Below are 84,915 nucleotides of genomic sequence, written 5' to 3'. Positions count from 1 at the left end.
CGACAGGATCTCGATCCCGCGCCGGCGGGCCTCGGGGTCGCTGCCGCTTTCGTCCAGGCTCTTCTGGGTGTGGGTCACCCCCAGCTCCAGCGGCCCCGGCTGCGGGGTCCACGTCCAGTCACCCTCGAGCTCGATCGGCGGCAGCGTCTCGTTCGGTGACGGGAGCGTCGGCGTCGGGGCGGGCTCTTCGGCCGAGCACGCCACCAGCGCCGCGGTCAGGACCGCGAGCGCCGCGGCGAGCCGGCCTCGATGACGGGAAGCGTGCACGGGTACCTCGGCGTCCGGTTCGGGTGGTTCGTGTCGACCGTGGCAGGGCGACCCTGTGGCCGGGCTGAGAATGCTCCGAACAGGACACGAACCGGTAACGGTCAGGCGGCGGTCGGCCGCCTGCGCCGCCCGCCGCGGGACGGCCGCCCGCCCGGGCGGGGCCGCCGCGACTGCTGCTGCGCGGGCGCCGCGGGCGGCGCGACCGGCACCCCGGACGGCGGGCGGGCGCCCGTGATCCGGGCCAGCTCGCCGCCGCCCGCGGTCACCGGCGTCTGCGCCGCCCGCACGCCGGCGAGCCGCATCATCCGCTCGACATCGCGCCGCTCGTCGGCGGTCACGAGCGTGACGACCGTGCCGGAGTCGCCCGCCCGCGCGGTGCGCCCCGCCCGGTGCAGGTAGTCCTTGGGGTCGGCGGGCGGGTCGACGTGCACGACCAGGCTCACGTCGTCGACGTGGATGCCGCGCGCGGCCACGTCGGTGGCCACGAGCACCGGCGTGCGGCCCTCCTTGAACTCGGCGATCGCCCGGTTGCGGGCGTTCTGCGCCTTGCCGCCGTGCAGCGCGGCCGCCACGACGCCCTGGCGCCGCAGCGCCTTGACGAGCCGGTCGACGCCGTGCTTGGTGCGGGCGAACAGGATGGTGCGCCCGTCGCGCGCCGCGATGTGGGCGACGACCGCCGCTTTCGCGGCCGGCTCGACGAGCAGGACGTGGTGGTCCATCGTCGCCACCTGCGCCGTCGCCGGGGCCACGGCGCGGGTCACCGGGTCGGTGAGGTACCGGTCGACCAGCGCGCCCACCTCGTTGTCGAGCGTGGCGGAGAACAGCAGCCGCTGCCCGCCCGCGGGGGTGCGGTCGAGGATCGCCTTGACCTGGGGCAGGAAGCCCATGTCCGACATGCGGTCGGCCTCGTCGAGCACCGTGACCTCGACCTGCGCGAGGTCGCACGTGCGCTGGTCGAGGTGGTCGGTGAGCCGGCCGGGCGTGGCGACGACGAGGTCGACCCCGCGCTGCACGGCAGCGGCCTGCCGGTGGAACGACAGCCCGCCCACGATCACCGCCGTGGACAGGCCCAGCGCCCGCGCGAACGGGGCGAGCGCGTCGTCGACCTGCTGGGCCAGCTCGCGGGTGGGGACGAGGACGAGCCCGCGCGGCCGTCCGGGGCGGGCCCGCCCGCCGGCGAGCCGGGACAGCAGCGCGAGGCCGAAGGCGAGGGTCTTGCCCGAGCCGGTCTGCCCGCGCCCGAGCAGGTCGCGGCCGGCGAGGGTGTCGGGCAGCGTGGCCGCCTGGATCGGGAACGGCTCGGTGAAGCCGTGCGCGGCGAGCGCACCGACGACCGGCCCGGGCAGGCCGAGCTCGGCGAACGACGGCATGCCCGCCTCGGGGGCCGTCCACAGCTGCTCGACCGGGGCGACGGGAGCGAGCGGGGGACGGGTGCGCGGGGTGCGCGAACGGCCGCGCGGGGAGCGGGAGCGGCCGCCGCCGCTGCGACGCGACCGCGGGTCGGCCGGGTCGTGGGCACGGCGGGAGAAGGGTGAAGACAAGGAGGAACCTCCGGGACGTGGCACGTCGCGCGGAGAAGCAGCGCCGGAGGGGCGGCTGGAAACCTCGGGACGAGCCCTGGCGCATCGTGCGCCGTTGTTCGGGTGGTGCGGGACAGCGCCCGCGAAAGGGCCGGTGTGGCCGGGCGCTCGCGATCATCGTAGCCGAGCCCCCGGCCGTGCACCTTTCCGAGCGAGCTATTCCTGTGACACCGCGGGGTCCCCGGGCATTCCCAGCTCGGTGCGCAGCTTTCCGAGCAGGGCATCGGGCGAGCCGGCCTCCGGGGTCAGGCCGCGGGCGGTGAACCACTCGCCGATCCGCCGCACGTCCCGCTCCAGGAACCGGGGGCCCTGCGGGTTGCTCACCACGTCCACGACCTGCGGCAGGTCGATCAGCACCAGCCGCCCGTCGTGCACCAGGAGGTTGTAGGCGGACAGGTCGCCGTGGGTGAGGCCGTGGCGGGCCAGCCCGAGCAGGGCCTCGCCGAGCTGGTGCCACAGATCACACAGCTCGTCGGGGTCCGGGCGCAGCTGGGCCAGCCGCGGCGCGGCCGTGCCGTCGGCGTCGCCGACGAATTCCAGCAGCACCTCGGTGCCGCTGCACTGCACCGGGTAGGGCACCGCGACGCCGCCCGCCCACAGCCGCGACAGCGCGGCGAACTCGGCGTTCGCCCACTGCCCGGCCAGGATGTCCCGGCCGAAGGCGGTGCGGTTGGCCATCGCCCGCATCTCGCGGGACCGGCGCACGCGCCTGCCCTCGAGGTAACCGGCGTCGCGGTGGAACATGCGGCGTTCGGAGCTGCGGTAGCGCTTCGCGGCCATCAGGGCGCGCCTGCCGGTGCCCGGCACGGCGCGCTCGATCAGGTGGACGTCGGCCTCCTTGCCGGTCTTGAGCACGCCGAGCTCGGTGTCGACCGCGGCGTGCTCGGTGACCACCCATGCCGGGCGCGGGTGCGGCCCGTGTTCGGCGCCGTCCCACGTGGACCAGCGGTCGCCCTCGGGCGGGCCGTCGACGTCGGCGCCGAGGCGCTCGTCGAGCGCCGACAGGTCGGGCCGGCGGCGGGTGGTGCGGGTGGGTTCCTCGTCATCGAAGCGGCGGCGGCGCGGCTTGCGGCGCGAGGACGTGCGTTCGTAGATCTCGGAGTACGACTCGTAGTCGTTCAACGCGGGGCTCCAGTGGAGTGTGCGCCCCGCGCGCCGGGAGCGGGATCAGCGCGGGGCGGCGGGGATCGGACGAGGACGCGCCACGTCCACGACAGGCGTCGACATGTCGGCACCTCCTCGACGATCACGCCGGAGCCCGGCGACCCGATGCGGATGTGGGCACCTTCCCCGATGGGCGGGCCCGCGGCAACCGATTTGCGGCGTCGATCTACGCGGGCACGACGACCTGCAGCGCGGCGCCCGTGCGCTCCACGCGCATCCCGGCCCGCCGCGCGACCGCGGCGACGCCCGCGGCGTCGGTCGGCTCGGCGCGGGTGCTCGCGAGTGCGCGGGCGAGCCTGCCCTTGTGCGCCTTGTTGAAGTGGCTCACGACGCTGCGGCGCCCGTCCGGCCGCTCGGCGAGGACGGTCACCGTGACCGCCCCCGGCACGCGCCCCAGCGCGGCGTAGGAGCCCGAGCGCAGGTCGACGACCAGCTCCGCGGCGGCGATGGTGGCGAGCTCGGGTTCGAGCACCGGCTTCCACCGGGCGGCCAGGGTGCCGCCCGAGGGGAGCGACGAGCCGGCGGAGAGCCGGTAGGCGGGCACCGGGTCGTCGGCGCGCAGCAGCCCGAACAGCGCCGAGCCGATCGCGAGCCGGGCGCGGGCGCGCGCGGCGGCGGCCCCGCGCAGCGAACCCGCGTCGAGGGCGTCGTAGAGCACGCCGGTGTAGCGGTGCAGGGCGGGCAGGGTGGGGGAGGTCCACAGCGCGGCGTTGCGGGCGATCTCGGCGTCCTGCGCCGGGGAGAGGCCGAGCGCGGCGCGGCACGCGGGCGGGTCGGCGGCGAGCTCGACGAGCTCGTCGACGAGCGCCTTGCGGACGCCGTCCAGGGCCGGGTGGGAGAGCGCGTCGAGCCGCAGCGGCGGTCCGTCGCCGCCGTCGCGCTTCGTCTCCGACGGGGGAAGCAGGACCAGCACGTGGCGCACCCTATGTTGTGCCGCCCGCGACCCGTTGATTACGGTCGTCGGCGTGATCGGGCTCGAAGTGGTGGGTCGGGCGGGCCCGTGACCGCGATAGACACAGAGCTCCCGCCCGCCACCGGTGCATGGCGGGAGGGCGACGACCCCGGGCGCAGGCAGTGGATCACGCTGCCGGAACCGCTGCCCCTCGAAGCGGGCGGCGAGCTGCCCGGCGTCCGGATCGCCTACGAGACGTGGGGCACGCTGAACGCGGACGCCTCCAACGCGGTGCTCGTGCTGCACGCCCTCACCGGCGACAGCCACGTGAGCGGTCCGGCCGGGCCCGGCCACCCCACCCCCGGTTGGTGGGACGCGCTGATCGGGCCGGGCAGGGCGCTCGACCCCGACCGCTGGTTCGTGGTGGCCCCGAACATCGTGGGCGGCTGCCAGGGCAGCACCGGCCCCGCATCGACCGCCCCCGACGGCAGGCCGTGGGGGAGCCGGTTCCCGTTCGTCACCGCGCGGGACTCGGTGGCGGCCGAGCGGGTGCTCGCCGACGAGCTGGGCGTGCGGACCTGGGCGCTGGTGATCGGCGGCTCCATGGGCGGCATGCGCGCGCTGGAGTGGGCGGCCACCGAGCCCGACCGGGTGGCCCGGCTGTGCCTCCTGGCCTGCCCCGCCGCGTCCACGGCCGACCAGATCGGGTGGGCGGCGCCGCAGCTCGCGGCGATCCGCGACGACCCCGGCTGGAACGGCGGCGACTACCACGACGCCCCGCCGGGGCAGGGCCCGCACCGCGGCCTCGGGGTGGCCCGGCGGATCGCGCACCTGAGCTACCGCAGCGCCGTGGAGCTCGACGAACGGTTCGGCCGGGACCCGCAGGACGGCGAGGACCCGTGGCGCGGCGGCCGCTACGCGGTGGAGTCCTACCTCGACCACCACGCCCGCAAGCTGGTGCGCCGCTTCGACGCCATGTCCTACGTCCGGCTCACCGAGCTGATGAACGCCCACGACGTGGGCCGCGGCCGCGGCGGCGTCCAGGCGGCCCTGTCCCGGGTGACGGCCCGGACGCTGGTGGCCGGGGTGAGCTCCGACCGGCTCTACCCGCTCGAGCAGCAGGCCGAGCTGGCCGACGGCATCCCCGGTGCCGAGCCGCTGCGCGTGATCGACTCCCCGTACGGGCACGACGGGTTCCTCATCGAGGCCGCCGCCGTGGGCGCGCTCGTCAAGGAGCTGCTCGAGGGGTGATCCCTCCTGCTCGCCGCCGCCGAACTCGTCGCCCTCGGGGCCGATGAGCGTGGCGGAGGAGAAGACGGCGGGGTCGCCGCGCTCGCCGAGCACGGTGGCCCCGAGCGCCACGAGGCGCTCCGCCTCGGCCTGCCGCTGACCGTCGGGGGCGCCGAGGTCGAGGTGCAGGCGGTTCTTGCCCGCCCGGGGCTCCGGCACGCGCCGGCAGCCGGAGCAGCGGACCCCCTACGGGGGCGGCGCCGGCGTGATGAACGCGCCGTCGTGGCTCTGCAGCGCCTCGGTCTCCGGCGCCGCCGCCCCGAACTCCGAGAGCGTCACCGGGCTCGCGCGGTCGACGGTGACCATGCCGACGGGAAGTCCCGTGTGAACAGGCCGGCCAGGCGGCCCGACGCGAGCGCCCCGGCGTGCGGGAGGATCTACCCGTGCCCGACCGCCCCTACGTGCTGCTGTCGGCCGCGATGTCGGTGGACGGCCACATCGACGACAGCGGGCCCGAGCCGCTGCTGCTGTCCGACGCCGCCGACCTCGACCGGGTCGACGAGGAGCGCGCCGGCGTCGACGCGATCCTCGTCGGCGCCACCACGCTGCGCCGGGACGACCCGCGGCTGCTGGTGCGGTCCGAGCGGCGGCGGGCGGCCCGGGTGGCCGCGGGCCGCCCGCCGCACCCGACCAAGGTCACGCTGACCGGCTCGGGTGATCTCGACCCCGGGGCGCGCTTCTTCACCACCGGCGACACGGCCAAGATCGTCTACGTCGCGAGCCCCGGCCTGGAGACGGCGCGCACGGCCGTGGGCGCCGTCGCCGAGGTCGTCGACGCGGGCCACCCGGTCGAGGTGCACCGGCTGCTCGACGACCTGTGCCGCCGCGGCGTCCGGCGCCTCATGGTGGAGGGCGGCACCGCGGTGCACACGCTGTTCCTCACCGCGGGCGTGGCCGACGAGCTGCAGCTGGTCGTCGCGCCGTTCTTCGTGGGTGAGGCCGACGCGCCGCGGTTCGTCGGGCCCGGGCGGTTCCCGCACGACTCCGCGCACCGGATGCGGCTCGCCGAGGCGCGTCCGATCGGCGACCTCGTGCTCCTGCGCTACCTGCTCGGCGGCCGCGGTGCGTGACGACCGGGAGCTGCTCGCGCGCGCCGTCGAGCTGGCGCGGCGCTGCCCGCCGTCGGACACCGCGTTCTCGGTGGGCGCGCTGGTCGTCGACGCCGAGGGCACGGTGCTCGCGCAGGGGTGGTCGCGCCGCCGCGACCCGCTCGACCACGCCGAGGAGTCCGCGCTCGCCGACCTCGGCCCCGGCTGGCGGGCCCCCGCCGGCACCACCGTCTACAGCTCGCTCGAACCGTGCAGCGCACGCCTGTCCCGCCGGCTGACCTGCAGCGACCTGATCCTCGCCGCGGGTGTGCAGCGCGTGGTGTTCGCCTGGCGCGAGCCCGCGGTGTTCGTCGACGGCCGGGGCGCGCAGCGGCTGCGCGCCGCGGGCGTGGAGGTGGTCGAGCTGCCGGAGCTCGCACAGGCGGCGAGCGAGCCCAACGCGCACCTGCTCGGGGACCGCCCGGCGGGCCCGCGACAGCGGTGACCGGCGCAACTGCCTTCCGCGGGCGTCGCTACCCTGTCCCGGGTGCTGACCCGGATGTCGTCGCTGTTCCTGCGGACCCTGCGCGAGGACCCGGCCGACGCGGAGGTACCGAGCCACAAGCTGCTCGTCCGCGCCGGTTACGTCCGGCGCGTCGCGCCGGGGATCTACACCTGGCTCCCGCTGGGGCTGCGGGTCCTGCGCAACATCGAGCGGATCGTGCGCGAGGAGATGGACGCCATCGGCGCCCAGGAGATCCAGTTCCCCGCGTTGCTGCCGAAGGAGCCCTACGAGGCGACCGGGCGCTGGACCGAGTACGGCCCCAACATCTTCCGGCTCAAGGACCGCAGGGGCGGCGACTACCTCCTGGGCCCCACCCACGAGGAGCTGTTCACGCTCCTGGTGAAGGGCGAGTACTCGTCCTACAAGGACTACCCGGTCATCCTGTACCAGATCCAGACCAAGTACCGGGACGAGGCGCGACCCCGCGCCGGCATCCTGCGCGGCCGCGAGTTCCTCATGAAGGACTCCTACTCGTTCGACCTCACCGACGAGGGGCTCTCGGAGTCCTACCGGCTGCACCGCGACGCCTACGTGCGGATCTTCGATCGACTCGGCCTGGAGTACGTGATCGTCAAGGCGACGTCGGGCGCGATGGGCGGGTCGGCGTCGGAGGAGTTCCTCGCCGTCGCGCCCACCGGTGAGGACACCTACGTGCGCAGCCCCGGCGGGTACGCGGCCAACGTCGAGGCGGTCACCACCCCGGCGCCGCCCGCGCGGCCGATCGAGGGGCTGCCCCCGGCGCAGGCGCACCACACGCCCGACACCCCCACGATCGAGTCGCTGGTCGACTTCCTCAACGAGAAGTCGGGCCTCGGCCGCACCTTCACCGCGGCCGACACGCTCAAGAACGTCCTGGTCAAGACGCGGCAGCCGGGCTCGGACGAGTGGGAGCTGCTCGGGATCGGCGTGCCCGGCGACCGCGAGGTCGACATGAAGCGGCTCGAGGCGGCGCTCGACCCCGCCGAGGTCGCGCTGCTCGACGACGCCGACTTCGCCGCCCACCCGTTCCTGGTCAAGGGCTACATCGGGCCGGCGGCGCTCGCCGCGAACGGCGTGCGCTACCTCGTCGACCCGCGCGTCGTGCCCGGCACGGCGTGGGTCACCGGCGCCGACAAGCCCGACCACCACGTCGTCGACCTCGTCTGCGGCCGCGACTTCACCCCCGACGGCACGATCGAGGCCGCCGAGGTGCGCGAGGGCGACCCCGCGCCCGACGGCTCGGGGCCGCTCGAGTCCGCGCGCGGCATCGAGATCGGGCACGTGTTCCAGCTCGGTCGCAAGTACTCCGACGCGGCGCAGCTCGACGCGCTCGGCGCCGACGGCAAGCCGGTGCGGATCACGATGGGCTCCTACGGCATCGGTGTGTCCCGGCTGGTCGCGGCGATCGCCGAACAGAGCCACGACGAGGCGGGCCTGATCTGGCCCCGCGCGGTCGCCCCCGCCGACGTCCACGTCGTGATCGCGGGCAAGACCGACGAGATCGTCGCGGGCGCGGAGCGGCTCGCCGCCGACCTCGACGCGGCCGGCGTGCGCGTCCTGCTCGACGACCGCAAGGCCACGCCCGGCGTCAAGTTCACCGACGCCGAGCTGATCGGGGTGCCGACGATCGTCGTGGTCGGCCGGGGCCTGGCGAACGGTGTGATCGAGGTGAAGGACCGCCGGAGCGGTGAACGGCAGGAGATCGCGGTCGAGTCCGCCGTCACCCACCTGGTCCAGCTCGTCGGCGCGCGCTGACCTGCATCCGGTGAGCGGCGACCGGTCTGGTCGGGTGTCACCCGTTCGTGGTCGACTGAGCCTCGTGCAACGACGGCGCCATCCTGGTCACGGAGCCGGTTCGCGTCGTCACCACCTGCGACGACGGTGGTGCGGATGCGAAGGCGACTCGCCCGCCCCGTACCGTTCCCGTCATCCGTACGCAGTAATGCACGACCCTGACCGTCACCTGGCCGGTGGCGGGCCGGCCGCGCCGCCGGTCCGCCTGCGGCCGCCGCGTGGGAGGTAGACCCAGTGGACTTCGACGCGCTGCGCGCCGCCGTCGTGCCCGGTGCCGGTGTCGTGGGGCGCTGGCCCGGGGTGGTCTGCGTCGCCGAGTGCGCCGACCGCAACGTGCTGCGCCAGCTCCTCGACGTGTGCGCCACCGCGGCCGGGCCGGAGCCGGGACGGGCGCTGGCCCGCAGGCTCGCCGCCTGGCTCGGCGGACCCGACGCGCCCGGTGAGGGCCTGCGCTTCGGCACCGTCGCCGTCACCGGGGCCGACCCCCGCTCGGGCGCGCAGCGCGGCGAGCAGTGGGCGGTGTTCCTGTACGGGGCCGTGGGGGTGGTGGTGCCGGACCGCCAGATCGCGCTGTCCGGCGCCCAGGCGGTGGCGTGGACCGACCGGCTGCTCCCGCGGCCCGACGCGCCCGTGGTGCTCGCCCTCGAGGGCGGCCCCATCCCGCCCGGCCTCGTCGACGGGGTGCACGACCTGCGCGCGGGCGTGGTGCCCGGCGCGGGCGCCGTCCTCGTGCCGAACGGCGACCACGGCTCGGTCGACGTCGACGAGGAGGCGGCCCGTCGCCAGACCGAGTCCCGGTGGCTCGATGTCTCCGCCGCGGAGCGCCAGTGGGGCACCGACCCCGCGCCCACCGCGTCCGGCGACGCGCACTACCCGGGCGACGGCGCGGGCAACGGGCTGCGTTCGCGCGGGCTCGGCTCCCTCGAGGCCTACCGTCCCGGCGACCCCGGGGGCGGGGCCGAGCGGCCTTCCGGCCGAGCCCACCTGCGGCCGGTGCCGTCGGGCTCCAACGGCGTCGCGCACCGGGGGTGGGTGCCGCGCCGCGGGGCGGTGAGCGACCTCGGCCGCACCTCCGACGCCGAAGCCGGCCCGCAGGCCCACGACGAGGAACCGGACGCCGACCGCGCCGACGACCTGCGCGAGCCCGAGCCGGAGCAGAACGGCGACGAGCCCGACGGCGACGTCCGCACCGGGGCCGCCAACGGCGCGAGCTACGACCTGCTCGCCGGGTCCGACGCCCAGGAGAGCGAGCGGAGCCCGTGGAGCGACGACCGCGACCGCGACGGCGGGCGGCCGGAGCGGATCGAGGGCTGGTTCGGCGCCCCGGACGGCGGCGCCGAGTCCGGCCTCGCCGCCATCGGACCGTCCGAACGGCGGCGGCGCCGGCACCGCCTCGCCGACGACGAGGCCGCGGCCGAGGGCGACGGCGAGCGGCCGGAGGAGCCGGAGCACAGCGAGCTCTCCGACGAGCGCGGATCCGACGACTTCGCCCCCGGCGACCCCGGGGCCGACCAGCCGGGCCTCGGCCACGGCCCGGTGGAGGAGACCCGGATCGGCTCGATCCCGCCGATCGCGCCCGAGCCCGTGGGGCCGCCCGCCGACGGCGGGTCGCTCGACGGCTCCGGCGACGGCACGCCGCGCCTCGGCGTCCCCGCCCAGGAGGCCCCGCAGGCCCACCCGCTGGCCGACGCGCCGAGCTCGGACGGTGAGACGCCGCACACCACCGCCCTGCGTTCGGAGCGGATCATGGGCGCCGCGCCCGACGGGCAGGACTCGGAGGAGGCCACCAGCGGGCTCGTCGTCGACAACGGCTCCGAGGAGCAGCGCCCGCCGGTCGGCCTGCTCGTGTTCGACGACGGTGCCACCTACGCCGTCGACGCGGAGTACCTCATGGGCCGGATGCCGGAGGCCGACCCGCGGGTCGCCTCCGGCGCGCTGCGCTCGCTCGCCCTGGAGGACGCGTCCGGCGCGGTGTCGCGCGTCCACGCGCAGATCGTGCTGAACGGGTGGGAGGCGCTGCTGGTCGACGTCGGCTCGCGCAACGGCACGTTCGTCTCCCCGCCCGGGGAGCAGGGCTGGACCCAGCTGCCCGCGGGGGAGACGCACCGGCTGGTGCCCGGCACGCGGGTGCGGATCGGGGGCCGCAGCTTCCAGTTCGAGGCGCCGTCCGGCTCGCGGTAGGTGGGCGCCCGGTTGGACCCGACCGCCACGCTGGCCCCCGGACCGATCACCGAGTACGAGGTCCTCGGCCTGCTGGGTGAAGGGCCGCACGCCCGCTGCTACCTCGCCCGGCCGCCGGGACACCACGGCGAGGGCGTGGTGGTCAAGGTGTTCACCGAGCGGGTGGGCGAGCCCGCGTTCGACCGCGCGGTGCGGCTGCTGCGGGCGGCCGAGGCCGTCGGGTCCCGGTACGTCGTGCGGGTGTTCGACGCCGTGCTCGGTGAGAACTTCGCCTACGCCATGGAGTTCCACCCGCTCGGTTCGCTCGCGGCTCCGGCCGGCGCGCTTGCCCGCGAGGTCGCCCTCGTCGCGTTGGAGCACGCCGCCCGCGGCGCCCACGAGCTGCACGACGCCGGGATCGTCCACGGCGCGATCCACCCCGGTAACGTCCTGCTCGTCGAGGAGGACGACGGCGCCGTCGGCGGCCGGCTGGCGGAGCCGGGCCTGTCGGGCGTGCTGACCCCGGGCGTGGTCGTGCCGGGAGCGGGCCGCGGCGGGGTGCTGGAGTTCCGCGACCCCGACCTGCTCGACGGCGCGCCCCCGTCTCGGCGCACCGAGGTGTGGGCGCTCGGCGCCACGATCCACCGCGTGCTGTCGGGCGCCGGCCTCTACGGGGAACTGCCGGGGCACGCGCTGGGCGCGATCCGCGAGCTGCAGTCCGGTCCGCAGCTGCACCCCGCCCTCGACCCGGACGAGGCCTCGCTGGTGCGCGACTGCACCGCCGACGGCCCGGACCGGCTCCGCACGGCCGCCGAGGTGGCCGACCGGCTCGCTGCCCTGCGCTGAGCCCGCGACTCACCGACACCGAGAGCGCGACTCGCGGACACGCAGAGCGCGACTCGCCGAAGCCCCGGCGAGTCGCGCCCCGAGTGTCGGCGAGTCGCGCTCTCGGTGCGGGTGGGTTGCGCTCCGGGTGCGGGTCAGCCGGGGAGGAACGAGAGCCGGACGTTGCGGACGGGGTTGTCGCGGTTGGTGTCGACCAGGCACACCGACTGCCACGTGCCCAGCGCGGTGCGCCCGCCCAGCACGGGGACCGACATCGACGGCGCGATGAACGCGGGGAGCACGTGGTCGCGGCCGTGGCCCGGGCTGCCGTGCCGGTGGGTCCACCGGTCGTCGGCGGGCAGCAGGTCGCGCAGCGCGGCCAGCAGGTCGGTGTCGCTCCCGGCGCCGGTCTCGATCACGGCGAGCCCGGCCGTGGCGTGCGGGACCCACACGTTGAGCAGCCCGTCGCGGGCGCCCACGGAGCGCAGGAACGCGGCGATCTCGCCGGTGAGGTCGACGACGGCCTCCCGGCCGCCGGTGCGGATCTCGATCAGCTGGGTGTCCACCGCCGTAGTGTCCCCTCTCGTGCGTGAGGCATTCGGTGCGGAGTTCGACGTCCCTGACGGTTACCTGAACACGGCGAGCATCGGCATCCCGCCCGCCGCGGCGGGCGCCGCGGTGGCCGAGGCGATCACCGCGTGGCGCACCGGCGCGGGCCGGGCGGGGGAGTACGACGAGCCGGTCGCGCGGGCCCGGCAGGGCTTCGCCGACCTGGTCGGGGTGGACGTGGCGCGGGTGGCGATCGGGCCCGCGGTCTCGGCGCTCGTCGGGCTGGTCGCGACCGCCCTGCCCCCTGGAGCCCGGGTGCTGGTCGCCGCGGGCGAGTTCACGAGCGTGACGTGGCCGTTCGCCGCGCAGGCGGAGCGCGGTGTCGAGGTCACCGAGGTCGAGCTCGCCGAGGTGGGCCGCCGGGCGGGCGAGTTCGACCTGGTGGCGGTGAGCGTCGTCCAGTCCGCTGACGGACGCGTCGTCGACCTCGACGATCTGCGCGCGGCCCGGGCGGGCGGCACCCGGGTGCTGCTGGACGCCACCCAGTCGCTCGGCTGGCTCGACGCCGACGTCTCCTGGGCCGACGCCGTCGTCGCCGCGGGCTACAAGTGGCTGCTCAGCCCGCGCGGGGTCGCGTGGATGGCGATCCGGCCGGAGCTTTCCGCCGTGCCGGCCGCGGCGGGGTGGTACGCGAGCGCCGACCGCTGGACGGACGTCTACGGCCTGCCGATGACCCTCGCCCCGGACGCGCGCGCGCTCGACACCTCGCCCGCGTGGTACTGCCACGTCGGCGCGGCCGCGGCCCTGCCGTGGCTCGCCGGCCTCGACCGCGCCGCCGTGCACGCGCACTGCGTGGGGCTGGCCGACGCCTTCCGGGCCGGGCTGGGGATGGCGCCCGGCGGCTCGGCGATCGTGTCCGTGCCACGCCCGGACGCGGCGCGGCGGCTGGCCGAGGCGGGCGTGGTGAGCGCGACCCGGGCCGGGGCGGCCCGCGTGTCGTTCCACCTCTACAACACCGAGGCCGACGTCGAGCGCGCCCTGGCGGCGCTGCGGGCCTGATCGAGGCGCTACTGCAGGCCCGGGAACACCGGGATCGTCGGCGTCCGGCCGATGGCGGCCCGCCAGCGGGCGCAGCGCAGCGTCGCCGCGCTCATCGTGTCCAGGGCGGCCTGGCGCAGGGCCCGGTCGCGGGAGCGCTCGAGCACCGATCGCCACGCGGCGATCGTGTCGCTCTCGGCGACGACGGCGAGCTCGGCCGCCGACGCCGCGTCGGTGACCGGGCGGGGCGTGGCGTAGGCGGGCTGGGCGGATGCCGCGGGCTCCCCGAGCTGGGCCAGGGTCTCCTCGATCTGGGCGCGCAGTTCGCGGTGGGCCTCCTCGTCCTCCCGGGCGCGCGTCGCGTCGGCGCCGGACAGGAAGGCCACCGCGAGCGCGTAGCTCCAGATCGCCGCGTGCTCGGCCGCGAGCGCGTTCTGGAGGGCGGCGACGGAGGTCTCGTCGATCCGCGGGTTCGACGACGTCACGCCAGCACCTCCGCGTAGGCGTTGCAGCACGCGGCCACCGACGCCACGAGCCCCACCCGCTCGGGCGGCAGGGTGAGCGCGACCTCCCCGGCGGCCCGCCCGGACGCGAGCACCGCCTGCTGCACCTCGGCGCGGCCGGGGCGGCCGGGCGGCGGCGGCGCGGGGGCGGGGCTGGGCCGGTCCGGGTCGAGCCGGGCGATCTCGGCCTCGAGCGCGGCGGCGTGCTCGGTGCGCGCGTCGACGAGCGGCTGCAGCGCGTCGGCGAGGCGCCGGTCGGCGGCCACCGCGGCGGCCGCGAGGGCGGCGTCGGCGCGCGCGGCGTCGGCGAGCGCGATCAGCGGGTCGGGCTCGTCCGAGCCGGACCCGCCGCCGAGGCCGCAGCCGGCGAGCGCGGGCGGCAGGAACAGCAGGCCGGCGAGCACGCGTCGCCTGCTCCACGCCGCTCGAGCCACCACGTCTCCTCAAGCCCCCCGGGCGCGGGACCGTCCCCTCCGCGCACGCCGGCCGCACATCCTGCCACCCGGCCCCGCCCCCGGGCGGGTGCCGGGGGGTGCACGGGGGGTAACGGCCCGCAGGCCCCCGCGGGGCGGCGCGATACCCTGTCAGACCCACACCGTTCGTAGGAGTAGACGCGATGCCCTCCCCCCGCCCCGCGCAGGATGCCGGGCCGAAGCCCGGTGCGCTGCACGGCGTGCTGGCGCCGATCGTCGAGGACGCCGGGTTCGAGCTCGAGCACCTCGACGTCCGCGCCGCGGGCCGCCGCCACACCGTCAAGGTGGTGGTCGATTCGGACGAGGGCGTCGGCCTGGACGACATCGCGGCCGTCTCGCGGGCGATCTCCGCGGAGCTGGACCGCCACGAGCACCTCATCGAGGGCTCCTACACCCTGGAGGTCACCTCGCCCGGGGTCGACCGCCCCCTCACGCGGCAGCGACACTGGAAGAGGGCGTACCTGCGCCAGGTGGCGGTCCGCCTGCACGACGGCACGCGGTTCACCGGTCGCGTCGGCAGGGCAGGGGAGGAGTCCGTCACCGTGCTCGTCGACGGCCGGCGGCGCGAGGTGCGCTACGCCGACGTGGCTCACGCGGGCGTGCAGGTGGAGTTCCGGCCCGCGCCGGAGCGCGAGGTGGCGCTGCTGCAGGAGGAGGGTACGGCGTGAACGTCGACATCGCGGCGCTGCGGACGATCGAGCGCGAGAAGGACATCCCGTTCGACACGGTCATCGAGGCGATCGAGACCGCCCTGCTCACCGCGTACAAGCACACCGACGGCCACCAGCCGCACGCGCGGATCGACATCGACCGCAAGACCGGCGCCGTGCGGGTGCTCGCCCAGGAGATCGGTCCCGACGGCACCGTCGACACCGAGTGGGACGACACCCCCGAGGGCTTCGGGCGGATCGCCGCCACGACCGCCCGCCAGGTGATCGTGCAGCGGCTGCGCGACGCCGAGCACGAGCGCACCTACGGCGAGTTCGCCGCCAAGGAGGGCGAGGTCGTCGCGGGCGTGATCCAGCGCGACGCCCGTGCCAACGCCCGCGGCGTGGTGATCGTCCAGCTGCAGGGTGGCACCGAGGGCATCCTGCCGCAGGCCGAGCAGGTGCCCGGCGAGCGCTACGAGCACGGCGAGCGCATCCGCTGCTACGTGGTCGGCGTCAGCCGGGGAATGCGCGGGACGCAGATCACGTTGAGCCGTACGCATCCCAACCTCGTGCGCAAGCTGTTCGCGCTCGAGGTGCCCGAGATCGTCGACGGCTCGGTGGAGATCGTCGCGGTCGCCCGGGAGGCGGGACACCGCTCCAAGATCGCCGTGCGCTCCACGGTGCCCGGGGTCAACCCGAAGGGCGCGTGCATCGGCCCGGTCGGCGCCCGGGTGCGCGGGGTGATGAGCGAGCTGGGCGGGGAGAAGATCGACATCATCGACTGGTCCGAGGACCCGGCCACGTTCGTCGGCAACGCGCTCTCGCCGTCGAAGGTGGTTTCGGTCACGATCCTCGACGCCCGCACGAAGACCGCCCGGGTGGTCGTGCCGGACTTCCAGCTGTCGCTCGCGATCGGCAAGGAAGGGCAGAACGCCCGGTTGGCGGCCCGGCTGACCGGCTGGCGCATCGACATCCGCAGCGACGCCGACCCGCGCGGGGCCCTCGACACGCCTCAGACGGAGTCGGTCGGCTGATCGGTCGAGCAAGCGGGGAGGGGGAGCGGACGCAGGTGCTGCGCTACACTCCACACCGGCCCACCAACCGGGTCCGGCTCTCCGCACGACCCGTCAGGACGTGCGTCGGTTGCCGGCGCCGGGATGTGGTCGACGGTCTGTTGAGGGTCGTCGCGGTGGACGGGGTACTGACCCCGGACCCGCGGCGCAGGCTCCCCGGGCGTGGTGCGTGGCTGCACCCCGCCAAGGAGTGCCTGGACCGTGCCGAGCGGCGCTCGGCGTTCCCGAGGGCGCTTCGCGTCCAGGGGCCGCTGGACCCCGCCCCGGTGCGGGCCCACATCGGCTCCGTGCGTACCAGCGGGGCCCGGGAGACACCCGGGTCCGACACACCAGGAAGCAAGGTCGACCCGTCATGAGCCAGCCGTGAAGATCGCACCATGAACGTGCTTCGACACTAGGTTCGAGGTCGAGCGGTGCCGCCGCCCGGCCTCCGGTAAGCAAGGAGTGCAGTGGCAGGCAAGGCCCGCGTGCACGAGCTCGCGAAGGAGCTCGGAGTCAGCAGCAAGCAGGTCCTGAGCAAGTTGCAGGATCTCGGTGAGTACGTGAAGTCGCCGTCGTCGACGGTCGAAGCGCCGGTGGCGCGCAAGCTCCGCGAGTCCCTCGCGGGTGGCGGCGAAGCCGCCGACGGCCGTCGTCGCGGTGGCGGTGCAGGCGGTGGTGGGGGACGTCCGCGTCCCGGCGGCGGAGCCGCCACCACCCCCGGCAGCGCCTCGCCGCGATCCGGTGGCCCGGTCCCGGGCCCGCCCCGCCGTCCGGAGCGTCCGGCGGCCGAATCCCCGGCGGCACCCGCGCCGGGCGCCGAGCGCCCCGCGGGCCCGCGTCCGGGGCCGCGCCCCGGGCCGCCGCCCGCTGCGCCGCGTCCGGAGGCCCCGCGCAGCGAGCCCCAGCGCCCGGCGGCCCAGCAGCCGCAGACCCAGCAGCGCCCGGCGGCCGCGTCCGGCTCGCCTGCGGCGCCGCCCGCCCCGGGCCAGCAGCGCCCCGGTCCCCGGCCCGGCCCGCGCCCTGGCCCCACGCCCGGTCAGCAGCAGCGTCCCGCGGCCGAGTCCTCGGGCGTGGTCCCGCCGCGTCCGGCCGCGCCGCGGCCCGGCCCGCGCACGCCGCGGGTCGGCAACAACCCGTTCGGCGTCGGCTCCGGCGCCCCGCCGCGCCCGCAGCCGCCGCGTCCCGGCCCGCCCCCCGGTGGGCAGGCCCCGAGCCAGGGCGGCCAGGGCCAGGGCGGTCCGCGCCCCGGTGGCCCGCGTCCGCAGCCGCCGCGTCCCGGTGAGCCCGGGCGGGGTGGCCCGCGTCCGTCGCCCGGCAACATGCCTCCGCGCCCGAACCCGGGCATGATGCCGCCGCGGCCCGCGGCCGGTCGGCCCGGTGCCGGTGCCGGTGCCGGTGGCCGTGGTGGCCCCGGTGGCCGCGGCCCCGGTGGCGGCGGTCGTCCCGGTGGCGGCGGTCGTCCGGGCGGTGGCTTCCGTCCCGGTGGCGGCGCCCCGGCGGGCGGTTTCCGCGGTGGTCCCGGCGGTGGTCGCCCCGGTGGTGGCGGTCGCGGTCGCGGCGGTGCCGCGGGTGCGTTCGGCCGTCCCGGCGGCCCGGCGCGCAAGGGCCGCAAGTCGAAGCGGCAGAAGCGCCAGGAGTTCGACTCGATGCAGGCGCCCTCGGTGGGCGGTATCCGCCTGCCCAAGGGCAACGGCGAGACGATCCGGCTGCCGCGCGGCGCGTCGCTCACCGACTTCGCCGAGAAGATCAACGCCAACCCGGCGTCGCTGGTGCAGGTGCTGTTCCACCTCGGCGAGATGGTGACGGCCACCCAGTCGGTGTCCGACGAGGTGCTCGAGCTGCTCGGCACCGAGATGAACTACAACGTCCAGGTCGTGAGCCCGGAGGAGGAGGACCGCGAGCTCCTCGACTCCTTCGACATCTCCTACGGCGAGAACGAGGGCACCGAGGAGGACCTGGAGGTCCGGCCGCCGGTCGTGACCATCATGGGTCACGTCGACCACGGTAAGACGCGACTGCTGGACACGATCCGCAAGACCAACGTCCGCGAGGGCGAGGCCGGCGGCATCACCCAGCACATCGGCGCCTACCAGGTCAAGACCGAGCTCGACGGCGAAGAGCGGCTGATCACCTTCATCGACACCCCGGGTCACGAGGCGTTCACCGCCATGCGTGCCCGCGGTGCGAAGTCCACCGACATCGCGGTGATCGTGGTCGCCGCCGACGACGGTGTGATGCCGCAGACGGTGGAGGCGATCAACCACGCCCAGGCCGCCGACGTGCCGATCGTGGTCGCGGTGAACAAGATCGACGTCGAGGGCGCGAACCCGGCGAAGATCCGCCAGCAGCTCACCGAGTACGGGCTGGTCGCGGAGGAGTACGGCGGCGACACGATGTTCGTCGACATCTCCGCGAAGCAGGGCACGAACATCGACCAGCTGCTCGAGGCGATCCTGCTCACCGCGGACGCGGCGCTGGACCTGCGGGCCAACCCGAAGATGGCCGCCCAGGGCGTCGCGATCGAGGCCCACCTCGACCGCGGCCGCGGCCCGGTGGCCACGGTGCTGGTGCAGCGCGGCACGCTGCGGATCGGCGACTCGATCGTCGCGGGCGACGCCTCCGGGCGCGTCCGGCGCATGCTCGACGAGTACGGCAACGACGTCACCGAGGCGCTGCCGTCGCGGCCGGTGCAGGTCATCGGCTTCACGTCCGTGCCGGGCGCGGGCGACACGTTCCTCGTCGTCGACGAGGACCGGGTGGCCCGCCAGATCGCCGACCGGCGGCGCGCCCGCGAGCGCAACGCCGAGCTGGCGAGCCGGCGCAAGCGCGTCAGCCTCGAGGACCTGGACGCCGCGCTCAAGGAGACGAGCACCCTCAACCTGATCATCAAGGGCGACAACTCGGGTACCGTCGAGGCGCTCGAGGACGCGCTCATGAAGATCGAGGTGGGCGACGAGGTCGAGCTCCGGGTGATCCACCGCGGCGTCGGTGGCATCACCGAGGGCGACGTCAACCTCGCCACGGCGTCCGACGCCATCGTCCTGGGCTTCAACGTCCGGGCCGAGGGCAAGGCCACCGAGCTCGCCAACCGCGAGGGCGTGGAGATCCGCTACTACACGGTGATCTACCAGGCCATCGAGGAGATCGAGCAGGCCCTCAAGGGCATGCTCAAGCCGGAGTACGAGGAGGTCGAGCTCGGTCGGGCCGAGGTCCGCGAGATCTTCCGGTCGTCCCGGTTCGGCACGATCGCCGGTTGCCTCGTGATGAGCGGCGTCATCCGGCGCAACGCCAAGGCGCGGCTGCTGCGCGACAGCGTGGTGGTGGCCGACAACCTGACGATCGCCTCGCTCCGCCGCGTGAAGGACGACGTGGTCGAGGTCCGCGAGGGCTTCGAGTGCGGTCTCACCCTGGGCGGGTTCAGCGACATCAAGCACGGGGACGTCGTCGAGACGTTCGAGATGCGCGAGAAGCCGAGGAGCTAGCGCGAACGCGGGGACCGGCCGCTGCGGCCGGTCCCCGCTCTCGTCGGAGAACCATGTTCGTCGGGGCACTGGAGCTGGACGTCCTGCTCGGGGACGTCCGTTCGCTCAAGCAGAAGAGGTCCGTGGTCCGGCCGGTGCTGGCCGAACTGCGCCGCAAGTTCGAGGTGGCCGTCGCCGAGGCGGGGCACCTCGACCTTTACCGGCGCGCCCTGCTCGGCGTGTGCTGCGTCGCCGCCGACTCCGGGCACGTCACCGAGGTCCTGGACCGGTGCGAGCGGCTCGTCGCCGCCCGGCCGGAGCTCGAACTGCTCTCGGCCCGGCATCGCATGCTGGGTCCCGAGGACTAGCACGATCCTGGGAGGGCTGTAGTTGTGGTGGACCACGCCCGTGCGCGGCGGCTGTCCAAGCGGATCACGCAGATCGTTGCGGACGCGCTGGAGCACGAGGTCAAGGACCCTCGGCTCAAGATGGTGACCATCACCGACACCCGGGTCACGGGGGACCTGCGCGAGGCCACCGTGTACTACACGGTGATGGGGGAGCGGGTGGACGCCGAGCCCGACCACGCGGGCGCGGCGGCCGCGCTCGCGAGCGCCACCGGCGTGCTGCGCTCGCTGGTGGGCGCGGGGACCGGGATCCGGCACACCCCGTCGCTCACCTTCGTCCCCGACCAGGTGCCGGAGGAGGCCCGCCGCATGGAGGAGCTGCTCGCCCGGACCCGCGAGTCCGACGCCGAGGTCGCCCGGCTGGCGGCGACCGCCCGCCCCGCGGGCGACCCGAACCCGTACCGGGCGCCGCGGGAGCGCGACGGGGCCGAGGAGGAGTGAGCCGGGCCGTCACCGTCGACCAGGCGGTCACCGAGGCCGCGGAGGTCCTGGCGGGGGCCGGGACGGTCACGCTCCTGGCCCACCTCGATCCCGACGCGGACGCGCTCGGCAGCGCGCTCGCGCTCGGGATCGCGCTGCACCGGCGCGGCGCGGTCGTGCAGGTGTCGTTCGCGCGGCCGGACGCCGCGCCGGAGTCCCTCGCCCCGCTCGACGTGGAGGGCCTGCTGGTCCCGGCGCCGCTGGTGAACCCGGCGCCGGAGGTGCTCGTGAGCTGCGACGCGGCGGAGCCGGGTCGGCTCGGCTCCCTCGCCCGGCTGCTCGACACCGCGGGCCGCACGGTCATGCTCGACCACCACGCCACCAACCCGGGGTTCGGCGACGTGCAGGTGCTCGACCCCCAGGTGGAGGCCACGGTCGTGCTGGCGCACCGGGTGCTCGTCGCGATGGGCGCGCCCATCGACCCCGACGTGGCGCGGTGCCTCTACGCCGGGCTCGTCACCGACACCCGGGGGTTTCGCACCGCCGGGCCGGCCGCGCACCGGCTCGCCGCCGAGCTGGTGGAGGCGGGCGCCGATCCGGAGCCGCTCACCAGGGCGCTGATGGACAGCCACCCGTTCGCCTGGTTCGAGGGGCTCGGGGGCGCGCTCGAGCGGGCCGTGCTCGAACCGTCGGGGCTGCTCTACACCACGATCCCGCTGGCCGACGTGCGCCGGTACCGGCCCGAGGAGATCGACAGCGTGGTGGAGGTGCTGCGCACCGCGGCGGAGGCCGAGGTGGTGGCGTCGGTCATGCAGGTCGAGGAGAACCGCTGGCGGGTGTCGCTGCGCTCGACCGGCAGGGTGGACGTCGCCGCCATCGCCACCGCGCTCGGCGGGGGCGGTCACGCGATGGCGGCCGGCTTCACCCGCGAGGGCACCGAGGAGGAGGTCCTCGCCGCGATCCGCACCGCCCTCGCCGCATAGCCCGGGGCCACCGCGGCCCCGCCCCGTTCCGATGAACGGCGCGTTCGCCGGATAGGTTCCGACGGACGCGCCGTTCGTCGGAACCGAACGATTTCGGAGGCACCCTGCATGACGCCCGACACCACCCCCGCGGACGCGCGGTCCGCCCGTCGCGCCTTCCTCGCCGCGGCGCTGCGCCGTCCGGCGACGATGGGCGCGATCGCGCCGAGCTCGCCGCGCCTCGGCGCGGTGCTCGCGTCGGTCGTGCCCCGCACCGGGACCCCGGTCGTGGTGGAGCTGGGCCCGGGCACCGGCGCGGTGAGCGCGGTGATCGCCGAGCGGCTGCCGGAGGGCGGACGGCACCTCGCCGTCGAGCTGGACCCGGACATGGTCGCGTACCTGCGCCGCACCCGGCCCGACCTCGACGTCGTGCAGGGCAACGCCGCCGACCTGGGCAAGCTGCTCGCCGAGCGGGGCATCTCCGAGGTCGACGCCGTGATCTGCGGGCTGCCGTGGGCGCTGTTCGACGACGCCACCCAGGAGGCTCTGCTCGGTGAGATCAGCCGGGTGATCGGCGACCGCGGCGCGTTCACCACGTTCGCCTACCTGCACGGGATGACGCTGCGCGCCGCGCGCCGGTTCCGGCGCAGGCTGCGCGACACCTTCGACGAGGTGCTGGTGAGCTCCACGGTCTGGCGCAACCTGCCGCCGGCGTTCGTCTACGTGTGCCGCCGCCCGCGCGACGAGGGATGACCACCGCGCCGGACCGCGTCCCCGCGCGGGAGGTGCTGCGGCTCGCCGCGCCCGCGCTCCCGGTGCTCGCCGCCGAGCCGCTCTACCTGCTGGTCGACACCGCCGTGGTCGGGCGGCTCGGGGCGGTCGCCCTGGCCGGCCTGGCGGTCGCCGCGGTGGTGTTCGCCCAGGTCACGAGCCAGCTGAATTTCCTGTCCTACGGCACCACCTCGCGCGCGGCCCGCCTGCACGGGGCAGGGCGCCACGGCGACGCCGTCGGGGAGGGCGTGCAGGCCACGTGGCTCGCGCTCGCCGTCGGGCTCCTGGTGCTGGGGGTCGGCCAGCTGGTCGCCCGCCCCGTCGCCGAGGCGCTGGGCGACGGCGGCGCGATCGCGGACGCCGCCACCTCGTGGCTGCGGGTGGCGCTGTGGGGCGCCCCGATGGTGCTCGTCACGCTCGCGGGCAACGGGTGGATGCGCGGGGTGCAGGACACCGTGCGCCCGCTGCGCTACGTGCTCGCGGGCAACGGGCTGTCGGCGGTGCTGTGCCCGGTGCTGGTGCACGGCCTCGGCGGGTGGGGCGGGCTGGGCCTGGTCGGTTCGGCCCTCGCCAACGTCGTCGGCCAGTCGCTGGGAGCCACCCTGTTCCTCGTGGCGCTCGTGCGGGCCGCCCGCGCCGGCGCGGTGCCGCTGCGGCCCGCGCCCGCCGTGCTGCGCGCCCAGCTCGCGCTGGCCAGGGACCTGCTCGCCCGCAGCCTCGCGTTCCAGGCGTGCTTCCTGTCCGCGGCCGCGGTCGCCACCCGGTTCGGGGCGGCCAGCATCGCGGCGCACCAGATCGTGTTGCAGCTGTGGTTCTTCCAGGCGCTCGTGCTCGACGCCGTCGCGATCGCCGCCCAGGCCCTCGTCGGCGCCGCGCTCGGCTCGCCCGACCGCGGCGCGCAGCGGGCGAGGGCGCTCGCCGGGCAGGTCACCCGCTACGGGCTCTGGCTCGGGATCGGCTTCGGCGTGCTGTTCGCCTGCCTGTCCGGCGTGCTGCCGCCGGTGTTCACCCCCGACGCCGCCGTGCTCGCGGCCGTGCCCGTGCCGTGGTGGTTCTTCACGGCGATGCAGCCGATCGCCGGGGTCGTGTTCGCCCTCGACGGCGTGCTGCTCGGCGCCGGGGACGCGGCGTTCCTGCGGACGTCGACGATCATCGCCGCCGTGCTCGGCTTCCTCCCGCTGATCTGGGCGTCGCTCGCCTTCGGCTGGGGGCTCGCCGGCATCTGGTCGGGGCTCGCGCTGTTCATGGTGATCCGCCTCGTCGCGGTGGGGTTGCGCGCCCGCGGAGATCACTGGGCGGTGACAGGAGCGGTTCGTTCCTGAGTGTCGCTATGCCCGAACGCGTCACCTGCGGTAGACAATGCACCGCACATCGTCATCCTTCTGGGCCACGAATCGGGTGTACGTGAAGAGAATCGTCGGACTCCTGGTCATCGCGCTCCTCGTGTTCTGGGTCTTCGTGGACCCGGACAGCGCGGCCGACACGGTGCAGGACATCGGCTCGCTGCTGCGCGAAGGCGCGGAGTCGGTCATCACGTTCTTCACATCGCTGGTCTGACCGCCCGAGGCGCGCTCACTTCGCGGGCGCCGCGGCGCGCGCCGCTGGTTCCCACACCGGCTCCGGGGTCTCGGTGACCTCGCCGTCGCCGGCGAACAGCAGGAAGCGGTCGAACCCGCGGGCGAACCAGCGGTCGTGGGTGACCGCGAGCACCGTGCCCTCGAACGCCGCGAGCGCCTCCTCGAGGGCCTCGGCCGAGGCGAGGTCGAGGTTGTCGGTGGGCTCGTCGAGCAGGAGCAGGGTGGCCCCGGACAGCTCCAGCAGCAGCACGAGCAGCCGCGCCTGCTGTCCCCCGGAAAGCGTTTCGAAGCGCTGCTCGGCCTGGCCGGCGAGCTCGTAGCGGGCGAGCGCCCGCATCGCCTCCCCACGGGGCATGCCGGGGCGGTCGGCGTCGCCGTCGACGAGGACCTCCACCGGCGTGCGCCCGGTGAGCTCGGGGCGGTCGTGGGTCTGGGAGAAGTGCCCGGGGCGCACCCTCGCCCCGAGCCGGGCCACGCCGTGGTGGGCCACCGGCGCGAGCGCGAGCCCGCTCGCGGGCACCGCGCCCGGCTCCGGGTCGGTGCCGCCACCGGCGAGCAGCCGCAGGAAGTGCGACTTGCCGGTGCCGTTGCCGCCGAGCACCGCCACCCGGTCGCCGTACCAGACCTCCAGGTCGAACGGGTAGGTGAGCCCGTCCAGCTCCAGCTGCTCGCACACCACCGCCCGCTTCCCGGTGCGGGCCCCGCGTAGCCGCATCCGGACGTTCTGCTCGCGCGGCTTCTCCGGGGGCGGACCGGCCTCGAGGAACTTGGCGAGCCGGGTGCGCGCGGCCTGCAGGCGTGAGGCCATGCCGTCGTTGTGGGCCGCCTTGACCTTGTAGTGCACGACGAGGCGCTCCAGCTTGGCCCGCTCCTCGTCCCAGCGGCGGCGGGCCTCGTCGAGCCGGTCGTGGCGGGCCGCGCGGGCGGCGTGCCACGACGCGAAGCCGCCCGGGTGCACCCAGGCCGACCCCGCCTCGACGGTGACCACCCGCTGGGCGGTGCGGGCCAGGAGCTCGCGGTCGTGGCTCACGTACAGCACGCTCTTGGGCGACTCGTCGAGACGCTCCTCCAGCCACCGCTTGCCGGGCACGTCGAGGAAGTTGTCCGGCTCGTCCAGCAGCAGCACCTCGTCCGGGCCGCGCAGCAGCAGCTCCAGCGCGAACCGCTTCTGCTCGCCGCCCGACAGCGTGCCGACCGGCCGGTCGCGCACCTCCTCCCAGGGCAGCCCGAGCGCCGCGACGGACGCGGTGTCGAACGCCACCTCGGCCTCGTACCCGCCCGCCTCGCCCCACGCGGCGAGCGCCTCGGCGTAGCGCAGCTGGGAGCGCTCGCCCTCGTCGAGGGCCCGCTCGGCGGCGCGCAGCCGCTCCCCGGCGGCGCGGATCGGCTCCGGGGCGAGCGACAGGGCGAGGTCGGCGAGGGTGGTGCCGTCGGTGATCGAGCCGATGAACTGGCGCATCACCCCGAGCCCGCCGCTGCGGGCGATGCTCCCGGCGGCCGGGGTGAGCTCGCCCGCGACCATCCGCAGCAGCGTGGTCTTGCCCGCCCCGTTCGGCCCGACGAGCGCGACCTTCGCGCCGTCCGAGACCCGGAACGACACGTCGGAGAACAGCGTGCGCCCGTCGGGCAGCCGGTGCTCGACGCCCATCGCCTCGATGTGTCCCACGCGGCCATGGTGGCCGCGGCGCCGCGCGCCGGGCGAGGCGTTTTCAGAAGGGCAGCGGCAGCCGGAGCACGCCCTCGGCGATGAAGGTGGCGGTCCGGTCGAGCTTGCGCTCGGACGCCCGGCACACCTCGGGGGTGGCCCCGGCCTGCCAGACCCGCTTCGCCTCGTCCCAGGCGAGGTCGCGGGTGAAGGTCACGACGAGGTCGGCGAGCCAGTTCGCGCCGACGTCCCACGGCGCGCCGTCCGGACCGGCCGACAGCAGCGAGTCCAGCTCCTCGCGCAGACCGTCCATCTCCATCTCGAAGACGTCGTTGATCAGGCGGTAGTCGTGGTACTGCGCGCTGTCCGGGCCGTCGCCGTCCGGCTCGACGTGGCGCCACGTCGCGATGAGCGCGTGCGCGAGGTCGTAGTTGATGTGGGCGTTGACCCCGAGCACCGCGAAGTTGACCGGGGGCACCTTCGGGTCGCTGCGGTTGTCGAACAGCACCCGCCACACCCCGGGGGTGGTGTGGATGTCGGCGGCGTAGCTGCGCAGCGCCTGGAAGTAGCGCTCGGCGAACTCGAGGTCGAGCCGCACGAGGAACGGCGAGGACCGGAACCGCCCGCTGTCGACCATCTCGCCGACCCGGGTCGTGATGACGTGGTAGAGCTTCGTGAACGCCGCGATCCCGTCGTTCTCGCCGAGCAGGGAGGTGCTCGCGGCGTAGTCGCGGATCTCTGCCAACCGTTTGACCACCTCGGGGATCGACGTCGGCGGTGCGTCCCCGGCCAGCTCGGCCAGGCGCTGGGTGCTCCCCGTGGACGCCGGCTCGCGGGCGATCTCTCCCATCGGCAACTCCCTTCCGTCCCGATCAAGGAGCACCGGCTGGTGCGCCTGATACGTTCTTCGATCATGTCCGTGCCCGGCTGCCCCGGTCCTGCCGGGGGCGATGGCCTGGTCGCGGGCGGGACGGGGGCAGTAGCGTCGCAGGACGTGACCGAGCGACGGCCCCAGCGCCCCTTGGTCGGTCGGGGGGAACAACTCGCAGAACTGCTGGCCGCCCTGGAGGCGGCGCGGCACGGCCGGATGGCCACGATCTTCCTGAACGGCGACGCGGGGATCGGCAAGACCCGCCTCGTGCAGGAGCTCGTCGCCCGGGCCGAGGGCACGGGCGCGACGGTCCTGTTCGGCGCGGCCACCGACATCGCCGAGAGCCCGCCGTTCTGGCCGGTGGTGTCGGCGGTGCGCGCGCTGCTGCGCTCCCCGCGGGGCGAGGACGCCCGCCGCGCGCTCGCCCCGTGGTCCGACCAGCTGGACGAGCTGCTCGTGCTGCGGGCCGCGGCCGAACCGCTGGCCCGGGTGCAGACGCTCGAGCTGCTGCACCGCGTCGTGTCCCGGCTGGCGGCCGAGGCGGTCGTCGTGCTCGTCGTCGAGGACGTGCAGTGGGCCGACCGCTCCACCCTCGACCTGCTGGCCTACCTCGTGGCGAACCTCGCCGACGAGCGGCTGCTGCTCGTCGGGACCCACCGCAGCGAGCCCGGCGCGCCGGCCCCGACCCCGGCCCGCACCGTGATCCGCGAGCTCGCGCGGCACCGCCAGGTGCGCAGCGTCGAGCTGCCCCCGCTGGATCGCGACGCCGTGGCAGAGCTGGTCGCCGCCCTCGCCCCCGGCCGCCCCGACCTCGTCGAGCTGGTGTGGAAGCGGTCCGCGGGCAACGCCTTCATCGCCGAGGAGACGCTGCGCGCCGCGCTCGACGGCGACCCCGCCGCCTTGCCGGACACCCTGCGCGAGCTGGTGCTCACCCGGCTGGCGCGGCTGTCGGCGCCCGCGCTGCGCGCGGTGCGCGCGGTCGCGCTCGCCGACGGGCCGCTGCCGCACCGGCTGCTGGAGGCCGTGCTCGGCGGGGAGCCGTGGCTGCTCGACGCCCTGCGCGAGGGCGTGGACGCCGGGGTGGTGGTCGTGGACGCCGCGGCCGACGGCTACCAGCTGCGCCACGGCCTGCTGACCGACGTCGTGGTGGGCGAGCTGCTGCCCGGGGAGCGGATGGACCTGCACCGCCGCTACGCCACCGCGCTCGAGCAGGCGTGGGCCCGCGAGCTGCCCGGCGTCGACGCTCGGGTGGCCCACCACTGGCACGGCGCGGGCGACCGGGACCGGGCCGCCGCCGCGGCGGTGGCCGCGGCCGAGGCGGCCGACCGCGTGCGCGGCTACGCGGAGGCGCACCGGCACTGGCTGCGCGCCGCCCGGCTCGCGGGGGAGGTGGACGCGCCGCCCGTCCCGCGCGAGGCCTGCCTGGAGCGGGCCGCGGAGGCCGCGCACCTCGCAGGCGACGCCGACCAGGCCGTCGCGCTGCTGGCCGAGCGGCTCGACCTGCTCGAACCGGCCGACGACCCGGGCGCACCCGACCTCGAGGCCGCCCTGCTGCACGCCCGCACCGGCCAGTACCTGGTGGCGGCGGGCCGCGGCGCGGAGGCGGCGGGGGCCTTCGGCCGGGCCACCGCGGCGCTGCCGGCCGACGGCGCCGAACGGGAGCGCGCCGAGGTCCTCGGCGGTCACGCGTCGGCGCTGTGGACGGCGGGCGACTACGCCGCCGCGCACGAGACCGCGGGCCGCGCCCTCGAGCTCGCCCGCCGGCTCGGCCTGGCCGTGCAGGAGGCGCGGGCGCTCGCGACGCTCGGCTTCGGGCTCGCCTACCTGCAGGACCCCGAGGCGGGCGAGGCGGCGCTGCGGGAGTCGATCGAGGTGGCCGAGCGGGCGGGGGAGCCGCTGGAGATCGTGCGCGCCCACCGCAGCCTCGCCGAGCTGCTCTCCGGCCCGCTGAACGAGCTGGACCGCGGCATCGCGATCGCGCGGGCGGGCGCGGCCCGCGCCCACGAGCTGGGGCTCGCCCGCAGCGCCGGGGCGGGCATGCTCGCCGTCGCGGCCAACGGCCTGTTCCGCATCGGGCGCTGGGACGAGGCCGACGACACGATCGCCGAGGCGTGGGAGCTCGCCCCCGCCGGTGCCGAGGCGCTCGAGCTGCGCCTCGCCCGGGCCCGCCTGCACACCGGCCGCGGGCGGTTCGACGCCGCCGAGGACGACCTCGAGGCCGTCGACGCGCAGTCGGCCGCCACCGTCGGGCCGCGCTACCGGCTGCCCCTGCTGACGCTGTGGGCGGGCTTGGCGATGTGGCGGGAGCGCCCCGACCTCGCGCTCGACCACGTCGCCACCGGGCTCGACGTCGTGGAGCAGGGCTCCGACGACGTCTGGCTGGTGGCGCCGCTGATCTGGCACGGCGCCCGCGCCCGCGCCGAGTGCACCCGCCTCGGGGTGCGCCGCCCCGACGACGGCACCGACGTCCGCCTGCGCCATCACGTCGCCGAGCTGGCCCGGATCGCGGAGGCGTCCGTGCCCGCGGTGCGCGACCTCGTGCTCGGGTTCGTGGAGATGAGCGCGGCCGAGGACGGGCGCGCCGCGGGGCGCTCGGACCCGGTGGCCTGGGAACGCGTCGCCGAGATCTGGCGGGCGAGCAGCCAGCCCTACCCGAGCGCGTACGCCCACCTGCGGCGGGCCGAGGCCCTGCTCGCAACCCGGGCGAGCTCGGCGGCGGCCGCCGAGTCGCTGCGCCACGCCGCCCGGATCGCGCGCGACCTCGGCGCCGTCCCGATGTTGGCCGAGATCGCCGACCTCGCCGAGCGCGCGCGGATCGGCCTGGACGAGCCGGCGCCCGCGCCGGAGCCGGAGCCGCCCGCCGCGGTCGACGACGAGCTCGCCGCCCTCACCGCCCGCGAGCTGGAGGTGCTCACCGAGCTCGCCGCGGGCCGCACCAACCGGGAGATCGCGCAGCGGCTGTTCATCAGCGAGAAGACCGTCGGGGTTCACGTCAGCCGCATCTACGCCAAGCTCGGTGTCCACAGCCGGGTGCAGGCGAGCGCGGTGTTCCTGCGCGCCCGCCGGCAGCGGACCTGAGTCCCGGTTGCAGCACGGCCACCTCCCCGCAACGCGGTGGCGCGGAGGTGGCCGTGCTGCAACCACCCCCCGCTGGGTGTCAGGCGCCCACCACGGCGCCCGAGTCGAAGCAGCGGCGCACGCGGTGGATGAGCCGGGCGCGGCTCGGCCCGAGGCTCCCGACCGGGATTCCGGTGGCCCTGGCCACCTCCGCGTACGGGCGTGGCTCGTCGGCGAAGAGCTCCATCATGATCGTGCGGCCGCGGGGCGGGAGCGCCGCGACGATCCGCCACAGCCGGGCGACGGTGTCGGCGTCGACGACCCGCTCCTCGACGCCGCGGTCCGGGTCGGGGACGGCGTCGAGCTCATCGGTGACCACGGGGCGGTTCTCGCGCAGCATCCGCAGGCATTCCCGCGACGCCGTGGTGGCGAGCCAGCCGCCGAGGCGCTGCGGGTCGCGCACCGCGTCGCTGTGCTCCACCAGGCGCAGCCACGTGCGCTGCTCGGCGTCGTGGGCGTCGGCGTCCTGCAGCCGGTAGGAGTGGACCACGGCGCACACCAGTCCTCGGTAGCGCTCGACGATCTCGGCCCAGGCCCGCTCGTCACCGTCGGCGGCCGCGCGCAGCAGCCGGTCGTTGGCGGTGGGCGCCGGGGTCGTCATCGCGAGCTCCTCGTGGGGCGGGCAACGTGCACCACAGGCTCGTGCGATCGCGGGCCGCTGTCGTCAGGTCAATGCCTTACGCCGGGTGGATCGGACGCCCTAAATCGCGCGACCGGGTATCTGCACGCGCCCGGGATGGCTCTCCTCCTCGCCGGCGGCCGCGCCGGAGGGCAGGAGGCCGCCCGTGGAGAGGCCTCGACGAGGAGGAACGGTGTAGGTGGCGAGCGAGTCGGGGGCGGTCGAGACGGGGGATCGGGGCCGCCCGTGCGTCGTCGACGCCGTGGCGGGGTTGCAGGAGGGCGCCGACGCGGGCGAGCACGGGTTCGGTGCGGGCCCGGTCGGCAGGCTGCTGGTCGCCGTCGCGCCGCCGGACGATGCGGGCGGGCAGCTGGACGCGGAGTTCCGGACGGAGCTCGTGGCGGAGCTCGCGCGTCGCTACCTGCGCGCCGTGCGCGCCCACGCCAAGGGGAGCGGGACGCCGCGGGTGTGGCAGGTCCTCCTCACCCGCTGGGAGGGCGGCTCGGGCGACCCGGCCCGCACTGCGCTCGCGGGCGCGCACGCGCTGGTCTCCTTCGACCTCCCGCCTGCGGTCGTGAGCGTGTGCACGCTGCTCGGACGCGGCCCCGGGCCCGCCGAGCAGGCCGTGGTGCAGGCGCTGACCGCGCAGATCGCTCGGCTCGCCAACGAGGCGGCCGACGCGCACTCCCGCGACGACGCGAGCGGCCTCGCGCTGCTGGCGTCGCGCAGCGAGACCTGGCGGCAGGCCCAGCACCTGTGGACGATGCGCGGCCGCCCGTTGGAGGCGGAGAAGGAACGCGCGGCGCTCGACTGGCGCGCCGCACTGGTGGCCCGGGCACTGTTGGGGAGCGGCTGACCCGGGCGGGCGAGGGGGCGTGAGCGGGTACGCGCCCGGGGGAGCGCGTACCCGCTCACGGGGGCGCCGAGCGCACGCGAACCCCGCGTACCTCGGTGCAGCAGGCCGACGGCGAGCGCGACGAGCAGCAGCTTGAGCAGCAGGTCGCCGGCGTGGATCGCGGCGGTCACCGGCGCGACGCCCTCCCGGGTGACCGATCCGACGAGCAGCACCACCGGGAACGCCGCCCAGAGCACGACGGCCAGGCCGATCCCGCCGGGCAAACCGATGAGCCCGGCCTGCGCGGCGATCCAGCCGAAGGCGACCGCGACGACGACGGTGCGCACCAGCTCGAGGACCACTTCCACCGGGACGACCGCGCCCCGGTCGGGCGTCGCGTCGCCGAGTGCGCGCCGCTTGAGGGGCGCCGTCAGCGAGTAGTGGGCGGAGCTGAGGACGAAGGCGGCGACGCCGGCCACCGCGACCCCGACGACGAGCATGGCGCCCGGCCCGCGCGCGGAGTTCCTGGCCAAGGGCCTTCGCGGGACGACGATGGACGCCGTCGCGCGCCGGGCCCGCATCTCCAAGCAGTCGCTCTACGCCGCCTGGCCGTCGAAGGACGCGCTCTACGCGGCCGTGGTGCGCGACGGGGTGGACCAGGGCCACGACTCCATGGCTCCGCACGCCCGCGCGCTGGCCGGGGCCCTCGACGCGCGCACCGGCCTGTCCCGGATGGCCGAGGTGCTGCAGGCCGGGATCCTCAGCACACCGGTGCTGCGGATGCGCGCGCTCGTCGCCGCCGAGGCCGATTCCTTCCCCGAGGTCGCGGAGCAGTACGCCGCGCGCAGCTGGGACCGCAACCTCGGCCCGCTCGCCGGGAGCCTGCGCGAGCTGGATCGGCGCGGCCTGCTCACCGTTCCCGATGCCGACGTCGCCGCCGAGCAGTTCGTGTGGCTCGTGGTGGGAGGGCCGCTCAACCGGTCGACCCTGCGCGGGCCCGGGCTCGCACATCCCCCGAGGACCTGCGCCGCGTCGCGGACGAGGCGGTGACCACCTTCCTCGCCCGGTACGGCGCCGGCGGCTGAGGCCCGCGACGGTGCGCCCGCGCCGTCACCGGCTCCGCGGCGCGGCCCAGGCCGACCAGAGGTCGGCGTAGTGGCCGCCCGCGGCGACCAGCTCGTCGTGGCGCCCGGCCTCGACGATCCGCCCCTTGTCGAGCACCACGACCCGGTCGGCGGTGGCGGCCTGGGTGAGGCGGTGGGCGATCACGACGGCGGTGCGCCCGGCGAGCGCGGCCGCGGCGGCGCGTTCGAGGGTGCGCGCGCCCGCGCTGCCGGCCTCGGCGGTGGCCTCGTCGAGCACGGCGACGGCGGGATCGGCGAGCACCAGCCGGGCCAGCGCGAGCTGCTGGGCGCGGGTGGCCGACAGCTCGCCGCCGTCGCCGTCGCCGACGACGTCGGTGAGCGCGAGCGGCGCCTCGACGGCGCGCAGGGCGGCGGTGAGCTCGTCGTCGGTGGCGCCGGGGCGGGCCAGGCGCAGGTTGTCGGCGACGGTCCCGGCGAACACGTGCACCTCCTGGGTGACGAGGGCGACGTGGCGGCGCAGGTCGGCGATCTCGTCGAGACCGACCCCGCCGATCTCGACGGTGCCCGCGGTGGGCCGGTGCACCCCGGCGAGGACGGCGCCGAGGGTGGTCTTGCCCGCACCGCTCGTGCCGACGACCGCGACCCGCTCCCCGGGGGCGATCTCCAGGTCGACGCCGTGCAGCACCTCGGGGCCGCCGTCGTAGGCGTGCCGGATCCCGCGGAGCCGCACGCCGGCGTGCGCGGGCGTGCGCGGGTGCAGCGGGGCGGGTGGTGCCGGCATGTCGGCCACCCCGACCAGGCGGGCCAGCGCTGCGCCCGCCGACTGCGCCTCGTCGAGCAGGTACAGCATGACCCCGATCGGGTCGAACAGCCGCAGGAAGTACAGCGCGGCGGCGGTGGCGGCGCCGACGGTGACGGCGTCGGCGCGCACCAGCAGGAAGCCGGTGACGAGGATGGCGAGCACGCCGACGAGCTCCGCCCCGTTCATGGCCAGCCCGAACTTGCGCTCGGCGTGCGCCGCGGCGAGCGAGGCGTCGACGGCCACCCGCGAGCGGCGGTCGATGCGCGCGAGCTGGGCGCCGCGGCGCCGGAAGGCGCGCACGGTGGCGGCGCCGCCCACCCCGGCCAACAGGGACTGGGTGCGCTCGCCCTCGGCCAGCCGCTCCGCGGCGTAGAGCCGCCCCGACGCGCGCGCGTACCAACGGGAGACCAGCACCCAGATCGGCAGCGGCGTGAGCCCGGCGAGCGCGAGGCGCCAGTCGAGCACGGTGAGCCCGACCAGGGTGAGGCCGACGTCGAGCAGGGAGATCACGACGGTGGGGATCGCCCGGCGCACGCCCTCGGAGATCACCGAGATGTCGCCGCCGACGCGCTGCAGCAGGTCGCCGGTGCCCGCCCGTTCGACGTCGGCGAGCGGCACGTCGAGCGCGCGGCGGACCACGCGTTCGCGCAGCGCGGCGAGCACCTGCTCACCGAGCCGGGCCACCAGCACCGAGCCGAGCGCGGAGAACACCGCGCGCGCCAGGAGCGCGGCGAGGATGGCGAGCGCGAGCCCGTCGACGAGGCCCGCCGCGCCGCGGTCGATCACCGCGTCGACGATCCGGCCGAGCAGCGGCGGCACCACGAGCATCGCGACCGAGGCCAGCACCAGGGCGGCCGCGGTGGCGGCGAGCAGCGCGCGGTGCGGCGCCATCAGCTCGCCGAGGGCGCGGCGGGTGCGGGCGAGGGCCGCCACGGGCAGCACGGTCATGCGAGCACCGCCTGCCGGTAGCGCGGGTCGGCGATCAGCTCGGCGTGGGAGCCGGACGCGACGACCGCCCCGCCGTCGACGACCAGCACGCGGTCGCAGCGGGCGAGCAGCGCCGGGCTGGAGGCCACCACCACGGTGGTGCGGCCCGCCCGCAGCGTCGCCACGCCGTCGGCGATGCGGTGCTCGGTGGCGGCGTCGACGGCGGTGGTGGGGTCGTGCAGCACCAGCACGGCCGGGTCCTCGGCGAGCGCCCTGGCCAGGCCGAGGCGCTGCCGCTGCCCGCCGGACAGGGTGCGCCCGCGCTCGCCCACGTCGCTGTCGAGCCCGGCCGGCAGCGTGTCCACCACCTCGTCGGCCGCGGCGGCCGCCAGCGGCGCCGGGTCGCGTCCGGTGGTGTCGGCGACGGTGCCCTCGAAGAGGGTGGCCTCGTGCCGGGCGACGAGCACCGCGCGGCGGGCCTCGTCGAGCGCGACCCCGCGCAGGTCGGTGCCGTCGAGCTCGACCGGGGCGTCGGCGTCGCGGGCGAGCGCGTCGAGCAGCCGCGCCGCGTCGGCCGCCTGCAGGGTGACCACGCCGACGTGCTCGCCCGCCGCCACCTCGAGGGCGGGCCCGTCGGGCAGCCGCACCCGCAGCGTGCCGGCGGGGCGGGCCGGGAGCACGCCGGTGCCCGCGGTGACGGCGGGCGGCGCGGCGAGCACGGCGGCCGTGCGCCGCGCCGCCCCCCGGGCGCCCGCGAGCACCGCGCCCAGCTCGGTGAGCCGCTCCAGCGGTCCGATCAGGAACTGCGCCAGCCCGACCCCCGCCACCAGCTCGCCGACGCTGATCGTGCCGTCCAGGGCGAGCCTGCCGGCGACCCAGGCCACGACCACGAGGAACAGCCCGGTGATCGCGTTGGTGGCCCCGAGGTAGCCGCCCGCCCACTTCGCGGCGGCCAGGCGGGCGCGCAGCGCGGCCCGGCTCGCGGCGCGGTAGGACGCGTCCGCCGCGTCCTCCCCGCCGATCCCCTTGATCACGCGCAGGCCGGTGACGACGTCGGTGGCCACCGCCGTCGCCGCCGCCAGGGACTCCTGCTCGGCCTCGGCCCGCCCGACCAGCGGCCGCGCCAGCAGCCGGGAGGCCAGCAGCACGAGCGGAACCCCGCCCAGCACCACCAGCCCGAGCACCACCGACGCGTCCAGCAGCACCACGGCGCCGCCGGCCAGCGCGGTCAGCGCCGCCACCCCGCCGACGACGACCGTGCACACCTCGCCGGCCCGGTCGGCGTCGGCCCCGGCCGTGCTCACCAGCTCGCCCGGGCGGCCGGGGGCGCCGCCCGCGGGGTGCAGCACGCGGGAGACCACGTCCATCCGCACCCGGTGGGCCGCCAGCCGCTCGGTGCGGGCGGCCAGGTAGTAGCCGAAGTAGGCGCTGGTGGCGAGCACCGCGAACACCGCGGTGACCACCCCGAGCCAGCGCAGCAGCGCGCCCGAGTCGCGCCCGACCACCCCGAGATCGATCACCCAGCCGACCGCCACCGGCACCGCGGCCTCCGCCAGCTGGTGCACCGACACCAGGACGGCGGCGACGACGAGGTCCCGCGGCCGCGCGCTCGCCGCCCGGCGCAGCACGTCACCCGCCGTGGCTCGATCCATGTGAGGCCCCCCTGACCTGCGAACGGCGGTGACGGTATCCGGTGGGTCCGGCGCGGGGCGCGTGAATTGCGAGAATCGACGGCGTGGACGCCCCCGCGCCCGGCCTCGTGATCGTCGACAAGCCGGCAGGCATGACCTCGCACGACGTCGTCGCCCGCCTCCGGCGGATCCTGCGCACCCGCAAGATCGGCCACGCCGGCACGCTCGACCCGATGGCCACCGGGGTGCTGGTGTGCGGCGTCGGGCGCGGCACCAAGATCCTCGGCCACCTCGCCCTCGACACGAAGGCCTACACCGCCACGATCCGCCTCGGCGTCACCACCCGCACCGACGACGCGGAGGGCGAGGTCGTCGCCACCGCCGACGCGAGCGGCGTCACCGACGCCGCGATCGAAGAGGCCATGGCGGCGCTGACCGGCGACATCGAGCAGGTCCCCAGCGCGGTCAGCGCGATCAAGGTCAACGGGCAGCGCGCCTACGCCCGGGTGCGCGCGGGGGAGGAGGTCGTGCTCGCCGCGCGGCCGGTCACCGTGTCGGAGTTCCGGCTGCTCGCCCGCCGCGGCCCCGACCTCGACGTCGCCGTCGAGTGCTCCTCGGGCACCTACGTGCGCGCGCTCGCCCGCGACCTGGGCGCGGCGCTGGGGGTGGGCGGGCACCTCACCGCGCTGCGCCGCACCCGCGTCGGCCCGTTCACCCTCGACCACGCCCGCACCCTCGAGGCGCTGGAGGCCGACCCGTCCGCGGTCGTCCCGCTCGACGCCGCGGTCGCCATGGCGTTCCCCCGCCGCGACCTGGACGCCGCCCAGGCCGCCGACATCTCCCACGGCCGCCCGCTCCCGCCGACGGGGCGGCCCGGCACGCACGGCGTGTTCGCCCCCGACGGCCGGGTGCTCGCCCTCGTGGCCGACAAGGGCCGCCACGCCCGCCCCCTGGTCGTGCTCGCCCCGGCCGCCACCTGAGAGCTGGGCCACCGCCAACGCGTGAAACGACCGCCGGGACGTGGAAGACCGGCGGCCCGCCGCGGCGCGACGGTGTGATCATGAACGGATCAGCACCGCAATCGGGTCGTCGCACGTCGCGCCGCGCCTTCCTGGCCGCCGCGGGCGCCACCGTCGCCGCGGCCGCCGCGGGCGGCACCGCAGCCGCCGCCGGGCTCTGGCCGCCCGGCGCGGCGGGCGCGCGGCCCGCGCAGGACACCCCGACGCCCCACGTGCGACCGCTGCCCGCGGGCGGGGGTGAGGTGCCGCTGATCGGGCTCGGGTCGTTCATGACCTTCGACCGGCGGCCCGAGACGGACCGCTCGTTCATCCCGGCCGTCCTGCAGGAGTTCTTCGACGGCGGCGGGCGGGTCGTCGACACCTCGGCCCTGTACGGCGCCTCCGAGGCCAACGTCGGGGAGTTCGCCCGCGAGCTCGGGCTCACCGACCGGCTCTTCCTCACCGACAAGAGCTGGAACTGCGGCGAGTACGCGTTCGACGACAGCCACACGCTGCGCCAGTTCCGGCGGTCCCAGCAGCGCCTGCACCGCGACCGGATCGACGTCGTCGGCATCCACAGCATGACCAACGTCGGCATGGTCCTGCCCGTCCTGCGGCGGCTGAAGGAGGAGGGGCAGATCCGCTACGTCGGGCTCACCTCGCACGAGCCGTACCAGTACGCCGGCATGGTCCGCCCGATCCAGAGCGGCCTGGTCGACTTCATCCAGATCCGCTACTCGCTGTTCGAGCGGTCCGCCGAGGAGCGCCTCCTGCCGCTCGCGGCCGACCACGGGGTCGCCGTGATGGTGAACATGCCGCTGGAGAAGGGCAGGCTCCACCACGTCGTCGGCGACCGGCCGCTGCCGGATTTCGCCCGGGAACGGGGCTGCGCGTCCTGGGCGGAGTTCTTCCTGTCCTACGTCGCCGCCCACCCCGCGGTCACGTGCGTCATCCCGGCCACCACCGAGCCCGAGCACGTGCGGGAGAACCTCGCCACGATGTACCGGCCGTTGCCGGACGAGGCCGAGCGCGCCGAGATGCTGCGCTTCATGCAGGACATCCCGGGGTTCGCGGGCATCGGCGACGTCCCGTGGTACCCGGGCAAGACGTTCACCGAGGGCCTGGTGCGCCTGCCTCAGCCGCACCCGGCGGGCGGACCCTAGCGGTGCGCGGCCCGGTAGGCGGCCGGGGTGAGGCCGTACTGGCGGCCGAACGCCGTGGTGAGGTGGCTCTGGCTGGAAAAACCCACCCGGGCCGCGACGTCGGCGATGGGCGGGCCGTTCGGGTCGCGCAGCAGCTCGGCCGCGCGGGCCAGCCGCCGCTCGGTGACGTACCGGTGCGGCGGCAGGCCCGTCGCGGCCTTGAACGCGCGGCGGAAGTGGTGCGGCTCGAGGCCGGCGACCTCGGCGAGCTCGCTGATGCGCAGCGCCGAGTGCAGGTGCGCCTCGATGTGGTCGACGACCTGCCGGATCGCCCGCCGCGACGGCCTCGGTGGCGCGTCCCCGTCGTCGCCCCCGCCCGCCCGGTGCAGGTGGGCGAGCAGCAGCGCCGCCGCGCTCTCGGCGAACAACGACCCGGCCGGCCCGTCCTGGTTCGCGTCGAGGGCGAGCGCGAGCCGGTGCACCAGCGGGTCCGGCCGGTTGGTGAACGGCCGTAGCCCGCCCGCGGGCACGCCGCGCGGGCAGGCCTCCGGCCGGATCCGGATGCCGATGTAGTCCAGGGTGCCGCCCTCGTACTGGGCGAACCGGTGGCAGCCCGCGGGCACGAACGTCACCGCGCCCGGGAAGCTGCACCCCGTGTAGCGGGAGCCGTCCGCCGCGCGCGCCCGCAGCCGGCCCGCCGAACCGGCGACCGAGACGAACAGCTGGTGTTCGCCCTTGCAGATCTCGCCGGTCGTGCCGGCGGGGGCGTGCCAGCGCACCCGGTCGACCGCGACGCCGGGCCAGCGGCGCTCGCGGCGCACCAGGTCGGTACCTCCGTAGCGGTGCACGACCGCGATGCAAGCACCGGCGGTGTTGCGACCCGGTGTGACGCCCGCTCCCGAACGGTGTCATCGCGATCACCCCGGCGGATACCCTGCCCGCACACCCGGACCGGGGAGGTGCACGTGCCCGACACCCCGGGGAAGCCCGTCCTGCAGAAGGCGCGCCTCATCCTGGACTGCTTCGACGCGCACACCACGCAGCTGGGCGTCAACGAGCTGGCCCGCCGCAGCGGGCTGCCCCGCACCACGGCCCGGCGGATCGCGCAGGAGCTGGTGGCGTGCGAGCTGCTCGACCGGTCGGACGGCGGGTACCGGCTCGGAGCCTGGCTCGCCGAGCTGGGGGCGCGGGTGCCCGCGCACCGGTCGCTGCGGGTGGCGGCGGCGCCGTACCTGGAGGAGCTGAGCCACCTCACCCACGAGACGGCGGTGCTCGCCCTGCCGGGCCACGGCGAGATCCACTTCGGCGAGATCTACGTCGGCAGCCGCGGCCGGGGGCAGGTGGTGACCCTGGTCGAGGGGCGGGTGCCGCTGCACTGCGGCGCCTCCGGCAAGGTCGTGCTCGCGTTCGGGCCGCCGGAGCTGTTCGCGCGCACGGTCGGGGCCGGCCTGGTGCGGCGCACCCGGCGCACGATCACCGACCCGCAGCGGCTCGCGGCGGAGCTGGAGCGCGTCCGCGGGCAGGGCTACGCGGTGGACCGGCAGGAGCTCGTCGACGGCTACGGCGCCGTCGCCGCGCCCGTGCGGGCCGGCGGCGCGGTGATCGCCGCGCTGACGGTGGTGGCACCGATCAGCCGGCTCGACGTCCCCGCGTTCGCGGCGGCGGTGCGGCGCACGGCGGGCGGGTTGTCGCAGCGGCTGGAGGCCCGGGCCGGCCGTCAGCAGGTGGGCCACTGAGCGGACCGCAGGCGTTCCGAGCGGGTCGTGGCGCGGGTCACGATCGATCGCCGAGGAGGCCGCCATGAGACCCGCCGCGACGACCACCCCGGGCCGCACCCCGAACCGCACCCCGATCCGCCGGGCCGTGGTCGCGTCCCTCGTGGGCAACGCGCTGGAGTGGTACGACTTCTTCCTCTACGGCACCGCGGCCGCGCTGGTGTTCAACCAGCTGTTCTTCCCCACCGTCGACCCGCTCGCCGGGACGATCGCCGCGTTCGGCACGTACGCGCTCGGTTTCGCGGCCCGCCCGCTCGGCGGGCTCGTCTTCGGGCACTTCGGCGACCGGATCGGGCGCCGGTCGATGCTCGTCGCGACGCTCACGATCATGGGCGCGGCCACGTTCCTCATCGGGCTGCTGCCCACCTACGACCGGATCGGTATCGCCGCGCCGGTGCTGCTGACCGTCCTGCGCGTGGTGCAGGGCATCGCGGTCGGCGGGGAGTGGGGCGGCGGCGTGCTCCTGATCAGCGAGAACGCCGACCCGAAGCGTCGCGGGATGCTCTCGGCGCTCTCGCAGACCGGGGTCGGGTTCGGGTTCGTGCTCTCCGCGCTGGTGTTCGCGGTGGTGGCCGCGGTGACCGACGAGGAGCAGTTCCTGGCCTGGGGCTGGCGGGTGCCGTTCCTCCTCGGCGCCCTGCTCATGGGCGCGGGGCTGGTGATCCGGCTGAAGGTGCTCGAGACCGCGGCGTTCGCCGAGACCCGCGAGCGGCACCGCGTGCCCGCGCTGGAGGCGGTGCGCAGGCACCCGCGCGCGGTGCTCGTGACGTTCGGGGCGCGTATCGCCGAGAACGGCGGTTCGTACATCTTCCTCACGTTCGTGCTCGCCTACGCGAGCCGGATCGGGGTGCCCGGCGAGGTCACCCTCACCGCGGTCGTGCTCGGGATGGCCCTGGAGGCGCTCGCGATGCCGGCGTGGGGCGCGCTGTCGGACCGGGTCGGGCGCAGGCCGGTGTACGCGTTCGGCGCGGTCGCGGTGGTCGCGTGGGCGTGGCCGTTCTTCGTGCTGCTCGACACCCGGCAGCCGGCTCTGGTGATCCTCGCCGTGGTCGTCGCCAACGCCGTCTGCCACGGGGCGATGATCGGCACCCAGCCCGCGTTCTTCAGCGAGCTGTTCGGCAGCGGGGTGCGCTACAGCGGCGTGGCGATCGGACACGAGCTTGCGTCGGTGCTCGCGGGCGGGCTCTCCCCGCTCATCGCGACGGCGCTGCTGGCGTGGGCGGGCGGCTGGTGGCCGGTGGCGGGCTACCTCGCGGTGATGGGCGCGATCACGGTGGCCGCGGTGCTCGCCTCCCGGGAGACCGCCGCCACTGACCTCGGGGCGGTCGGGGCGCGGTGAGCGCGGCAGGCATCGTCGCGGCGTACGAGGAGCCCTATGCCCGCCGGAGCTCCCGCACGACCGAGCAACTGCTCACCGCCGCCGTGCTGGGCGCGCTCGACGCGGCCGGGCTGCGGCCCGCCGACGTGGACGGGCTCGGCGTGGCGAGCTTCTCCCTCGCCCCCGATCACGCGATCGACCTCGCCTGGCGGCTCGGCCTGCGGCTGGACTGGATCATGCAGGACCCGCACGGCGGCGCGAGCGGGATCAACCTCCTCCAGCACGCCGTGCGCGCGATCGAGGCGGGGGACGCGCGCGTGGTCGTGCTCGTGGCGGGCGACCACCTCGACCGCGCGGCGTTCGCCCGGCTCACCGCCACCTACAACCGGGCCACCGCCGAGTCGCTCACCCCACTGCCGCTGCGCGGGCCGAACGCGCTGTTCGCGCTGCTCACCCAGCGGCACGCGGCCGCCCACGGCCTCACCGACACCGACTACGCGCAGATCCCGCTCGCCCAGCGGCGCTGGGCCGCGCGCAACCCCGGTGCGGTGTACCGGGCGCCGCTGTCGCTCGCCGACTACCTCGACGCCCCGGTGGTGGCGGCGCCGCTGCGGCGCTTCGACTGCGTGCCGGTGGTCGCGGGCGCCGACGCGCTCGTGCTCACCGGCGACGGCCGCGGGGTCCGGGTGCGGGCGTCGGTCTCCCGGCACAACCCCGACGGGCAGGAGGGCGACGGCCTGGTGACCGGGCTCGCGCAGGTCGCCGACCGGCTGTGGGACGCCGCCGGGGCCGGGCCCGACGACGTGGACCTCGCGTGCGTCTACGACGACTACCCGGTGATGGTGCTCGTGCAGCTCGCCGACCTCGGCTGCGCCCCCGACCCGCACGCCTTCCTGCACGCGCGGCTCGCCCGCGACGGCTGGCCGCTCAACCCGTCGGGCGGGCAGCTGTCGGCCGGGCAGGCGGGCGCGGCGGGCGGCATGCACGGTCTCGTCGAGGCGGTGCTGCAGCTGTCCGGCCGGGCGGGCGAGCGGCAGGTCGACCGCGCCCGGCTCGCGCTCGTCACCGGCTACGGGATGGTGCTGTACCGCTACGGGGCCTGCGCGAACGCGGTCGTGCTGGAGGGAGGCGCGTGATCGAGCTGGCCGGGTGCCCCGCCTGCGGGCACGCCCACTTCCCGCCGCGCGCGGCGTGTCCCCGCTGCCACGGCACGCAGCTGCGGCCCGTGCCCTGCCGGGAGGCGGTGGTCGAGCAGGTGACCGTGGACGCCGCGGGCACCCGGCTCGCGAGCCTGCGCACCGACCGGGGCGCGGTCGTCGTCGGCCGGCTCGAGCAGGACGTGCCGGCGGGGACCGTGGTGCCGGTGAGCGCGTGGCGCGAGCCGGGGGCGGCGTTCGTGCCGGGGGGCACGCCGCTGCTGCCGACCCACCGCAGCCCGGTGCGCGACCTGCCCGATGCGGAGAGGACCGTGCCGCGCCTGCTGGAGCGGCAGGCGCGCCGCTACGGCGACAAGCCGCTCGTCGTGCACGGGGGCGCGACGTGGTCCTACCGCGCGGCGGTGGAGCGCGCCGCGCGCGCGGCCGGGGCGATGGCGGCGCGCGGCGTCGCCGAGGGCGACCGGGTCGCCTTGCTGTGCGGCAACCGGCTCGAGCTGCTGGAGATCGTGCTGGGCTGCGCGTGGCTCGGCGCGATCGCCGTCCCGCTCAACACGGCGCTGCGCGGGGCGGGGCTGCGGCACGCGCTCACCGACTCCGGGGCCCGGGTCGTGGTGGTCGAGCCGGAGCTCGTCGGCGTCCTCGACGCGGTCGACGTGCCGGTGGAGCGCTGGGTGGTGGGGGAGTCGTTCCCCGCACCCGGCGAGCCGCGCGCGCCCCGCCCGGCCGCGCCGGGCGACACGCTCGCGATCCTCTACACCTCCGGGACCACCGGCCTGCCCAAGGGCGTGTGCTGCCCGCACGCGCAGTTCTGCTGGTGGGGCGTGATCGTCGGCGAGTGCCTGGAGATCACCGAGGACGACGTGCTGTACACGTGCCTGCCGCTGTTCCACACCAACGCGCTCAACGCGTTCTTCCAGGCGGTGTGCGCGGGCGCGACGTACGTCCTCGGCGGGCGGTTCTCCGCGTCGCGGTTCTGGGACGAGGTGAGCGCGGCCGGCGCGACCGTCACCTACCTGCTCGGCGCGATGGTGCAGATCCTGCTGAGCAGGCCCGCCGGCGCGGCCGACACCGCCCACCGCGTGCGGATCGCGCTCTCGCCCGCCACGCCCGCCGCCGCGCACGCGGCGTTCCGGGAGCGGTTCGGCGTGCTGCTGGTCGACGGCTACGGCTCCACCGAGACGAACATGGTGATCGGCGCGCACCCGCTGGCGCAGCGGCCCGGCCACATGGGCGTGGTGCTGCCCGACCACGAGGTCCGCGTCGTCGACGCCGACGGGCTCGACGTGCCCGACGGCGAGCCCGGCGAGCTCGTCTGCCGCTCGCGGCGGCCCTTCGCCTACGCCACCGGCTACTTCGAGAACCCGGCCGCGACCGCCGCCGCGTACCGGGACCTGTGGTTCCACACCGGCGACCGGGTGGTGCGCGAGCCGGACGGGTGGCTGCGCTTCCTCGACCGGCTCACCGACTCGATCCGCCGCCGCGGCGAGAACATCTCCTCCCTCGAGGTCGAGCAGGTCCTCGCCGAACACCCGGCCGTGGCGGCGGTCGCCGTGTTCGCGGTGCCCTCCGAGCTGGGGGAGGACGAGGTGATGGCCGCGGTCGTGCCGCGCGACGGGTGCGAGGTCGACCCGGCCGAGCTGACCGCGTGGTGCGAGCCGCGGCTCGCCCGGTTCGCGATCCCGCGCTACGTCGACGTCGTCGCCGAGCTGCCGCTCACCGAGAACGGCAAGGTCCGCAAGGCGGTGCTGCGCGAGCGGGGGGTGACCGCCCGGACGTGGGACCGCACTCGCGGGGGTGCGCGGGGGGTCTCGTAGGCTGCATCCCGTGCAGCGCTGGCGGGGGCTGGAGGCCGTGCCGACCGGCTGGGGGCGCAGCGTCGTCACCGTCGGTGTGTTCGACGGGGTCCACCGGGGCCACCAGCAGCTCATCGGCCGCGCGGTGGACCGCGCCCGGGAGCGGGGGCTCCCGGCCGTGCTGGTGACGTTCGACCCGCACCCGGCCGAGGTCGTGCGCCCGGGCAGCCACCCGGCGCGGCTCACCACGCTGCGGCGGCGGGCCGAGCTGGTGGCCGAGCTCGGCATCGACGCGTTCCTCGTGCTGCCGTTCACCCCGGAGCTGGCCCGCACCGAGGCGGACGTGTTCGTCCACGAGGTGCTCGTGGAGCGGCTGCACGCCGCCGACGTCGTGGTGGGGCGCAACTTCACGTTCGGGCACAAGGCGGCGGGGGACGTGGCCCTGCTGACCCGGCTCGGCCAGCGGTTCGGCTTCGGCGTCGAGGGCCTCGACCTGATCACCGACGACGGCATCACGTTCTCCTCCACCTACATCCGCGCCTGCATCGACGCGGGCGACGTCGCCGCGGCCGCCGCCGCGCTCGGCCGGCCGCACCGCGTGGAGGGCGTGGTCGTGCACGGCGACCGGCGCGGCCGCGAGCTCGGCTTCCCCACGGCGAACCTGTCGACCGCCCCGTACACCGCGCTCCCCGCCGACGGCGTCTACGCGGGCCACTTCGAGATCAAGGGCAGGTCCATGCCCGCCGCGATCTCGGTGGGCACCAACCCGACGTTCTCGGGCAAGGAGCGCACCGTCGAGGCGTACGTGCTCGACGTCGACGAGGACTTCTACGGGTTCGAGGTGGCGCTCGACTTCGTCCACCGCCTGCGCGGACAGGAGCGGTTCGACGACGTGACCGCGCTCGTCGAGCAGATGCACCGCGACGTCGCCCGCACCCGCGAGCTGCTCGGATAGGCCGGGTTTTCCCGTTCGGCCCCGCGGAGGCGGGCAGACCTGCGAGCATCCTGGGCATGGCGGGCGGGGAGGCGACGAGCGCCAGGATCGTCGAGAACCGGGAGCGGCAGCGCGAGCTCTACGGCGCCCCGCTCGGGGAGCGGGTCCGCCGCATCACGGGCGCGCTCGGCATCTCCCAGGCCCGGCTGGCGCGCACGCTGGGCATCAGCCCCGCGATGCTCAGCCAGCTGGTGAGCGCGCGCCGGGTGAAGATCGGCGATCCCGCGGTGCTCGCCCGGTTGCTGTTGCTCGACCAGCGCTGCCGCGGGCTTCCTCCCCCGATCGACCGCGGGGTCGTCGACGGGCTGCTCGCCGAGGTCGCCGAGGCCCGGTGGCAGTGGAACGCCGGGCCCGGCCCGCGGGGGCCGCGCCGGGAAGGGCCGCGCCCGGTGGTCCACCGGGGCGTCTCGGCGGCCGCGGTGCTGCGCCGGGTGTCCGACCCGGCCCGCCTCGCCGCCGCGGCGGCGGCGCTCGGCCCGGCCTTCCCGGAGCTCGCCGAGGTGCTCCGGCAGGCCGCGAGCCGGCCCGGGGGGTGACCCTCCGGCGGCGGTCACGGGGCGCGCCACGCCGGGGTGGAGGCGGATTCGCCTCGCGCATCGTGGCTGGTAACGTGGCGTACCGGGTCCGGCTGCAGTCCGTGGCGGCCGGTACCGCCTTCCGCCCCCGCAGCGCGGGGATGCGGGTATCACGGCACATCGAAGGAAGAGGAACCACGTGGCACTCGACGCCGCAGAGAAGAAGCAGATCCTGGAGACCTACGGTCTCCACCCGGGCGACACCGGTTCGCCCGAGGCTCAGGTCGCGCTGCTCACCAAGCGGATCAGCGACCTCACCGAGCACCTGAAGCAGCACAAGCACGACCACCACTCCCGCCGCGGCCTGCTGCTGCTGGTCGGCCGTCGCCGCAGGCTGCTGAAGTACCTGGCTTCGGTGGACGTCGCGCGCTACCGGTCCCTGATCGAGCGTCTCGGCCTCCGCCGCTGACCCGACGCCGGCCCGGACCAGCTCCTCGGTCCGGGCCGGCACTGCATTCCCACCAGAACAACTAGAAACCCGAGCCGAGAAGACGCCACGCCGCGCCGCACACGATCCGCCGGTCCTCGGTAGTGGCTCCCGGGACGAAGGTCCCGGGGGCTTCGATCGAAGACCGGCTAGGCCGAGGATCAAGCCGGTGCAGGCGTGGGGTCGGCGAAGAAGAAGGACCACATGACCGACCCTCTTGAGGACGTGCACGAGACCAGTGCCGTCATCGACAACGGGAGCTTCGGCACCCGCACCGTCCGGTTCGAGACCGGGCGCCTCGCGCGCCAGGCCGCCGGATCCGTCGTCGCCTACCTCGACGACGAGACCATGCTGCTGTCGGCCACCACGGCCTCCAAGCAGCCCAAGGAGCACTTCGACTTCTTCCCGCTCACGGTGGACGTCGAGGAGCGGATGTACGCCGTCGGGCGCATCCCCGGCTCGTTCTTCCGCCGGGAGGGCCGCCCGGGCACGGACGCGATCCTCACCTGCCGCCTGATCGACCGCCCGCTGCGCCCGTCGTTCGTCGACGGCCTGCGCAACGAGGTCCAGATCGTCGTCACGGTCCTGTCGCTGAACCCGCAGGACCCCTACGACGCGCTGGCCATCAACGCCGCGTCGGCCTCCACCCAGCTGGCGGGCCTGCCGTTCAGCGGTCCGATCGGCGGCGTGCGCGTCGCGCTGATCGACGGGCAGTGGGTCGCGTTCCCGCAGTACGAGGACCTCGAGCGCGCCGTGTTCGACATGGTCGTCGCGGGCCGGATCGTCGGCGACGACGTCGCGATCATGATGGTGGAGGCTGAGGCCACCACCTCCACGATCGAGCTCGTCGCCGGGGGCGCGCAGGCGCCCACCGAGGAGGTCGTCGCGCAGGGGCTGGAGGCGGCCAAGCCGTTCATCCGCACGCTGTGCATCGCCCAGCAGCGGCTGGCCGACGTCGCCGCGAAGCCCACCGCCACGTTCCCCGTCTACCCGGCCTACCAGCCGGACGCCTACGAGGCCGTCGAGGCGGCCGCGAAGGACGACCTGGCCGCCGCGCTCACCATCGCGGGCAAGCAGGAGCGGGAGAACCGGCTCGACGAGATCAAGCTCAACGTCCTCACCTCCCTGCAGGAGAAGTTCGAGGGCCGCGAGAAGGAGCTGGGCGCCGCGTTCCGCTCGCTCAACAAGAAGCTGGTGCGCGAGCGCATCCTGCGCGACCAGATCCGCATCGACGGGCGCGGGATCACCGACATCCGGCCGCTGACGGCCGAGGTCGACGTGGTCCCGCGCGCCCACGGCTCGGCGCTGTTCGAGCGCGGCGAGACCCAGATCCTGGGCGTCACCACGCTGAACATGCTGCGCATGGAGCAGCAGCTCGACTCGCTGAGCCCGGAGACGCACAAGCGGTACCTGCACCACTACAACTTCCCGCCGTACTCCACCGGCGAGACCGGCCGCGTGGGCTCGCCCAAGCGCCGCGAGATCGGCCACGGCGCGCTCGCCGAGCGGGCGCTGCTGCCGGTGCTGCCGTCGCGCGAGGAGTTCCCGTACGCCATCCGGCAGGTCTCGGAGGCGCTGGGGTCCAACGGCTCGACGTCGATGGGCTCGGTCTGCGCCTCCACGATGTCGCTGCTCAACGCCGGCGTGCCGCTCAAGGCCCCGGTGGCGGGCATCGCGATGGGCCTGGTGTCGGACGAGGTCGACGGGCAGATGCGCTACGTCGCCCTCACCGACATCCTCGGCGCCGAGGACGCCTTCGGCGACATGGACTTCAAGGTCGCCGGCACGGCCGAGTTCGTCACGGCGCTGCAGCTGGACACCAAGCTCGACGGCATCCCGTCCGAGGTGCTCGCCGCCGCGCTGCAGCAGGCCAAGGACGCCCGGCTGACGATCCTCGAGGTCATCAACGAGGCGATCGACCGGCCGGACGAGATGAGCCGGTACGCGCCGCGCGTCACGGCGATCAAGGTGCCGGTCGACAAGATCGGCGAGGTCATCGGCCCGAAGGGCAAGATGATCAACTCGATCACCGAGCAGACCGGCGCCGACATCTCCATCGAGGACGACGGCACGATCTACGTCGGCGCGGCCGACGGGCCGTCGGCGGAGGAGGCCATCGCGCTCATCAACGCGATCGCCAACCCGCAGCTGCCGAAGATCGGCGAGCGGTTCCTCGGCACGGTCGTCAAGACCGCGGCGTTCGGCGCGTTCGTCTCGCTGGTGCCCGGCAAGGACGGGCTCGTCCACATCTCGAAGCTCGGGCAGGGCAAGCGCGTCGGTAAGGTCGAGGACGTCGTGAAGGTCGGCGACAAGATCCGCGTCGAGGTCACCGACATCGACAACCGGGGCAAGGTCAGCCTGGTCCCGGTGGTCGAGGAGTCGGCCAACGGCACGGCGCCGGCCGAGGCGGAGGACAACGACGAGGCAGAGGCGGTCTCGCCCAGTTGACAGGCGTTCTGCTGCCGGGGGCGGGGGCTGCGGCCGCCGCCCCCGGCGACGTCGTGCGCACCGAGCTCCCGGGAGGGCTGCGCGTCGTCACCGAGGCGGTGCCCGGCGTGCGGTCGGTCTCGATCGGGATCTGGATCGGCATCGGCTCCCGTGACGAGTCCCCGCGCCAGGCGGGGGCCGCGCACTACCTCGAACACCTGCTGTTCAAGGGCACCCACCGGCGCAGCGCGGTGGAGATCGCCGAGCAGTTCGACGCCGTCGGCGGCGACCTCAACGCGTTCACCGCGAAGGAGCACACCTGCTACTACGCGCACGTGCTCGACGCCGACCTGCCGCTCGCGGTGGACGTGCTCGCCGACGTCGTCACCGACGCCACGCTGGCGCCGCCGGACGTCGAGATCGAGCGCGGGGTCGTGCTCGAGGAGATCGCCATGCGCGACGACGACCCCGAGGACCTGCTCGGCGAGCTGTTCGACGAGGCGCTGTTCGGCGACCACCCGCTCGGGCGGCCGGTGATCGGCTCGGAGGAGTCGATCCGCCGGATGACCCGGGAGACGCTCCACGAGTTCTGGAGCGGCGAGTACACCACCCCGCGGATGGTGGTGGCGGCGGCGGGCAACCTCGTGCACGACGAGGTGGTCGAGCTCGTGTCGGCCGCGCTCGCCCGCGCGGCCGAGCGGGCGGGCAACGCCTCGCCCGTGCCGCCGCGGCGGCCCGGCCCCGTGCGGCTCGCCGCCGGGCCGCGCCTCGTGCTGCGGCCGGAGGACACCGAGCAGGTGCACCTGATGCTCGGCGTGCCCGCCCTCGACCGCCACGACCCGCGGCGCTCGGCGCTCACCGTGCTCAACACGGCGCTGGGCGGCGGGCCGAGCTCCCGGCTGTTCCAGCAGGTGCGCGAGCAGCGCGGCCTGGCCTACTCGGTGTACTCGGCGCTCGCCACCTACGCCGACGCAGGCAGCCTCTCGGTGTACGCCGGGTGCGCTCCGGACCGGGTCGACGAGGTCGCGTCGGTCGTGCGGGCCGTCCTCACCGAGGTGGCCGCGGACGGGCTCACCCCCACCGAGATCGCGCGCGCCCAGGGCAACCTGCGCGGCGGCCTGGTGCTGGGGCTGGAGGACACCCCGTCGCGGATGAACCGGATCGGGCGCAACGAGCTGGACTACGGCCGCCAGCGCACGATCGCAGAGAGCCTCGACCTGATCTCCGCCGTCACGGCCGACGAGGTCAAGGAGCTCGCCAAGGAGCTGCTCGCCGCCCCGCTCACCGCGGCGGTCGTGGGCCCCTACGACGACGAGCGCGACCTGCCCGGCTCCCTGCGGGCGCTGGCCGAGGACGGCTGACGACGCGTGGACCCGATCACCGTCATCGCCGCGCTGCTCGTCGCGGTCGGCATCGTCGGCATCGTGGTGCCGATCCTGCCCGGGCTGGTGCTCGTGGTGGCCGGCATCGCCGTGTGGGCCGTGGCGCGGGCCGACGCCACGGCCTGGACCGTGCTGGGCGTCGCGGTCGCGATCGCGGTGGCCGGGACGGTGGTGAAGTACCTGCTGCCCGGACGGCGCCTGCGCGAGTCCGGGGTGCCCGGCCGCACGCTCGCGACCGGAGCGCTGCTCGGCGTGATCGGGTTCTTCCTGATCCCGGTCGTCGGGCTCTTCCTCGGGTTCGTGCTCGGGGTCTACCTCGCCGAGCTGGTCCGGCTCGGCGGCCACGAGACCGCGTGGCCGTCCACCCGCAAGGCGCTCGCGGCCGTCGGGTGGAGCATCCTGATCGAGCTCGCCGCGGGCCTGCTCGCCGCCGCGGTCTGGGCCGGGGCGCTGGTCCTCGCCTCCTAGCGGCGGCACTACCCTTCGCGGCGTGAGCTCCGAGATCAGGGTCGGCGTGCTGGGCGCGCGAGGACGGATGGGCACGCAGGTCTGCAAGGCCGTGGAGGCGGCCGACGGGCTCTCGCTCGTGGCGCAGGTCGACGCGGGCGACCCGCTCTCCGCGCTCACCGACGCGGGCGTGCAGGTGGCCGTCGACTTCACCCACCCCGGCGTCGTGCTGGACAACCTGCAGTTCTGCATCGACCACGACATCGCGGCCGTCGTCGGCACCAGCGGGTTCGACGAGGCCCGGCTCGCCGACGTGCGCGCCCGGCTCGAGGCGCGGCCCGGTCACGTGCTGATCGCCCCGAACTTCGGCATCGGGGCGGTGCTCATGATGCAGTTCGCCCGGACCGCGGCCCGGTTCTTCGAGTCGGCCGAGGTGATCGAGCTGCACCACGCGGGCAAGGTCGACGCGCCGTCGGGCACGGCCGTGCACACGGCGGCGCAGATCGCCGCGGCGCGCGCCGAGGCTGGCGCCGCAGCGGTGCCCGACGCCACCACCTCCGAGCTGCCGGGCGCCCGGGGCGCCCAGGTCGAGGGGGTGCACGTGCACGCGGTGCGCCTGCCCGGCCTGGTGGCCCACCAGGAGGTGGTGCTCGGCAGCACCGGCGAGGCGCTCACGATCCGGCACGACTCGTTCGACCGCGTCTCGTTCATGCCCGGCGTGATCATGGCGGTGCGGGCGGTCCGCGACCGGCCCGGCCTCACGGTCGGCCTGGAGCCGCTCCTCGGCCTGTGAGCGGCTGGCCACGACGATCGAGCCGGCGCGCCCCACCGCCCGCGAGAGCGCGCTCGGCGCGTGGTCGGGAGAGGTGTCAGCGCAGCTCGAGGTCCAGTGAGCCGGTGATCCGCACCTCGCGCAGCTCGCCCTCACCGGTGTCGAGCACGCGCACGGTGCCGTCGAGCTGCCAGCCGGCGGACTCGTAGAAGCTGCGGGAGGCGAGGTCGGCCTCCGGGACCCAGGCCAGGCCGTAGCGGGCGCCGTCCTCGCGCAGGTGGGCGGCGGCGGTGGCGAGCAGGCGGCCGCCGTGGCCGCGGCGGCCCCAGCGCGGCTCCACCAGCAGGGCGCTGATCTCCGCCCACGCCTCGGGCCCGAGCGTCGGGCCGGACGGCGGGACCGCGCCCTCCGGCTCGCGGGCGGGGGCCGCGGCGCAGAAGCCGACGGTCCACGCGCCCTCGGTGGCGACGAGCACGTGGTGGCCCTCGCCCGCCTCGACCGCGGCCGCCCACGCCGCCCGCGCGGCGGGGGTGCGCAGGCCCTCGATCGCCGCGGCGGGCACCAGCCCGGCGTAGGCGGTGGACCAGGTGGTGGCCTGGATGCGGACGATCTCGTCGACGTCGGCCGGCCTCGCGGGGCGAACGGTGGCGGTGGCCATGTACCCATCCAATCCCACGCCGCCACCACAGTGGCGGCCGGGGATGGTTCGCCATGGCAACGTTGTGGGGGTGAACGCCCCTTCCCGCCCGTCCGCCCTCGCATGGGTCGCGCTCGGCGTGGTCTACGTGCTGTGGGGCTCGACCTACCTCGGCAACCGGCTCGTCGTCACGCACTTCCCGCCGCTGTTCGCCGCGGCCGCCCGGTTCCTCGTCGGCGGCGCGCTGCTGGGGCTGATCGTGCTGGCGGTGCGCGGCCGGCGGGCGTTCCGGATGACCTGGTCGCAGCTGGGCACGACGGCGCTCGCCGGGCTGCTGCTGCCGGCGTGGGGGAACGGGCTCGTCGTCGTCGCCCAGCAGCACGTCGCGTCCGGGCTCGCCGCCATGCTGATCGCGTCGGTGCCGATGTGGATCGTGGTGCTGCGGGCGCTCACCGGGGACGCGCCGCGCCGCGCCACCGTGGGCGGGGTCGGGCTCGGGGTGGTAGGCCTCGCCGTGCTGCTGCTCGCCGGCCCGTCGGCCGGGTCCGGCGGCGTGTTCGGCAGCGCCTGGTGGGGGCCGTGGCTGGTGGTGCTGGCCGCGGTCGGGTGGGCGTGCGGCACGTTCGCCACCACCCGGCTGCCCGCCCCGTCCGACCCGTTCGCGCTGGCCGCGGTCCAGATGCTGGTCGGCGGGGCGATCCTCGCGGCCGGCAGCGCCGTGGCGGGCGACCGGCCGGACCTCGGCGCGGTCGCGCCGGAGGGGTGGTGGGCGTGGGCCTACCTCACCGTGGTCGTGTCCGTGGTGGCGTTCAGCGCCTACGCGTACGCGCTCGCGGCGCTGCCGGTGTCCACCGTGGCGACCTACGCGTACGTGAACCCGGTGATCGCCGTGCTGCTCGGCGCGCTGGTGGCGGGCGAGCGGTTCTCCGCCGCGCAGCTGGTGGGTGGCGCGGTGGTGCTGCTCGCGGTGGTCGTGGTCGTGGCCGCGGAGCGCCCCCGGAATCGTCGGGGGCAGCTGGCACCATCCACGGTGTGACGCGCACCGTCGAGACGATCGGCCCCGCCGCCGCCCGCCGGGCGGCCCTGGCCGCACAGGGGTTCGCCGACCCGCGGCCGTCCGGGCGGCCCACCCGCCGCCACCTGCAACGCGTGCTCGGCCGGATCCGGCTCCTGCAGCTCGACTCGGTCAACGTCGCGGTGCGCGCCCACTACATGCCCGTGTTCAGCCGGCTCGGGCCCTACGACCGCGCGCTGGTCGACGACGCCGCGTGGGCCCACTCCGCGCGCCGGCCGCGGCTGCTGGTCGAGGCCTGGGCCCACGAGGCGAGCCTGCTGCCCGTGCAGGAGTGGCCGCTGCTGTGGTCCGGCGCCTTCCGCGAGCGCTGGTGGCGCAGCTACGAGGCGATCGTCGACCGCCACCCCGGCCTGGTCGACGACGTGCTGGCCGTGGTCAAGGAGCGCGGCCCGATCGGCGCGGGCGCGTTGGAGAAGGCGCTCGAGGCACCCACCCGGCCGCGCCCGTCGGGGGCGTCGTGGTGGGAGCGGTCGGACGTCAAGCGCATCTGCGAGTACCTGTTCGGCACCGGCGTGCTCACCACCGGCACCCGCCGCCACTTCGAGCGCCTCTACGACCTGCCCGAGCGCGTGCTCCCGCCCGAGGTGCTGGCCGCGCCGCGGCCCGACGCAGCCGAGGCCGCCCGCACCCTCGTCCTCGGGTCGGCGGCGGCGCTCGGGGTCGCCACCGAGCCGGAGCTGCGCGACTACTACCGCATCGCGCCTGCGCGCAGCCAGGCGGCGGTCGCCGAGCTGGTCGAGGCCGGGGAGCTCGAGCGGGTGCAGGTGCGCGGCTGGGAGCGGCCCGCGTACCGGCTGCCGGGCGCCCGCGTGCCGCGCCGGATCACCGGCCGCGCCCTGCTGTGCCCGTTCGACCCGCTGATCTGGGAGCGGGACCGCACGGAGCGGATGTTCGGCTTCCGCTACCGCATCGAGATCTACGTGCCGGAGCCGAAACGGCAGTACGGCTACTACGTCTACCCGTTCCTGCTGGACGGGGAGCTGGTCGGTCGCGTCGACCTCAAGGCCGACCGCGCCGCGGGCGTGCTGCGCGTGCCCGGCGCGTTCGCCGAGCCCGGCGTGGACGTCTCGCGCGTCACCGCGGAGCTGGCCGAGGAGCTGCACGTCATGGCCGGGTGGCTCGGGCTCGACGGGGTCGAGGTGGGGGAGCGGGGCGACCTCGCCGACCCGCTGCGGCGCCGCTGCGCCGCCGGTGTCCCCGCGGTCTGACCGGGCCGGGGGAGGGGGTGGGGCGTACGGCACCCCCGTCGCTCCCCGTCGACGAGGGTGCCGCCCCACCGCGGGGCCGGACGACGGCCGGCCCCGCGGCGGCTCCCGCACCGGCAGGCCCCCGGGCCCCCACACCCGGGATCCCCCCACGCCGGCCGGGCGGGCACGTGTCGCTCAGGCCGGAACCGCGGCGCGGGCGACGAGGACGTCGCCGCTGCCGGTGCGCCCGCGCACGTGCAGCGCCGTCGGGCGCTCCGGTGGCTCGCTCGACACGGTCAGCTCACTGCGCGCCGTGCCGGAGCCGGAGGCCACGTCGAGCTCGGCGGCCACGCCCGGGTGCACGCCGATGCGCACGGTGCCCGAGCCGGTGGAGAACTCCAGGTCCCCGCTGCGGGCGTCGGAGACGGTGACGTCACCGGAGCCGGTGCGCAGCCGCACGTCGCCCTTCACCTCGCCCAGCACGACGTCGCCGCTGCCGGTCTTGATCTCGGCGGGCCCGCCGGTGGTGGCCGCCCGCACCGCACCCGATCCGGTGCGCAGCCGCGCCCGCCCGGTGACCGGGCCGAGGTCGATGGCTCCGGACCCGGTGGTGATGTCGGCGTCGCCGTCGACGGCGTCGAGCGTGGCGTTGCCGGTGCCGGTGCGCACCGCGGCCCACCCGGCCCGGCCGCTCACCCGCACGTCGCCCGCGCCGATCCGCGCGCCGAGGCGGGAGCGCGTCGGCGCCCACACGGTGATGGCGAGCGGCACCGCGCGCAGCGGAAGCTCCTGGGAGGAGCGCACCACCAGCCTGCGCGAGCCCTCCGAGTAGCTGATCTCCGCTGCCGAGACGGCGTCGACCGCGAGCTGATCGGTGTCGACGCCGAACCCGGCCCCCGCGGCGTTGCCCAGCCAGTTGATCAGGCCGGTGAGGCCCTGGGTCCAGGCGTTGCCCGCGGTCGGGTCGTGGCGGACCTCGACGCGCAGCTCGCCGCCCTCGTCACCGAGGTCTGCGAGGTGCACCCGGATCCGGCCGACATCCGCGGCGAGCTCCAGCTCGGCCGGCCCGTCGACGCGCCAGCTCTGCTGGCGGACCAGGCCCGGACCGGACTCGTCGTCGAAGCCGCTCTTCGCGAAGCCGTTGTCGATCTCGCTCACGTCGCTCACCCCTCCACCCAGCCGCGCAGGCGCTTGCCCCCGCGGTCGCGCGTCCAGTCGCCGTGGCGGCCGTGCTTGCGGTGACCCGCGAGCGCCCCCTGCACGGCCTGCGCGACCCACGAGTTCAGCGACATGCCCTGCGCCGCCGCGGCCTGCTCGGCCTGGTTCTTGATCTGCTCGACGAGCCGCAGCGTGATGCGGCTGATGTCCCCGCCGTCGGCGCCCCGGAAGTCGCCGAAACCACCGCCGGGAGGAGGCGGCGGCGGGCCGTCCTCCGGTTCGGCCTCGGCCCCTTCGTCCCGGCTCACCGACACGCGGACGTCGCGGCCGTCGAGGCGCACCTCGACCACGCGGTCGCCGAGCGCTGCGGTGACCTCGGCCGCCAGGTCGGAGAGGGCGTTCATGATCGCGAGCCGCGCCGCGGGCTCGATGGCCGCGCCGAGCAGCGCGGCCGTGCGCTGCGTCTGCTCGTCGCCGGCAGCAGCCGCCGACGCGAGGTCCTCGCGCAGCTGCTGCACGTACTGGCTCAGGTCCATGACGCCACTATGGCGTCACTACTGACGTCAGTCAAGGAGCAACGTGATGTCACGTGATGTCAGGTTACGCTTCGGCCATGCCCCAGCCCGTGTCGCCGGTCGTGCAGCTGGTCGCCAAGACCGAGTTCATCCCGCCGGCGGACGTGCCGTGGACCACCGACGCCGAGGGCGGGGAGGCGCTCGCCGAGTTCGCGGGTCGCGCGTGCTACCAGTCCTGGTCGAAGCCCAACCCGGCCACCGCGACCAACGCCGGCTACCTGCGCCACATCCTCGAGGTCGGCCACCTGTCGGTGCTGGAGCACGGGAGCGTGAGCTTCTACATCACCGGCATCTCCCGCTCGCTCACCCACGAGCTCATCCGGCACCGCCACTTCTCCTACAGCCAGCTCTCCCAGCGCTACGTGCCCGAACGGGACGCCGCGATGGTCGAGCCGGACGTCATCGCCGCCGACCCGGAGCTGCACGAGCTGTTCGCGCGGGCGACCGCGGCATCGGTCGAGGCCTACGAGGCGCTGCTCGAGGGCCTGCAGAAGAAGTTCGCCGACGTCCCCGACGCCACGTTGCGCCGCAAGCAGGCGCGGCAGGCCGCGCGGGCGGTGCTGCCCAACGCGACGGAGACCCGCATCGTCGTCACCGGCAACTACCGGGCCTGGCGGCACTTCATCGCCGTGCGCGCCACCGAGCACGCCGACGTCGAGATCCGGGCCCTGGCGATCGAGTGCCTGCGCCAGCTGCAGCGCGTGGCGCCCAACGTGTTCGGCGACTTCGAGATCGCCGAGCTCGAGGACGGCACCGAGATCGCCTCGAGCCCGTTCGCCGCGGAGGGCTGAGCGCGGGCCCCGGTTCACGCCGACCGGGTGAGGACAGGCGGGCGCGGGGTGCCCGAGCATCGCCGGCATGTCCAGCACCACGGGCGGCGCGGCGCTGGCCGCGGCGAAGGCGGCGGTCGTGCCGCTGGCGCTGGCGCAGTTCGTCGCGAGCTACGCCGCGTCCAACATGAACGTGGCGATCAGCTCGATCGCCACGGACCTCGGCACCTCGGTCGCCGGGATTCAGGCCACCATCACGCTGTTCACGCTGACGATGGCGGCGCTGATGATCCCGGGCAGCAAGCTCACCGACATCTGGGGCCGCAAGTTCTGCTTCCAGCTGGGGCTCGTCGTCTACGGGGCGGGCGCGCTGCTCGCCGCGTTCGCGCCGGGGCTCCCGCTGCTCATGGTCGGCTACTCCCTGCTCGAGGGCGTGGGGTCGGCGCTGCTCATCCCGCCGATCTACATCCTCATCACCACGCTCTTCGACGACACCACCACCCGCGCCCGCTACTTCGGCGTGGTGAGCGCGGCCGCCGGGATCGGCGCCGCGGCCGGGCCGCTCATCGGCGGGCTCGTGACCAGCTACATCAGCTGGCGGGCGTCGTTCGGCCTCCAGGTCCTGATCGTGCTGGCGATCATCTGGCTCGGCCGCGGCATCGTCGACCCGCCGCTTGCGGACCGGCGGCCCGCGTTCGACGGCCTTGGCGCGGTGCTCTCGGCGCTCGGGCTGTTCCTCGTGGTGTTCGGGGTACTGCAGAGCGGCGTCTACGGGTGGGGCGCCGCCACGCAGGACTACGCCATCGCCGGCACCGTGCTCATCCCGCAGGGCGGGATCTCACCGGTGTGGGTGTACGTGGCGATCGGGGCGGTGGCGCTCGCGGCGTTCCTCGGCTACTCGTGGGCGAGGGAGCGGGGCGGGCGGGCCCCCTTGGTGTCGGTCCGCCTGTTCACCGACCTGACCTCGAACCTGGGCCTTGCGACCCAGACCCTGCAGTGGCTGGTCCTGCAGGGCGCCTTCTTCGTGATCTCGGTGTTCCTCCAGCAGGTCCGCGGGTTCTCGGCGATCGAGACCGGGCTGGTGCTGGTGCCCGCCACGATCGGCCTGCTGCTGTCGTCGGGGGCCGCGCCGCGCATGGCCCGCCGGCACAGCGGGCGCCGGCTGATCCGGTTCGGCTTCTTCGTCACCGCGCTCGGGCTCGGGCTCCTGCTCCTGCTCGGCGGGACCAACCCCAGCGTGTGGAGCTACGTCCCCGGCCTGTTCGGCATGGGTGTCGGCGTCGGGATCATGCTGACCGCGTCGGTCAACCTCGTGCAGTCGGCGTGGCCGGAGAGCGTGCAGGGCGACATCTCCGGGGTGTCGCGCAGCGTCTCCAACCTGGGCTCGTCGCTCGGGGTGGCGATCGCGGGCTCCCTCGTCGCCGGGGCGGTGCCCGGCGGCGGGCAGTACGCCGGGGCGCTCGTGATCGTCGGCGGCTTCGCGGTCGTCGGGTGGGTCGCGGCCCTGCTCATCCCCCGGAGGGGAGGCGCGCCGTAGCGCCGCCGGGTCAGCCCTGGTCGCCGAACGCGATGCCGTACTGGTCGATCAGTGCCCGGTACCGGTCGCGGGCCGCGGTCCACTCCGAGATCACGGTCGCGCCGTCCACCTCGTAGGGCGCGAGCAGCCGCTCGGCGTTGAAGTCCTGGTACTCCTGCGCCTGGAACGCGACGGTGAAGGCCTGGCGCAGCCGGTCGAGCACCGGGGCCGGGGTGCCCTTCGGGGCCACGACCGCGCGGTACTGCGACACCGTGGCGTCGTAGCCCGCCTCGACGGCGGTGGGCACGTCGGGGAAGTACTGGCTGCGCTCCTCGGAGAAGACCACGATCGGGTTGACCGACTCGAGGTGGGTCTTGGCGTCGCCGAGCTGCACGCCCGCGACGTCGACCTGGCCGCCCAGCAGCGCGGTCATGGCGGGCGACGCCCCGTCGAACGGGACCGCGTTGGCCTCGATGCCCGCCTGCGCGAACAGCAGCGCCTGCGACAGCTGGCTGCCGGTGCCCACGCCGGTGGTGCCGTAGGTGATCGGCCGGCCGGCGTTGACGATGTCCTGCACCGTGCGGAACCCGGTGGCGGGGTTCGCGACCAGGATGAAGTCGTCCTGCGAGATGCCGGTGACGACCTCGAAGTCGGCGATGTCGACCGCCTGGTCGGCCGGCACGGCCAGCGGCGTGATGGCCGCCAGCGAGGCGTTGAAGACCATGAGGTTCTGGCCGTCCGGAGCCTTGCCGGCGAGCTCCTTGGCCGCCAGCGCCCCGTTCGCGCCGGGCGTGTTCACCACCGGCACGGGCACGCCGAGGTCGTCGGAGACGCGGTCGGCGAGCGCCCGCGCGATCAGGTCTGTGCTCCCGCCGGGGTCCTGGCCGACGGCCAGGTTGATCGGGCCGGTCGGGAACGACTCCGCGGCCTGCTCGCCGCCCGCGCCGCTGCTTCCCAGGTTGCCGCCGCAGGCGGCGAGGGCGAGCACGAGCGCTGCGCCGGCACCGGCCAGCGCGGTGCGGCGGGTGTACCTGGCTGGCGCCACCACGATCTCCTTCGATCCGTCGGCCACGGGCTGGGCTGCTGTGGGCGTGAAGCGTAGGAGCGGCTTTCCATGCCTGTCCAAATCAAATCGAGCATGGAGTAATACTCCTGAAGCATCGTGGAGTGGGTACGCTCGGATCATGAGTCTTGCGAGCCGGGAGCGCGCGGCGCTCAGCGACGAGCTGCTGCGGGTGGGGCCGGACCGCCCGACGCTCTGCGCGGGCTGGACCACCCGTGACCTTCTGGCCCACCTCCTGGTGCGGGAACGGCAGCCGCACGCGGCCGCCGGGATCCTCGTCCCGGCGCTCGCGGCCCTCACCGAGCGGGCCATGAACACCTACCGCGAGATGCCGTGGGAGGAGGCGGTCGCCCTCTTCCGCGGCGGCCCCCGGTCGTGGTCACCGCTGCGGATCGGACGCCTCGACGCGGTCGCCAACGGCACCGAGTTCTTCGTCCACCACGAGGACGTGCGGCGCGGCGAGCCCGGGTGGGAGCCCCGCGAGCCCGACGAGGAGCGCGACGCCGAGCTGTGGGCGATCGTGCGGCGGATGGGCGTGCTGCTGCGGCGCAGCCCGGTGGGCGTGGTGCTGGCCCGCCCGTCGGGGGAGCGGTACGTCGTGCGGACCGGGCCCGGGGTCGTCACGGTGGTCGGCGAGCCGGGCGAGCTCGTGCTGTTCGCGTTCGGCCGCGACGCCGCCCGGGTGGAGCTGCAGGGCGAGCCGGGGGACGTCGAGGCGCTGAAGGCCGCTCCACGCGGAGTGTGACGAGTCCGGACCGGGCCGAGCGGGGTACCGTTTTCGCATGAGCCCCACCGCCCTGCCTGGCCGCCCCTTCGGCCGCGTGCTGACCGCCATGGTCACCCCCTTCGACGCCGACGGGCGGCTGGATCTCGCCAAAGCCGAGGAGCTGGCCACGCACCTCGTCGACCTGGGCAACGACGGGCTGGTCGTCAACGGCACCACCGGCGAGGGACCCACCACCACCGACGAGGAGAAGTCGGAGCTGATCAGGGCGGTGGTGAGCGCGGTCGGTGAGCGCGCCACCGTGGTGGCGGGCGCCGGCACCTACGACACCGCCCACAGCATCCACCTCGCCCGGGAGGCGGAGAAGGCGGGCGCCCACGGGCTGCTGCTGGTCACGCCGTACTACTCGCGGCCGCCGCAGTCCGGGCTGGTCGCGCACTTCACGGCCATCGCCGACGCCACGAACCTGCCGGTGATGCTCTACGACATCCCCCCGCGCAGCGTCATCCCGCTCGAGCTGGAGACCCTGCAGCGGCTGTCGGAGCACCCGCGGATCGTGGCCGTCAAGGACGCCCGCAACGACCTGCGCGTCGGCACGGAGGTGCTCGCCACCACCACGCTCGCCTACTACTCCGGCGACGACCCGGTGAACCTGCCGTGGCTGTCGGTCGGCGCGGTCGGGTTCGTCAGCGTCATCGGGCACGTCGTGGCCAACCGGCTGCGCGAGATGATCGACGCGTACGAGGCGGGCGAGGTCGACCGCGCCCGCAACCTGCACTACGGGACGATCCCGGTCATCCGCGCGATGGGCCGGGTCGGCGGCGTGATCTTCGCCAAGACCGCGATGCGGCTGCGCGGGATCGACGTCGGCGACCCGCGGCTGCCGCTGCCGCCCGCCACGGAGGAGCAGGTGGCCGCGATCGCGGGCGACCTGCAGGCCGCCGGCATCGCGCTCGCCACCGACACCCGGGTCGAGGACCACGGCCAGGGCGCGCTCGGTGCGAAGGCCGCCGCCGACATCGGGGCCGAGGTCGCCTACCACTGAACCCAGACGGGTCCGACATCCAAGAAGAGGAACAAGGTTTGAGTCGTCCCCCAGCACGGTCCGACCGCCGGTCCGACCGTCGCTCCCGGCCGCCCCGGCGCGACCGTCCGCGCCCCCCGGCGCCGGCGCCCGAGGAGGTCAACCGGGCCGAACTGCCCTCCCATCCGCCGCCCCCGCTCCCCGAGGGCGGGCTGCGGGTGGTCGCGCTCGGCGGGATCGGCGAGATCGGCCGGAACATGACCGTCTTCGAGTACGACGGGCGGCTGCTCGTCGTCGACTGCGGTGTGCTGTTCCCGTCCGAGGACGCGCCGGGCGTCGACCTGATCCTGCCGGACTTCCGCGCCATCGAGGACCGGCTCGACGACATCGACGCCCTCGTGCTCACCCACGGCCACGAGGACCACATCGGCGCGGTGCCGTTCCTGCTGCGGCAGCGGCCGGACCTCACGATCGTCGGCTCCCGGTTCACGCTCGCCCTCGTGGCGGCCAAGTGCAAGGAGCACCGGCTCACCCCGCACCTGCTCGAGGTGAAGGAGGGGGAGCGCCTGCACCACGGGGTGTTCGACTGCGAGTACTTCGCCGTCAACCACTCGATCCCCGACGCGCTCGCCGTCGCGATCCGCACCCCGGCCGGGCTCGTGCTGCACACCGGTGACATCAAGCTCGACCAGCTCCCGCTCGACGGCCGCCTCACCGACCTGGCCGGGTTCTCCCGCCTCGGCGACGAGGGGGTGGATCTGTTCCTGGTCGACTCCACCAACGCCGACGTCCCGGGCTTCGTGATCTCCGAACGGGAGATCGGTCCCGTGCTCGACGGGGTGTTCCACCGCGCCGACGCCCGGATCATCGTCGCCTGCTTCGCGAGCCACGTGCACCGCGTGCAGCAGGTGCTCGATGCGGCGGTCGCCCACCGGCGCCGGGTGTGCTTCGTCGGGCGCTCGATGGAGCGCAACATGGGCCTCGCCGCCGAGCTCGGCCTGCTCCGCGTCCCCGACGGCCTGCTCGTCGGCATCGACGAGGCGATGGAGCTGCCCGACTCCGAGCTGGTGATCGTCTCGACCGGGTCGCAGGGCGAGCCGCTCTCGGCGCTCGCCCGGATGGCGCGCGGCGACCACCGCTCGGTGCGGATCCGTCCCGAGGACACGATCATCCTGGCCAGTTCGCTCATCCCGGGCAACGAGACCGCCGTGTTCGCGGTGATCAACGGGCTGACCCGGCTCGGCGCCACCGTGGTGCACCAGGGCACGGCCAAGGTGCACGTGTCGGGGCACTCCCCGGCCGGCGAGCTGCTGTTCCTCTACAACGCGGTGCGGCCGAGCAACGTCATGCCCGTCCACGGCGAGTGGCGCCACCTGCGGGCCAACGCCCGGCTCGCGGTGCAGACCGGGGTGCCCGAGGACGCGGTGGTGCTCGCCGAGGACGGCGTGGTGGTCGACCTGGTGGACGGCCGCGCGTCGATCACCGGGCGGGTCGAGGTGGGTCGGGTGTACGTCGACGGGCTCGAGGTCGGCGACATCGGCGAGAGCACGCTGGCCGACCGGCTGGTGCTCGGCGAGGGCGGCTTCATCTCCATCACGGTGGCCGTCGACGCGAACACCGGCCGCGCGGTGTCCCCGCCGAAGCTCTCCGGGCGGGGCTTCTCCGACGACCCGAAGGCCCTGGACACCGTGCTGCCGCTGGTGGAGGACGAGCTGTCGCGCACCGAGTCGGAGGGCATCACCGACACCCACCGCATCGCCCAGTCCGTGCGGCGGGTGGTGGGCCGGTGGGTCGGGGAGACCTACCGCCGCCGCCCCATGATCGTGCCCACGGTGATCGCCGTCTGAGCGCCGTGGTGGAACGGGCGGCGCCCGCCGAGCCGAGCCCCGCCATCGAGCGGTTCCTGGCCGCGGGCTCGCCCCCGACGCCGTTCCTGGTGCTCGACCCGCAGGTGGTGGCCGACCGGTACGCCCGGCTCACCACGCTCCTGCCCGGCGCGGACGTGCACTTCGCGGTCAAGGCGTGCCCGCACCCGGAGGTGCTGCGGGTCCTGGCCGCCCTCGGCAGCGGGTTCGACGTGGCGAGCGCCGGGGAGGTGCGGCTCGCGATCGCCGCCGGGGCCGACCCCGAGCGGATCTGCCACGGCAACCCGGTGCGCGGGCCCGCCGACGTCGCCGCGGCGCACGCCGCGGGGGTGCGCCGGTTCGTCACCGACAGCGCCGAGGACGTCGAGCTGCTCGCCGCGCACGCGCCCGGGGCGCGGGTCCTGGTGCGGCTGCTCGTGTCCGACGCCGGGTCCGCCACCCCGTTCGCCGCGAAGTTCGGGGCGGTGCGCGAGGAGGCGGTCCGGCTGGTCCGCGCCGTGGCGGACGCCGGGCTCGTCGCCGACGGGGTCGCCTTCCACTCCGGTTCCCAGCAACTGCGCCCGGAGGCCTTCGCCGACGGGGTGGTCGAGGCGCTGGCGGTGGCCGCGGACGCGGGCCTGCCCCGGCCGGTGGTCGACGTCGGCGGCGGGTTCCCGGTCGCCTACCGCGAGCCCGTCCCGGACGCCGCGGCCTACGCCGCGGCGATCCGCGCCGCCGCGGGCGACGTCCCGCTGATGCTGGAGCCGGGCCGGGCGCTCGTCGCCGAGGCCGGGCTGATCCGGGCGACCGCGCTGCGGGTCTCCCGCCGCCCCGGCGTCGACGAGCGGCGCTGGGTCTACCTCGACGTCGGCCGGTACTCCGGGCTCGCGGAGACCGAGAACGAGGCCATCGCCTACCGGCTGCGGGTGCCCGGCCGGGACGGGCCGGCCGAGCCGGTCGTGCTGGCCGGGCCCACCTGCGACGGCGACGACGTGCTGTACCGCCGCACCCCGTGCCCGCTGCCGCTGTCGCTGCGGGCGGGGGACGCGGTGGACCTGCTCGCCGCGGGCGCCTACACCGCCTCCTACGCGTCGGTCGGGTTCAACGGGCTGCCGCCGCTGCCGGTGCACCTGGTGGGCTGAGGGGTGGGCTGATGGCGCACCGGGAGGTCGTGGAGGTGATCGGGGCCGGGCTCACCCGGCACTGGCGGGTGGACGCCGTCCGGTTCGAGGCGCGTACCCCGTACCAGCACGTGCTCATCGCCGACACCGCCCACGGCGTCACGCTGTTCTGCGACGACGAGCGGCAGAGCGCCGAGGCGACCCAGCTCGTCTACCACGAGGCGCTGTACCTGCCCGCGGCGCTGCTCGCGGCGCGCCGCGACCGGGTGCTGGTGATCGGGTCGAGCGAGGGGGTGGTCTCCCAGCTCGCGGTCGCGGCGGGGGCGCGCGTCGTGGACCACGTCGACATCGACCCCGACTGCGTGCGCGCCTGCGCCGAGCACCTGCCGTACGGCTACTCGCCGGCCGAGCTGGCCGCGGCCGAGCGGCACGAGGGCCCGGTCCGGGTGCACTACGGCGACGGGCTGGCGTTCGTCGAGCGCGCGGCGGACCGCTACGACGTCGTGGTGGTCGACCTGCCCGACGAGCGGCCGGACGAGCCCGACGCGCAGCTCAACCGCCTCTACAGCGAGGCGTTCCTGCGCCGCTGCGCCGATCTGCTCACCGACGGCGGGGTGGTGGTGTCGCAGGCGGGCAGCCCCGCGCTGTGGCGCAACGCCACGTTCCGCGCGGCGCTCGACCGGTTCGGCGAGGTGTTCGCCCAGGTCGTGCCGTACGTGAGCGACGAGCACGAGTGGGCGTTCCTCTGCGGGCGGCGGGCCGGCGGCCCGGATCCGGTGGGGGAGGCGGTGGGGCGGCTGGGGGCGCTCGGGTTCACCCCGGCCACCCTCGACGCCGAGGCGCTGCGCTCCCGGTCGGTGCTGCCGTTCAGCCTGCGCCGGCCCGCGGGCGGCTGCTGACGGCGCCCCGCATCGCGCCGGCCCATCCCAGGGCGACGTCGCACACCCGGGGTGTGTCTCACCACCGCCGGCGCTGTCTGGAGTGTCAGGTGCACCTCGAGCGTGGGGTGTCGGGCACGAGCGGGTCCGGCGGGATCGTGGCGGCTCAGCCGCGCTCGACCCGGGTGACCTCGACCCGGCACGGCCCGAGCTTCGCGGTGAACTTCTCGACCACCGGCAGCGGGGACACCGGCCCGCAGGTGAACGCGTCGATGAGCATCGTGCGCCGCTCCGGCCAGGTGTGCAGCGAGGCGTGCGACTCGGCGAGCACGACCATCACGCTCGTGCCGTGCGGGGTGAACTCCTCGACCAGGGTGCGCCGGATGGTGGTGCCCGCCTCGCGGAGGGCGTCCTGGAACGCGTCGACGAGGAAGGCCGGGTCGAAGCACGCGGGGTCCGCGACGTCGGTGACGTCGGCGAGGACGTGCGCGCCGAGCCGCTGGGCGGCGCTCGCCTGTGGGGTCACGGGGAACAGTGTCCCTCGCCGGCCGTGGCGGCTCGGTCAGACCTTGAAGATGGTCGCGCGGATCTCGCGGATCACGGCGTCCACGCGGGTGATCGCCGTGTCGATGCGGTCCCGGACCCGCCCGGTGGCCAGGTCGCGCACCCCGCCGAGCTGCATGCCGACCTCGAACAGGGAGCCGATCACGCGTTGGTGCAGGTCGGTGGCGATCCGATCGCGGTCGGCGGCGAGCTGGGCGACGTGCAGCCGCTCGGCCAGGAGGGCCGAGTTCACCAGGTTGTCGGCGCGCACCCGCAGTTCGGTCAGCGAGAACGGCTTGGCCAGGTAGTCGTTGGCCCCCGCTTCCAGCGTGGCCATGCGGGCCCCCTCCTCGGCCCGCGCGCTCATCACCAGCACCGGGACCGAGTCCTCGCCGTCGGAGCGCAGCCGACGGATGAGGTCCTCGCCGCTGAGCTTGGGCATCATCACGTCGCAGACGATCAGCCGCGGGTGCAGGTCGTGGGCCATCGCCAGGCCCTCCTCCCCGTCGAACGCGGCGTGCACCCGGTAGCGGTCGGCGAGGGTGCGGCAGACCAGCTCGTTGAGGTCGGGGTTGTCCTCGATCACCAGCACCGCCGGGCGGGCCGGATCGTCCGGCTCGTCTCCCCGGGGCGCGAACCCGGGCGGCGCGGCGGCCTGCGCCACCGGCCGGACCAGCGCGGCCGGCCGGACCGGCGTCGTGTGGCGGACCGGCGTGCCGGGTGGCGCGGCCACCGGCAGGGTGATCCGGAACAGCGCCCCGCCCTCCGGGGCGTCCCCGACCTCGACCTCGCCGCGCATCAGCTCGACCAGCTCGCGGACGATCGACAGGCCGAGCCCGGTGCCGGGCAGCTCGCGGGTGGGCGCGCCGTCCAGCTGCCGGAAGCGCTCGAACACGACCTCGCGCCGGTCGGGTGGGATGCCGGGGCCGCTGTCGGCGACCTCGACGACCACCCGGGCCCCGCCGGCCCCGAGCTCGACCGAGCAGCGCACCACCCCGCCCGGCGGCGTGACCTTGAACGCGTTGGACAGGACGTTCACCACGATCCGGTTGAGGTGGTCGGCGTCCAGCTGGGCCCGTACCCGACCGTTCCCCACCACCCGGAAGTCGATCCCCCGCTCGGTCGCGTGGGTCGCGAAGAACCCGGTCGCCTGCCGCACGTGCGCGGTGACGTCGAGGTCGGCGTAGTCGACGTCGACCCGACCCGCCTCGAGCCGGGACGCGTCGAGCAGGTCGTTGACCTGCGCCAGCAGCAGCCGGGCGTTGCGGTCGGCGACCTCGACCAGCTGGTGGTGCAGGTCGTCGGAGGGGATCTCCGCGAGCAGCTTCTCCAGCGGGGCGAGGATCAGCGTGAGCGGGGTGCGCAGCTCGTGGCTGACGTTGGCGAAGAACTGGTTCTTGAGCGTGTCGAGCTCGGTCAGCCGGTGGTTGAGGTCGGCCAGCTCGGCGTTGAGCTCCTTGAGCTCCCGGCTCGCCCGGGCCGCCGCCGACGCCTGGGCGGCGACGGTGCGCTGCTGCGCCGCGTCGGAGCGCTGCAGCCGCAGGTAGTCGGTGACGTCCTCGACCCGGTGGACGATGAACCGCAGCGACCCGTCCGCCGCGAGCACCGGCACGTTGGTCGGGCTCCAGAAGCGCGCCTCGAAACCCCCGTCGCCGCGCCGGATGTCGTACCTCTGCACGGGCATCACGTCGGTGGTCCGGTGCCGCCGGACCCGCTCCAGCGAGGCCCTGAGGTTCTTGACGCCCTCGGCGGTCGCGTCGTCCGGGTTGTCCGGGAAGATCGTGAACATCTCCTCCCCGACGATCTCGCCGCGCTCGGTCATCGTGGCCCGCGCGTAGGCGTCGTTGACGGCGACGATCCGGAAGTCGGGGTCGAGGACGAGGTAGAGGCCCGGGGTCGATTCGAAGATCAGTCGGAAGTCTGGCGACGACACCGGCCACCTCGCGATCCATTTCGCCGGTCCCCGAACGGGGAACCTGCGACGTTACTCCTCGGGGCCTGCCGCCGCGCCGCCTCGCTGCCGTCAGGGAAGCCGGAAGTCGGTGTCCGCCGGCAGCTGTGCGGTGTCCATCTGCGCCTTCTGCAGCTTGCCCGCGTAATCCCAGTTCATCGACTGCCACCGCGTGAACTGGTCGAGCACCCAGATCCCCGACTGCCTGCTCCCGTTGCCCGACCGTCCGTTCCCGCCGAACGGCAGGTGCGCCTCGGCCCCCGAGGTCGAGTTGTTGACGCTCACCATGCCCGCGGTGACCCGCTCCCGGAACCGGAACGCGTGCACCGGGGTGGAGGTGTAGATCGCCGCGGACAGGCCGTAGCCGTGGTCGTTGGCGAGCGCGACCGCCTCGTCGAACGTCTCGAACGTCGCGACGCCGACGATGGGGCCGAACGTCTCGGTGCGGTACAGCTCGTCGTCGGCGGTGACGCCGTCGACGATCGTCGGGTGCGCGTAGAGCCCGGGCTCGCCGGTGAAGTCGCCGCGCGGGTTGGCGCGGGTGATCCGGCCGGTTCCGGTGGAGCCGTGCAGCGCGTGGTGCGGGCGGACCAGGTCGAGGTGCCGCTCGAACGTCTCCAGGAAGCGGGCGTTGATCATCGGCCCGTAGAGCACGTCGGTGCGGGTCGGGTCGCCGACCTCCGCCGAGCGGACGGCGGCGTCGAAGCGGCGCAGGAACTCCTCGTGCACCGAGGCGTGGACGATCGCCGTGCCGAGCGACGTGCAGCGCTGGCCCGCCGTGCCGAACCCGGAGAACAGCGCGCCCTCGACGGCGAGGTCGAGGTCGGCGTCGGGCATGACGACGAGCGGGTTCTTCCCGCCCAGCTCCAGGCAGGGGCTCTGCAGGTGCCGCCCGGCGAGCTCGCCGATGCGCACGCCGACCGCCGACGAGCCGGTGAAGCCGATCTTGTCGACGAGCCCGGCGTCGAGCGCGGCGGACAGGCCGTCGAACGTGGTCGGGCCGTCGGCGAGCACGGTGTTGAGCACGCCGGCGGGCAGCCCGCCGCGGACGAACAGCTCGGTGAACGCCTCGGCGATCGCGGGCGTGTACTCGGCGGGCTTCCACACCACCGCGTTGCCGCACAGCAGCGCCGGCACCAGGTACCAGGACGGCACGGCCACCGGGAAGTTGCCGGCGGTGACGATCGCGGCCACCCCGACCGGCACCCGGAACGTGAACAGCTGCTTGTCGGGCATCTCGCTGGGCACGGTCTGCCCGTACAGGCGCCTGCCCTCGCCGGCGAAGAACGCGCAGGTGTCGATGACCTCCTGGACCTCGCCGCGGGACTCGACGATCGGCTTGCCGATCTCGCGGGTGACGAGCGCCGCGAGCGCGTCGGCGTTGGCCTCGACGAGCCTGCCGATCTGTTCGACGACGCGGCCGCGCACCGGCGCGGGCACGGCGGCCCACTCCCGCTGCGCCTCGCGGGCGACGTGGCAGGCGTCCACGAACCCGCCCGCGTCGGACAGCAGGGCGGTGGCGACCGGCGTCTCGCGGGCCGGGTCGACGGACGTGAGACGGCCGCCGGGGTCGTCGGCGCGCCACGTGCCGCCGACGTACGCCCCGACCTCGTGCGCGCTCACGACCGCACCGCCCTGGCGAGCGCGGCGACGGCGAGGTCGAGCCCCTCCTCGCCGACGGTGAGGGCGGGGCGGAACCGGATGGAGCGCTCCCCGCCGCCCAGGATCAGCACCTTCTCCTCGCGGTGCAGCCGGGCCAGCGCGGCGTCGCGCGCCTCGGGCGTGGGCAGGTCCACGGCCACGAAGAGGCCGCGGCCGCGGACGTTGTCGACCTCGGGGACGGTGGCGAGCCCGTCCAGCAGCCGTTTGCCGAGTGCCGCGGCCCGCTCGATCAACCCCTCGGACTCGATGACCTCCAGGTAGCGCCGCGAGCGCACCATGTCGGTGAGCCCACCGCCCCAGGTGGAGTTGATGCGCGAGGACACCCGGAACACGTTGTCGGGCACCTCGTCCACGCGCCGGCCCGCCATGATCCCGCAGACCTGCAGCTTCTTGCCGAACGCGACGACGTCCGGCTGCAGGCCCAGCTGTTGGTAGGCCCACGCGGAGCCGGTCATGCCGCAGCCGGTCTGCACCTCGTCCAGCACGAACAGCGCGTCGTTCTCGTGGCACAGCCGCTGCATCGCCTGCAGGAACTCCGCGCGCATGTGGTTGTCGCCGCCCTCGCCCTGGATGGGTTCGGCGATGAAGCAGGCGATGTCGTGCGGGTGGGCGGCGAACGCCGCGCGGGCCTGGGCGAGCGCGCGGGCCTCGGCCTCCTCGACCGCGGCCACGTCGATCGGGAAGCGGATCGCCGGCACGTCGATGCGCGGCCAGTCGAAGGTGGGGAACAGCGCCGTCTTGCGCGGGTCGGTGTTGGTGAGCGAGAGCGTGTAGCCGCTGCGCCCGTGGAACGCCTTGCGCAGGTGCAGCACCTTCGTGCCGAGGTGCTCTCCGCGCCCGTGCATCGCGTTGTGCCTGCGTTTCCAGTCGAACGCGCACTTGAGCGCGTTCTCCACGGCCAGCGCCCCGCCCTCGACGAGGAACAGGTGCGGCAGCTCCGGGTCGCCGAGGACGCGCTCGAACGTCTCGACGAACGCCGCCATGTGGGTGGTGTAGATGTCGGAGTTGGACGGCTTGTTCACCGCCACCTCGGTGAGCTCGGCGAGGAACTCCGGGTCGTCGACGAGCGCCGGGTGGTTCATCCCGAGCGGGGCCGACGCGAAGAAGCTGAACATGTCCAGCCAGCGGGACCCGTCCCGGGCGTCCACCAGCCAGGACCCGCGGCTCGCCCGGGTGTCGAGCACCAGGTCGAAACCGTCGACGAGCAGGTGGCGGCGCAGCGTCTCGTGGACGCGCTCGGGTGCAACGGTCATACCCGCAGTGTCGGTTCGAAGATCGTCGGCCCGCAGCGCGTCGAGCGTCGGTATCCGCGACGAAGTGCCACGATGTGGCGCGTGTCGCCGACGGATCGTCAGCTCGACGACCTCGACCGCCGGGTGCTCGCCCACCTGGCGGCCGACGGCCGCGCCTCGATGGCCGAGCTCGGCCGCGCGGTCGGTCTGTCGCGCACCGCGGTGCTGGCGCGGGTGCGCCGCCTCGAGCGGGCGGGCGTGATCCGCGGGTACCGCGCCGAGGTGGCGTGGCCCGAGAGCCCGGCCGCGCACCGCGCCCGGGTCGGCGTCGTCGTGCGCACCGCGGACGTGGCCGGCTACGTCCGCAGGCTCTCCGCGATGCCCGGGGTGGAGCAGATCGAGTCGGTGACCGGCGAGTACGACCTGATGGTGCTGGTGACGGCGCCGAGCGCGCACGAGTTGGACGAGGTGCTCGACGGCATCCAGCGCTGGCGCGAGACGGTGCGGACCACGACGTGGGTGGTGCTCACCCGCTACCGCTGATCCCCCGCCGGTCCCCGGGGTGGGCGCGGGCCGCATGTCGGTCACCGGACCGGGCGTCACCGCCGGATAACGTGGGACGCATGGCAGGACGGACGACCGCCGGCGGCGGGAGGAGCACCGCGGCGATGTCCGGGGCGGCGTCGCCGCGGCGATCGTCGCGGGGCCGCCGCACGTCGACCTCGCGCGGCACCACGCGTGGCCGCTCGACCCGCCGCGCCCCGGCGCGCAGGCAGCCCGACCTGATCGACCGCGGCATCGACGGCGTCGGCCGCGGGATCGCCCGGCTGGGCAGGTCGGTGGGCCGCATGGTCGGGCGCACCCGCGAGCTCGACCCCGCCCACCGCCGCGACGGCCTCGGTGTCGCGCTGCTCGTGCTCGGCGTCGTCGCGGCCGCCGGCATCTGGTGGGGCGCGGGCGGACCGGTCGGCAACTGGCTCTCCGGAGCCGTGGCCGCGGTGATCGGGCTCGGGTCCGGGGTGCTGCCGGTGCTGCTGGTGGCGATCGGGGTGCTGCTCATGGCCTCGGAGCCGCACCCGGAGGCGCGGCCGCGCATCGCCGTGGGCTCGCTCCTGCTCACGCTCGGCGTCCTCGGGCTCGTGCACCTCGCGGCCGGGCGTCCCGACGAGCCCGCCCAGTGGCCGCGGGGCGGGGGAGCGCTCGGTTACCTCGCCGCGACGCCGCTCGCCACCGGGCTCACCCAGTGGGTGGCGGTGCCGGTCCTCGTGCTGCTGTCCTGCTACGCGTTCCTGGTGCTGACCGGCACCCCCGTGCGCGAGGTGCCGAACCGGTTCCGGCGCCTCACCGGGCAGGCCGTCGACGAGCCCGCCCGGTCCGGCGAGGAGGAGGGCGCCACCGACGCCGGCAGCGAGACGCCGTCGATCGCGCTGCGCCGCCCGGCGCGCAGGCGGCAGGCCTCCCGGGTGGCCGACGTCTACCGGGAGGACCCGGACGAGACCCCCGACGCGCTGGACCCGCCCGCTGCCGAAGCGACTCCGTCCGCGCCGAAGCGCAAGCCCGCGGCCGTGCCGGCCGCGCCGCCCGCCGAGCCGGAACCGCAGGCGGCGGTGGGCGAGCAGCTGCGGATGACCGTGCAGCCGACGGAGAGCGCGGACGGCACCCCGTACAAGCTGCCGCCGAGCGACCTGCTGCCCGGCGGGCCCGCGCCGAAGACCCGCAGCCGCGCCAACGACGCCATGATCGAGGCGATCGCGGGCGTGCTGGAGCAGTTCAACGTCGACGCCCAGGTCACGGGCTTCACCCGCGGCCCGACCGTCACCCGCTACGAGATCGAGCTGGGCCCGGCCGTGAAGGTCGAGAAGATCACCCAGCTGCAGCGCAACATCTCCTACGCCGTCGCCACCGACAACGTGCGGCTGCTCGCGCCGATCCCCGGGAAGTCGGCGGTGGGCATCGAGGTGCCCAACACCGACCGGGAGATGGTGCGCCTCGGCGACGTGCTGCGCTCGTCGGCCGCCCGCGCCGAGCAGCACCCGCTCGGCATCGGGCTGGGCAAGGACATCGAGGGCCACTTCCTCGTCGCCAACCTGGCGAAGATGCCGCACCTGTTGGTCGCGGGCTCCACCGGCTCCGGCAAGTCGAGCTTCGTGAACTCGATGCTGGTGTCGCTGCTGTCGCGGGCCACCCCGGACGAGGTCCGGATGATCCTGATCGACCCGAAGATGGTCGAGCTCACCCCGTACGAGGGCATCCCGCACCTGATCACGCCCATCATCACCCAGCCGAAGAAGGCGGCGGCCGCGCTCGCCTGGCTGGTGGAGGAGATGGAGCAGCGCTACCAGGACATGCAGGCCAACCGGGTGCGCCACGTCGACGACTTCAACCGGAAGGTGCGCTCGGGCGAGATCACCGCGCCCCTGGGCAGCGAGCGGGAGTACCGGCCGTACCCCTACATCCTGTGCATCGTCGACGAGCTCGCCGACCTGATGATGACCGCGCCCCGCGACGTCGAGGACGCGGTCGTGCGGATCACGCAGAAGGCCCGCGCCGCGGGCATCCACCTGGTGCTCGCCACCCAGCGCCCGTCCGTCGACGTCGTCACCGGCCTGATCAAGACGAACGTGCCGTCGCGGCTGGCGTTCGCCACGTCGTCGCTCACCGACTCGCGCGTGATCCTCGACCAGCCCGGCGCCGAGAAGCTCATCGGCATGGGCGACGGGCTGTACCTGCCCATGGGGGCGAGCAAGCCCATCCGCATGCAGGGCGCGTTCGTCAGCGACGAGGAGATCGCGAGCGTCGTCTCCTTCGTCAAGGAGCAGGCCGAGCCGACCTACACCGAGGGCGTCACCACGCAGAAGGCGGGCGAGGCCAAGGAGATCGACCCCGACATCGGCGACGACCTGGACCTGCTGCTGCAGGCGGCCGAGCTGATCATCACCTCGCAGTTCGGGTCGACCTCGATGCTGCAGCGCAAGCTGCGGGTCGGCTTCGCGAAGGCGGGGCGGCTCATGGACCTGTTGGAGACGCGGGGGATCGTCGGCCCGTCGGAGGGGTCGAAGGCGCGCGAGGTGCTGGTCAAGCCGGACGAGCTGGAGAACGCGCTGTACCTCATCCGGGGCGGTGGCCCCGAGCCGGCGGGCGACGACGACGGGTGAGCCGGATGCGGCAGGCGCGCGTCGACGACCACGGCGTGATCGTGCGGCGCGTGCCGGCCCGCTGGAGCGACTCGCGCACGCCCGAGTAGGCGCGGGAGCTCGCACCGGTCCTGCCGAGGCCGTTGCTGCAGCACTTCGCGCGCACCGGCCTCGTGGTCGAGGACGAGGCCGGGATCCGGGCCTCCCTGGTGGGGTTCGGCTCGGCCGACGCCGCGGACGAGGCGTCCACCCACCTCGTGGGCGTCGACCCGCAGCTGCCCGGGCGCGGCGCCTCTGCACCGCGTTCCTCGAGCGGGCGGCGTTCCTCGAGCGGGCGGCGTTCTTCGAGGAGCGCGGCGAAGGCGGGCAGGCGGACGGTCCGGGCGATCACCTCGCCCGCGAACACGGGATCCACCGCCTCCCACCGCGCGTTGGGCTCCACAGTCGAGCCCGGCGACCGGATCGTCGACGGGGTCCGGGTGCCCAGCGACCACACGGACCGGGCCCGCACCCCGTGTGCTTCCGGCGCGAGCTCCCACCGCCCTGGGGGTCGCGCCGGCTCGCGCCGAGCGCGGCCGGGTGCCTCAGCCGCCCTCCCGCTCGGCGAGCCACGCCGTGGCGGGGATGCCCGCGAGGTCGCGGAAGTCGCGCGACAGGTGGGCCTGGTCGACGTAGCCCGCCTCCGCGGCCACCCGGGCGAGCGACGGGCGGTCGGGCGCGCGCAGCCGGTCGCACGCGGCCTCGAACCGGATCACCCGGGCCGCGGCCTTCGGCCCCAGCCCGGTCTCGGCCCGGAACTTCCCGGCGAGGTGCCGCCTGCTCCACCCCACCTCGCGGGCCAGCTCCTCGATGCGCAGGTTGCCGCCGGTCTCGACGAGCCGGTCCCACGCGTAGCCGACCTCGGGCGGGATCCCCCGCTCGCCCGGGCCGCCCGCCACCAGCGCCGCGAGCTCGGCGTCGAGCAGGGCGAACCGGGCGGGCCACCCGTCGGCCGCGGCGAGGCGCTCCAGCAGCGCGTCCGCGCGCCGGCCCAGCACGTCGTGCAGGTCGACGGTGTTGCCCGCGAGCTCGGCGGCGGGCAGGCCGAGCACGGCCCGGGCGCCGCGCCAGGTGAGCCGCAGCTGCAGCCCGGTCTGGGGGTCGCCCTGCGCGATCCGCGCCGGAGCGTCGTGCAGCCCGCCGACCGCGGCGGTGAAGCTGCCCGGCGGGTGGCGCGGGTCGGCGTTGGCGAGCATCTCGACGCGCCCGTCGAGGCAGAGCAGGAACGTCAGGTGCCCGGACGCGACGCCCTGGTGCACCGACGGCGCGCTCGCCTCCTGCCGGTAGCCGGTGTAGGCGGTCACGTACGGCAGCAGCCCGGGCGCGGGCGCGCGTTCGCAGGCGCGGAACGCGGGCGCGGCGACCGGGGCGGCCATGGACCGCAGGCTACGTCGGGACGGCTACAGGTGCAGCATCATGCGCACGTTGCCGAGCGTGTTCGGCTTGACGTGCGCGAGGTCGAGGAACTCGGCCACACCGGCGTCGTAGGAGCGCAGCATCGCGGCGAACACGTCCGGCTCCACGGGAGTGCCGTCGATCTCCTCGAACCCGTGGCGGGAGAAGAACTGCTTCTCGAACGTGAGCACGAAGAGCCGCTGCAGACCCAGCTCGCGCGCGCCGTCGATGAGGTTGGAGACGATCGCGTGCCCCACGCCGCGGCCGACGACGCGCGGGTGCACCGCGACGGTGCGGATCTCCCCGAGGTCCTCCCAGAGCACGTGCAGGGCGCCGCAGCCGACCACCTCGCCGTCGAGCTCCGCCACGAGGAACTCGGGCACGGACTCGTACAGGGTGATCAGTTCCTTGGCGAGCAGGACCCGTCCGGCGTAGTGGTCCACGAGCTCTTTGATGGTCCGGACGTCGGCGGTGCGGGCCCGCCGCACGAGTGGTCTCCCCACGAGCCGACAGACTAGAAGACCCCGGCAGATACCCTGGTGCCCGTGGTCGAACCCGACGCTCCGCGGCGTGCTGCCCTGCTCACCCTCGGCTGTGCCCGCAACGAGGTCGACTCCGAAGAGCTCGCCGGTCGGCTCACCGGCAGCGGCTGGGAGCTGGTGGACGCCGACTCCGGCACCGCCGACGTCATCGTCGTGAACACCTGCGGGTTCGTCGAGCAGGCCAAGAAGGACTCCATCGACACGCTGCTCGCCGCCGCCGACGCCGCCGCGCCCCGCGGGGCGAAGGTGGTCGCCGTCGGCTGCCTCGCCGAGCGCTACGGCGCCGAGCTCGCCGAGAGCCTACCCGAGGCCGACGCCGTGCTCGGCTTCGACGCCTACCCGGAGCTGGCCGAGCGGCTCTCCGACGTGTTGGCGGGCCACGCGCCCGCCCCGCACGCCCCGGTCGACCGGCGCACGCTGCTGCCGATCACGCCGGTGGAGCGGCCCGCGGCGGCCGGCGACGTCGCCGTCCCCGGGCACTCGTGGGTGCCCGACCTCGCCCGCACCCGGCTCTCCGACGCCCCGGTCGCGCCGCTGAAGCTCGCGTCCGGCTGCGACCGCCGCTGCGCGTTCTGCGCGATCCCGTCCTTCCGCGGCGCGTTCGTCTCCCGTCCGCCGGACGACGTCGTCGCCGAGGCCGCGTGGCTCGGCATGCACGGGGTGCGCGAGCTCGTGCTGGTCAGCGAGAACTCCACCTCCTACGGCAAGGACCTGCCCGGCGGCACCACGGCGCTCGCGCGCCTGCTGCCGCGGCTCACCCACGTGCCGGGCATCGACCGCGTGCGGCTGTCGTACCTGCAGCCCGCCGAGCTGCGCCCCGATCTGCTCGAGGTCATCGCCACCACGCCGGGGGTGGCCCCCTACTTCGACCTGTCGTTCCAGCACGCGAGCCCGTCGGTGCTGCGGCGCATGCGCCGGTTCGGCTCCCGCGAGGACTTCCTCGGCCTGTGCGAGCGGATCCGCGCCCTCGCGCCGGAGGCGGGCATCCGCAGCAACGTCATCGTGGGCTTCCCGGGCGAGACGGAGGAGGACCTCGCGGAGCTGGAGGCGTTCCTCACCGAGGCCCGGCTGGACGCCGTGGGCGTGTTCGGCTACTCCGACGAGGAGGGCACCGAGGCCGCCGGCTACGACGGCAAGCTCCCGCCCGAGGAGATCTCCCGCCGCGTCGAGCACATCACCTCGCTCGCCGAGGAGCTGATGGCCCAGCGCGCGGAGGACCGGGTGGGGACCGAGGTCACGGTGCTCGTGGAGGCCGAGGAGGACGAGGACTTCGAGTGCACCGGGCGCGCCGACCACCAGGCCCCCGAGGTCGACGGCGAGTGCGTGATCGAGCGCGGCTCCGGTCTGGAGGTGGGTGAGATGGTGCGCGCCGTCGTCGTCGGAACGGAGGGGGCCGACCTGCTGGTGTCACCGCGGGAGCGGCTCCCGCGCAGCGATCTCGCCGCGGCGGGCGCCCGGGAGTCGGGGTGAGCTCTGCGCCGGCGAGCCCACCGCCGCTGCTGAACATCGCGAACGTCCTCACCGGTGTCCGGCTGCTCCTGGTGCCGGTGTTCCTCGTGGTGCTCTTCGCCGAGGACGGGACCGACGTGGGCTGGCGGTACGCCGCTACGGGCGTCTTCGTCCTCGCCGCGATCACCGACCGGTTCGACGGCGAGCTCGCGCGCAGCCGCGGCCTCGTCACCGCCTTCGGCACGATCGCCGACCCCATCGCGGACAAGGCGCTCACCGGGAGCGCGCTCGTCGGCCTGTCGATGCTCGGCCAGATCCCGTGGTGGGTCACGATCGTGATCATGGGGCGGGAGCTGGGGATCACGGCGCTGCGGTTCTGGGTGCTGCGCCACGGGATCATCCCGGCCAGCCGGGGCGGCAAGGCGAAGACGCTGTTCCAGGCCATCGCCATCGGGTTGTTCCTGTTGCCGCTGCCGGAGCTGTTCGGCGCGGCGACCGCGTTCTGGGTGCTGCGCTGGTCCGTGCTCGGGGTCGCGCTGGCGCTCACCGTCGGCACCGGGGTGGACTACGTGCTGCGCGCGTTGCGGCTGCGGGCGGCGGCAGCAGCCGCAGGTTGAGCGCGTGTTCGCCGTGGGCGTACGCGCCGCGCACGTGCGGTCGACGACGCGGCGGGCGGGAAGTCGGTACGGTGATCTCACTGGTTGCGGGCGGCCGCTACCGGCGAGCGAGGAGGAGTGTGTCGCATGGCGGTGCTGATGAGAGAGGCGATCGGCGGCAGCCTGCGGCGCGTGCGCAAGGCACGCAGACGCACGTTGCGGGAGGTGTCACGCCGCGCGCGCGTGAGCTTGGGGTACCTGTCCGAGGTGGAGCGGGGCCGCAAGGAGCCCTCCAGCGAGCTGCTCGCCGCCATCTGCGAGGCCCTCGACATCGCCCTGGCCGACCTGCTCGCGGAGGCGGCCGAGGCGATCGCGGCCGAGACCGTCGCGGCCGAGGCGGCGCGGCTGCGCCGTCCCATCGGGCTGCGCCACATGGACCTGCGCCTGGCGGGCGCCGACGACGAGGGGCCGTTCACCCCGATGACACCGGCGGCGCCGGTCGCCCCGGTGGCGCCGCGGCCCGCCGCGCCGGTCCCGCCACAGCCGGTGGCGCTCGCCTCCGTGGCCTGATCCAGGGCCTGACCGACCTCCGCGATCCGGGCGTCCGCCGCGCACGCGGCGGGCGCCCGAAGCACGTCCAGGGCCCGTCCGGCGCCGACGTATCGGCGTTCGGCCCGGTAGCCTGAGGTCCGGGTCGCCCCGACGGCGGCCTCCGGATGATCCCCGATATCGTCGTCGATCAGTGGAAGCCGGGACGATCCGGTGCCACGATGGGGCCCAGGGCACCCGGCGGGCCGGGGCGCTGGAACGACGAACGAACTGGCAGCGGCGAGCGCGCCGCACTCGGAGGGCGGAGCAGATGGCCAACGCTTTCACGAAGGCCTGGAAGTACCTGATGGCGCTGTTCTCGTCCAAGGTCGACGAGTACGCCGACCCGAAGGTGCAGATCCAGCAGGCCATCGAAGAGGCCCAGCGGCAGCACCAGGCGCTGTCCCAGCAGGCGGCGGCCGTGATCGGCAACCAGCGGCAGCTGGAGATGAAGCTCAACCGCCAGCTCGGCGAGATCGAGAAGTTGCAGGCGTCCGCCCGCCAGGCGCTGGTGCTGGCCGAGCAGGCCCGCGCCGCGGGCGACGAGGCCACCGCCCAGCAGCGCGAGCAGGCCGCCCAGGCGTTCGCCACCCAGCTGGTCGCCGCCGAGCAGTCGGTCGAGGACCTCAAGACCCTGCACGACCAGGCGATCCAGGCCGCCGCGCAGGCCAAGCAGGCCGTCGAGCGCAACTCGATGCTGCTGCAGCAGAAGATCGCCGAGCGCACCAAGCTGCTCAGCCAGCTCGAGCAGGCGAAGATGCAGGAGCAGGCGGCCGCTTCCCTGCGCCAGATGACCGAGCTCACCGCGCCGGGCAACACCCCGTCGCTGGAAGAGGTCCGGGAGAAGATCGAGCGCCGCTACGCCAACGCCCTCGGCCAGGCCGATCTGGCCCAGAACACGGTGCAGGCCCGCATGCTCGAGGTCCAGCAGTCCACGGTGGACATGGCCGGCGCGAGCCGGCTGGAGCAGATCCGCGCCTCCCTGCACGGCAGCCCGGTCGCGGGGGAGGTCACCGCGGGCGACCAGGCCGCCGCGCCCACCCAGCAGGTCGAGAAGCAGCAGCAGTCCGGCACCGCCTGAGCCGGTCAGCCCCGCGGGCCGCGGCGCCTGCGCGCCGGGGCCGGCGACGGGCCCGGCTGGCAGGTGGGGCACCAGTAGGCCGTGCGGGCGTGCACGCCCTCGCCCTGCAGCGCCGTGCGTATGCGGGCGCCGCAGCGGCGGCACCGCTGACCGCCCCGCTCGAACACCCAGGTCTGCCGGCCGCGGGCCAGGTCGCCGGTCGTGGACTGCTGCGGCCGGTCGGCGTTGCGCAGCAGCAGCTCACGGGAGAGCGCGATCGCGGCCGCCGGGTCCGGCACGTCGCGCACGAGCGTCCACGGCGACAGGCCCAGCAGGAAGCACACCTCGGTCTTGTAGAGGTTGCCCATGCCAGCCATCACCCGCTGCTCGAGCAGCACCAGCCCCAGCTCGGACGCCCCGCGCGCGGTGAACCGGCGCAACGCCTCCGCGGCGTGCTCTTCGCCCCACTCGGGGTCGAGCAGGTCGGGGCCCAGGTGCCCGACGAGGCGCTGCTCCTCGGCGGTGGGCAGCAGCTCCAGGTCGTGCAGGTTGAACCCGACGGCCGTGCGCTCGGCCGTCTCCAGCACCGCCCTGGCCTGGTGGGCGGGCCGCTGCCAGCGCATGCCGGGCCGGTAGAGGTGCCACGAGCCGTCCAGGCGCAGGTGGCTGTGCAGGCTGCGGTCGTCGTCGAACCGCGTGAACAGGTGCTTGCCGACCGACCGGACGTCCAACACCGTGCGGCCGGACAGGTCGTGCTCGACGAGCTTCGGGTGGCGCAGCTCCCCGCGCTGCAGCACGTGCCCGGCCAGCGCCGCCCGCAGCCGCTTCGCGGTGAGGTGGACGGTGTCGCCTTCGGGCACGTCGGCGACGGTAGCGCGAACCGCCGGCATCCACCGATCGGTTGACGGGGCGCGCGGTCCGGTCGATCGCGCGGACGCCTCCGCCCGCGCACCATGGATCACGTCCGAACGGCGGTGGGCTGCGGCGATACCGTGGCCGGGTGGGAGCGAGGCGATGACGGCGGTGAGCGATCCGGCGGCGGGAGCCGAGCGGACCGCGCGCCGGCTCGACGCCGTCGAGCACCGCATCGACACCGTCATCGCCCGCTACGCCCCCTACGCGGGTCTCGCGATCGGGCTCGCGCTCACCCCGCCGTTCCTGGCCGGGGGACCGGCGTGGCCGTGGCTCGTGATCGGCCTCCTGCTCCCGGCGACGGTGGCGTGGTGCGCGGTGTTCACCGCGGGCGCGGCGCCGCGGGCCCGGCACCCGGTCGCGGGCGCGGTCTACCTGTGCGGGCTGCTCGCGTCGCTGGTCGGACTGGTGTACGCGTCGCCGCTGTTCGGGTTCCAGGTGCTCGCGGTCTACCTGCACGCGTTCGCGTTCCTGCGCGGGCACTGGCGGTTCGCCGCCGTCGTCGCCGGCGCGGCGGTCGTGTCGTACTCGCAGGTCGGTGGCCGGTTCGCCGAGTTCACGCCGGGTCTTGCGGCCGGGATGGCCGTGCTGACCGTGGCCAACGCGCTCCTCGGCGGCGGGGGGACCTACCTCGGCGTGTTCATGTCGCAGCAGAGCACGCGCCGGCGCGAGATCATCGACGAGCTGGGCGCGACCACCCGCAGGCTGTCCGAGGCGCTCGAGGAGAACGCGAGCCTCCACGCGCAGCTGCTCGCCCAGGCCAGGGAGGCCGGCATGCTCGACGAGCGCGCCCGACTGGCCCGGGAGATCCACGACACGATCGCGCAGGGGCTCGCCGGCATCGTCACCCAGCTCGAGGCGGCCGGCGCCGCCGACGACGACCCGGTGGTGCGCCGCCGCCACATCGACACCGCCACGGCGCTCGCCCGCGAGAGCCTCACCGAGGCCCGCCGCTCGGTCGACGCGCTGGGCCCGCGGCAGCTCGTCGAGGCCCGGCTGCCCGACGCGGTCGCCGACATGGCCGAGGCCTGGGCCGAGACCAGCGGCGTCGAGCTCACCTGCGACACCACCGGTGACCCGCGTCCGCTGCTGCCCGAGCTGGAGGTCACGCTGTTCCGGGTGGCGCAGGAGGCACTCGCCAACGTCGCCAAACACGCGCAGGCCCGCAGGGTCGGGCTCACGCTGTCCTACATGGACGACGTGGTCGTGCTCGACGTCCGCGACGACGGGCGCGGCTTCGGCCCCGGTGCGCGCGACGGGGCCGGGTTCGGGCTGCTCGCGATGGAGCAGCGGGTGCGCCGGGTGGCGGGGACGTTCAGCGTGGAGAGCGCACCGGGCGAGGGCACGGCGGTGAGCGCGAGCGTGCCGGCGATCGCGGCAGAGGCCGGGTGACGGGGCTGGGTGACGGGGCCGGGTGACTGGGAGCAGGTGATGGAGCCGATCAGGGTGTTGGTCGTCGACGACCACCCCGTCGTCCGCGACGGGCTGCGCGGCGTGCTCGACGGCGAGCCGGACATGCGGGTGGTCGGGGAGGCGGGCCACGGCGCCGAGGCGCTCGCGCGGGCGCGGGCCACCCCGGTCGACGTCGTGCTGATGGACCTGCGGATGCCGGTCATGGGCGGCGTCGACGCGATCCGCGAGCTGCGGCGCGAGGTGCCCGGCGCGCGGGTGCTCGTGCTCACCACCTACGACACCGACCGGGACGTGCTGCCGGCGATCGAGGCGGGCGCCACCGGCTACCTGCTGAAGGACACCCCGCGCGAGGAGCTGCTGCGCGCGGTGCGGGCGGCCCACCGCGGGGAGGCGGTGCTGTCGCCTACCGTGGCGGGGCGGCTCATGGGGCAGGTCCGCGCGCCCGCGCAGGAGGCGCTGTCGGCGCGGGAGCTGGAGGTGCTGCGGCTCGTCGCGGCCGGCTCGACCAACCGCGAAGCGGCGCGGGCGCTGTTCATCAGCGAGGCGACGGTCAAGACCCACCTGCTGCACATCTACGCCAAGCTCGACGTGCGCGACCGCGCCTCCGCGGTGGCGGCCGGTTACCAGCGCGGCCTGCTCTAGCCCGGCTTCGGGATCGGGGTGCGCAGGGCGTACAGGACGTCGTCGCGCACGTGCGCGAACCCCAGCTTCGCCGCGACGCCGCGGCTTGCCAGGTTGTCCGGCGACGTGCACCACGTGGGCACGTGCCCGCGGGCGCGGATGTCGGCGATCACCGCCCCCGCGCACGCCGTGGACAAGCCCTTCCGGCGGTGCCCGGGCTCGGTGACCACGCCGATGTCCTCGTAGGTGCCACCGACGTAGAACGGCAGCGCGATCGCCGCGATCCGGCCGTCGACCACCACCCCGCGGGCCACCCCCGCCGCGAGCATGCCCTCGACGTCGCCCCAGGTCTTCGCGATCCACGAGCTGTCGGCGCTCAACGACGCGAGCGCGGGCACGTCGTCGGGGGTGAGCAGCCGGACGCCCGGATGGGGCGGCGGCGTCGGTGCGGAGTCGGGGAGGACGGCGATCACCCGGTCCCACGCGGCGACCCCCGGGTCGGACGCCCGCAGCACGGGCAGCCATTCGGGTGGGGCGTCGACGAAGCCGGAGAACCGGGCCAGGGCCTCCGGCCCCACCCGGGCGGGGTCCCCGCGCACGGAGAGGTTGCCGCTGACCTCGGCGACCACGACGCGCGGGTCGGGCCAGCGGTCCACCCACACGGTGCCGTGGCCGGTGCGCGTGACGTGCTCGTACACGAGCGGGCCCGGTCGTTCGGGGGTGAACCAGGGGCGCAGCAGGTGGGGCGCGACGGTGAGCACGGCGTGGAGCGTGCCGCGAGCACGGCCGGGGCGCCAGCGATTACCGCAACCGTGGGCGGCACCGACCTGGTGCTCGCTCAGGCGCGCAGGCGCAGGCCCTTCGGGGTGACGCGGAACCCGGCCTCGGTGAGCACCTCGGCGAGGTCGGAGCCGAGCGAGCCGACGCCGTCGGCGCGCTCCACCGCGAGGCTGCCCAGCCAGCCCTCGTGCACCACGCCCGCGAGGGCCTGGGCGGCCGCGACCAGCTCGGACCGCTCGGTGCTGAACGACAGCAGGGACTTCCCGCCCCGCTCCACGTACAGCACCGGGGCGCCCTCGACGAGCACCACCAGCGCGCCCGCCTTGCGGCCGGGGCGGTGCTTGCTCTCCCCGACGGTGGGCGGCCAGGGCAGCGCCGCCCCGTAGGGCTGGGCCGGGTCGGCCGCGGCCAGCACCACGCTGGACGGCCGGGACTCCGCGTCGCCCTCGGGCCGCGACAGCGCCCGCAGCCGGTCGATCGCCCCGGGCACCGCGAACTGCGCGGCGCCCAGCCCCTCGACGACGTAGCCGCGGCGGGCCCGCCCGGAGTCCTCCATCGCCCGCAGCACCCGGTACACCGCGGCGAAGCCGCCGCTCACGCGCTCGGTGCCGAGCGCGCCCCGGGTGAGCACGCCGTGGCGCTCGAGGAACGCCTCGGCGCGGGCGTGGGCGCGGCGGGTGGGGTCGGGCTCGCGGGGGACCGCGAGCGACCAGCGCCCGGCGACCGACGGCGGGCCGGTGCGCGTGGGCAGCGCGGGGCGGCCCGCGCGCAGCTGCGCGTACCGTCCCCGGCCCGGGGTGCGCCGCGTGCGGTGCGCAGGCGCTCGGCCGCCGCCGAGCCGGGCCCGCAGCGGGGCGAGCGTGTCGTTGGTGAGCAGCCCGGCCCAGACCAGGTCCCAGATCGCCGACACCACCGCGTCGTCGGTGGGCGCCTGCTCCCCGGCGTCGAGCAGCGTGCGCGCCGTGCGGTCGGCGAGCTCGCGGAAGAACAGCGCGCCACCCCCGACGGGCGGGGCGTCGAGGTCCGGCAGGCCCAGCGCCGCGAGGACGGCCCGGTGCAGCGGGGTGGCCGCGAGCTCCGGTTCGGGCTCGGGCAGCAGCAGGTCGGCGACGTCGGCGGGGGCGACGGCGAGCCAGCCGTCGGTGCCGGCGAGCGGGCCGCAGCCGGTCCAGGTGACCTCGCCCGCCGCGGTGAGCTCGTCGAGCAGCGCGGGCGTGTAGCCGGGCAGCCGCGCGGGCAGCACCAGCGACTCCAGCGCGCTCGCCGGCAGCGGCGCCCCGGCGAGCTGCTCGACGACGCCGACCACGTCCTCCGCACCGGGGGCCCGGCGCATCCGGGCGCGCCGGTCGCCACCGGGCGCGGTCTGCACCCCCTGCCAGGCGGGCAGGAACCGGCCGAGCGCCCGCTGCTCCACCGGCTCGACCTCGGCCCGCAGCCGCGCGAGCGAGGCCCGCCGCAGCCGCCGCAGGACCTCGGCGTCGCAGTACTCGACCGGGTCGACCGCGTGCGCCCCCGCGGGCTGCAGCGCGAGCGGGCGCAGCTCTCCGCGCACCAGGCGCCCAGAGCCCACCAGCTGGTCGAGCGTGCCCGCCACGACCGCGACCCCGAGCCCGAACCGGGCCGCGCACTCGGCCGCGGCGAACGGCCCGCGTGTGCGGGCGTAGCGCAGCACCAGGTCGCCGAGGGGGTCGGCCACCGGCTCGGTGAACGTCTCGGGCACCCCGACCGGCAGCGCCACGCCGAGCGCGTCGCGCACCCGGCCCGCGTCCTCGATCGCGAGCCAGCGCTCCTCGCCCGCGATGCGCACCCGGATGACGCGCCGGGCGGCCTCCAGCTCGCGCAGCCACTCCTCGCGCGCACCCCGCGCCTCGGCCTCGGCGGTGGTGAGGTCGCCGAGGAACCGCAGCAGGTCGGCCGCGCCCTCTGCGTCGCGCACGTGCCGTTCGGGCGCGAGCCGCTGCAGCTGCGCCTCGACCTCCGACACCACCTCGGGTTCGAGCAGCTCCCGGATCGCCTCCGACCCGAGCAGCTCGGCCAGCAGCGTGGAGTCGAGCGAGAGCGCCGCGGCCCTGCGCTCGGCGAGCGGGGCGTCGGACTCGTAGAGGAACATCCCGACGTAGCCGAACAGCAGGCTGCGCGCGAACGGCGACGGCGCGGGCGTGGTCATCTCGACGACCTTCACCTTGCGCGCCTGCACGTCGCTCATCAGCTCGCGCAGGCCGGGCAGGTCGTAGACGTCCTGCACGCACTCGCGCATCGCCTCGAGCGTGATCGGGAACTGCTCGTAGCGCCCGGCCACGGCGAGCAGCTGCGCCGAGCGTTGCCGCTGCTGCCACAGCGGGGTGCGCCGGCGCGGGTCGCGGCGCGGCAGCAGCAGCGCCCGCGCCGCGCACTCGCGGAACCGCGAGGCGTACAGCGACGAGCCGCCCAGCTCGGCGACGACCACCTGCTCCACCTCGGCCGGCTCCAGCAGGACGTCCTCGGCGGTGGGCATGACCTCGGCGCCGGAGTCGTCGACGGCGTCGGGCAGCCGCAGCACGATGCCGTCGTCGGCGGCCGAAGCGTGCACCTCCACGCCGCGCCGCTCGCGCATGCGGGCCGCGATCGCGAGCGCCCACGGGCCGTTGACCTTGGACCCGAACGGCGAGTGCACGACGAGCCGCCAGTCGCCCAGCTCGTCGCGGAACCGCTCGACGAGGATCGTGCGGTCGCTCGGCACGTGCCGGGTGGCCTCCCGCTGCTCCTGCAGGTAGGCGACGAGGTTGTCGATCGCCCACTCGTCGAGCCCCGCCGCCGCGGCCCGCTCCCGCGCCGCCTCCTCCGGCAGGCTCGCCATCTCCCGCACGAACGCCCCGACCGCGCGCCCCAGCTCCAGCGGCCTGCCGATCTGCTCGCCCTTCCAGAACGGCATCCGGGCGGGCTGCCCCGGCGCCGGGGTGACGATCACGCGGTCGTGGGTGATGTCCTCGACCGTCCAGCTCGACGTGCCGAGCAGGAACGTGTCGCCGACCCGGGACTCGTAGACCATCTCCTCGTCGAGCTCGCCGACGCGCGACCCGCGCCCGTCGGCCCCGCCGGGCGTCATGACCGTGAACAGGCCGCGGTCGGGGATGGTGCCGCCGGAGGTGACGGCGAGCCGCTGCGCCCCGGGCCGGCCCTGCAGGGTGTCGGTGACGCGGTCCCACGTGATGCGGGCGCGCAGCTCGCCGAACTCCTCCGACGGGTAGCGGCCGGCGAGCATGTCGAGCACGGCGTGCAGGGCCGAGTCGGGCAGCGC

At 75.4% G+C, this 84,915-nt stretch carries 75 protein-coding genes and 3 pseudogenes; 50 read left to right on the top strand and 28 right to left on the bottom strand.

Translation table 11 applies throughout. The features are described from left to right. The 4 genes and pseudogenes from VKZ81_RS04555 to yaaA all read right to left on the bottom strand — a co-directional run. Positions 1–267, bottom strand: a pseudogene (locus VKZ81_RS04555) (hypothetical protein); the annotation flags it as partial. A gap of 101 nt (positions 268–368) precedes the next feature. Continuing rightward, the gene (locus VKZ81_RS04550; RefSeq protein WP_414709327.1) at positions 369–1,808 is read right to left on the bottom strand and encodes a DEAD/DEAH box helicase; all 1,440 of its coding nucleotides are present in this window, start codon (positions 1,806–1,808) and stop codon (positions 369–371) included. Between the two features lie 195 nt (positions 1,809–2,003). Then, the gene (locus VKZ81_RS04545) at positions 2,004–2,969 is read right to left on the bottom strand and encodes a serine protein kinase RIO (protein WP_324240127.1); all 966 of its coding nucleotides are present in this window, start codon (positions 2,967–2,969) and stop codon (positions 2,004–2,006) included. Positions 2,970–3,177: 208 nt separating this feature from the next. Further along, positions 3,178–3,924, bottom strand: coding sequence for a peroxide stress protein YaaA (gene yaaA, locus VKZ81_RS04540; RefSeq protein ID WP_324240129.1), 747 nt, complete (start codon positions 3,922–3,924; stop codon positions 3,178–3,180). Between the two features lie 87 nt (positions 3,925–4,011). Between yaaA and metX the strand changes: the two genes are divergently transcribed. After that, the gene (gene metX, locus VKZ81_RS04535) at positions 4,012–5,154 is read left to right on the top strand and encodes a homoserine O-acetyltransferase MetX (protein WP_324240126.1); all 1,143 of its coding nucleotides are present in this window, start codon (positions 4,012–4,014) and stop codon (positions 5,152–5,154) included. Positions 5,155–5,187: 33 nt separating this feature from the next. Here the strand turns inward: metX and VKZ81_RS04530 are convergent. After that, positions 5,188–5,352: pseudogene (locus VKZ81_RS04530) on the bottom strand (VOC family protein); the annotation flags it as partial. A 224-nt stretch (positions 5,353–5,576) separates the two neighbouring features. Here VKZ81_RS04530 and VKZ81_RS04525 point away from each other — a divergent pair. The 5 genes from VKZ81_RS04525 (at position 5,577) to VKZ81_RS04505 (ending at position 11,565) form a co-directional block, all read left to right on the top strand. Further along, positions 5,577–6,263 (top strand): RibD family protein, encoded by a 687-nt coding sequence (locus VKZ81_RS04525; RefSeq protein ID WP_324240125.1) that lies wholly within the window; start codon positions 5,577–5,579, stop codon positions 6,261–6,263. After that, positions 6,256–6,726 carry a cytidine/deoxycytidylate deaminase family protein gene (locus tag VKZ81_RS04520; protein ID WP_324240124.1) on the top strand — a complete coding sequence of 157 codons (471 nt, stop codon included), beginning with the start codon at positions 6,256–6,258 and terminating at the stop codon, positions 6,724–6,726. The genes VKZ81_RS04525 and VKZ81_RS04520 overlap by 8 nt, the downstream gene beginning before the upstream one ends. A gap of 42 nt (positions 6,727–6,768) precedes the next feature. Further along, positions 6,769–8,520, top strand: a complete 1,752-nt coding sequence (locus tag VKZ81_RS04515) for a proline--tRNA ligase (protein ID WP_324240123.1) — start codon at positions 6,769–6,771, stop codon at positions 8,518–8,520. 273 nt (positions 8,521–8,793) lie between these two features. Continuing rightward, a complete protein-coding gene (locus VKZ81_RS04510; RefSeq protein ID WP_324240122.1) occupies positions 8,794–10,740 on the top strand; it encodes an FHA domain-containing protein in 1,947 nt (648 codons plus the stop codon). 12 nt (positions 10,741–10,752) lie between these two features. Next, positions 10,753–11,565, top strand: a complete 813-nt coding sequence (locus VKZ81_RS04505; RefSeq protein ID WP_324240121.1) for a protein kinase domain-containing protein — start codon at positions 10,753–10,755, stop codon at positions 11,563–11,565. A gap of 134 nt (positions 11,566–11,699) precedes the next feature. Here VKZ81_RS04505 and VKZ81_RS04500 read toward each other — a convergent pair whose 3' ends face one another. Then, a complete protein-coding gene (locus VKZ81_RS04500) occupies positions 11,700–12,110 on the bottom strand; it encodes a secondary thiamine-phosphate synthase enzyme YjbQ (protein WP_324240120.1) in 411 nt (136 codons plus the stop codon). Between the two features lie 19 nt (positions 12,111–12,129). On the opposite strand from VKZ81_RS04500, the gene VKZ81_RS04495 reads away from it, so the two are divergent. Continuing rightward, entirely contained in the window at positions 12,130–13,152 is a 1,023-nt protein-coding gene (locus VKZ81_RS04495) for an aminotransferase class V-fold PLP-dependent enzyme (RefSeq protein WP_324240119.1), read from the top strand. An 8-nt stretch (positions 13,153–13,160) separates the two neighbouring features. Here the strand turns inward: VKZ81_RS04495 and VKZ81_RS04490 are convergent, their stop codons facing one another. Together VKZ81_RS04490 and VKZ81_RS04485 are read right to left on the bottom strand one after the other, a co-directional pair. Further along, on the bottom strand, positions 13,161–13,616 hold the full coding sequence (locus VKZ81_RS04490; RefSeq protein WP_324240118.1) for a ferritin-like domain-containing protein: 456 nt from the start codon (positions 13,614–13,616) through the stop codon (positions 13,161–13,163). After that, the gene (locus tag VKZ81_RS04485) at positions 13,613–14,068 is read right to left on the bottom strand and encodes a hypothetical protein (protein WP_324240117.1); all 456 of its coding nucleotides are present in this window, start codon (positions 14,066–14,068) and stop codon (positions 13,613–13,615) included. The genes VKZ81_RS04490 and VKZ81_RS04485 overlap by 4 nt, the downstream gene beginning before the upstream one ends. A 182-nt stretch (positions 14,069–14,250) precedes the next feature. Between VKZ81_RS04485 and rimP the strand changes: the two genes are divergently transcribed. The 10 genes from rimP to VKZ81_RS04435 all read left to right on the top strand — a co-directional run bounded on the left by rimP (position 14,251) and on the right by VKZ81_RS04435 (position 23,390). Beyond that, the gene (rimP, locus tag VKZ81_RS04480; RefSeq protein ID WP_324240116.1) at positions 14,251–14,775 is read left to right on the top strand and encodes a ribosome maturation factor RimP; all 525 of its coding nucleotides are present in this window, start codon (positions 14,251–14,253) and stop codon (positions 14,773–14,775) included. Next, entirely contained in the window at positions 14,772–15,791 is a 1,020-nt protein-coding gene (nusA, locus tag VKZ81_RS04475; RefSeq protein WP_324240115.1) for a transcription termination factor NusA, read from the top strand. The genes rimP and nusA overlap by 4 nt, the downstream gene beginning before the upstream one ends. 35 nt (positions 15,792–15,826) lie before the next feature. Further along, positions 15,827–16,186: a YlxR family protein gene (locus VKZ81_RS04470; protein WP_324240114.1), complete on the top strand. Its 360-nt coding sequence runs from the start codon at positions 15,827–15,829 to the stop codon at positions 16,184–16,186. Positions 16,187–16,279: 93 nt separating this feature from the next. After that, the gene (gene infB, locus VKZ81_RS04465) at positions 16,280–19,294 is read left to right on the top strand and encodes a translation initiation factor IF-2 (RefSeq protein WP_324240113.1); all 3,015 of its coding nucleotides are present in this window, start codon (positions 16,280–16,282) and stop codon (positions 19,292–19,294) included. A 53-nt stretch (positions 19,295–19,347) separates the two neighbouring features. Beyond that, the gene (locus VKZ81_RS04460) at positions 19,348–19,641 is read left to right on the top strand and encodes a DUF503 domain-containing protein (RefSeq protein WP_324240112.1); all 294 of its coding nucleotides are present in this window, start codon (positions 19,348–19,350) and stop codon (positions 19,639–19,641) included. A 24-nt stretch (positions 19,642–19,665) separates the two neighbouring features. Next, complete coding sequence (gene rbfA, locus VKZ81_RS04455; RefSeq protein WP_324240111.1) at positions 19,666–20,121, top strand: 30S ribosome-binding factor RbfA; 456 nt, start codon at positions 19,666–19,668, stop codon at positions 20,119–20,121. Further along, positions 20,118–21,083, top strand: a complete 966-nt coding sequence (locus VKZ81_RS04450) for a DHH family phosphoesterase (protein WP_324240110.1) — start codon at positions 20,118–20,120, stop codon at positions 21,081–21,083. Before rbfA ends, VKZ81_RS04450 begins: the two co-directional genes overlap by 4 nt. 108 nt (positions 21,084–21,191) lie before the next feature. After that, positions 21,192–21,815 carry a class I SAM-dependent methyltransferase gene (locus VKZ81_RS04445; protein WP_324240109.1) on the top strand — a complete coding sequence of 208 codons (624 nt, stop codon included), beginning with the start codon at positions 21,192–21,194 and terminating at the stop codon, positions 21,813–21,815. After that, positions 21,812–23,155 carry an MATE family efflux transporter gene (locus VKZ81_RS04440; protein ID WP_324240108.1) on the top strand — a complete coding sequence of 448 codons (1,344 nt, stop codon included), beginning with the start codon at positions 21,812–21,814 and terminating at the stop codon, positions 23,153–23,155. The genes VKZ81_RS04445 and VKZ81_RS04440 overlap by 4 nt, the downstream gene beginning before the upstream one ends. Before the next feature lie 82 nt (positions 23,156–23,237). Beyond that, a complete protein-coding gene (locus VKZ81_RS04435; protein ID WP_324240107.1) occupies positions 23,238–23,390 on the top strand; it encodes a hypothetical protein in 153 nt (50 codons plus the stop codon). 15 nt (positions 23,391–23,405) lie between these two features. Here VKZ81_RS04435 and VKZ81_RS04430 read toward each other — a convergent pair whose 3' ends face one another. Beyond that, positions 23,406–25,076, bottom strand: a complete 1,671-nt coding sequence (locus tag VKZ81_RS04430) for an ABC-F family ATP-binding cassette domain-containing protein (RefSeq protein WP_324240106.1) — start codon at positions 25,074–25,076, stop codon at positions 23,406–23,408. 43 nt (positions 25,077–25,119) lie between these two features. Beyond that, the gene (locus VKZ81_RS04425) at positions 25,120–25,905 is read right to left on the bottom strand and encodes a DUF5995 family protein (RefSeq protein WP_324240105.1); all 786 of its coding nucleotides are present in this window, start codon (positions 25,903–25,905) and stop codon (positions 25,120–25,122) included. 144 nt (positions 25,906–26,049) lie between these two features. Here VKZ81_RS04425 and VKZ81_RS04420 point away from each other — a divergent pair, with 144 nt between their 5' ends. Then, positions 26,050–29,004, top strand: coding sequence for a helix-turn-helix transcriptional regulator (locus tag VKZ81_RS04420; RefSeq protein WP_324240104.1), 2,955 nt, complete (start codon positions 26,050–26,052; stop codon positions 29,002–29,004). A gap of 79 nt (positions 29,005–29,083) precedes the next feature. On the opposite strand, the gene VKZ81_RS04415 is transcribed toward VKZ81_RS04420, so the two are convergent. Beyond that, positions 29,084–29,644: an RNA polymerase sigma factor gene (locus VKZ81_RS04415; RefSeq protein WP_324240103.1), complete on the bottom strand. Its 561-nt coding sequence runs from the start codon at positions 29,642–29,644 to the stop codon at positions 29,084–29,086. A 217-nt stretch (positions 29,645–29,861) separates the two neighbouring features. On the opposite strand from VKZ81_RS04415, the gene VKZ81_RS04410 reads away from it, so the two are divergent. Next, positions 29,862–30,518 (top strand): DUF5995 family protein, encoded by a 657-nt coding sequence (locus VKZ81_RS04410; protein WP_324240102.1) that lies wholly within the window; start codon positions 29,862–29,864, stop codon positions 30,516–30,518. Between the two features lie 119 nt (positions 30,519–30,637). Here the strand turns inward: VKZ81_RS04410 and VKZ81_RS35070 are convergent. Next, positions 30,638–30,997, bottom strand: a pseudogene (locus VKZ81_RS35070) (DUF1761 family protein); the annotation flags it as partial. On the opposite strand from VKZ81_RS35070, the gene VKZ81_RS04405 reads away from it, so the two are divergent. After that, positions 30,996–31,547: a TetR/AcrR family transcriptional regulator gene (locus VKZ81_RS04405; RefSeq protein WP_324240101.1), complete on the top strand. Its 552-nt coding sequence runs from the start codon at positions 30,996–30,998 to the stop codon at positions 31,545–31,547. The pseudogene VKZ81_RS35070 and the gene VKZ81_RS04405 sit on opposite strands and share 2 nt — an antisense overlap. A 60-nt stretch (positions 31,548–31,607) precedes the next feature. Here the strand turns inward: VKZ81_RS04405 and VKZ81_RS04400 are convergent, their stop codons facing one another. Further along, positions 31,608–33,332: an ABC transporter ATP-binding protein gene (locus VKZ81_RS04400; RefSeq protein WP_324240100.1), complete on the bottom strand. Its 1,725-nt coding sequence runs from the start codon at positions 33,330–33,332 to the stop codon at positions 31,608–31,610. Then, positions 33,329–34,963 carry an ABC transporter ATP-binding protein gene (locus VKZ81_RS04395; protein ID WP_324240099.1) on the bottom strand — a complete coding sequence of 545 codons (1,635 nt, stop codon included), beginning with the start codon at positions 34,961–34,963 and terminating at the stop codon, positions 33,329–33,331. The genes VKZ81_RS04400 and VKZ81_RS04395 overlap by 4 nt, the downstream gene beginning before the upstream one ends. A gap of 83 nt (positions 34,964–35,046) precedes the next feature. On the opposite strand from VKZ81_RS04395, the gene truB reads away from it, so the two are divergent. Both truB and VKZ81_RS04385 read left to right on the top strand, forming a co-directional pair. After that, on the top strand, positions 35,047–35,922 hold the full coding sequence (truB, locus tag VKZ81_RS04390) for a tRNA pseudouridine(55) synthase TruB (protein WP_324240098.1): 876 nt from the start codon (positions 35,047–35,049) through the stop codon (positions 35,920–35,922). A gap of 80 nt (positions 35,923–36,002) precedes the next feature. Next, on the top strand, positions 36,003–37,103 hold the full coding sequence (locus VKZ81_RS04385; RefSeq protein ID WP_324240097.1) for an aldo/keto reductase: 1,101 nt from the start codon (positions 36,003–36,005) through the stop codon (positions 37,101–37,103). Here VKZ81_RS04385 and VKZ81_RS04380 read toward each other — a convergent pair. Then, positions 37,100–37,930 carry an AraC family transcriptional regulator gene (locus VKZ81_RS04380; protein ID WP_324240096.1) on the bottom strand — a complete coding sequence of 277 codons (831 nt, stop codon included), beginning with the start codon at positions 37,928–37,930 and terminating at the stop codon, positions 37,100–37,102. The genes VKZ81_RS04385 and VKZ81_RS04380 overlap by 4 nt on opposite strands. 117 nt (positions 37,931–38,047) lie before the next feature. Here VKZ81_RS04380 and VKZ81_RS04375 point away from each other — a divergent pair, with 117 nt between their 5' ends. From VKZ81_RS04375 to dapB, 11 genes are all read left to right on the top strand, one after another. Further along, on the top strand, positions 38,048–38,818 hold the full coding sequence (locus VKZ81_RS04375; protein WP_324240095.1) for an IclR family transcriptional regulator: 771 nt from the start codon (positions 38,048–38,050) through the stop codon (positions 38,816–38,818). A 64-nt stretch (positions 38,819–38,882) separates the two neighbouring features. Then, complete coding sequence (locus VKZ81_RS04370) at positions 38,883–40,196, top strand: MFS transporter (RefSeq protein WP_324240094.1); 1,314 nt, start codon at positions 38,883–38,885, stop codon at positions 40,194–40,196. Then, positions 40,193–41,311 carry a thiolase family protein gene (locus VKZ81_RS04365; RefSeq protein ID WP_324240093.1) on the top strand — a complete coding sequence of 373 codons (1,119 nt, stop codon included), beginning with the start codon at positions 40,193–40,195 and terminating at the stop codon, positions 41,309–41,311. Before VKZ81_RS04370 ends, VKZ81_RS04365 begins: the two co-directional genes overlap by 4 nt. Further along, complete coding sequence (locus VKZ81_RS04360; RefSeq protein ID WP_324240092.1) at positions 41,308–43,146, top strand: ATP-dependent acyl-CoA ligase; 1,839 nt, start codon at positions 41,308–41,310, stop codon at positions 43,144–43,146. Before VKZ81_RS04365 ends, VKZ81_RS04360 begins: the two co-directional genes overlap by 4 nt. A gap of 10 nt (positions 43,147–43,156) precedes the next feature. After that, positions 43,157–44,080 (top strand): bifunctional riboflavin kinase/FAD synthetase, encoded by a 924-nt coding sequence (locus tag VKZ81_RS04355; protein WP_324240091.1) that lies wholly within the window; start codon positions 43,157–43,159, stop codon positions 44,078–44,080. 56 nt (positions 44,081–44,136) lie between these two features. Continuing rightward, a complete protein-coding gene (locus tag VKZ81_RS04350; RefSeq protein ID WP_324240090.1) occupies positions 44,137–44,655 on the top strand; it encodes an XRE family transcriptional regulator in 519 nt (172 codons plus the stop codon). A gap of 178 nt (positions 44,656–44,833) precedes the next feature. Next, positions 44,834–45,103, top strand: coding sequence for a 30S ribosomal protein S15 (rpsO, locus tag VKZ81_RS04345; protein WP_324240089.1), 270 nt, complete (start codon positions 44,834–44,836; stop codon positions 45,101–45,103). Positions 45,104–45,325: 222 nt separating this feature from the next. Further along, entirely contained in the window at positions 45,326–47,569 is a 2,244-nt protein-coding gene (locus VKZ81_RS04340) for a polyribonucleotide nucleotidyltransferase (RefSeq protein WP_324240088.1), read from the top strand. After that, positions 47,566–48,909: a M16 family metallopeptidase gene (locus VKZ81_RS04335; protein WP_324240087.1), complete on the top strand. Its 1,344-nt coding sequence runs from the start codon at positions 47,566–47,568 to the stop codon at positions 48,907–48,909. Before VKZ81_RS04340 ends, VKZ81_RS04335 begins: the two co-directional genes overlap by 4 nt. Positions 48,910–48,915: 6 nt before the next feature. Beyond that, positions 48,916–49,398: a DUF456 domain-containing protein gene (locus tag VKZ81_RS04330; protein ID WP_324240086.1), complete on the top strand. Its 483-nt coding sequence runs from the start codon at positions 48,916–48,918 to the stop codon at positions 49,396–49,398. 22 nt (positions 49,399–49,420) lie between these two features. Then, positions 49,421–50,170, top strand: a complete 750-nt coding sequence (gene dapB / locus VKZ81_RS04325; protein WP_324240085.1) for a 4-hydroxy-tetrahydrodipicolinate reductase — start codon at positions 49,421–49,423, stop codon at positions 50,168–50,170. Between the two features lie 76 nt (positions 50,171–50,246). Here dapB and VKZ81_RS04320 read toward each other — a convergent pair whose 3' ends face one another. After that, complete coding sequence (locus VKZ81_RS04320; protein ID WP_324240084.1) at positions 50,247–50,825, bottom strand: GNAT family N-acetyltransferase; 579 nt, start codon at positions 50,823–50,825, stop codon at positions 50,247–50,249. Positions 50,826–50,877: 52 nt separating this feature from the next. Between VKZ81_RS04320 and VKZ81_RS04315 the strand changes: the two genes are divergently transcribed. Together VKZ81_RS04315 and VKZ81_RS04310 are read left to right on the top strand one after the other, a co-directional pair. After that, positions 50,878–51,822 (top strand): EamA family transporter, encoded by a 945-nt coding sequence (locus VKZ81_RS04315; RefSeq protein WP_324240083.1) that lies wholly within the window; start codon positions 50,878–50,880, stop codon positions 51,820–51,822. Then, positions 51,819–53,069: a winged helix-turn-helix domain-containing protein gene (locus tag VKZ81_RS04310; RefSeq protein WP_324240082.1), complete on the top strand. Its 1,251-nt coding sequence runs from the start codon at positions 51,819–51,821 to the stop codon at positions 53,067–53,069. Before VKZ81_RS04315 ends, VKZ81_RS04310 begins: the two co-directional genes overlap by 4 nt. A 174-nt stretch (positions 53,070–53,243) precedes the next feature. Here VKZ81_RS04310 and VKZ81_RS04305 read toward each other — a convergent pair whose 3' ends face one another. Both VKZ81_RS04305 and VKZ81_RS04300 read right to left on the bottom strand, forming a co-directional pair. Beyond that, positions 53,244–54,206, bottom strand: a complete 963-nt coding sequence (locus VKZ81_RS04305; RefSeq protein WP_324240081.1) for a DUF4097 family beta strand repeat-containing protein — start codon at positions 54,204–54,206, stop codon at positions 53,244–53,246. 5 nt (positions 54,207–54,211) lie between these two features. Beyond that, on the bottom strand, positions 54,212–54,742 hold the full coding sequence (locus tag VKZ81_RS04300; RefSeq protein ID WP_324240080.1) for a toxin-antitoxin system HicB family antitoxin: 531 nt from the start codon (positions 54,740–54,742) through the stop codon (positions 54,212–54,214). Between the two features lie 77 nt (positions 54,743–54,819). On the opposite strand from VKZ81_RS04300, the gene thyX reads away from it, so the two are divergent. Continuing rightward, positions 54,820–55,572 (top strand): FAD-dependent thymidylate synthase, encoded by a 753-nt coding sequence (gene thyX / locus VKZ81_RS04295; RefSeq protein WP_324240079.1) that lies wholly within the window; start codon positions 54,820–54,822, stop codon positions 55,570–55,572. 67 nt (positions 55,573–55,639) lie between these two features. Next, complete coding sequence (locus tag VKZ81_RS04290; RefSeq protein WP_324240078.1) at positions 55,640–57,088, top strand: MFS transporter; 1,449 nt, start codon at positions 55,640–55,642, stop codon at positions 57,086–57,088. A gap of 10 nt (positions 57,089–57,098) precedes the next feature. Here VKZ81_RS04290 and VKZ81_RS04285 read toward each other — a convergent pair whose 3' ends face one another. Next, positions 57,099–58,112, bottom strand: coding sequence for a Bug family tripartite tricarboxylate transporter substrate binding protein (locus tag VKZ81_RS04285; protein WP_324240077.1), 1,014 nt, complete (start codon positions 58,110–58,112; stop codon positions 57,099–57,101). Between the two features lie 139 nt (positions 58,113–58,251). Here VKZ81_RS04285 and VKZ81_RS04280 point away from each other — a divergent pair, with 139 nt between their 5' ends. The 5 genes from VKZ81_RS04280 (at position 58,252) to VKZ81_RS04260 (ending at position 63,742) form a co-directional block, all read left to right on the top strand. Continuing rightward, positions 58,252–58,875, top strand: a complete 624-nt coding sequence (locus VKZ81_RS04280; RefSeq protein WP_324240076.1) for a TIGR03085 family metal-binding protein — start codon at positions 58,252–58,254, stop codon at positions 58,873–58,875. 37 nt (positions 58,876–58,912) lie between these two features. Next, positions 58,913–59,899 (top strand): 4-hydroxy-tetrahydrodipicolinate synthase, encoded by a 987-nt coding sequence (gene dapA, locus VKZ81_RS04275; protein WP_324240075.1) that lies wholly within the window; start codon positions 58,913–58,915, stop codon positions 59,897–59,899. 236 nt (positions 59,900–60,135) lie between these two features. Beyond that, a complete protein-coding gene (locus tag VKZ81_RS04270; RefSeq protein WP_414709326.1) occupies positions 60,136–61,725 on the top strand; it encodes a ribonuclease J in 1,590 nt (529 codons plus the stop codon). A gap of 5 nt (positions 61,726–61,730) precedes the next feature. Next, a complete protein-coding gene (locus VKZ81_RS04265) occupies positions 61,731–62,864 on the top strand; it encodes a type III PLP-dependent enzyme (protein WP_324240074.1) in 1,134 nt (377 codons plus the stop codon). 11 nt (positions 62,865–62,875) lie between these two features. Next, positions 62,876–63,742, top strand: coding sequence for a spermidine synthase (locus tag VKZ81_RS04260; RefSeq protein ID WP_324240073.1), 867 nt, complete (start codon positions 62,876–62,878; stop codon positions 63,740–63,742). 145 nt (positions 63,743–63,887) lie between these two features. Here VKZ81_RS04260 and speD read toward each other — a convergent pair whose 3' ends face one another. The 4 genes from speD to lat all read right to left on the bottom strand — a co-directional run bounded on the left by speD (position 63,888) and on the right by lat (position 69,130). Next, positions 63,888–64,247: an adenosylmethionine decarboxylase gene (gene speD / locus VKZ81_RS04255; RefSeq protein WP_324240072.1), complete on the bottom strand. Its 360-nt coding sequence runs from the start codon at positions 64,245–64,247 to the stop codon at positions 63,888–63,890. A 36-nt stretch (positions 64,248–64,283) separates the two neighbouring features. After that, positions 64,284–66,197, bottom strand: a complete 1,914-nt coding sequence (locus VKZ81_RS04250) for an ATP-binding protein (RefSeq protein ID WP_324240071.1) — start codon at positions 66,195–66,197, stop codon at positions 64,284–64,286. A gap of 90 nt (positions 66,198–66,287) precedes the next feature. Then, positions 66,288–67,838, bottom strand: coding sequence for an aldehyde dehydrogenase family protein (locus tag VKZ81_RS04245; RefSeq protein WP_324240070.1), 1,551 nt, complete (start codon positions 67,836–67,838; stop codon positions 66,288–66,290). Continuing rightward, on the bottom strand, positions 67,835–69,130 hold the full coding sequence (gene lat, locus VKZ81_RS04240; protein ID WP_324240069.1) for an L-lysine 6-transaminase: 1,296 nt from the start codon (positions 69,128–69,130) through the stop codon (positions 67,835–67,837). The genes VKZ81_RS04245 and lat overlap by 4 nt, the downstream gene beginning before the upstream one ends. Positions 69,131–69,211: 81 nt before the next feature. Between lat and VKZ81_RS04235 the strand changes: the two genes are divergently transcribed. Both VKZ81_RS04235 and VKZ81_RS04230 read left to right on the top strand, forming a co-directional pair. Then, positions 69,212–69,652 carry an Lrp/AsnC family transcriptional regulator gene (locus tag VKZ81_RS04235; RefSeq protein ID WP_324240068.1) on the top strand — a complete coding sequence of 147 codons (441 nt, stop codon included), beginning with the start codon at positions 69,212–69,214 and terminating at the stop codon, positions 69,650–69,652. A gap of 80 nt (positions 69,653–69,732) precedes the next feature. Further along, complete coding sequence (locus VKZ81_RS04230) at positions 69,733–72,264, top strand: DNA translocase FtsK (RefSeq protein ID WP_324240067.1); 2,532 nt, start codon at positions 69,733–69,735, stop codon at positions 72,262–72,264. Between the two features lie 563 nt (positions 72,265–72,827). On the opposite strand, the gene VKZ81_RS04225 is transcribed toward VKZ81_RS04230, so the two are convergent. After that, positions 72,828–73,658, bottom strand: coding sequence for a helix-turn-helix transcriptional regulator (locus VKZ81_RS04225; RefSeq protein WP_324240066.1), 831 nt, complete (start codon positions 73,656–73,658; stop codon positions 72,828–72,830). A 24-nt stretch (positions 73,659–73,682) separates the two neighbouring features. Continuing rightward, a complete protein-coding gene (locus tag VKZ81_RS04220; RefSeq protein WP_324240065.1) occupies positions 73,683–74,180 on the bottom strand; it encodes an amino-acid N-acetyltransferase in 498 nt (165 codons plus the stop codon). A gap of 42 nt (positions 74,181–74,222) precedes the next feature. Between VKZ81_RS04220 and rimO the strand changes: the two genes are divergently transcribed. The 4 genes from rimO (at position 74,223) to VKZ81_RS04200 (ending at position 77,933) form a co-directional block, all read left to right on the top strand. Beyond that, entirely contained in the window at positions 74,223–75,689 is a 1,467-nt protein-coding gene (gene rimO / locus VKZ81_RS04215) for a 30S ribosomal protein S12 methylthiotransferase RimO (RefSeq protein ID WP_324240064.1), read from the top strand. Then, positions 75,686–76,285, top strand: a complete 600-nt coding sequence (pgsA, locus tag VKZ81_RS04210; protein WP_324240063.1) for a CDP-diacylglycerol--glycerol-3-phosphate 3-phosphatidyltransferase — start codon at positions 75,686–75,688, stop codon at positions 76,283–76,285. The genes rimO and pgsA overlap by 4 nt, the downstream gene beginning before the upstream one ends. Before the next feature lie 126 nt (positions 76,286–76,411). Beyond that, the gene (locus VKZ81_RS04205; RefSeq protein WP_324240062.1) at positions 76,412–76,834 is read left to right on the top strand and encodes a helix-turn-helix domain-containing protein; all 423 of its coding nucleotides are present in this window, start codon (positions 76,412–76,414) and stop codon (positions 76,832–76,834) included. Positions 76,835–77,123: 289 nt separating this feature from the next. Beyond that, positions 77,124–77,933, top strand: a complete 810-nt coding sequence (locus VKZ81_RS04200) for a PspA/IM30 family protein (RefSeq protein ID WP_324240061.1) — start codon at positions 77,124–77,126, stop codon at positions 77,931–77,933. Positions 77,934–77,938: 5 nt separating this feature from the next. Here VKZ81_RS04200 and VKZ81_RS04195 read toward each other — a convergent pair whose 3' ends face one another. Next, the gene (locus VKZ81_RS04195) at positions 77,939–78,772 is read right to left on the bottom strand and encodes a DNA-formamidopyrimidine glycosylase family protein (protein WP_324240060.1); all 834 of its coding nucleotides are present in this window, start codon (positions 78,770–78,772) and stop codon (positions 77,939–77,941) included. A gap of 163 nt (positions 78,773–78,935) precedes the next feature. On the opposite strand from VKZ81_RS04195, the gene VKZ81_RS04190 reads away from it, so the two are divergent. Then, positions 78,936–80,216: a sensor histidine kinase gene (locus VKZ81_RS04190; RefSeq protein ID WP_324240059.1), complete on the top strand. Its 1,281-nt coding sequence runs from the start codon at positions 78,936–78,938 to the stop codon at positions 80,214–80,216. 39 nt (positions 80,217–80,255) lie between these two features. After that, positions 80,256–80,879, top strand: a complete 624-nt coding sequence (locus VKZ81_RS04185; protein WP_324240058.1) for a response regulator transcription factor — start codon at positions 80,256–80,258, stop codon at positions 80,877–80,879. Here the strand turns inward: VKZ81_RS04185 and VKZ81_RS04180 are convergent. Then, entirely contained in the window at positions 80,876–81,619 is a 744-nt protein-coding gene (locus VKZ81_RS04180; protein WP_324240057.1) for a GNAT family N-acetyltransferase, read from the bottom strand. The two genes, VKZ81_RS04185 and VKZ81_RS04180, sit on opposite strands and share 4 nt — an antisense overlap. A 77-nt stretch (positions 81,620–81,696) precedes the next feature. Then, a partial coding sequence (locus VKZ81_RS04175; protein ID WP_324240056.1) for an Lhr family helicase occupies positions 81,697–84,915 on the bottom strand: 3,219 nt, incomplete at its 5' end.

Source organism: Pseudonocardia sp. (assembly GCF_035305885.1).
Taxonomy (GTDB): domain Bacteria; phylum Actinomycetota; class Actinomycetes; order Mycobacteriales; family Pseudonocardiaceae; genus Pseudonocardia.
The sequence above is the reverse complement of the archived record's forward strand: the minus strand, read 5'-3'. Positions and strand labels throughout refer to the sequence as shown.

Coding starts and splice junctions, on each gene's coding strand:
- rimP (WP_324240116.1), top strand. CDS start 14,251: ATGCCCTCCCCCCGCCCCGCGCAGGATGCCGGGCCGAAGCCCGGTGCG.
- VKZ81_RS04460 (WP_324240112.1), top strand. CDS start 19,348: ATGTTCGTCGGGGCACTGGAGCTGGACGTCCTGCTCGGGGACGTCCGT.
- VKZ81_RS04445 (WP_324240109.1), top strand. CDS start 21,192: ATGACGCCCGACACCACCCCCGCGGACGCGCGGTCCGCCCGTCGCGCC.
- VKZ81_RS04440 (WP_324240108.1), top strand. CDS start 21,812: ATGACCACCGCGCCGGACCGCGTCCCCGCGCGGGAGGTGCTGCGGCTC.
- VKZ81_RS04425 (WP_324240105.1), bottom strand. CDS start 25,905: ATGGGAGAGATCGCCCGCGAGCCGGCGTCCACGGGGAGCACCCAGCGC.
- VKZ81_RS04415 (WP_324240103.1), bottom strand. CDS start 29,644: ATGACGACCCCGGCGCCCACCGCCAACGACCGGCTGCTGCGCGCGGCC.
- VKZ81_RS04405 (WP_324240101.1), top strand. CDS start 30,996: ATGGCGCCCGGCCCGCGCGCGGAGTTCCTGGCCAAGGGCCTTCGCGGG.
- VKZ81_RS04400 (WP_324240100.1), bottom strand. CDS start 33,332: ATGACCGTGCTGCCCGTGGCGGCCCTCGCCCGCACCCGCCGCGCCCTC.
- VKZ81_RS04395 (WP_324240099.1), bottom strand. CDS start 34,963: ATGGATCGAGCCACGGCGGGTGACGTGCTGCGCCGGGCGGCGAGCGCG.
- VKZ81_RS04385 (WP_324240097.1), top strand. CDS start 36,003: ATGAACGGATCAGCACCGCAATCGGGTCGTCGCACGTCGCGCCGCGCC.
- VKZ81_RS04370 (WP_324240094.1), top strand. CDS start 38,883: ATGAGACCCGCCGCGACGACCACCCCGGGCCGCACCCCGAACCGCACC.
- VKZ81_RS04350 (WP_324240090.1), top strand. CDS start 44,137: ATGGCGGGCGGGGAGGCGACGAGCGCCAGGATCGTCGAGAACCGGGAG.
- VKZ81_RS04340 (WP_324240088.1), top strand. CDS start 45,326: ATGACCGACCCTCTTGAGGACGTGCACGAGACCAGTGCCGTCATCGAC.
- VKZ81_RS04300 (WP_324240080.1), bottom strand. CDS start 54,742: ATGGACCTGAGCCAGTACGTGCAGCAGCTGCGCGAGGACCTCGCGTCG.
- thyX (WP_324240079.1), top strand. CDS start 54,820: ATGCCCCAGCCCGTGTCGCCGGTCGTGCAGCTGGTCGCCAAGACCGAG.
- VKZ81_RS04290 (WP_324240078.1), top strand. CDS start 55,640: ATGTCCAGCACCACGGGCGGCGCGGCGCTGGCCGCGGCGAAGGCGGCG.
- VKZ81_RS04280 (WP_324240076.1), top strand. CDS start 58,252: ATGAGTCTTGCGAGCCGGGAGCGCGCGGCGCTCAGCGACGAGCTGCTG.
- dapA (WP_324240075.1), top strand. CDS start 58,913: ATGAGCCCCACCGCCCTGCCTGGCCGCCCCTTCGGCCGCGTGCTGACC.
- VKZ81_RS04270 (WP_414709326.1), top strand. CDS start 60,136: ATGACCGTCTTCGAGTACGACGGGCGGCTGCTCGTCGTCGACTGCGGT.
- VKZ81_RS04260 (WP_324240073.1), top strand. CDS start 62,876: ATGGCGCACCGGGAGGTCGTGGAGGTGATCGGGGCCGGGCTCACCCGG.
- lat (WP_324240069.1), bottom strand. CDS start 69,130: ATGACCGTTGCACCCGAGCGCGTCCACGAGACGCTGCGCCGCCACCTG.
- VKZ81_RS04230 (WP_324240067.1), top strand. CDS start 69,733: ATGGCAGGACGGACGACCGCCGGCGGCGGGAGGAGCACCGCGGCGATG.
- VKZ81_RS04225 (WP_324240066.1), bottom strand. CDS start 73,658: ATGGCCGCCCCGGTCGCCGCGCCCGCGTTCCGCGCCTGCGAACGCGCG.
- VKZ81_RS04205 (WP_324240062.1), top strand. CDS start 76,412: ATGGCGGTGCTGATGAGAGAGGCGATCGGCGGCAGCCTGCGGCGCGTG.
- VKZ81_RS04200 (WP_324240061.1), top strand. CDS start 77,124: ATGGCCAACGCTTTCACGAAGGCCTGGAAGTACCTGATGGCGCTGTTC.
- VKZ81_RS04185 (WP_324240058.1), top strand. CDS start 80,256: ATGGAGCCGATCAGGGTGTTGGTCGTCGACGACCACCCCGTCGTCCGC.